Below are 113,020 nucleotides of genomic sequence, written 5' to 3' on the forward strand. Positions count from 1 at the left end.
CATCCGGTATCCGGCGCCGGGCACGGTCTCGATCACCGGCGGCTCGCCGAGCTTGGCGCGCAGTTTGCCGAGCGTGACGCGGACGGCGTTGGTGCGGTAGCTGGTGTGCTCCTCCCACACCTCCTCGATCAGGTCGTCGCCGCTGACCACCGCGCCCTGGGCGCGCAGCAGGACCTCCAGCACCCCGAACTCCTTGCGCGACAGGGCCAGCGGGCGGCCGTCGCGCACCGCCAGCCGGCGCGCGGTGTCGACGGTGACACCGGCCCGTTCGATGACCGGCGGCAGGGCGGGCCGGGCCCGCCGGCCCAGCGCCAGGACCCGGGCGAGCAACTCCTCGTACGCGAACGGCTTGGTCAGATAGTCGTCGGCGCCCAGCCCGAGACCGGCCACCCGGTCGTGGACCGTGCCGGACGCGGTGAGCATCAGCACCCGCGTCAGCAGCCCCTGCTCCACGACGTGCCGGCACACCTCGTCGCCGTGCAGCCCGGGCAGATCACGGTCCAGGACGAGCACGTCGTACGCGCCGAGCCGCAGCTTGGCCAGCGCCTCGCGGCCGTCATGAGCGATGTCCACCGCGAGCGCGTCGCGACGCAGGCCCGCGGCGATCACGTCCGCGAGGAACTCCTCGTCCTCCACCACCAGAACACGCATGCGGTCATGTGTACCCGAGGGCCGCCCTTCCTCGACGTGAACCGCTTCCGCCGCGACGCCCCGGACCAGGGAATTCACCACGCTGGAGCCGGGCGCCGCCGAGCGGTTGGGGAAACGAAAGGCGGGCCGCTGCCGGCCTCTGCCGCGTCGGGCACCTCCTGTGTGCCGAGGATTCCAGGAGGAACACCATGCGGCAGCGCAGTACGCGTTCATCTGGCGAAACCGGACGCGTTGGGGACGAACGCGCTGGTCGTCACGCCCGGCCAGGACATGTTCGGCGAGGAGGTGAAGCTGCCCGAGCGCGCGCCCGGGAGGGTGGGGCGGATCGCGGGCGTCGAGCGGGTCGGCGCCACCGGCGATCTGAGCTCCTCGGTACGGCGTACCGAGACTCCGCCGCCACCTACGTCTTCGCGGCGTCGGGCGGGATGCCCTGGGTGCGGCCCCTACCCGGCGGTACGGGCGGCACGGCTGTCACCGACGCTCGCGCTGCAGGCGGTCCGGCCGCCCGCCGCGGCGCCCCGGGGAGGGAGCGACTTTCCGCCCGCCCCGGGGGGCCGTACGAGTTGCTTCCGCCGCACCGCCTCTGCTCCTGCCGCATCCGGCCGCACCGGCGTGCTTACGATCCACTTCGGCCACCGGTCGGAAGGGTGGAAGGGAACGCCACGATGAGAGCCGTAGCAGTCAGCGCATTCGGTGAACAGCCGCAGCTCATGGAGTTGCCGCAGCCCGATCCAGGGCCCGGTGAGGTCCTGGTGCGGCTGTCCGCCGCCGGACTCAACCCCATCGACTGGAAGCTCGCCGACGGGATGTTCGGGGATGCCGTCCCGGCCTCCTTCCCCCTGGTCCTGGGGACGGACGGGGCGGGCGAGGTGCTCGCGATCGGCACCGGCGTACGGCGGTTCACCGTCGGCGACGCGGTGTTCGGCCAGTTCCAGCGCCCGGAGCAGGGCGGGGGTTCGTACTGCGAACTGGCCATCGCCGACGAGGACCGCATCGCGCACGCCGCCCGCAGCGTCACCTACGCGACCTCCGCGGCGCTGCCGACGGCCGGCATGACCGCGTACAACCTCGTCGAGGAGACCCGGATCGGCGACGGCAAGCGCGTGCTGATCGTGGGCGCGACCGGCGGTGTCGGCACCTTCGCCACCCAGCTCGCGGCCGGCCGCGGCGCCGAGGTGATCGCCACCGCCCGCCCGGCCATGGCGGAGCTGATGCGCAACCTGGGCGCGGCGGAGACCGTCGACCACACCGCCGGCCCGCTCGCCGACCAGGTCCTGGCCGCGCATCCGGACGGGGTGGACGTACTGATCGACATGATCAGCGGTCCCGCGGAGTTCGGCGAGCTGACCCGGACCGTGCGCGACGGGGGCACGGCCGTCTCGCTGATCGGCTCGGCGGACGCCGACGAGCTGACCGAGCACAACCTGCGCGGCTTCAACTTCGTCAACCGGCCCTCCCCGCAGCTCCTGGAGATCCTGGCCGGCCATGTCGACGCGGGCCGCCTGACCGTCCTCGTGGGCCGCGAGGTCTCCCTGGAAGAGGCCCCGGAGGCGCTGGCGGCCAGCCGCACCGGCCGGGCGCAGGGCAAGACGGTCCTGGCGATCTGACCGGCCCTCAGCCGGGGGCGGCGCCGCGGCGGGCGCGCCAGGCCCGGACCGCCGGCGGCACCGCCGCGGCCAGCACCGCGGTCAGCGTTCCCGCGCCGACGACCAGCCAGACGCCGGTCCGCAGCGGACCGGTCAGCGCATCGGCGTACGCGTCCGCGGCGGGCCGGGAGACCATGGCGGGCAGCGCGTCCAGGGTGCGGCCGCGGACCAGCGCGAGCGCCACGGCCAGCAGGGCGGCGGCCGCCGCGCAGCTCGCCCCGGCGCAGATCAGCGCCCGCCGCCGGCGCCGTGCCAGCAGCAGCCCGCCCACCAGGCACAGCGCCGCGGCCGGCGGCAGCAGCAGCGCCCCGTGCCGGACGACGTCGTAGACGGCCCGGACCCGGGGTACGTACGCGGCCTCCAGCAGCACCACCTCCACGCCGGAGCGCGGCACCCGGCGGACGAAGTCCACCCCCATGCCGGAGCCGTTCTGGGACAGCTGGCGGTTGACCCGTGCCAGGACAGGTGTGAGGTCGAGGGTGACCGCCGAATTGCCGGGGGCGTTCAGGGTGCCGTCCAGGGACCGGTGGGCGGTCCGGTGCACCCCGTTCCACATGGCGGGGAATCCGCTGCCGGTGACGACCTGGCGTACCTGTTTGGCGACCGATTCCCGGATGCCGTGGGTGAAGTGGCGGCGCACGGCCGGACGTTCCGCGCGCGGTACGGCTCTGAGCAGCCCCTTCAGCAGACCGTCGAGCTGGATGCGCGCCATCACCCCGTCCGTCACGTCGTCGACGACGGCCTGCTGTACGGCGGCGTCGCCGGCCAGCGGCGCCACCGTCTCGACATAGCTGTCGGTCTCGGTCAGTTCGGCACGTGCCCAGGTGGCGGCCAGCCCGAGCGGCAGCAGGAGCGCACCGATCAGCAGCAGCACCCCGCCGGCCAGGCCCCGCGCCGACGCCGGGCGCCTCGCTGACATCGCGTCGTCCTCCCGTGAGCCCTGCCGTACGGCCACCTTCCAGGCAAGTCCGTAGGGCTGTCGCTCGCGAGCGGGGCCGGTGCCAATGGGTGACCCGGCGCGGGTACCCGGCTCAGCGCGGGGCCGTCGCCGTCCGCCGCCGGCGCACCGTCCGCACCATCCCCGGCACCAGCAGCGCCGCGGCCGCGGCGGCCACCGCCCACCATCCCCAGCCGTCGTTGCCGTCGCCCGCCGCGCCCGTCTGCGGCAGGTCGTCGAGGTCGCCCGAGCAGGCCACCGGGGCGTAGGAGCCGCCCACGTAGACGCAGGCCGTGGCGGCGGCGCGCAGGGTGCCGGGGGCGGCGGTGGCGGCGCGGTCCGGGCGGTCGCCGAGTACGGCGGTGGCGGTGAAGACCTGGACGTCGTGCGCGGGCAGATCGGCGCGCCAGGTGACCGTCTGGCGGCCCGTCCCGTGGCCCCGGACGGTGCCGGCGGGTGCGGTGGCGGAGGTCGTGGTGGCCGGCATCCGCTGCTCGACCCGGGCCCCGTGGACCTGGTCGGCGCCCAGGTTGTGCACGGTGACGCGGTATTCGAGCCGTCTGCCGGTCTCGGTGTCGTCGGAGCCGTCGGTCACCGCGACCGACACCGAGACGGGGGGCGGTGCCTGCGGGGCGGGTACGGCGGCGGTCAGGCCGGGGGCGGTGGCGGCGCACAACAGCGCGCAGACAACGGCGGTTCTCATGCCGTCATCCGAGCACCGCGGCGCCCGCCACCGGCGGCACGCGGCCCCTGGCCCGGGTCGGGTTCACCCGAGGGGCGGCGCCCGGCCGAGGGGACGGCGGGCTGGTGCCGCCCGGCGGCCCGGCGCTCAGTGCCGGTGCGGTCCCGGCCGGTGCACCGGGCCGTGCGCGTTCTCGCAGTGGTCGGCGGCGGGCTCCGGGGCGGCCCCGGCACCGGGGCGCGGCCCCAGCGTCAGCACCTCGTCGGCGTCGCCCTGCTCGCCGACGTGGTCGACCTGGAGCGTGGCGTGGGTGATGCCGTACTCCCCGCTCAGCAGTTCCTGAAGGTTCCGGCGGACCTTGTGGCAGTCGCCGCCCGGGGCCACCAGGATGTGCGCCGAGAGCGCGGGGTGCCCGGAGGTGATCAGCCAGATGTGCAGATCGTGGATCTCGACGACCTCGTCCTCGGCGACCAGGTGGTCGCCCAGCGCGTCCGGGTCGATCCCGGCCGGCGCGGCCTCCATGAAGATCCGCCCGGACTCCCGCACCAGCCCCGTACCGGCCCGCAGCATCAGCGCGACGACCACCAGCGTGGCGATCGCGTCGGCCTGGGCGAAGCCCGTCAGCAGCACGACCAGGCCGGAGACGGCGGTGGCCACGAACCCGAACAGGTCGGTGAGGATGTGCTGGTAGGCGCCCTCGACGTTCAGGCTGGAGCGGTTGGCCCTGGACAGCAGCCAGGTGCAGATCAGGTTCACCACGATCCCGGACAGCGCGGTGACCAGCACCAGCCCGCCGGTCACGTCGGGCGGCGAGATCAGCCGCTGGACCGCCTCGTAGGCCAGCCAGACCGACAGCAGCAGCAAGGTGATGCCGTTGGCCTGCGCGGAGAGGATCTCGGCGCGCTTGAGCCCGTAGGTGTAGCCGCCGCGGGCCGGCCGCGCGGACAGCCGCATCGCGATCAGCGCCAGCACGATCGAGACCGCGTCGGTGAGCATGTGGGCGGCGTCGGAGATCAGCGCCAGCGACTGCGCCACCACGCCGATGACGACCTCGACCGCCATGTACGCGGTGAGCAGGACGAGTGCGGCGCGCAGCCAGCGCCGGTCGGCGTCCGGCGAGACCCCGTGGCTGTGGCTGTGGCCCTGCCCGTGGCTGTGGGCGTGCTCGGTCATGGGCGCGCTCCTTCCTGGCTCCTGATTGCGAAGCAAACCGCACTTCGGCGAAAGATCCAAAGGCTGCACCGGTGACCGTTGTCATTACCGTCGAACGGCCGATCGTGCCTGGTCAGAGCGGTGCGGAGGGACCGGTGCCGCAGCGCGCAAACGGAGGCCGACTGTCCGGTCGCGATGGCCGCGGGACCGTCCCCGGTCGCCGGCCCCACCCGACCGGTCAGTAGAGTTCGGCTCCCGCCACCGACCCCCATCCGAGGTAAGAGGTAATCGGCAGTGAGCCCCGCACCACCCGCCCCGGCCGCTCCTGAACCCCTCTGCGTCGTCGGCATCGGAGCCGACGGCTGGGACGGACTGCCCGCCGCCTCCCAGGAGGCCCTGCGCACGGCCGAGGTGCTGATCGGCGGTGCCCGCCAGCTGGCGCTGCTGCCCGCGGACGTCCCGGGCGAGCGCGTCCCGTGGCCCTCGCCGCTGCGGCCCGCCGTCCCGGGGCTGCTCGCCGCGCATGCCGGGCGCCGGGTGTCCGTACTGGCCAGCGGCGACCCGATGTTCTACGGGATCGGGCGGACGCTGACCGAGGTACTGGCGGAGCAGGAGACGCAGGAGACGGGCGGCGCGGTCGCGCCCGGCGGCCACCGCCCGCCCGCCACGCGGCCCCGGCTCCGCATCCTGCCGCACCCCTCCGCCGTCTCCCACGCCTGCGCACGCCTCGGCTGGCCGGTCGAGGACACCGAGGTCGTCACGCTCGTCGGACGGCCCACCGACAACCTGGCCCGCGCGCTCTACGACGGCCACCGCCTGCTGGTGCTGTCCGCCGGTGCCGGCACCCCCGCCGAGGTCGCCGCCCTGCTGCGGGCCCGCGGATTCGGCCCGACCCGGATGCGCGTACTGGAGCAACTCGGCGGCGAGCGCGAGCGGATGGTGCAGGGGGTGGCCGCCGACTGGGACGCGTCGCCCACCGACCCGCTCAACGTCATCGCCCTCGACTGCGTCCGCGAACCCGGCACCCCGGCCCTGGCCACCGTTCCCGGCCTGCCCGACACCGCCTACGAACACGACGGCCAGCTGACCAAGCGCCATGTCCGCGCCGCCACGCTCGCCGCGCTGGCCCCCGCCCCCGGCGAACTGCTGTGGGACATCGGCGGCGGCTCCGGCTCCATCGCCATCGAATGGCTGCGGGCGCACCGCGGCTGCCGTGCCGTCAGCGTCGAGCGCGACCCGGTACGGGCCGAGCGGATCGGCCGCAACGCGGGCGCGCTCGGCGTACCGGCGCTGCGCGTCGTGCACGGTGCCGCGCCCGCCGCGCTGGCGGGCCTGCCGGCGCCGGACGCGGTGTTCGTCGGCGGCGGCCTGACCGCCCCCGGCCTGCTGGCCGCCTGTTGGGAGGCGCTGCCCCCGGGCGGCCGGATCGTCGCGAACACCGTGACGCTGGAGTCCGAGGCGCTGCTCACCGAGTGGTACCGGCGGCACGGCGGCGACCTGATCCGCCTCGCGGTCTCCCACGCGGTGCCCGTCGGCGGCTTCACGGGCTGGCGGCAGGCGATGCCGGTCACACAGTGGGCGGCCGTCAAACCCGCGGCGGCGCGGCAGCCGTGATGCCTCCGGCGCGGCTGACGTAAGGCCGGCGGCCGAGCGTCGCGGCCCACCACCCCGACCCGGCCGGCCGACCGGCCCCGCCCCACCCGTCCCCGTTCCGCTCCCGTCCGCTCTGTGCCCGTCCTCCCAGGAGTCCACCCACCATGACCGTCCACTTCATCGGCGCGGGTCCCGGCGCCGCCGACCTGATCACCGTGCGCGGCGCCCGTACGCTCGCCTCCTGCCAGGTCTGCCTCTACGCCGGCAGCCTGGTGCCGCGGGAGCTGCTCGCCGAGTGCCCGCCCGGCGCCCGGCTCGTCGACACCGCGCAGCTGGACCTCGACACCATCACCGCCGAGATGGTCCGCGCCCATGAGGAGGGCCACGACGTGGCCCGGCTGCACTCCGGCGACCCGTCCGTCTTCAGCGCGGTCGCCGAGCAGATGCGCCGGCTGGACGCGGCCCAAGTGCCCTACGACGTGGTGCCGGGCGTCCCCGCGTTCGCCGCCGCGGCCGCCGCCCTCAAGCGCGAACTGACCGTGCCCACCGTCGGCCAGACCGTCATCCTCACCCGCGTCGCCCAGCGCGCCACGCCCATGCCCGAGGGCGAGGACCTGGCCACCCTGGGCCGCAGCGGCGCGCTGTTGGTGCTGCACCTGGCCGCGATGTACGTCGACCGGGTCGTCGCCGAGCTCCTGCCGCACTACGGCGCCGACTGCCCGGCCGCCGTCGTCGCCATGGCCTCCCGGCCCGACGAACTCGTCCTGCGGGGCACGCTGTCCGACATCGCCGAGCAGGTGAAGGCCGCGGGCGTGGTCCGTACGGCCGTCATCATGGTCGGCCGCACCCTGGGCGCCGAGCAGTTCCGCGACAGCCACCTTTACTCGGCGGATCGGGAGCGGCCGCACGGGCCCTGCGGCGTCTGACTGATCATATGACCGCATCGGGGTGAATATCCGTTATCCGCCCTCCGGATGCCGGTAGGGACACGGTGCACACCTACGGGAACCCGCGTTACCCGAATCGAAGGAGTACGCCACGATGCGCACCAGACTGGCCGCCGGATCGGTGGCCGCCGCAGCCCTGCTGACCCTCTTCGGCACCACCACCTCCGCCGGCGCCGACGACACCACCAGCCACGCCCGCCCGAAGGCCGCCGCCGCGCCGGCGGGCGACCAGGCGCGCGTGGTGCGCGACGACCCGGAGCGCAAGCACCACGGCAAGCGCCACGACGGCCGCGAGGAGCACCCCGAGCTGCACGACAGCCCGCTACGGCTGACCGCCTGCGCCCTCGGGACGGCGCTGGGTTCGCTGACCGGATTGGACAACTCCTGCGTGCACGAGCGGCTCGGCGTGAACTACCCGCCCTTCTCGAACGAGGGACCGGCCAGGACCGCCGAGTACCGCAGATAGCAAACCGGCGCCCCGGGGACGGCCGGTGGACGGATCCGAGACCTCCGAGACCATCCGAGACCGGAACGGCCGGGCAGACGGATCCGAGACCGGAACGGCCGGTGAGGGGAGAGGGGAAGCCCTCACCGGCCCACGGATCACCCTCGCCCGCCGCCGTACCCCGGCCCCCGCGGCTCCGCCTGCCCCACCACCATCCCCGCCCGGTCGATGCAGATCACATCGACCGCGACCGGCGCGCCCCGCAGCACGGCCAGCGCCTCGTCCCGCGCCACCGCCGCCACCAGATCCCCCAGCGGAACCCCGGCCGCCGCGCACAACTGCAGTGCCGCCAGCCCCGTGTTGGCCTCGGCCACCGCCGCCGCCAGCGCCGTGTCCGCCCCGCCCCGCCGGGCCAGCTCCGCGAGGAACCCCTTGTCCACCTGCGACCGCGCCGAGTGCAGATCCAGGTGCCCCGCCGCCAGTTTGGACAGCTTGGCGAACCCGCCGCAGATGGTGAGCCGGTCCACCGGATGACGCCTCAGGTACTTCAGCACCGCGCCCGCGAAGTCCCCCATGTCCAGCAGCGCGTCCTCGGGGAGGCGGTGCAGCGCGACGGCGACCTTCTCCGACGTCGACCCCGTGCACCCGGCCACATGCGTCCGCCCCGCCGCACGCGCCACGTCCACCCCGCGCCGGATGGAGTCGATCCACGCCGAGCAGGAGTACGGCACCACGATCCCGGTGGTCCCCAGGATCGACAGCCCGCCCAGGATGCCCAGCCGCGGATTCCAGGTGCTGCGTGCGATCTCCTCACCGTGGTCGACCGACACCTCCACCTCGACGTCGGCCGTCGCCCCCGCACCGCCGTGCCGTCGTGCCACCTCCGCCAGGTGCTCCCGCATCATCTGCCGTGGCACGGGGTTGATCGCCGGCTCCCCGACGTCCAGGGGCAGCCCCGGCCGGGTCACCGTCCCGACCCCTGGGCCGGCCTTGAAGCGCACCCCCGACCCGGCCGGCAGGGCCCGCACCCTGACCCTGATCAGCGCACCGTGCGTCACATCCGGATCGTCGCCCGCATCCTTCACCACACCCGCCAGAGCGCTGCCGCCACCGGCGTCCAGCTCCTCCACCGCCAGCGCGAAGGACGGCGTCTGCCCCTTGGGCAAGGTGATCGTCACCGGGTCGGGGAACTCGCCGCTCAGCAGCGCCGTGTACGCGGCCGTGCTCGCCGCCGTCGCACACGCCCCGGTCGTCCAGCCGTGCCGCAGCCCGGTGTGGGCGAGCTGCGCGCTGCGCCCGCCCGCGGCCGTGCCCTGGCCCGGGCCCGCACCCCGCGGCCCGCCTCCCGTACCCTTCGTTTGCTCTTCAGCCACGGAGGAACCCACATCCCATGCCCGACGCAGCCCGCCCGCCACGCCACGTACTGATCCTCGGCGGTACGACGGAGGCCCGCCGGCTGGCCGCCACTCTGGCACCGCAGCCGGCCCTGCGCGTGACGACCTCGCTCGCGGGCCGGGTCGCCGCGCCCCGCCTGCCCGACGGAGAGGTCCGCATCGGCGGGTTCGGCGGCCCCGAAGGCCTCGCCCGCTGGCTGCGCGAACACGCGGTGGACGCGCTCATCGACGCCACCCATCCTTTCGCCGGCACGATCAGTCACCACGCGGCCCTGGCCGCGGTCACCGCCCATGTTCCCCTGCTGGCCCTCCGCCGCCCCGGCTGGGTACCCGGACCCGGCGACACCTGGCACCAGGTCACCTCCCTGGCCGAGGCGGCCGCCGCCCTCCCCGCCCTCGGCACCCGCGTCTTCCTCACCACCGGCCGCATGGGCCTGTCCTCCTTCGCCCACCTCACCGACCCGTGGTTCCTGGTCCGCTCCGTCGACCCGCCCGAGGCCCCGCACCCGCCCCGTATGACGGTGCTGCTCGACCGGGGCCCCTTCACCCTGGAAGACGAGCGCGAACTGCTGCGCACCCACCGCATCGACGTCCTGGTGACCAAGGACAGCGGCGCCGCGGCGACGGCCCCCAAGCTGACCGCCGCCCGCGAGGCCGGCATCCCCGTCGTCCTCGTCCGCCGCCCTCCGACCCCCCAAGGCGTACCGGAGACAACGGACCCGCAGGGCGCGACCACCTGGCTGCGAAGCCTTTTCCCCGACCTCCCCGACCTCTCCGATTTCCCCGACCTCAACGAGGCCGACAGCGCGAACTGAACCAATTCGCTTCCCGGACCCGCTCCTGCAATTCCGTGCGGCGGCGCTGCGCGATATCGGTCGCCGCCGCCTCCCGTTCCTCCTCCGCATTCCTTCCGTGCGGCGGCGAGGATTCCGCCCCCTTCCCGCCCTCGTCTTTCACGGCGCGCCCTTTCGCAGCGCCTCGGCGATCCGTCGGGCGAGTTCGGGTGTACAACGCCCCAGGCTCACCAGCGGCCGTGGAAAGTCCCCGGCCAGCGAGACTCCGTCGAGCGACAGCGACGGCAGCGTGATCCCCGCCCCTTGCAGCGCTGTGCGCAACTCGTCCCGGGCCAGCTCGGCGTCCTTGATCAGCTCGGCCGCCGAGCCACGCTCCACATTTCCCATTCCTTCTCTTCTCCGTTCGAGTCCTGACTAGGCTGCCAATTGCCGTGTACGGCCCTAGAGTTGTCGCTCCTGCGCCGCTCGCGAAAGGGGGGTCGGCGTTGTCGCGGGAAAGGACAACAAGGGACTCGAAGATGGTCGAAAAGAATTCCGAGACCGAGGATTCCGCGCGCTGGGTCCTCGCCTGCGAACTCCGCCGGTTACGGGAGACGTCCGGCAGATCGCTGGCCCAGCTGGCCGAGGAGACCAACTACGACCGCACCTACCTCCACCGCCTGGAGACCGGCGAACGCCTCTCCAAACTCCCGGTCATGGAGGCGCTGGACCGGGTGTACGGCACGGGTGAGCTGCTGGTACGGCTGTGGAGGCTGGCGCGGCTGGATGCGTTCAAGAGCAAGTACCGGCTTTTCATGCAGTACGAGGCCAAGGCAACGATCTTGCACTCGTACACGATCAGTGTTCCTGGGCTGTTGCAGACCGAGGACTTCGCGCGGGTGGTGTTGTCGTCCTCGCCGACGCCCATAAGTCCAGACAGGCTGGAAGAAGCCGTCGCGGCCCGCCTGGGCAGGCAAGAACTGCTCAGGCGTGACCGCCCGCCCGGCATCCGGATCATCCTTGACGAGTCGGCGCTGCGGCGTCCGGCGCTCGACGCCGGGATCTGGCATGACCAACTGGCTCGTATCGCGGAGGCTGCGGAGGCCCCGCACATGGCCATCCAGGTGCTTCCGTTCGCTGCTGGCGTGCATAACCTGATGGGTGGCTCGCTCTCGATCCTATGGATGGCGGACGGGAGCGCTGTCGCCCACTTGGAAGGCAACAAGTCAGGCGAACTGGTCGAAGAGCCGGAGGAAATCGCGCGATACCGGCTGTCTTACGATCGGCTCCGAGACGCGGCACTCCAGCCGTCCGATTCCGCAGCATTCATCCGGCAGTTGGTGGAGGACAGCACGCCATGAAGACGATCCCGGACCTGGACAGCGCAGTGTGGCGCAAGAGCAGCTACAGCGACGGCGGAGAACACAACTGCATCGAGGTCGCGGACGGTCTGGCCACCACCATCCCCGTCCGCGACAGCAAGAACCCCGCCGGTCCGGTGCTGCTCTTCCCGGCCGGGGCCTGGTCGGCCTTCATCGATGCGGTGAAGGCCGACCGGCACGAGATCGGCCGGATACCGGGCTGCTGAGCGGACCTCCGGCCCCGGCTACCCCTACTCCTCCGGATACCTCCGCGGTGTCCACACCACGTCCTCGTCCCGTCCGTCGTCGCGTCGCACGACCTGGGTCTGGGACGAGCCGATGATCAGGAGGGTCCGCATGTCGACCTGGTTCGGGTCCAGGTCGGTCAGGGCGACCGTGCGAACCGACTCCTCGGGGCCGCCGATGTCGCGGGCGAGGATGACCGGGGTGTCCGGGGCTCGGTGTTCCAGGAGGAGTTCGCGGGCCTTGGCGACCTGCCAGGTGCGGCTGCGGGAGCCGGGGTTGTACAGGGCGAGGGCCAGGTCGGCGCCCGCGGCGGCGCGGAGGCGGGCCGCGATGACCTCCCAGGGCTTGAGGCGGTCGGAGAGGGAGATGACCGCGTAGTCGTGGCCGAGCGGGGCGCCGGCGCGGGCGGCGGCCGCGTTGGCGGCGGTGACGCCGGGCAGGACGCGTACCGGCACGGAGCGGTAGGGGTCCTGGGAGGCGACTTCGAGGACGGCGGTGGCCATGGCGAAGACGCCCGGGTCGCCGCCGGAGACCACGGCCACCCGCCGGCCGCGGCGGGCCAGGTCCAGGGCGAGTTCGGCGCGTTCGGACTCGACCTTGTTGTCGGAGCCGTGGCGGCGCTGCCCGGGGCGTACCGGGACGCGGTCGAGGTAGGTGGTGTAGCCGACGAGGTCCTGCGCGGCGGCGAGGGCGCCGCGGGACTCCGGGGTGAGCCACAGGGGGCCGGCCGGGCCGGTGCCGACGACCACGACCTCACCGGGGCCGGAGGGCTCGGCGGCGGGGGCCGGTGCTGCCGCCGGAGCCTGGTAGGACTGCTCCGCGACGCGGCTGGCGACGACCGAGACCGAGAAGTAGGGGACGGTGTCGGAGTCGATGTCGGCCAGTTTGTCCGTGCGTTCGCCGGACATCGTGGCGCGCTCGACGTAGTGGGCCTCGGCGAGGCGGCCGGAACGTTCCATCGCCCGGCGGACGGTGGGGAAGGTGCGGCCCAGCTTCATGACGACCGCGGTGTCGGTCGAGGCCAGGCGGGCGGTCAGCTCCTCCTCCGGGAGCGTGCCGGGCAGGATCGTCAGGACCTCGTCGGCCTCGGCGAGCGGCTTGCCCAGGCGGGCCGCGGCGGCGCTGATCGAGGTGACTCCGGGGATCACCTCGGTCGGGTACCGGTGCGCCAGCCGCTTGTGCATGTGCTGGTAGGAGCCGTAGAAGAGCGGGTCGCCCTCGGAGATGACGGCGACCGTGCGGCCGGCGTCGAGGTGGACGGCGAGGCGGCCCGCGGCCTCCTCGTAGAACTCGTCGAGCGCACCGCGGTAGCCGCCGGGGTGGTCGGTGGACTCGGTGGTGACCGGGTAGACCAGCGCCTCCTCGATGTGGTCGGCGCGCAGGTGCTCGGCGGCTATCGCACGTGCGATGGAGCGTCCGTGCCGGGCGCTGTGGTACGCGATGACGTCGGCCGCGGCGATGACCTGGACGGCACGTACGGTCATCAGGGACGGGTCACCGGGGCCGAGGCCCACGCCGTAGAGGCGACCGGTCAGCTGCTGCTCGCTCACGCTTACTCTTCCTCGCTTGCCAGGGCGTTGATCGCGGCCGCGGCCATGGCGCTGCCGCCCCGGCGGCCGCGCACCACGATGTGGTCCAGCTTCGACGGATGGGCGATCAGCGCGTCCTTGGACTCCGCCGCGCCGATGAAGCCGACGGGTATGCCGAGGACGGCGGCGGGGCGGGGTGCCCCCTCCTCGATCATTTCGAGCAGGCGGAAGAGCGCGGTGGGCGCGTTGCCGACGGCCACCACGGCGCCCTCCATGCGGTCGCGCCACAGCTCCAGCGCGGCGGCGCTGCGGGTGGTGCCCATCCGGGCGGCCAGTTCCGGCACCGACGGGTCGGCGAGCGTGCACAGCACCTCGTTGTCGGCCGGCAGCCGCTTGCGGGTGACGCCGCTGGCGACCATGTTGGCGTCGCACAGGATCGGCGCACCGGCGCGCAGCGCCTTGCGGGCGTTGGCCACCACCTCGGGGGTGAACGCCAGATCGCGTACGAGGTCGACCATGCCGCAGGCGTGGATCATCCGGACCGCCACCCGACTGACGTCGGCGGGCAGCCCGGCGAGGTCCGCCTCGGCGCGGATCGTGGCGAAGGACTGGCGGTAGATCGCCGCACCGTCCTTCTCGTAGTCGAAGGCGGTCACTGGGGCCTCGTTTCTTGCGTTGCTGGTGGTGCATCCGGCCGTACGACCGATATCTGGTAGCCGTCCGGCGTTGCCAGGACGTCGACCCAAGTGCCGTGAGGGTGGCCGCAGCGGCGCTCGCAGCCGGACCAGTGGACGGGCGCCCCGCCCGCCCCGGCGGCAGGGCCGCCGTCCGGTGTCCGCGCGCCCGCGGCGACCGCGGCCGCGGCGTCCGCGCGGACGTCGGTAAGGGACTTGGCGCAGCCGGGGCGGCCGGTGCACGCGCCGAGGCGGTGCCAGGGGGAGGACGGGTCGGTGACCAGGCCGACGGCGGACGCTTCGGCCGACCGGGCGGTGGCCGCGGCGGCCGGCAGGCCGGGCAGGACGATGCCGCGCCAGGGCGTCAGGCGCAGCGTGCCGGTGCCGTCCTGGGCGGCGACGGCGGTGAGCAGGCGCCACTGGGCGGTGCTCAGCCGGCCCAACGGGGCCAGCACGCACAGGGCGCGGCGGCCGTCGGAGCCCTCGACCACTCCCGGAGCGGAGGAGTCGGGAAACCTATCGGCGTACGCGGCCACCGCGCGCAACGCCCCCGTCCCGTCCGCCACGTGCTCGGCCGCGATGCCCGCCGCCCGTAGCCGCTCGGCGACGTGCCGGGCCGTCAGCGCGTGGCCGTCCGGCAGTTCGCGGATCCGCCAGGCGCCGCTGCCGCTCGCCGCGGCGGCGTCCAGGAACGCCAGGGCGGCGGTGAGCGCGGCGCGCGGTGCGTCCGGGCCGGCGATCCGCAGGGCCGCCGGATCGTCACCGACCCGCAGCAGCGCGGCGCCACCGGTGCCTGCGCCGGCCCGGCCGGCCACCGCGGGTGGTTCTGCGACCAAGCTCACATCCCCGCCGAGCGCCGCCACATCGCCGCGTCCGTCGTCCAGGACGAAGAGGAAACGGCCGGACAGCGCGGTCGCGGACCGGCTCGCGCAGAGCGAAGAGTCCAGGTCACGGGCCCACAACCGCACGTCAGCAGGGGTGTGCCGGTCGAGCCCGGCCAGCGGGGAGGCGAGGATGTTGCGGATGCGTTCGTGGTGCTCGGAGGGCAGCAGACCGGCGTCGCGCAGCAGACCGGCGAGCCGGCCGCCGCAGCCCTCGGCGAGCCCGCGCAGTTCCACGTTCCCCCGGGACGTCAGGGAGAGCCGGCCGTCCCCGAGAGCGTCCGCGGCGTCGGCCAGCGCATCGGCCTGACGCGCCGTCAAGTCACCTGCGGGCAACCGCACTCGGGCCAGCCGGCCATCGGCCGCCGGGTGCAGCCGCAGCGCCCCCGGGCAGGCGTCACCGCGGTCCCGTATGGGCGGTTCGGACCCCTGGGGCCGGATCGAGGGGGAGGGCGGCATGGCGGCGAGCATACCCACGACGCCGGGCGGCCGATCCGGGGCGGATCCGGCCACGGACCGGTCGCCGACCGGCCACGCACACGACCGCGGCCCCGGCCGTGGCGGAGCGGGGCGGTTCGTGACGGCCGGTCCCCGGGCCCGCTTACCTCGGCCGCCCGCAGCCCTTACTATGCAGGTCGGTGGGTCGGCTGGCCCACCGGACGCCAGCGACGGCGCCGGGCCTACGGCCCAAGGGAGGAAGCCCGGTGAGAATCCGGCGCGGTCCCGCCACTGTGAACCCGGCCGGTGCCGGGTGAGCCAGGAACTCCCGCCGTCCATACGACCACCCGGGGCGCGGACACCCCGAGGAAGGCCTGCGCTCGCATGCTTCTGCTGCTGTCGACCTCCGACACCGACCTGCTCAGCGCCCGCGCGGCCACGGGCCCGGTGCCGTACCGCCTCGCCAACCCCGCCCGCCTCGACGTGGCCGAGCTGCCCGCACTGCTGGAGGGCACCGACCTCGTCGTCGTACGCCTCCTCGGCGGCATCCGCGCCTGGCAGGAGGGGCTGGACCTGCTGCTCGCCGAGGACCAGCACCGGCCGGTCGTCGTGCTCACCGGCGAACAGGCCCCCGACGCCCAGCTCATGGAGCAGTCCACGGTCCCGGTCGGCATCGCGGCCGAGGCGCACGCCTACCTCGCGCACGGCGGCCCCGCCAACCTCGACCAGCTCGCCCGCTTCCTCTCCGACACCGTCCTGCTGACCGGCCACGGCTTCGAGTCGCCGGCCGCCGCACCCAGCTGGGGCCCCCTCGACTGGGAGAGCCGCAACGACAGCGGCCCGCTGGTCGCCGTGCTCTACTACCGCGCCCACCACATGAGCGGCAACACCGCCTTCGTGCGGACCCTGTGCGAGCAGATCGAGGCGGCCGGCGGCCGTGCCCGCCCGCTCTTCGTCGCCTCGCTGCGCGCACCCGAGCCGGAGCTGATCGACGCCCTCCGCCCGGCCGACGCGATCGTCACCACCGTCCTGGCCGCGGGCGGCACCAAGCCCGCCGAGGCGTCCGCCGGCGGCGACGACGAGTCCTGGGACGCGGGCGCGCTCGCCGCGCTCGACGTGCCGATCCTCCAGGCCCTGTGCCTGACCGGGTCGCGCAGCGCCTGGGAGGAGAACGACGAGGGCCTGTCCCCGCTGGACGCCGCCAGCCAGATCGCCGTCCCCGAGTTCGACGGGCGCCTGATCACCGTCCCGTTCTCCTTCAAGGAGGTCGACGAGGACGGCCTGCCGGTCTACGTCGCCGACCCCGAACGCGCCGCCCGGGTCGCCGGCATCGCCGTGCGCCACGCCCGGCTGCGGCACATCCCGGCCGGCGAGAAGCGCCTGGCGCTGGTGCTCTCGGCCTACCCGACCAAGCACTCCCGCATCGGCAACGCCGTCGGCCTGGACACCCCGGCCAGCGCGGTCGCCCTGCTGCGCCGCCTCCGGGCGGACGGCTACGACTTCGGCGACGAGACCGCCGAGCCCGTACCCGGCCTGGAATCCGGCGACGGCGACGAGCTGATCTACGCCCTCATCGAGGCCGGCGGTCACGACCAGGAGTGGCTCACCGAGGAGCAGCTGTCCCGCAACCCGGTCCGCATCCCGGCCGCGGACTACCGGCGCTGGTACGCCACGCTGCCGCAGGAGCTGCGCGACTCCGTCGAGGAGCACTGGGGGCCGGCGCCGGGCGAGATGTTCCTCGACCGCAGCCACGCGGGCGAGCCGGGCCGCGACCCCGACGGCGACATCGTCCTGGCCGCCCTGCGCCGCGGCAATCTGCTCATCCTCATCCAGCCGCCGCGCGGCTTCGGCGAGAACCCGATCGCGATCTACCACGACCCCGATCTGCCCCCCTCGCACCACTACTTGGCGGCCTACCGCTGGATCGCGGCCTCCCAGGAGGACGGCGGCTTCGGCGCCGACGCCATGGTCCACCTGGGCAAGCACGGCAACCTGGAGTGGCTGCCCGGCAAGAACGCGGGCCTGTCCGCCGCCTGCGGCCCGGACGCCGCCCTCGGCGACCTTCCGCTCATCTACCCCTTCCTGGTCAACGACCCGGGAGAGGGCACCCAGGCCAAGCGCCGGGTCCACGCGACCCTCGTCGACCACCTCGTCCCGCCGATGGCCCGCGCCGAGTCCTACGGCGACATCGCGCGCCTGGAGCAGCTCCTCGACGAGTACGCGGCGATCTCCTCCATGGACCCGGCCAAGCTGCCCGCGATCCGCTCCCAGATCTGGACGCTGATCCAGGCCGCCAAGCTCGACCACGACCTGGGGATGGACGAACGCCCCGACGACGAGGGCTTCGACGACTTCCTGCTGCATGTCGACGGCTGGCTGTGCGAGGTCAAGGACGCCCAGATCCGCGACGGTCTGCACGTCCTGGGCGGCGCGCCCACCGGTGAGGCCCGGGTCAATCTCGTGCTCGCCATCCTGCGGGCCCGGCAGATCTGGGGCGGCACACAGGCCCTCCCCGGTCTGCGCGAGGCGCTCGGCCTCGACGAGTCCGCCGCGACCCGCACGACCGCCGACGAGGCCGAGGAGACGGCCCGCGCCCTGGTCCAGGCGATGGAGGACGCGGACTGGGACCCGGACGCGGTGGCCCGTGTCGCCGACGGCCACCCGGACGCGGTCGCCGCCATCCTCGACTTCGCCGCCCGCCAGGTCGTGCCGCGCCTCGCCGCCACCACCGACGAGATCGACCACGCCGTCCACGCGCTCAGCGGCGGTTTCGTCCCGGCCGGACCCTCCGGCTCCCCGCTGCGCGGACTGGTCAACGTCCTGCCGACGGGCCGCAACTTCTACTCCGTCGACCCCAAGGCCGTCCCCTCCCGGCTCGCCTGGGAGACCGGCCAGGCACTGGCCGACTCCCTCCTGACGCGCTACCGCACCGACAACGGCGAATGGCCGCAGTCCGTCGGCCTCTCCCTGTGGGGCACCAGCGCGATGCGCACGAGCGGCGACGACGTGGCCGAGGCCCTCGCACTGCTGGGCATCCGCCCCGTCTGGGACGACGCCTCGCGCCGTGTCACGGGCCTGGAGCCGATCGCGCTCACCGAGCTGGGCCGCCCCCGCATCGACGTCACGCTGCGCATCTCGGGCTTCTTCCGGGACGCCTTCCCGCACGTCATCGGCCTGCTGGACGACGCCGTACGGCTGGCCGCCTCCCTCGACGAGCCCGCTTCCGAGAACTTCGTACGGGCCCACGCCCAGGCGGACCTGGCCGCGCACGGCGACGAACGCCGCGCCACCACCCGGATCTTCGGCTCCCGCCCGGGGACCTACGGCGCGGGCCTGCTCCAGCTGATCGACTCCCGCGACTGGCGCACGGACGCGGACCTCGCCGAGGTCTACACCGTGTGGGGCGGCTACGCCTACGGCCGCGGGCTGGAAGGCCGCCCGGCCCGTGACGAGATGGAGACCGCCTACAAGCGGATCGCGGTCGCGGCCAAGAACACCGACACCCGCGAACACGACATCGCCGACTCCGACGACTACTTCCAGTACCACGGAGGCATGGTCGCCACCGTCAAGGCGCTCAAGGGCAAGGCCCCCGAGGCGTACATCGGCGACTCCACCCGGCCCGAGACGGTCCGCACCCGCACCCTCGTCGAGGAGACCTCCCGGGTCTTCCGCGCCCGGGTGGTCAACCCCCGCTGGATCGAGGCGATGCGCCGCCACGGCTACAAGGGCGCCTTCGAACTCGCCGCGACCGTGGACTACTTGTTCGGCTACGACGCCACCACGGGTGTGGTCGCCGACTGGATGTACGACAAGCTCGCGCAGACCTACGTCCTGGACCCCGAGAACCGCGCCTTCCTCCAGGAGGCCAACCCCTGGGCCCTGCACGGCATCGCCGAACGCCTCCTGGAGGCCGAATCCCGCGGCATGTGGGAGAAGCCGGACGCCGAGACGCTGGCAGCCCTGCGCGAGGCCTTCCTGGAGACGGAGGGCGAGCTGGAGGGCGAGGACTGAGCGCCGGCTGGCGGGCGGACACGCCGGTCGCCGCCGGGTCGCTCGCCACGTCGATGTTCTTGTCGCCGCTGCTGGTCTGGGCGGATATTCGGTAGGGGCCCTTCGGCACCTTCACCGTGACGGAGCCGTTGGACGTCTTCGCCCGGATGTTCTGCGCGGTGGCGGGGGACAGCTCGATGCGCCCGTTGGAGGTCTCGGCGTCGATGTGCCTGCCCGACAGGCCGCGTCCGGTGATCTGGCCGTTGGAGGTCCGTACGTCGACCGGGCCGGTGACGCCGTCCAGCTCGACCTCCCCGGAGCTGGTGGTCACGTTCACCGCGCCCACCTTGCTCAGGTTCACCGAGCCGTTCGAGGTCTCCCCGCTCACCGCTATGCCCGCCGGCACCTCGAGCGTGTAGTCCACCGTGCAGTCGTCGCCGCAGTCCCCGAGCACCAGCACGCCGTCCTCGACGCGGTGCGTCGCACCCTCCGGCCGGTCGCCGTGGTAGCTGACCGAGCGGTGGACCGACACCGTGGCGTCGCCCGCACCGCCACCCTTGCCGCCGTGCACCGTGAGCCCGCCGGAGTCGCCGTCGAGCCGGATGGCGGTGATCTTCTTCGACACCACGGCGTCGTCCTTGAAGGTCTCGGCCGGCGACAGGCCGCAGGCGCCGAGGCCCCACGCCCCGACGCAGACCATCGCGACGGTCGCGACGACGCGGACGCGCTTGCTCATGAAGTCCCCCGATGTGCTGGAAAGTTGCTGAGGTGGGCGGCCCGGTCCCCTTCCGGCGCCACGAACCTCAGGCTAGGTCGCCCGCCGCGGCCCCCACCATGGGGAAAACCCCACACTTGAGGTGCGGTGATCCCCAGGTGCGGCCCGTCGGCGGTGGTGCGACGATTTTGGTGGGGGCAGGTCCTGTGCTGCGTATGGGGCGTATGAGGAGGCTTCCGGTGACCACGAAGACATGGAATGCCGAGATCACCATCACCGAGACCGACAGCGAGGTCAGGGCCGAGGCCAGGCTGCGCGGCAAGGAGGGCGGGCAGATGGTCGGCCAGGGAACGGCTCGCTGCAACCCCGCCGACGAGAACGTCCCGGCCATCGGGGACGAGTTGGCGGTGGCCCGGGCGATGTCGGACCTCAGCCATCAGCTGGTGCAGCGGGCCGCGCACGACATCGAGGTGCACACGGCCCGGCCGGTGGAGCACCTGCGGATCTGACGGCCTACGACCTGCGCGACGGCGGCCGCCCCGAGGCGATGCGCGACGACGTGCGGCGGCGGGCTGCCGCCGCACGCCCCCGCCGCACGTCCGCACTCACCGCACGTCCGCACTCACCGCACGTCCTCACCCGCCCCTAGCCGCCGAACTTCGCCGCGAAGTCCGGCCCGATCGTCAGCGTCACCGCCCCCGGTGCCGCGCCGGCCGACTCGGTCGCCTTGGCGCCGGACAGGTGGGCGGCGAGCACCTCGCTCTGGACCGCGAGCCCCGCGGGGTAGGTGAGAGCGGTCCTGTCGGTCGCCGGGGCGTTGCCGGTGGCGATGACCGTGAAACCGAGCTTGCGCAGCTGCTCGGCGGCCGAGGCGGCCTGGCCGGGGGTGCCGGTGCCGTTGAGGACGCGGACCTGGACGGAGTGCGCGGTGACGGGGTTCTTCGCGGCCTCGGCGAGCCGCTTCTTCCCGGCCGCGCCGAGCTCGCGGTCATGGGCGAGGTCGCTGAACAGCTGGCCGGCCTGCGGATACTGCCAGACCACATTGGCCTTGTCGGTGGGGACGTCGGCCTCGCGGTAGTAGTTGGGCACGGTCACGAAGGTGAGGCGGTCGCTGGGGATGTCCTTGACCGTCGAGGCGAGGTCGGTGAGCGCGTCGATGCTGTCCAGATCCCTGTCGGTGGTCACGGACTTGGTCGCGGAGTCGAGGAAGTTGTAGAGAGCCCCGGGGCTGGTCAGCTTCTCCTGCGCCTTTTTGCCCAGCGCCTTCATGAACTCCTGCTGGCGTCCGATGCGCCCCAGGTCGGAGCCGTCACCGACGCTGTAGCGGGTACGCACGTACCCGAGCGCCTTCTCGTCCCGTACGGTCTGGCAGCCCGCCTCCAGGTCGAGGTGGGCCTTCTTGTCGTGGATGGCGTGCTTGGGACAGACCTCGATGCCGTCCAGGGCGTTGACCATGCCCTTGAAGCCCTGGAAGTCGATCGAGGCGAAGTTGTCGATGCGCAGTCCGGTGTTCCGCTCGACGGTCTTGATGGTGCAGGCGGCCGCCTTGGAGATGTCGCCGGAGTCGCCGCCGATCGAGAACGCCTCGTTGATCTTGAAGTGGTGCGGGGACGACTTCGTGCCGTTGCCGCGGGTGCAGGAGGGGATCTGCACCCAGGAGTCGCGGGGGAAGGACAGCGCGGTGGCCCACTCGTGGTTGGCCGCGATGTGCAGCACCATCAGCGTGTCCGACTGCATGGTGGTCAGGTCCTTGCCGTACTTGGCGTTGGCGCCGGCGCGGCTGTCGGAGCCGACGAGCAGGATGTTCTTGGAGCCGGGGCTGAGGTTGGTCGGCCGCTTGCCGTCGATGCTGATGTCCGTGCCGCGGATGTTGCCGTCCAGCTGGACATAGGCCCAGACGCCGACACCCGCCGCGCCGAGCAGCAGCACGCCGAGCGCGCCGCCGGTCCAGGCGACGATGCGCCCGCGGCGGGTCATCCGCACCTTCCCCGTGCCGGCCGCCCGCCGGGACCCGCCGGCCGCGCGGGAGGAGCCGGCGGACCTACGGCGGGACGCGGCACCGGACGCCCGGGAGCCGTCGCGGACCGCCCGGGAGCCGTCGCCGCCGGTGCGCGAGTCGTCGCCACGGGTACGCGAGCCGTCATCGGTACGCAACGAGCGGGGGGCGCCGCCGCCCCGTCGGGCCGTCTTCTGGTGCGTCTGCCTGTCATGCACGCCGATGGCCCTTCTGGTCCTTCTGTTGCTGGTGATGCGAGCGGTGCGGATGGTGCGAATGATGCTGTGCGGGGGACGGCACGGTTTCACGTGAAACCGCGCCCGAGGCCGGCCTCAGCGGCAACCGGCGCAGGCAGCGGGTCAGATGCCCGTGCTCGGCAGGAGCCGGATGGAGTCGGGGTCGTAGTGATGCCACTGCGGACCCGCGCCGCCGGGAAGCGTGCGCAGCCGGCACCACAGCTCGCCCGCATCGTCGGTCCACCAGGCGCTGATGCGGCCCAACTCCCATGTGCCGTCCGGGTATTGGACCTCCACGGGCTGATAGACCCATCGCACCTCCGCCTCTGGAGGCGGGCAGTCCCAGCTCAGGAGTCCGCACCTCGTCGCCATCTCCCCCTCCGGACGCGCCTGTTGCGCATATGTCCGCGCAACTCTACCGGTGCGTCTACAAGGTTGTAGAAGTTGCCGGTTATGCCACCGCTCACAGCGGTCCGCGGGCGTCCCCGGTGAGGGCCAGAGATCAGTGTGCCGCTAGAGCGGGCTCGCTGCCCCGGGAACGGCGAACCGGGCGCACTCTGGCGTGTCCGGCCCGGTCCGCCGGCCGTACGCGGGTGAGGGGGCCGGCCACCGCACCGGTGATCGGACCGGCGACCGCATCGCAGCCCGGACCGCCGACCGGACCGGCGACCGCATCGCCGAGCGGAGACCGTCGGCCACCTCCGCGGGCGGCCCCGTCAGAGCGGTGTCGCCGCCTTGAGGACGAGGAACAGCGCCACCGCCGCATTGAGCGCGGAGAGCGCGGAGGCGGCCGTGCCCGCAGCGGCCATCAGCGCCGCCAGGCCCGCCGGGGTCAGCGCCGGTGGCCAGTGCCGGGCCGACGGCACGGGCCCGAGCAGCGCCGCCACCCGGCGCGGCACCGGACCCGGTGCGGGCGCCGCGAAGTGGGCCAGTTCCGGAGCCGGTCCGGGCCGCGAGATCAGTGCGGCCCGGCCCACGGCGCGCGCGGTCAGCCGCCGGTCGCCGACCACCCGTGCCGCCTCCTCGTCCGCCCAGCGCTCGGTGGCGAAGGCGACCGCGGAGCGCAGCGGCAGCAGCAGCGGGTTGACGCAGCCGGCCAGGCGTACCGCGAGCAGGTAGCGGTGGTGGTGGCAGCGCAGATGCGCGCGCTCATGGGCGAACAGGGCGCGCCGCTCATCGCCGTCCAGGCTGCGCAGCATGCCGCGGGAGACCGCGATCCGGCCGGGCCTGGCGGGGCGGCCGGGGCGGGCCGGGGTGCCGGGCACGGCGTAGGCGTACGGATCGTCGTCGGGCAGCACCGCGGGGTCGGCCCCGGCGGGCAGGACGTCCAGCGCGCGGTGCGTACGGGCCCGGATCCGGCGGTGCCGGCGCAGCGCGGCGGCGCAGACGGTGAGCGCGGCGGCCAGCAGCGGGATCGCGGCGGCGCCGGCCACCTCGGCGTACGGGACCGCGGCCCGCACCTCGGGGTCCGACCAGCCGTCGGGCAGCGGATTGCCGGGCAACTGGGCGGTGCCGACGACCATCAGCAGCGCCAGGCACAGGGTGCTGCACACGCCCAGGACGGTGGCGAGCAGGGTCAGCAGGCGGGTGGTGACGCGCGGGTGGAGGTGCTGCTCCGCGAGCCGGGCGATCGGCAGCGCGGTGAGCGGCAGGACGAGCGGCAGGAACACGAAGACGCCCACCGGTCAGCCTCCGCGCGCTTCGTCCGAGGGGCGGTGCCGGGCGGGGGCCGCGGGCGGTTCCGCGGCCGTGGCCGGGGCGTCGGCCGGGTCGCCCTCGCCGTCGCCGGTCGTGGCGCGGTCGAGGAGGGTGCGCAGCAGCTGCTCGTCGTGCGCCGAGAGCGCGGAGACGAAGCTGGTCAGTACGGCGTCGCGGTCCGGCTCGCCGTCCAGGACGCGGCGCATCCGCAGTGCGGCGAGCCCGGCCTCGTCGGCGGCCGGGGTCCACAGATAGGCGCGGCCGGACCGCTCGCGGGTGACGGCCTGCTTGGCGTGCAGCCGGGACAGGATCGTCATCACCGTCGTGTACGCGAGGTCGCCGCCGAGCCGTTCCTGCACCCAGGCGGCGGACGCCGGACCCGGTGCGTGGTGCAGCGCGGCCAGCACCTGGGCCTCCAGCTCGCCCTGTCCGCGCCGGCGGGCACCCCCAGCGCCCGGCGCCTTCCCGAAGGGCTTGCCGCCCATGCCGTCGCCTCCCATCACGCCGGGTCCCGCTGGCCGGGACATCGGGGCATTTTACGGCGTGGCCGGCCGCCGAGTGGCTGGATCCGGGCGGTCGGAGACCGGCCTGTAGCCCGACGCCGCAGACTCGGCCCCCCTGCTTCTACACTCCTGTAGATTTTGGCCGATCCCGGAACGCAGGCAACACCTGGAGGAAGCCATGGGAGTCTCGCTGGCCAAGGGCGGCAACGTCTCTTTGTCGAAGGAAGCGCCCGGACTGACCGCGGTCACGGTCGGCCTCGGCTGGGACGTACGGACGACGACGGGCGCCGACTACGACCTGGACGCCAGCGCGCTGCTGTGCACCGAGGCGGGCAAGGTCGCCTCGGACGCGCACTTCGTCTTCTACAACAACCTCACCAGCCCCGACGGCTCGGTGGAGCACACCGGCGACAACCTGACCGGTGAGGGCGAGGGGGACGACGAGTCCCTCAACGTCAACCTGTCGGCCGTGCCCGCCGACATCGCGAAGATCGTCTTCCCGGTGTCGATCCATGACGCGGAGAGCCGGGGGCAGAGTTTCGGCCAGGTCCGCAACGCCTTCATCCGCGTCGTCAACCAGGCGGACGGGACCGAGCTGGCCCGCTACGACCTGAGCGAGGACGCCTCGACCGAGACCGCGATGGTCTTCGGTGAGCTCTACCGGCACGGTGCGGAGTGGAAGTTCCGCGCGGTGGGCCAGGGGTACGCGTCCGGCCTGGCGGGCATCGCCGCGGACTTCGGCGTCAACGTCTGAGCGCTTCGCGCACGGGCGGGGGAGGCGCGGCCGCCGCCGGGCCGCCGCGCCTCTTCCGCCCGCCCGGACCGGAACCGCTCCCGCCCGCCCGGAGCCCGGAGCCGCTCCCGCCCGCCGGAGGCCGGCCGGCGCGCGTGCCCGGGGGCCCGGACCGCGCGGGTCAGAGATCGAACTCGGCCGGCGCGATGCCCAGGGCGAAGCACACCTCGCGCACCAGCGCCTGCTCCGTCTTGTCGAAGTCCCCGTCCGCGCCGCCGATGACGATGCCGATCTGGATGACGGCCCGCGCCTCGGTCGGCTTCTTCTTCACCTTGCCGACCTCCTGGAGCACGCTGACCTTGCCGAAGTCGAAGTCGGCGGTCAGCTTGTCGAGGTAGCCGTCGAAGCGGCGCTGCAGATCGTCCGCGGCGAAGTTCTGCAGCACCTCGTTGGTCGCGATGAGCTGGGCGACCCGCCGGCGCTCGGTCGGGTCGACGGTGCCGTCGGCGGCGGCCACCAGGGCGCACATCGCCATGCTCGCGTCCCGGAAGGCGCCGCTCTTGAGGTCGTTCTTCTTGGCGACGAGCTGGGTCTGCATCGTCTGGGCGGAATCCTTGATCCGGTCCCACAGCGCCATGAGGGTCTCCTCCATGTGTGAAGCGATGGTCATGCGTGATGGTCATGCGTGAGTAAAATCTACAGTCTTGTAGAAGTTGCTGTGTCGTGCCCCCCGGGACGGGGTGCATCGGGAGCCCGCGGGGTATCACCACCCATAAGGGGATGTACCGGGCGGCCGAGGGGTACCTTGGAGGCACCGGAACACCGAACGACACCCGGGGACGCCCAGGGACAACCCAGGGATTCGGTGAGGTGAGCACCATGCAGACTCTGTTGACCGTGGTCGTGCTGCTGGCGCTGGTCGCGCTGGGAGCGCTGTTCATCGCCCGGGTCAATGCGCAGCAGGCCGGACGGATGGCCACCCACCGGTACGCGGACTGGAAGCAGTCGGTGCGGCAGCGGATGCACAAGCGGCCCCGGGGCAGCCGCGCCGGACCACGGGTGGCCGGTCCGCCGCCCTCCGGTAAGGCGGGCAGCGACCTGTGACCTCGACCGCCCGCACCTTCCCGTCGGCGCGGGACTACGACGGGACCTCGCCGTTTCCCGACAGCGGCGCGGACACCCCGCCGAGCGGCGGCCGGCGGATGTACGTCACGGTCACCGGCATCATCGTCGTCGCGCCCTTCGTCGGCCTGGGCGTCGCCATCCCCCTCCTGTGGGGCAGCGTCGTCCACCTCACCGATCTCGTCCTGCTGGCCGTCTTCTACGTCGTCTCCGGCCTGGGCGTCACCGTCGGCTTCCACCGCGGTCTGACCCACGGCAGCTACACCGCCGCCCCCGCGCTGCGGATCGGGCTGGCCGTCGCCGGCTCGCTCAGCTTCCAGGGCGATGTCATCGACTGGGTCGCCACCCACCGCCGCCACCACGCCTACACCGACCGCCCCGGAGATCCGCACTCCCCCTACCGCTACGGCACCAGCCTGCGCGGGCAGCTGCGCGGACTCGTCCACTCCCACATCGGCTGGCTCTTCGGCAACGACCCCACCTCGCACCGGCGCTTCGCGCCCGATCTGCTCGCCGACCGCGGCATCCGCGCCGTGGACCGGGCCTTCCCCGCGCTGTGCCTGCTCACCCTCGGGCTGCCGTTCGCGCTGGGCTTCGCGCTCGGCGGCAGCTGGGTCACCGCGCTGACCGCCCTGCTGTGGGCGGGGTTCATCCGGATCGCGCTGCTGCACCACGTCACCTGGAGCGTCAATTCGCTCTGCCATGTCATCGGCGAGCGGCCGTTCCGGACCCGGCGCCATGACCGGGCGACCAACCTGTGGCCGCTGGCCCTGCTGTCGTTCGGCGAGAGCTGGCACAACCTGCACCACGCCGATCCGACCTGCGCCCGGCACGGCGTCGACCGCGGTCAGATCGATGTGTCGGCAGCAGTCATCCGGCTCTTCGAGCGCCTCGGCTGGGTCTGGGACGTGCGCTGGCCCGACCCCGCCAGGGTCGCCGCCCGTCGCATCAGGAGCACCGCATGACCACCGCCTCCGGGGACCCCGTCCACTCGGTACCTCCCGGACACCACGCCCCGCCGCTCGTCGCCCGTCTGACCATCGCGCCGCACGCCGGCACGGTGCGGCGCATCGACGGCGTCTGGTGGCCGCACTCCACCGACCTGCTGGCCGAACTCCCCGAGCTGCTGACCGCGTTGCCCTTCGACTGGCCGCGGATCACCCACGCCACGGTCAACGGCGCGGTCTGGCCCGCCCTCCCCGCCCACACCCTCGTCGGCGGCCATGTCGTCCGGCTCCGCAGAACCACCGGCCGCCCCGGCCCGGACACCATCTGCCTGGTCTCCCCCGGCCACGGCCGCTGGGACCTGCTGATCATCCCGCCCGACACCCCCGAATCCGAGGCCGTCCGCATCATGGCCGAGATGGCCCGCACAGGGGAGCCGGCACCGGCCTGAGCCGGGGGGCCTGCCCGTAGGCCCGGCGCCCGCACATCCTCGGAATCCGCCATATCCCAGGAATCCGCCGCGCGCATCCGCGGCGCCTCGTCCCCTGCGTGCGAAGGGGTCGCGACCGGTCGCCCGAGCGGCCGGTGACCCGCCGCCGACCTGCTGTCCGAGGCCGGCGGCTACTGCGTACGGGTGGTGTTCATCCGAAGAACGCCGATCCAGGGGCGTCGGTCCGTGAATCCTCCCATTGCGTACTCATCATAAGAAAACGCAACAGAAGCGGCGCAACGTAAGCGATACGAGCGGAGCTCCGCAACTGCAGCGGTGCAGGAGAAGTACACGCACCACAAAGCGCACGCACCACGAACCACACGCACAACAAGGAAGTAGCGGCAACGGATCTCACGGGGAGATCCAGATCGAAAGCGAGGGGACCATGGCTGCGACCAAGGTCATGAAGTTCTGGGCGGTGTGCCTGGCGATGCTGGGCAAGCTGCTGGCATCACTGGGCGTCTCCGCGGCGGCGTCGGCTGCGCGCCGGGAGGCCGCGCTGTACGAGCGGACCCTGGGCAACGCGAACGCGGACTCCGACGCCCCGGGCGACGAGACGCCCAAGGCGGCGCACCGCACCGAGCCGGACCACGGCCCGGGAACGGGTGCTTGCAAGGTGCCTGCCGCCCGAGCCGTGCCCACCGTGCCCGGCCCGCGTGGCGTGCCGGTGATCGGCCGATCCGCGTCCAGCCTGCGGATGTTCGCCCGGCCGGAGCTGCCGCCGACGATCAAGCAGCGGATCAGCGCCGAGGCGCACGGAGCCTCGCCCGGCCTGCGCAGCCGCTGCATCCGCGGTATGGAGCCGCTGCCCGCCGCAACGGCCGACGCCGCGCTGCACTCCGACGTGGACGCGCGCTCCGCGGTCATCCCGGCGGCCCGCCGTCATATGCCCATCACCCGCAGCATCTGAGCCGGTCAGCGGCAGTTCTTGAGAAAGAGACCGGAAACGTCCCTGGACGCAGGACCGGGCAGAGAACCGGGCAGAGCCGGACGCCGAGCAGACCACGGAACCGACCGGGCAGAGCCGGACGCGGAGCAGGGCCACAGACCGGTGAAGGCTCCGGTGAAGGCTCCGAGATGTTTCACGTGAAACGCCCGCAGAGCCGCTCACGCACACGCAGCAGCAGACACCCACAGACCTGAACCACCCCCACAGCGCCCGGAGTTCTAGCGGCCGCCCCCCTGCCGGGGCACCGGTTCCGGACCCACTCCCAGCTCCAGCCCCAGCTGAGCACGCAACGCGCGCGTGTCCGGCTTGCCGTTGGCCGTGAGCGGGAAGTGGCCCACGACATGAACCGCGTTGGGCTGTTCGTACTCCGCGAGGTGCTCGGCGAGCCGCCGGCGCCAGGTGAGCGGGGCCTCGCCCTCGGGGTCCGCGACGACGAAGTGCAGTGCGCTGCCACGGCGTTGGTCCGCGACCGCCAGCACCTTGACCGGGCGCCCGCAGGCCTCGGCACGACGCTCCAGGCTCTCGGGGTAGAGCGTGAAACCCAGCCGGTGCACGGCCTGATTGCGGCCCACCACCCGTACGGTTCCCTCGGTGTCGACGCTGCCCAGATCGGCCGTCGGGTACCAGGCGTCCGGATCGACGGGCGTGAGCGAGCCGTCCTCCTGGAGGTAGCCGGCCATCAGCCCGGGGGAGCGCACCTCGATGACGCCCAGCTCGCCGGGGTCGGCAGTGCTGCCGTCGGGGCGCAGCACGCGAAGCCGCACGCCGGGCAGTGGACGCCCGCAGCCGTGCGGTGCGTCGGGGGTGGCCAGCGCGACGTTGCCGAGTTCCGTCAGGCCGTAGCCGTCCAGCAGCGGGCGGCCCATCGTCGTGCGGAAGGACTCCGCCAGCGGGGCGGGCAGCGGTGCCCCGCCCACGCCCCAGATGCGGACGCCCGCGAGCCCGGCGTGCACCTCGGGCCGGCGCCGCACCACGCCCAGGAGCGAGTGGTAGGTGGACGGAGCGGCGTCCACGGCGGTGGCGCCGTGCGCGGCGGCCTGGGTGACGGCCGCGTCGAGCCGCTGGTAGGGCGTGACCAGCAGGGTGCAGCGGGCCAGCCACCACAGCAGGATGACGGAGAGCCCGTACTGGTGGGAGAACGGCAGCAGCGGGGCGAGGACGTCGTCCGCGCGGTAGCCCATGGCCTGGATGGTGCGCAGTGAATTGTCGAGGACCGCGTGACCGGGCTTGACGATGCCTTTGGGGCGCCCGGTGGTGCCCGAGGACCACAGGACGAGCGCGTCGGGGCGGCGGAACCAGGGCGTCAGGTCGACCTCGGCCGGGGGTGGCGGCGGAGTGCCGGCGGCGAGCCCGGGGTAGTGCACGACGCACCGGTCGGGGATGCCGGGGAAGCCGGTGGCGTGGTCGGCGGCGGTGACCAGCCAGCGGGCGCGGGCCTGGCGGGCGGCCGCGGTGGCGTCGGCGGCGGAGAGCCGGTGGTCGACCGGGATGAGCGAGGTGTCCAGCCGCATCAGGGCCAGCAGCGTCACGACGTAGTCGACGCTGTTGTCGCCCTGGACCAGCACCCGGTCGCCGGCGCGGAGACCAAGGCGGGCAAGGGCGTGGGCGGTGGTCTGCACCCGGCGGGTGAGCGCCGGTCCGTCGAGCCGGCCGGTGTCGCCGGGCGAAGGCGCGGTCCCGTCGACGAGCCGGGCGGCGGCGACCGGAGGGGCGATGGTGTCGGTCATGGGTGCTCCGATCCCGTGGGGTCGAGGGGGGGCCGGGGGCGGGGCCGCCTCCTGCCCGGTCTGGGCTGGGCGGGAGCCGGGCCGGGGGCGGCCCGGCACAGCAGTGCGGAGGTGGTGGTGGCCACCCACAGGCCGGCCGCGTCATGGAACTCGCAGTCCAGCGTCAGCAGTTCACAGCCCGCGAGGGCGGTGGCCTCGGTGAGGCGGACGGTGGCGTGGAGGGTGTCCCCGGCGTGTGCGGGGCGGGCGTGGCGCAGTGACTGGGAGCGGTGCACGGCGCCGTCGAGGCTGGCGATCTGCGGCCGTGCGCTGAGCAGGGCGTCCTCGGCGCGTGCGGCGAGGGTGGCGAGGTAGGTCGGCGGGGCGATGGTGTCCGGGTGGCCGAGGGCGCGTGCGGCGTCGGGGTCGGTGTACGCGGGGTGGGGGTCGCCGAGCGCGGCGGCGAAGGCGGCGATCCGCTCCCGGTCGATGGCGTACGGGCCGCAGCGCAGGCTCGTGGGCTGCGTCATCGGCCGTCAGTCGCCGATCATGTGGCGGCCGCCGTCCGCGTGCACGATCTCGCCGGTGGTGGCGGGTAACCAGTCCGACAGCAGGGCCACGCAGGTACGGGCCACCGGCCCCGCGTCCTCGGGGTCCCAGCCCAGGGGCGCGCGGGTCGCCCAGCTCTTCTCGAAGGACGGTCCGTCGCCGCCGATGCCCCGTGCGGCCAGGGTGCGCAACGGTCCGGCCGCGACCAGGTTGGCCCGTATGCCATGTCCGCCGAGGTCGCGCGCCAGATAGCGCGAACAGGCCTCAAGTCCCGCCTTGGCGACGCCCATCCAGTCGTAGCCCGGCCAGGCGCGGGAGGCGTCGAAGTCCACCCCGACGACCGAGGCGCCGGGGCACAGCAGCGGCCGGCAGGCCATGGTGAGCGCCACCAGGGAGTAGGTCGAGGTGTGCAGCGCGGCGGACACCTCGCGCCACGGCGCGGTCAGAAAGCCGCCGTCCAGGCAGGCTGCGGGGGCGTTGGCGACGGAGTGCAGCACACCGTCGAGCCCGTCGAGGTGGGCGCCGACCCGGTCGGCGAGCGTGGCGAGCTGTGCCTCGTCGGTGACGTCCAGCTCCACGACGGGGGGCTCCTCCGGGAGCCGCCGGGCGAGCCGGGCCACCAGGCTCGGCCGGCCGTACGCGGTGAGGACGATCTTGGCGCCTTGTTCCTGGGCGAGCCGCGCCACCGCGTAGGCGATGGAGCGTTCGGTGATCACACCGGTGACAACCAGCCGCTTTCCGTCGAGCAGACCGCCCATTGCGGTTCCTCCGTCTGACTCGTCATCGACTCCAGAGTCACTGAAGATAACTCAGAAGCATTGTCTTGGCTTGGTCTTGATAGATCATCATTGACAACCTATCCGACCTCCAGTTGACTAGAACTGTCAAGTGTAGTCAAAGGAATGACTCTGATGTCACGCCTTCCGGCCGGTGGTGTAGGCGCGGGCCTCGAACCAGCGCCGGACCGCTCCGGACCGCTTCGGGTCGCGCCGACTTCGGCCGCCCCGGCCGCCGTGCGCCGCACGCCTTCATACCCTGTGCGCCCCCGTGCGACCCCCGTGCGACCCCCGGGCCTCGCGGCCGACCGGTGACGCACTCCCCCATTCCGCAGAGAGGTGACCGCCGTGACCATTCCGACCCGCGAAGAGATCGTCGTCCAACTCGCCGAGATCCTGCATGAGGTGGCCGGTGTCCTGCCGGCCGAGGTGACCGAGGAGAAGTCCCTGGTCGAGGAGTTGGACGTGGACTCCCTGGCGATGGCGGAGGTCATCGTCGTCGCCGAGGAGCGATTCGGGATCGCGCTGCCCGAAGAGGAGATGAAGGACATGCGTACAGTTTTGGACATAGTGCTACGAGTCGAGAAGCAGCTGGCGTCCTGATCCCGGCGGCGCCGCGTACACCGCCCGGCACCCGATCGGCGCGCTCCTGCCGGGCCGCCCGTCCGGCAGGAGCGGCTTTGCCCCAGGCGCATGAATAAAAGTCAGTTCCCCCCTTCTCCTTGGCGTATCGGCGGACCGCCCGCAGATCACCCCCTGGAAAGGCCGCAGATCACCCGGCGCTCCAGTCGCCGTGAACCGGAGAACGCGGCCCCCCGACGAGGGCTCGACATGGCGAAATCTGGTAATGCCCGCGAGTAAACCGAAGTTGATTTCCGGTCGTCGCTTGTTGACGCAGGCATAGACCAGGGTTACCTTGAGGATCTCCGGAGGGAAAACCAAATCGACTCACTGCACTGCTTTCCCGGATACGACCGTCCGCGGAAAGGAGACATGGTGCGAGGGGATCTATGCGGGGGGACCAGTCTTTCCATGGCGTGCATTCACTCAACCATGACCACGGCCGCGAAGGCGGCGGCGCAAGCGGCGGCGGCGGTCACACCGAGGGTCCGCACCGTGCGGTCAACTCACCACTCTGGTATGGAAGTTGGGACCCCGACCGCTCCCCTGAATTAGCCGACGGCGGTTTGCATATCTTCTCGCCCACGACCGGCGATATTCGAGAGAACGACTGTTTGGCGGCCTTTCTCGGTCGATTACTGCATTGTTCCCCGCGCGATATTCCGGTGATCCGGGACGGCTTCGGCCGGCCGGCGTTCGCAGAACCGCCCGCCGGCACCGGCTGGCCCCCGGGCGCCCGCCTTTGCCTCGGCATCACCGCCGACCCCGGACGGCAACTCCTCGCCCTGATGCGGGACCTCCCGGTGGCCCTGTCCGTGCACACCGTTCCGCCCGGCCCCGTCCGCGAACTGCTGCTCCCCTTCACCGCGTCGGAGCGCCGGCACATCCAGGAGGTGCCCGCGGACCGGCGGGCCCACCGGCTGGCCCAGCTGTGGACCCGTAAGGAAGCGGCCCTGCGGTTGACCGGCCCGGGCGGGCTGGCCACCGTCGACGAGATCGACGCGCTGAGCGAGGCGCGGGACGGCAAGGTCGTGATCCCGGCGTCCCGCGCACACCCCGGCGGCGTCGCCTACGTCCACGATCTGCCCGCCGGCCCGCGGACGGTGGCCTGCGCGGCCACCACCGCTCCCGCCCCCGGCGTGCGCATGTGGCAGCCCGACTCCCCTGAGGCGCAGCCGAAGACGTGACGCCGTAGGCCGGCCGCCCGGTTCCAGCTCGGGAAGACGCCCCCTACGGCATCAGCACCGCGTGCGGATCCGGCCCCGCGCCCGTGCGGCCGCCGGCGCTCAGCTCGCGCCAGCTCTCCAGCGCCAGCCGGAAGGCGCCGGCCTGCTCGTACCCCTCGGCGGCCAGCTTGAAATCGGCCTCCGCGGCCTCCTCGGAGCGGTCCGCGCGATGGGCGCGGGCCAGATGGAGCAGACAGCGGGCGCGGTCCAGGGGCGGGAGTTCACCGGCGCCGAGGTCGATCGAGGCGGCGTGTTCGGCGGCCGCCATGGCTTCGTTGTGGCGCAGCGCCGCGGCCGTCTCCAGCAGGGCCAGCCAGGTCCCGCCGGACGGGGTGTCGACCAGCGCCGCGGCCTGCCGGGCCCGCGCCATCAGGGCGTCCGCCTCGTCGGCCGGACCCGCCGCGAGCGCCAGCAGCGTACGGGCCCGGGCCAGCCGCAGCCGGAGCCGTACGCCGTCCGTCGCGGCCAACTGCTGCTCCGCCTCGGCGAACAGCTCCAGCGCACGGTCCGCCTGGCCGCCCAGATACCGCGCACCGGCCACCGCCCACAGGGCGCTCGCCCGCAGTTCACCGGCCGGCAGGGCCGCGATCTCCTCGCCCAGCTCCGCCCCGAGCTGCTCGGCGCGGTTCCACTCCCCGCTGTCGACGGACGCGGACAGCAGCGCCACCTTGGCCTGCGCCCGCTCCGGGCGGCCGGACTCCAGCTCGCCGGTGACCCGCACCGCCTCCTCCGCGTAGCGCACGCCGTCCGGGAGGCGGCCCGCGGAGCGCAGCAGTTGGGAGAGTTCGACGGCGACCCGGGCGTGCAGCACCGGGGCGGAGCGGGTGAGCGGGTCGTCCAGCAGCCGGCGCAGGGCGGCCTCATGGCGCTCCGGTTCGTCGAGCCGGCCCAGGACGCCGGCCAGCTCCCAGTGCGCCTCCCAGCGCACCTCGTCCTGATCGGCGCCGGCCCGCTCCACCACCGACTCCAGCTGGCGCCGCGCCGCCGGCCAGTCGCCGGCCAGCGAACTGGCGCGGGCGGCCACCAACTCGCCGACCAAGCCCAGGCGCTGGGCGAGCCGGTCCCCGGCGTCCTCGGTGGCGCTGAGCGCCTCGACCGTCGTGCCGAGCCGTTCGGCGATGGATCGGGCGATCTTGGCGCTCGGGATTCTGCGGCCGTTCTCGACCAGCGAGACATAACTGGGGGAGAGATCGCCCCCGGCGAGGTCCCCCTGGGACAGACCCTGAGCGCGCCGGACCTCCCGCACTCGCTTCCCGAAAGCAGGCTGCTCAATCACCAAGAAAATCGCTCGCAGTTGAGTTGGGGGGACGGACAGTGACGGTCTGCGGACGGCTCCGTACGGAGGGAGCCAGATGACGGGGAGTCTACTCATCGGGCGCCCGCGCGGGGGCGGACAAGGGCGACCTTCCCCCGGCCGAGGAGTCACTTTTTGTCATGCTCGGAGGCTGGCATTCCCCTTGCCTCGGTGTGGGTATTGCGACAGATGAGAGGCCGGTTCGAGGTCCTCGCGCAGGGAGATCAGGGGAGTGGCAGGCGCCGAGCGGCAGCCTGGGCCGGCATCGCTTGTCACGTGGGCTAGTCGAGTGCATTGACTTTGCTTGACAATAAATGACAATTGGCTGACGCTGACCCTCCATGGACTACGCCCCGAGGAGGGACATATGAGCTCCGCTCCCGCATGGCCGACCGTGGCCGCCGAGCCGGAGGGCAGCATCGAGCGCCGACGTGCGGCGGCCGTGCACCGGGTCCGGGACTTCCTGGTGAACGACACCGGCACCGTGCACGACCTGCTGTGCGAGATCTCCACCCACCGCGCCGCGCGCTACGAGATCGAGTCGACCGTCGCCACCCTCGACGGGGCCCTGGACGAGGTGGCCGCCCACCGGCCCGGCCGGGTCCCCCGCCTGGCCGCCTTCATGCCGTCGAACGTCATCCTCTACTCCTACGCCCTCTACCTCCTGGTACCCGCCCTCTACACCGACCGCCTGGTCTTCCGCCCCTCCAGCCGCGTCAAGGACCAGATGCGCCGGCTGCACACCCTGCTCGCCGAACAGCACGGCCTGCCGATCACCCTCACCGGCGCCAGCCAGCGCGAGTTCCTGCACGACCACGTACTCCCCGCCGACGTCGTGGTCTTCACCGGTGCCTACGCCAACGCCGAGCAGATCCGCGCCCAGCTCTCCCCCGGCCAGCTGTTCGTCTTCCTCGGCTCCGGCGTCAACCCGTTCGTGGTCGCCCCCGGGGCCGACCCCGAGCAGGCGGCCCGCGACGCGATCGCCATCCGGGTCCTCAACACCGGCCAGGACTGCCTGGGCCCGGACCTCTTCAGCGTCCACGAGTCACTGCTCGACCCGTTCGTCGACGCCCTGGTCAGGGAGCTCAAGGGCCTGCGCTACGGCCCGTACACCGACCCCGAGGCCGACTTCGGGCCGATCTTCTACGACAGCGCACTGGCGGACGGCGCGCAGTTCCTCGCCGGCAACCGCGGCGAGATCGTGCACGGCGGGCACGTCGACTTCCGCGCCCGCCGCCTCGACCCCACCGTCGTCGTCGGCACGGAGGTCACCCCGCGCACCCACGTACCGGAGTTCTTCGCCCCGATCTTCAACGTCGCCGGCTACCGCGACGAGGACGCCCTCGCCGCGACCCTCACCACCGGCATGTTCACCGAACGCGCCCTGGGCTCCAGCGTCTACGGACACGCCCCCGCCCTCGTCGAGGCGTTGCGGCGGCGCACCACCGTCACCCTCGACACCACCCTGATGTCCATCGACGACGGCAACGCCCCCTTCGGCGGCTACGGCCGGATGGCCAACTACATCTCCGACGGCCGGGAACTGCACGCCGAGCCCGTACTGCTCTCCAAGGCCGTGGCCGCCCACCGCCCGGGAGCCGGCCGATGACCGCACGGACCCACCCCACCGCCTGGGCCGCGATCGCCGACCACCTCCGCCACCTCGGCACCACGGCGGTCTTCGGGCTGCCCGGCGACGACATGGCGCTGCTCGGCGAGCTGGAGCGGTCCGACACCGCCGTGGTGCTCTGCCGCGACCAGCGCAACGCCGTGTTCATGGCGACCGGTTACGCGCTCGCCGCCGGCCGCCCGGGGATCTGTGTGATCGGCAAGGGCCCGGCACTGACCAACGCGCTCACCGGCGTCCTGGAGGCGCGCTCGGCCGCCGCGCCGCTGATCCTGATCGCCGACGGCACCCGGCTCGACCGGCTGGGCACCGGCGCCTTCCAGGAGCTGGACCAGCTCACCGCGGTCCGCCCGTACGTGAAGTGGGCGACCCGCGTCGACCACGCCGAGCGGCTGCCCGCCGCGCTGGAGAAGGCCGCCGCCGTCGCCGTCAACGGCACCCCGGGCCCGGTCTACCTGGAGCTCGCCGAGCAGGTCGCGGCGGAACCGGTCACCCGCGGCGGGCCCTGGCGCCCGTCCGCGCCCCAGCGGTCGGCCCCCGACCCGGTCGCGCTGGCCGCCACCGCGAAGCGGATCGCCGCCGCCGAACGGCCGTTGCTGCTGGTCGGCGGCGGCGCCCGGCACCGCAACACCGGCCGCCGCATCGAGCGGTTCGCCGAGCAGCTCGGCGCCGGGATCTTCACCACCGCCTCCGGCCGCGGCACCGTCGCCGAGGACCACCCCCTCTACTGCGGCGTCAGCGGCCTCTACACCGTCGCGCCGATCGACGCCCTGTGGCGCGAGGCCGGTCTGGTCGTCGCGCTGGGCAGCCGACTGGAGGAGACCGCCACCTTCGGCTGGCCGGACGATGCGGGACAACTCCCGGTAATCCAGGCGGTGTTGGGCGAAGAGAGCCTGGTCATGGAGCGGCCCGGGGCGTATGTCCTCGGGGACGCCGGACGGATCGTGGACGGCTGGACGGAACTGCTGGCCGGCCACCGGCCGGGTGGCCACTGGCCGGAACGGGTCCGCACGGCGAAGGCCGCGCTGGCGCGGCGCGCCGTCGACCGGACGGAGGCGGCCGCGAAGGCGGCGCCCGAGGGCACCGTGCCCGTCGCCCGGGTGCTGGCGGCGCTCGACCGCGCCGTCCCCGCCGACCGGGTCCTGGTCCAGGAGAACGGCCTGCAGGACATGTGGTCGTACTTCTTCCCGCACTACGCGCTCGGCGCCGGCGGCGGCTCCGTCGTCCCCAGCGAGCAGACGCCGCTGGGCTTCGGCGCGGCCGCCGCCGTCGGCGTACGGCTGGCCGAGCCGGCCGGGCGGCCGGTGGTCGCGGTGGTCGGCGACGGCGCGTTCAACCTGTTCCGCGGCGAACTGCCCACCGTCGCCGACGCGGGCGCCGCCGTCCTCTACGTCGTCCTCGACAACGGCGGCTACGGCTGGCTCCAGTCCAACCTCGACCGCGTCTCCGGCCCGGCCTCGCGCTTCGCCTTCACCACGCCCCGCCCCACCGGCACCGAGGGCCTGGCCGGCGCGTACGGCCTCGGCTACCGCCGGGTGACGACCGCCGACGAACTGCCCGCCGCGCTGGCGGACGCCTGGCGCCGGGTCGCCGCGGGGACCACCGCGGTGGTCGAGGTGGCGGTCGCGCTGACCGACACCCCACCGGGGATGACCGGTTCGGCGGGCGACTTCCCCGAGCGTGAGGGCGAACAGCCTTAGGGGGATTCCCCTCGGGGGGCGGGGCTTGTCCGAGGGGGCGGGGCGGGGAGGCCCTGAGGTGCGGGGGAACAGAACCCGTAGGGGATGCGAGGGCCCCCTGCGGGGCCACAACGTGGGGAGCCGAGGCGGTATTCCCGGATCCCCGGCGGACGTTCGCGTGACCCGGCTCCCTCTGGCCCGGGGGTGGCCGGGAGGGGGCCGGGTCACGGCTTCTTCGTACGGTGGGTGCCACGCCGGGGGCGTGCACGGGGATGCACCACGTTCCGTACGGATCGGTGTCAGGTCTTGGTGCGGAACTTGGCGACGGCCAGTGGCGCGGTGGCCGCCGTGAGGCCCAGCGACCACACCAGCGTCCAGGTCACCGGGCCGGCCACCGGGCCCTCGCCCAAGGCGAGTCCGCGGGCCGCGTCGGCCATATGGGTCAGGGGGTTGATACGGGTGAAGGTCTGCAGCCAGTCCGGCATGGTGGCCGGCGAGACGAAGATCGAGGAGCCGAACTGCAGCGGCGTCAGGACCAGCACCGACAGGCCCTGGATCGCCTGCGCGGTGCGCAGCGTCAGGCCCAGCAGCATGAAGGTCCAGATCAGCGAGGTGCCGAAGACGGTGGTCAGGCCGATCGCGGCCAGTACGCCCGGCCAGCGGCCGCTGAAGTCGAAGCCGAGCACCGCGGTGACCATCAGCAGGACCGCGATGGCGACCAGCATCCGGCCGGTCTCCACCACCACCTTGGCCAGCAGCACCGAGGAGCGGGCGATGGGCATCGTACGGAAGCGGTCCATCACGCCCGTACGGAAGTCGTCGTTGACGCCGAGGCCGACGGCCATCGCGATGGTCATCCCGAGGATGACCATCAGCCCCGGCATCAGGAACGCGGTGTACTGCGCGCGGGAGCCGCCGATCGAGCCGCCGAAGACGAAGACGAACAGCACCGTCAGCACGATCGGCATCAGCAGGGCGTCGGTCATCGACGCCGGGTTCTGCCGGATCTGCAGGAGATTGCGGCGGACCAGCGCGCCGGTGTGCCGGGCGGTGGCCCGCAGGCCGATCCGGTCCTCGTCGGCGAGGTCCGCCGGCGGCGCGGTGCGGGGCAGGGCCCGATACGACGTCACGGCTTCCCCTCCGGTCAGGCCGCCCGGCCGCGGCGCTCGGCGAGCCACTTCTGCCAGTACGTGCGCCGGTCGGAACTGGGGTGGGCGACGACGATGTCGCCGAGGACGGCGGAGCCGACGATCCGCACGCGCGGAGTGACGGCCTCCGGCCCGGAGTGCGCCCGGGTCAGATCGCGCACATCGCCGAAGACGTTGCCGCAGTTCATCTCGACCCGCACGCCCTCGGGGAGGAGGAGATGCACATCGCCGATCAACGCGCGTGCCTTGATGGTCAGTTCGCCGGTCGGTGGTGCGGGGGAGGCGCACAGGTCGAGGGTGACATCACCGAAGACCGCGGTGGCCTCGATGCCGTGCTCCAGGGAGGGGCTGTGGTGGACGAGGTCGCCGAACAGGGCGCGGAAGGTGCGCTGTCCGGTCGCGGAGCCGGCCGACTCCGGGGGTGTCACATGCGGCAGATCCTCGCCGATGGACAGCAACTCCTCGCGGGTGCGCGCCAGATACGCCGCCTCGGACCGCTCGGCCAGTTCCTCCAGGGTTAACCGGCCTTCCGCGGTGGCCTCCCTGAGCCGTTCGACCATGTCCTCGCGCTCGGCGTCCGAGGCCAGTACCGCGCGCGACGAGGTGCCGGCGGCGGGCGGGGAGACCGGATCCTTGTGCAGATCGGGGCGTTGGGGCTGCGTCATGGATGGTGCCTCCGCAGGGTCCGGCGGGGAAGGGGTGGTGAGGGCTTCATCCGACCACGTCAGGGCGGGCCCGGACATCGCCGTGGGGTAGTACATCGAAAGGTTGACCCCGGGATCCGGCGCACACAGTTCGGTGTACTCGGCGTCCGGTTTTTCGGTCCCGGTCTAGTCGACGAAATGATCTCGGTAGCCCCGGGTGAAGACCGGTGAAGGAATCAAAACTTCGGTCGACTTCTTCTTGACTCGTTGGTAAAGTGCCCAGCACTCATTGTGACTCGCCGATTTGGTGCAGCCGGCAGGAGTCATCCACCGTTGAAATCCGGAGGGTTTGTCGAATGCCTGAGCTGGCGGACACCGGGCGGCGAATCAAAGAGCTTCGGGTCAGCGCGGGAATGACACAGCACGACCTTGCCGGGTCCGAAATGTCGTCCAGCTACATCTCGCTCGTCGAACGCGGTAAGCGCATTCCCAGCGGCCGGGCACTGAAGATCCTGGCGGCCCGCCTCGGGGTCGGCGTGGACGAAATATCCGCGGCCGGTGAGCCGGTGGAAAGCCCCGGTCGGGTGCGCAGGCTCGACCTGGTCGGACGATTGGTGGCGGCCCGCCGGCAATGGGAGGGCGGCGACGCCGAGGGTGCGCTGTCGGAATTCCGCGCACTGGCCGAGAGCGACCCGGCCGGCCGGCAGGACGACGTATTCACCGAGGCGCAGCTCGCCATTGCCGAAATACTGGGCACCCTCGGCCGCGCCGACGAGGGCGCCGAGGTCCTGCTGCGGATGCTGGACGCGCTCGCCCCCGCGCCGTACGCCGAGGCCCGCCTGCGGGCCCTGGTCGCGCTCGCGGACCTGCTGGAGTCGGCCGGCCGGGTCCAGGACGGCCTGCGCTACGCGCTCACCGGCTCCCTCGAATGCGCCGACCGGCACCCCGGCACCGGATTCCACTCGCTGCTCGTCCTCGACGTGCTCACCCGCTGCGCCTACTGGAGCGGCTGCCCCGACTGGGCGCCCGACACCGATCACGGCCGGCCCCCGGCGGACGGCGTGTTCCCGGGGCCGCGGGCCGTCATCGATCTGCACCGGGCGCTCGACCTGCGCGACCGGGGCGAGGCGGAGCGCGCCGCGGCGCTGCTGGGGGAGTGCGCCCGCCGGGTCACCCCGGCCGCCGGCTTCCCGCTCTGGGAGAAGATCAACGGGCATTACGCCCTGCTGCTGCTGGACCGCGGTGAGACGGCGACGGCCCGCGGCATCGTCGAACGCGGCCTGGTCGTCGCCTCGGTGGCGCAGGAGCCGGGCTTCCCGCTGTGGCTGACGACCGCGCGGGCGGTGTACGCGGAGGCGGCCGGCGACCGGGGCCGGCTGGCGGAGCTGGGCGAGGAGGTGGCCGCGCTGCCCGACACCGGCCGCAGCCATGAGAAGGCCGCCGCGCTCCTGGAGATCGCGGCGGCGTGTGAGCGGGCGGGGGACCGGGAAAGGGCGGCCGGGCACTTCCGGTATTCCGCGGAGCTGTTCCGCCAGGCCCAGGCGTACCGGCACGCCGAGCGGGCCCGGGAACGGCTGGCGAACCTCCTCGAAAAGCGGGGCTGACGACCGCCCGGCCCCACGTGCCCAGGCGACGCAAATGCCGTTATTGCGCGCAATGCGCAATTACTTATTGGCCTTCTTTCCCAACCCCAGTAGCGCGAACAAGGCCTCCGCGCCACCGACGATCGCCAGCACCAGCCCGACCTTGGAAAGCGAGACGTACGGAGTCTCCACTTCCTTTGTGGTCAGCCACATGATCAGGCCGACGATCGCCAGAACAATACCTACCGCAATACCCTTCATCAGTTCCCTCGTCCCTTGAGGCGGGGCCCCGCGCGAGCGGGCGGAGCCGGTTGTACGGACCAGCGTCCCGGCCGACCGGGGCATTCGGATCATCCGCAGGTAGGCACTTTCCGCCCCGCCGTCTGTCACTTTCTATGTACGCCGGGCCCTGCCGGGGGGCGACGAGCACTCACGAGGGGCCCGGGCGCCGGCCGCCACCAGCCGGCACCAGCCGCCGCCGGCCGCCATCCGGCCGGGCGCCCAGGCGGCGACGGGCACCGCCCCCGGGTCGACCAACCGGCCTCGTCACCCCCCTCCCCGGGCATCCCATAGTCAATTTTCATGACTAAGCAAGTCACGTGCCTGAGAGCGTTTTCGCTGGTGTGCGGCCTGGTGGTCATCCGTACTGCACCTCCGATGAGAGCGCTCGCCTGACTCTCCGTGCGGCAACCTGTTGACAAACCAATGACTCCCCTGTCATGTTTCTGGTCATGAGGACGCCCCGGCGCAACAACGGGGGCTGAAAATCAGGAGGCGGGTTTCATGGAGTTACGCACGGATCGGCGGCGCGTTGTCGTCACCGGCTGCGGCGTGGTGTCCCCCGTGGGAAACACCACCGCGGACTTCTGGACCGCTCTGCTCGCCGGCCGCAGCGGGGTGCGCGCCCTTTCCCGCTTCGACGCCTCCGGCCTCCCGGTCCGTATCGGCGGTGACCTCACCGGATTCGACACGACCGGCCACCTCACCCCGCAGGAGGCCCGGCGCAGCGACGCCTTCACCCAGTACGCGGTCGTCGCCGCGGCCCAGGCGCTGCGCGCCGCCGGCCTCGAACCGCCGGCCGGCATCGACCCGTACCGCTTCGCCGCGGTCATCGGCTCCGGCTACGGCGCCGCCCCCGCGATCCAGCAGCAGTACGACGTAATGAAGGAGCACGGCCCGCGCCGCGTCTCCCCGTACCACTCGGTCCTCACCGCCATCGACCACCCGACGAGCCTGCTGTCCATCAAGTACGGGATCGCCGGCCCCAGTCACGCGGTCTCCGCGGCCTGCGCCACCGGAGCGGTGGCCATCGGCGAGGCGGCCGCCCTGATCCGCAGCGGCCGCGCCGACCTCGCGCTGGCCGGCGGCACGGACGACTCGCTCACCGCCGTCGACCTGGCCGGCACCGCCAACGCCCGGGCCCTCTCCCGCCGCAACGACGACCCCGAAGGCGCCAGCCGGCCCTTCGACCGGGACCGCGACGGCTTCGTGATGTCCGTCGGCGCGACCGTCCTCACCCTCGAGGAGGCCGGGCACGCCGAACGCCGCGGCGCACCGATCCTCGCCGAGGTGGCCGGTTACGCCGCCACCACCGACGCCCACCACGCCACCGCCCCCGACCCCACCGGAGCCGGCGCCGTCCGCGCGATGCGCGGCGCACTCGACGACGCCGGCTGCGCCCCCGAAGACGTCGGACAGATCAGCGCGCACGGCACCGGCACCGTCCTCAACGACCGCATCGAGGCGGCCGCCCTGCGCGAGGTGTTCGGCCCCGACCACCTGCGCCGTACGCCGGTCACGGCCGTCAAGAGCATGACCGGGCACATGCTCGGCGCCTCCGGTGCCGCCGAGGCCGCCGCCGCGGTGCTCTCGCTGCGGGACCGCCGGATCCCACCGATCCGTAACTGCGACCACCCCGACGAGGAAGACCTCGACCTGGTCGTCAAGGGCGCCCGCGACTGGGACGGCGACGTGGTGCTGAGCAACTCGTTCGGCTTCGGCGGCCACAACGCCGTCCTCGTACTGAAGCGCCACACCGCGTGAGGCACGCGGCTCCCGCTGCGCCGCGACCCCAGACCCACGACCCCCAGACCCACGACACCGAGATCCACGACACCGAGATCCACGACACCGAGATCCACGACACCACCGAGGAGGTAGACGCACCGTGCAGGGACGACTGGTGACCTTGGAATGGCCCGGCGACGACGACTGGGCCGCGATCGCCTCCTGGCTGCGGCCCGGTTCGCCGGCGGCCGTGCTCAGCGGTGACTGGGAGCTGCTGGGCGCCGCCGAGGTCGAGCAGGCCAACCGCTCGGGGCGGGTCCACCACCTGGTGATCCGCACGAAGGACGGCGAACGCATCGGCACCGTCAGCTACCAGCGCTCCGGCCGGATCGGCGGCTTCACCGTCGGCGGCGCGATCGGCTCCCCCGAGCTGTGGCGCCGCGGCTACGGCGCGGAGGCCGTGGTGCTGCTCGTCGACTACCTCTTCCACCAGCTCGACGCGCACCGGGTGCAGGTCACCACCGCCGGATACAACAAGGGCATCATCCGGCTGATGACCAAGACCCCGTTCACGGTCGAGGGCATCCTGCGCGACCACTGCTACCTCGACGGCCAGTACCACGACGCGATCGTGTGGGGCCTGCTCCGCGACGAGCACTACGCCTCGCTCGAGCCCAGCGACGACAACCGCGTACTGAACGTCGGGCTGGACGACTTCGTCTCCGAGGACGACAAGACCCAGGCCCGCGCCATCCTGGCCGAGCACCTGTCGACGGCCGGCCGCCGCACCGCGCTGACCGCCTACCTGAACGACTCCACCAGGCCCGCAGAGGTCACAGCGCCCGCAGCAACCACAGCGTGCGAAGAGACCACAGCGTCCCAAGAGGCCGACGGCCCCGCATCCGCCCGAGGTGCCGCATGAGAGACGGCGCCGAGAGCTTCGCCCTGGCCGACCGCACATTCTTCGACTGGCCCGGCAACTGGGACCTGGAAGCCACCCGCTTCCCCGTCCCGCCCCTCCCCGACGGCTGGACGCACGACGAGAACGAGGCCTGGGCCTTCTGCCGCCCTCCCGAGGACCGGCTCCCCGACCAGGGCTGGAAGATCCACATCAGCGCGGCCCCCGACGACGCCCACCGCACCATCGCCGACGTCGCCGCCTACTGCACCCGGCACGGCCTGACCTTCAAGTACCTCAAGAGCGCCAACGTCCTGCGCGCCCTGAGCCGCAAGTACGCCCAGCGCTCCTCCGCCGGCAAGCTGCTGACCGTCTACCCGGCGGACGAGGCCGAGCTGGCCCGCACCCTCGATGGGCTGGACGCGATCGTCGGGGGCCGCCCCGGCCCGTACGTCCTGACCGATCTGCGCTTCCGGCAGGGTCCGCTCTACGTACGCTACGGAGGCTTCCGCACCTTCTACATGGAAGACGCCGACGGCGACCTGGTCACCGCGCTGCGGCGCCCGGACGGCTCCCTGGAGCCGGACCGCCGCACACCCGTCTTCCACACCCCGGACTGGGTCGTGCTGCCCGACGTCCTGAAGGACTCGCTGGCCGCCCGCCAGACCGTGGACGACTTCCCCTACCGGATCACCGGGGCGCTGCACTTCTCGCACGGCGGCGGCGTCTACCGCGCCGAGCCGGTCGGCGACCAGGTCCTCGGCGCCGGGCAGCGCAGCGTCGTCCTCAAGGAGGGCCGTCCCTACTCCGGTACGGACGGCGTCGGCCGGGACGCGGTCAGCCGGCTCGCCCACGAGCACCGCATCCTGACGAAGCTGGCCGGACTGCCCGGCATCCCGCGCACCTTCGGCACCCTCCAGGTCCGCGACCACCTGTTCCTGGTCCTGGAGGACATCGAGGGGCAGGACTTCCAGTCCTGGCTCGCCGGCGTCTACCCGCTGACCGTTCCCGAGCCCGACGAGACGGCCGTGGCCGCCCACCGGGACCGCGCCCTGGCCCTGTTCGGCCGGATCGAGGCGCTGATCGCCTCGGTGCACGGACGCGGCGTGCGCATCGGCGACCTGCACCCGGGCAACTTCATCATCCAGCCCGGCGACATCCCCGTCCTCCTGGACTTCGAGGTGGCCGACGCCGTCGACCGGGCCACCCCCAGCAGCCTCGGCGCCCCGGGTTTCCACCGGGCCGACGCCACCGGCGCGGACGGCGACCACTACGCGCTGGCCGCCATCGCGCTGTGGCTGTTCCTGCCGCTCGCCGCGCTCGGTGGCCTGGCCCCCGACAAGGCGCCGACGCTGCTCGACACCGCGGCACGGCGGTTCGGCCTCCCCGGCCACCTGGTGTCCCGGCTGGCCCCGCAGCTCGCCCCCAACGACAACACCACCGCCAAGATCCGCAGCGTCCAAGGCCCGTTCCCACCGCCCGACGTGCTGGCCTCGATCGGCCGCGGGCTGCGCGACAGCGCCACCCCGCACCGCACCGACCGGCTCTACCCGGGCGACTTCGCACAGTTCGCCGAGGGCGGCGCGGGTTTCGCACACGGCGCGGCCGGCGTCCTGTGGGCCCGGCACACCGTCCTCGGGGAGCACGACGAGCAGGGCGCGGCCTGGCTGCGCGCCGCCGTCGACCGGGTCCCCGCCGAGCGCACCGGCTTCTACGACGGACTGCACGGCATCGCCTACGTCTTAAGGCAGTTGGACGAGGAAGAGGCGGCCCAGCGCGCCCTCGACCGGGCGGCCGAACGGCTCCCCGTTCGCCACTGCCCCAGCCTCTACCGCGGCCTGTCCGGCGTCGGTCTGAACCTTCTGCACTTCGCCGACGCCCTGGACGACGACGCCCTGCGCCGCCAGGCCCTCGGCCTCGCCGACCGCGTCACCGAGCGGCTCACCGCGGCCCGCCGCGAACCCGTCGAGCGCAAGCGCCGGCGCGGTTCCACCCACGCCGCCGGGCTGATGTACGGCTGGTCGGGCCCGGCGCTGTTCCTGCTCCGCGCCCATCAGGCCACCGGCGACCCGGCTCTTCTGGACGAGGCGCTCCGCGCCGTCCACCGCGACCTGGACCGCTGCGCTCCGGGCCCGCAGGACACCCTCCACGTAGACGAGGGTTTCCGACTGCTGCCCTACCTGGACAACGGCAGCGCGGGCATCGCCCTGGTGGCGGCCGAACTCCTGCGCCACCGCGACGACGCACGGCTCCACGAGGCCCTGCCGGGCCTGCTGCGCGCCTGCTCCTGCGACTTCACCATCGAATCGGGCCTGTGGGGCGGCCGCGCCGGACTGATCGGCGCCCTGGCCACCCTGCGCGAGCACGTCCCGCTGCCCCCGGCCACCGCCGACCGGCATCTCCATCGCCACCTGGCCAATCTCCACCAGCACGCCATGACGCTGAACGGCGCGACGGTCTTCCCCTGCGACGGCCGGGCCCGGATCTCCATGGACGTGGCCACCGGCGGGGCCGGCGTACTGCTGGCCCTCGCCACCGCCGAACGGGGCACCGAGCTGCTGCCGTTCCTCACCGACCCGCGGTCCGCCGCGGCCGTTCACTCGGCCGTCCCGGAGCGCGCCACCACCGCCCCGTCCGGGGCGGCGGCCACTACGGACGACGGAAGGGAGGTGTCGTAAATGACCATCATGGATCTTCAGGGTCTGGAGGTGCCGGGCGAGCGTGAGGCCCAGGCGCTCGGCTCCACCGTCAGCACCGGCTGCTGACGCGGCGCCCGGCGGCCCGCGCACCGCTGTGCACGGGCCCGGGGCTCCAGGTGTCCCGCAACGGCACCTGGCACGTCAGTACCGCTGTCCACCGTCACTGCCACACCACCGGAGGGAGGTGTCGTCAATGACCATCATGGATCTTCAGGGTCTGGAGGTGCCGGGCGAGCGTGACGCTCAGGCGCTCGGCTCCACCGTCAGCGGCGGCTGCTGACACCGAGTTCGGTGTCCAGTACGCACGGTACACATCGGGACCGGACAACGGAAGGGAGGTGTCGTCAATGACCATCATGGACCTTCAGGGCCTGGAGGTGCCGGGCGAGCGTGAGGCCCAGGCGCTCGGCTCCACCGTCAGCACCGGCTGCTGACCCGGCGCCCGGTGGTCCCGCGCCTCGGCGCGGGCCACCGGGCCCTGTGTTGTTCGGGGAGGGAGAAATCAAGCGCCTTACGGACGGAGGCCAGTTGAACACCGGACGGTCGAACAGCTCCCCGGATCAGCCCCGTTCCCTGCCGCGCTCCCCCGCCCGTTCCCTGCCGCGCTCCTCGGCCCGCTCCCTCTGCGTCATCGGCTGCGGCCCCCGTGGCGCCTCCATCGTGGAGCGGATCCTCGCCAACGTCCCCGCCCTGTACGGTGACCGGCCGCTGGACCTGCACATCGTCGACCCGTACCCGCCGGGCGCCGGCCGCACATGGCGCACCGACCAGCCCGGCCTGCTGTGGATGAACTCCGCCGCCGAGCACGTCACCATCTACCCCGACGAGAGCGTCACCTGCGCCGGCCCGCCGCGCCCCGGCCCCACCACGGCCGGCTGGCTCGACGCCCCGCTCCACGACGGCTCCTACGCCGCCCGCCGCGACCAAGGCCGCTATCTGCGCCACTTCTTCGCCACGGTGACCCGCGACCTGCCCGCCTCCGTCCGGCTGTTCGTCCACCAGGCACGGGCGGTCGACCTACGGCGTACCGATGCGGACGCCGATGCGGACGCCGATGCGGACACTGCTACGGGCATCGATGCGGATTCCCATACGGACACCGATACGGACGCCCATACGGACGGGATCTCGCCCTCCGGCCGTCGCCAGCAGGTGATCCTCGACTCCGGCCGGCCGCCCCTCCTCGCCGATCGGGTTGTCCTCGCCCAAGGCCACACCCAGGCCCTCGCCGAACCCGCCCCACCCGGCCTGACCCGCATCGGCCCCGGCCCCGCCGACCCCGCCGCACTGGACCGGATACCGCCCGGCGCGCCGGTCCTCGTCCGCGGCCTGGGCCTGGTCTTCATCGACTGCCTGGCACTGCTGACCGAGGGCCGCGGCGGCCGCTACGACCGCACCCCCGACGGCCGTCTGCGCTATCTGCCGTCCGGCCGCGAGCCCCGCCTCCACGCGGGCTCCCGCCGCGGTGTCCCGCTCCCCCCGAAACCATCGGTCCCACCGCCCCCTTCGACCCCCTCGTCCCCTCCGGCCCTGCGTTTCGCCACCCTCGAGGCCTGCCGCGCCCTGCTCGCCCGTCCCCGGGCCTCCTTCACCCGCGACGTATGGCCGCTGATCCTGGCCGAACTGACCTGGTGCCACTACCGCGCCCTCTTCGCCGAACGGCCCGACCGCACCCGTATGACCTGGGACGACTTCGACGCCCAGTACGCGCTGCTGCTGACCGACGCCGAACGGCTTGCCAAACTCGCCCGCGAGGCGGTCCCCGACCCGGCCGACCGCCTCGACCTGGAGCGCCTGACCGCCCCCCTGGACGGCCTGACCTTCCCCGACACCGCCGCCCTCCAGCGCTACTTGCACGCCCACCTCACCGCGGTCCTGCGCAGCCGTACGGGACCCGCGCGCGGCGTCGCCACCGCCCTGGTCGACGCGCTCGCACGACTCGGCACGGTCATCGAGGAACTATGGCGCTCCGGCGATCTCCCGCCCGACCAAGTAGGCGACACCCTGGCCAAGTTCACCCTCGGCGCCTACCTCAGCTCGGGCCCCCCGCCCCTCCGCGCCGAACAACTCCTGGCCCTCGCCGAGGCGGGGGTGGTGACGTTCGTGGGGCCCGACATGCGCGTGGAGGTCGCCGAGCCGGGCCTGTCGGGGACACCCGCGCTCTTCCGGGCGACCAGCCCCGCCCTCCCCGGCACCGTCCACGAGGCGGCGATCCTCCTCGACGCGCGCTTGGCGGCCCCCGACCTCACCCGGCCCGCCGACCCCCTCCTCCGGGCCCTGACCTCCCGCGGCGAACTCGTCCCGGCCCGCACCCCGGACGGCACCCCCACCGGCCAACTCCACCTCTCCGGCGCGGATCTCCACCCCGTCGACGCACAAGGCACCGAGCACACGGACCGCATCATCGCGGGCCCGGCCCAGTTCCCCCGCCCGGGAACCGACGCCGTGTACTTCCGCCAGAACGACGCCATTGCGCGGAACCTGCTCGGGGACGCCTGAGGGCGATCGAGAACGAGGCCACGGCGGGCCGCAGCAACCCGTCATAGCCTCCGCCATTCCCGCCTGAAATCACCATCCCATCCCAACTCGCCCTATTTGCCTCCCCATCCCACCCCTTATTTGAAAACAAAAAGAACCGACGGCCGGTTTTTCCTCCTCGTGTCCCCGGCGGCGTTGTCAGTGCCGTATGCCAAAGTGGATGGAACAGTTGAGCGGGGAATCGGGTATCGGGGGAGGGGCCGGACCGCCATGTCCTTGGCCGAAGAGGTAGCGGCAATTCACGCGGGACAGCCGGATCCAGCCGCGTTGGTGGGCGAATTCCGCCGCACTCATGTCTTGATTCCGACGGTCAACGACACACTCCTCTCGACGGAGTCGGACGGCATCCGCTGGCTGTACGCCTTCACCGACGAGGACGCCCTCTCGCGCTTCGCGCTCTCCCGCGGCAGTGAGCCCGGCGCGGAGTGGCAGTACGTCACGGTGTCCGGCGCCCGCGTCCTTGACGTGCTGATTCCCGACATCGAGGGCCCTACGGGGGTGGCCCTGGACGCCGGTAGCGAGCAGGGCGCGCTGTTCCCGCCGGTCGCCGGGATCGTCCCCGACAGGGCGGCCATCGACGTATCAACGGGTGACGGGTCGGGCGACTTCGCGCCGCACAGGGGGGAAGCGCAGTAATGGGCCTGATAGGCGGGAGTGGGTACCAGCTTGAGCCCGAGGCTTTCGAGCAGCTCACCAAAGGCATCAAGGCCGCGACGGCCGAACTCAAAGAGCTGGGCTTTGACGTGGAAGCCCAACTTGGCCGCGGTTTCGACAAATTGTCCCTGGACAGCATGGAATGCGGTGACGACGGCCTGGCAGCCGTCCTGGAGTCCTTCTGCGAACGCTGGGGATGGGGCGTCCGCACCTTGATGCAGGACGCCAACCAATTCTCCAAAAAGCTGGGCCTGACCGCCGGCATTTACTACGAGCAGGAGCAGTACGTCTCGGACGCGCTGAAGCAGACCGCGAACGCGCCATCGGCGACCCGTCCAAGACAGCCGAGCAGCTGCACAAGACGTCCTGGGGCGACATAGCCGCCGACAACCCCCTCAACGTCGACTTCGACCCGACGTCCGCGGAGTCGTTGGAGTCCCGTGACCGGATGCTGCAGACGGCCGACAAGCTCGGCCAGGACGTCCAGTCGATCCCTGACCGGGTGAAGCACCCCTTCGACGACCCCGCCGAGGTCACCACGGAGTTCCACGAACCAAAGGGTTCGCAGGGTCAGAGGAGTGAGGGCAAGTGAACTGGCTCGGCGATGGTCTGAACGCGATAGGCGAGGGCGCGAGCAAGTTCACCGACGCCGTGGAGCGGGGCGCGGGCGAGCTGGTCGAGCACGGCTCCGACCTGGCCGGCGACGCCCTGGAGACCGTCGGCCTCGACGACGCCGGCCACGCGGTCCGCTCCGCCGGAGCCAAGGCGGCCGGCGCCCTGGGCGCGCATGTGGACGAACGCCAGCTCGGCGAATCCGAGGACCCCAAGGAACTCATCCACGGCGACGTGGCGAAGATCAACGAAACGGCGTCCCACCTCAAGGACTTCGCCGCCGCCTTCGACCGGGTCGCCGAAGGCATGCGCAAGATCGGCTCGCACCAGCACTGGAGCGGTAAGGCCGCCGACGCCTTCCGCGAGAAGTTCGACATGCACCCCAAGCAGTGGATGCACGCCGCCGATGCTTGCGACGACGCGTACAAGGCCCTGAAGTCCTATGCGGAAACGGTGTCCTGGGCCCAGGGCAAGGCCGCCGACGCCATCGACAAGTACCGCAACGCGACGGAGGCCACCCGGCGCTCCCTCGACGCCTACAAGTCCAAGCTCGACACGTACAACGCGCAGGTCGATTCCTACAACTCGGCCATCGAGAACGGGCAGAACCCCGGCGCCCAGCCGCAGAAGCCCGGCGCTTACGCAGACCCGGGTGGTGAGGGCCGCGAAGCCGCCGAAGACATGCTCAAAACCGCCCGCAGCCAGCGCAACGAAGCCGCCGAGCGGGCCCGTAACGCCATCAAGGGCGCCCTGGCCCACGCCCCCGACAAGCCCGCGTTCACCGACCTCGCGGGGGCGGCCCTCAAGGACGGCGGCGAGGCGTTCGTCCTCCAGAACGCGCACATGGTCGGCGGCGCCCTCAAGGCCGGCGCCGAGACCATCAAGCTGGCCCGGACGGTCAACCCACTGGACCCCTACAACATCACCCACCCCTGGAAGTTCGCCAACAACGCCTCCACCATGCTCATGGGCCTGGCTCAGGCCCCGCTCCACCCCATCGACACGGCGAAGGGCATGCTCGGCTCCGGCTGGGGCAGCGACCCCGGCGACGCGTTCGGGGCCCTGGTCGTCAACGCGATCGGCGGCAAGGGCGCGGGGGGTCTGGCCAAGGGAGCGGCGAAGGCGGGTGCAAAGAACGCGGCCAAGACCGCGGCCCGCACCGCCGCCAAGGAGGGCGGCAAGCGCACGGTTCGGGACCGGTTGCGTACCGCCTGGTGCAAGACCTTCGGCAGCGACCCCATCGACATGGCCACCGGCCGCATGCACCTGCCGCAGACCGACATCACCCTCCCCGGCAGCCTGCCCCTGGCCTTCTCCCGCACCTTCGAGTCGTCCTACCGCCAGGGCCGCTGGTTCGGCCCGACCTGGATGTCCACTGTCGACCAGCGCCTGGAGATCGACTCCGAGGGCGTCATCCTCATCGGCGAAGAGGGCAACTTCCTCCTCTACCCCCACCCCGCCGTCGGCGTCCCCACCCACCCGGTCGAGGGCGACGGCGCCCCCCTCGAACTCACCCCCGACGGCGACTACCTCCTCACCGACCCGGCCACCGGCACCCGCCGCTACTTCACCACCTACACCGAGAACCTCGCCGTCCTCGACGAGATATCCGACCGGCACGGCAACCACCACACCTTCGACTACACCGAAGACGGCACACCCACGGCCATCACCCACAGCGCCGGCTACCGCCTCCTCCTCACCACCGACGAGGGCCGCATCACCGCCCTCCACCTCGCCGGCGCGGCCCCCGACGGCACCGACCAGCTCCTGAAGTCGTACGGCTACGACGACGCGGGCAACCTGGTCACCGTCACCAACTCCTCCGGCCTCCCCCTCCGCTTCACCTACGACGAAGCCGCCCGCATCACGTCCTGGACCGACACCAACAACAGCAGCTACCACTACGTCTACGACGATGCGGACCGCTGCATCTCCCAGGGCGGCATCGAAGGCCACCTCCGCGGCAACTTCACCTGGGGCGAGCCGGACCCGGAATCCGGCCTACGCACCAACCTCCACTACAACTCCCTGGGGCAGCTGACCACTTACCAGGTCAACGACCACCACCACATCGTCACGACCACGGACCCGACGGGCGCCACGACTCGCACCGTCCGCGACGCGGCCCACCGCATCCTCTCCACCACCGACCCCCTGGGCCGCACCACCGCCATCGACTACGACGACGACGGCCGCCCGACGACCGTCACCCTCCCCGACGGCTCCACCTCCACCACCACCTACAACGACCTCGGTCTGCCGCTGACGGTCACCGGCCCGGACGGCACCACCTGGACCCACACCTACGACGCCACCGGCAACCGCACCTCGTCCACCGACCCCACCGGCGCCACCACCACCTACACCCACGACACCCGAGGCCACGTCTCCTCCATCACCGACGCCCTCGGCAACACCACCCGCCTCTACTGCAACGAGGCCGGCCTGCCCCTCTCGGTCACCGACCCCCTGGGCGCCACCACCCACTACCGCCGCGACGCCTTCGGCCGCACCACCTCCGTCACCAACCCCCTCGGCGAAACCACCCACATGGTGTGGACACCGGAAGGCAAACTAGCCGCCCGAATAGACCCCACCGGCGCCACCGAGCAGTGGACCTACGACGGCGAGGGCAACCGCACCACCCACACCGACGCCATCGGCCAGACCACCCGCTACGAGTACGGCCACTTCGACCTGCTCACGGCCCGTACCGACCCCGACGGCGTCCGCCACGAGTTCACCCACGACACCGAACTCCGCCTCACCCAGGTCACCAACCCCCAGGGCCTGACCTGGAACTACGCCTACGATCCAGCGGGCAGGTTGCTATCAGAGTCGGACTTCGACGACCGCATCCTCACGTACGCCCACGACCCTGCGGGCCAATTGGTGAGTCGCACCAACACCCTGGGTGAGGTCACCACCTACACCCGCGACACCCTCGGCCGCATCACGACCAAGGACGCCGCAGGCCTCATCACCACCTACGCACACGACTCCGCCGGCAACCTGAAGCAAGCAGCCAACCCGGACGCCACGGTCACCTACACCCGCGACACCCTGGGCCGCGTCACCGCCGAGTCGGTCAACGGCCGCACCATGACGTTCACCTACGACGCCCTGGGTCGCCGCACCTCCCGCACTACGCCCTCAGGCGCAACCAGCACCTGGACGTACGATGCGGCAGGGAATCGCACGACACTTACGGCCTCCGGTCACGTCCTGGATTTTGAACACGACGCTGCAGGGCGCAACATCAACCAGCGCTTTGGTGAAGCAATCTCTCTTGCCACCACCTGGGACCCCGCAGGTCGACTTGCGGAGCAAACGCTCGTCGGTGCCGAGACCCAGCCTCTCCAGCGTCGAACCTATTCCTACCGTCCAGATGGCAACCTCATTGGCATTAACGATCAACTGAACGGCCCGCGCACCTTCGATGTCGACGCGGCGGGCCGTGTCACCGCGGTCCGCGCCCGAGGCTGGACGGAAACCTACGCCTACGACCAGGTAGGCAACCAGACCGAGGCCCAGTGGCCCGACGGGCACCCTAGTGCGGAGGCCCGCGGCGCCCGCACATACTCCGGTACCCGAATACTCAGCGGCGGTAATGTTCGTTACGAACACGATGCCCAGGGCCGCATCACGCTGCGCCAGAAGGCCCGGCTCTCCCGCAAACCCGATACCTGGCGCTATAGCTGGGACGCGGAAGACCACCTTATTTCTGTCGTCACGCCCGATGCCCAGTCGTGGCATTACCTCTACGACGCGATCGGTCGCCGCATAGCCAAGCAGCGCCTTGCGGCTGATGGATCAGTTGTCGAAGAGGTCGGATTCACCTGGGACGGCACCACCCTAGCCGAACAAACCACCGCCACTCCGGACGCTCCTGACCCGATAACCCTCGCTTGGGACCATAGCGGCTTGCGTCCTATTGCCCAGATCGAACGAAAGTCGCTGGCAAGTGCTTCTCGGAAAGAAATCGACCAACGATTCTTCGCAATTGTCACCGACCTCGTAGGTACCCCTACCGAGCTCGTAGACGAGACTGGCGCCATCGCTTGGCGCACGCGCGCGACGGTTTGGGGTACCACCACTTGGACCCGCAGCAGCACTGCCTACACACCTCTCCGTTTCCCGGGCCAATATTTCGATCCGGAAACCCAACTCCACTACAACGTCCACCGCTACTACGATCCCGAATCCGCCCGCTACACCGCACCAGACCCCCTTGGCCTCGCCCCTGCACTGAACCCCGTCACGTACGTTCACAATCCCCACACTTGGGCCGATCCTCTTGGCCTGGCGGGTTGCGACACCACCAAGCTCTATCGGGCCCCGCATCACGGGAACAGAGACCTGGAAGCGGGCGGTCTGGACCCTGCCCTGCACCCGGACACTCCTGAGGGTGGTGCTGGCACCGCATATCTGGGCGATAGTGAACAGGTCGCCCAGAGGTACGCAGAGCAAGGGATTTATGAGGACGGGTACCATGAATTTGTGATGAAGTCAGGCTTCAAGGAGGCTTTTCCGGAGGGCGTGTACAAGCGCACTCACGACAATAGGCCGGGGGAATGGCAGTGGCTGATCCCCAGGGGGGAGATTTCGAGGCTCAATTCTTATGTTCAGGAGGTCAATTGGGTCAACTACTATCAAGGTTATGCGTGGCGGGACTGATGGCGCAAAGGAGAGGTTCTATGTGGAACTCGGAAAGTGACACCCCTGGTGCGCTGCTTGCTCAATTGCAGCCAGGTCAAGTGTGTAGGGGGGTTGTAAGTTCGGTTGCGAACTTTGGTGTGTTCGTGGACCTGGGGGGCGTCACTGGGATCGTAACTGCTGCAAATCTCTCATGGGGAAGTGTCGATCACCCTTCAGAAGTTGCTCGCGAGGGACAGGAGGTCGTCGTCGCCGTGCTGAGCGTCGACCTAGAACGCGAACAAGTGTCAGTTTCTATTAAAGATTTGCAGCAGGATCCGCTCCTTGAATTCTCTCGCTTGCGATTCGGTTCTACGATGCTTGGCTCCGTAGTTAAGATCACCCCAATTGGGATTTTCGTTCGACTCGAAGAGGTGGTGGGATTGCTGCCGGTTTCCCAATTGGAGGGGCGTGAAATGGTGAAGGTCGGTGACACATTGAGTGTCAAAGTCTCGTGCATTAATATTGCGAAGCGCCAGGTTGCGCTTTCGTTCAGCTCCGAACCTTGCGGCTTCGAGTAAATTGTTTGGGGATATTTAGGCAGAAGCGGGCGAGGGGCTGGGTCGCCCCTCGCAGGGTGCGTATACATGCGCATGCATCGACGGGGTCGGAGGCATCGCACTCATGGCTAAGACGTCGCAGTCCAAGTCCACGTGTCGAGTGGCTCCTAAACGTTAAAGATTGATCACTCAACAGCATCTGCAAAGCGGCTTCGGGAAGGCGCTAGAGGGTGGGGTGCCGATCGGTGAAAGCTGCACTGAGTCGGCATCCGTAGCTGTGTGATCCGCAGTGGCTCGTTCACACCGTTCCCTTGGCCCGTCCCGCGATACCTTCGGAGTGTCGACATCCGGAGGGGTGCCAGGATGCCCTACGCCAGTGACAGCGCCAGCGAACGCATCGGGCAGCGCATCGCGGAAGCGCGTAAGGCGCGTGGCTTGACTCAGCATGGAACGGCCCGATCACCGCGACGTGTCGAGTACCGGGAGCAGTCGGGAGGCTAAGGCCTGGCAGGCGCAGCAGCGATCCCTCATCGACCAAGGCAGAATCGACGAGGCCATCAAGATGGACATCGACGACATCCGAGCCAGGTTCGGCAGCAAGTACGATCAGCACATCCAAGATATGGTCCAAAGCCTGCCGGACAACAGAGGGTTTCAGATGCTCCTCGACCAAAATGGCTGGACCATCAACTACGACCTCCTGAAGTGAGGCACTTCATGGACTTCATCCTCGACCCGCCGACTGGTGTCTCCGCGCTGCGGATCGGCATGAGCTACGAGCAGGCCCTGGAAGCAATCTCCGATTGGGGAACCCCGAGCGTGTCGGGGCCCTATTCGCATACATCCACTGTGAAGATTCGGGTGGATTTTCGCAGTATGGATATTCTTGCTCGTCTCGAAGGTGGAGAATCCGTTACTGCCGTCGAGCTGTGGCGTTTTGAAGAGGATTTGCCGGATGTGCGGGTCCTGCTTGACGGTGCTGATGTATTCCGTACTCCGGCTCGCGAAGTGTTGCGGCTACAGTCTGAGCGAGGGCGCAGGGTTGACGAGAGCGACCCGGAGAACCCTGTGATTCCAGAAGTCACGCTGGCCTTTACTCGCGAAACGGGTCAAGACGTACCGCGTGACTCGGACGGACTTCCCGTGTACTTCACGTCAGTACTCGTGGCAGGCGTGGACTACTACTGAGGACGTCCCGCCCCGAAGCCCGGGGCGGGCTGGCTTCTTGCCGCAGTTATCCACAGCTGCTCATCCACCTTGGCGAGTGCGCTCATGGCTCTCACTGGGTAACAGGGCCAATCGGTATGCACCTGCCCCCGCCTCTGTCCGGGCCGTAGGCTGACTGGGACGGTACGCCACCTAGGGGGCACGCATGGATCTGTCAGACGAGCTCAGTACCGGCGAGCGGATCAGGGTTCTTCGGGAGTCGCGTGGCATGACGCGTGCCACGCTCGCCAATCTCTGTGGGCGAGGCCCTGACTGGCTGAAGAAGATCGAGACGGGGGAGCGTGAACTCCGGTCGCATTCCCTCCTGTTGAGTCTTGGTGCGGCGCTTCAGGTCTCTGACCTGTCCGTTCTCACCGGGGACAGCGAGGGTGGTCCGGCGCAGCTGGTCCCGCTCGGCAGGATGAACCATCCGGCGATGCCGGAGATCTGGGCTGCGGTGATGAACCGCTCCCTGACTGCGGCGGTCACGGGTCCCACAGAGCCGGCGGTGCTGCAAGGCCGTGTCGACCAGACGTGGCGCCTGTGGCACACGTCCAATCGCAACCGCACCGAGGTGGGGGCTCTGCTCCCCGCGCTTATCCGCGACGGCGAAGCCGCTGTGCGGGCTCTTGACGGCGAGCAGCGACGTGCCGCCCTGGTGGCGCTGTCCGACGTGTACCGGCTCACGGGGCAGGCCACTGCCTACGTGGCCCCCGCCGAGCTGGCGTGGGTCGTTGCGGACCGTGCCCTGTCCTCGGCGCAGGACGCCGATCAGCCTGCTGCCATAGCCGCTGCCGCATGGAACATGGGCAACATCCTGCGTGAGACCTCGTATCCCGAGGAAGCGTTGCGCATCGTCGCCGAGGCCGGTGATCTCCTCCGGCCCCACCTTGATGGCGCTCCGGACGACTGGCGTGGCATCTACGGCGCGCTTCAGCTGCACGCCGCGGTCACGGTGGCGCGAGAGGGCCGTGACGGCGACGCATGGCGGTACTGGGACAAGGGCGACCAAGTGGCGAAGTCCCTGCCCGCCTCGTACGTCCATCCGTCCACGGTATTCGGCCGCGCCAACGTCGATTTCCACGCGGTGAGTGTCGCGACTGATCTGCGCAAGGCGCAGAAGGCTCTTGGACTCGCTGACGACCTCGATCCCGATGTGATGCCCTCCCGCGAGCGGCGCGCACGGCTGTGGGTGGAAGTCGCCCGAGGACACCTCCAGCGTGGCGACCGGACTGCCGCGCTGCATGTGATGCAGATGGCTCACCAGATCGGCGCAGAGACGGTCACCTACACCCCGTCCGCCCGCGTCGTGGCCGCCGACTTGTGGCGTTCCGCGCCACGCGCGATGCGCAAGGACGCCGGCCGGCTGGCCGAGGCGGTCGGGGTATCGACCGGCTGACCAAGGGGACAAGCAGGGACAGGGGGACATTCTGTCCCCCTTCTTTGTTGCACGGGCCCATACGGTGACGCACCTTGCCTTCGCGTAGACCGAACGAGGTGACACATGGAAAGGCATCTGGGCACCCGATTGCACGCATCGACCTGCCGGGACCAGCCGCACGTCATCGACTGTGTTTCGGGAGAGATCCGTGTTCCCCTGGCCTTGTACGCCGTGGATGAGCACCGAGGCAATGTCGACCTCGTCCTGTCGCGCGCGGATGGGGCATCACTACTCACCTCGCTCGTGGAAGCCCTAGGCTCCCCCGCGCACGGAGCGCGGCCCTTTTCCCGGAAACCGCGAGGTGACGGGCTAACTCGGCTTGAGGGTCTCTTGGATGCCCTGAGTCACTGCTGACAATCAAGACCCCCGCGACGCGCCAACGTCCGGGGGCATGGCCACCAACCCCTGGGAGGTTGACGACATGGCGAAGACTATCGCCAGGATCTTCGAACCGATGGTCCGGCTGTTATTGTCCGCGCGAGGGCGTCACCGGTCCGATGTCGCTGTGCTCTCTGCGCCGGCTGTGAGGTGCGGCGAGGCAGCGACACCCGTGCCACCCCGGGTACCTGGTGAGCGGCCGGAGCTGCTGCGCGGTGAAGATACGGCCCTGATCCGGCCGTACGTGCTCACGCCGGAAGAGCGGCAGGCACGATGGTTGCAGCGCGGACGGCGACGAGCCCTGTGGCGTGCGGTGAACGGGTTGGATGCCGGTCCGCGCTGGATTCACGGTGTGGAGGTGGCGGGCCGATGAGTTCCACCGGCGCCGCTCGGCTCTTGCCGTGGCTGAGCCCGGGCGGGAACCCGTGCTTCCTCGTGGGTGATGGGGAGGGGTTCGTGTCCCGGATCGCCGATGAGATGGAGGTGGCACAGCTTGGCGTGGCGGACGAACTCATCGAGGAAGCCGTCCGCATCCTGGCTGCGCGCACGTGGACTCCGGGAGAAATTCATCTACTGGCCGTCGAATTGACCGCGTCGTTGGTCGATGTGCGGCGGGTGGCGGAGAGTCGGGGTGCGCGCCTGCCCGTGCCGGACGGTGACGGCCTCGACGACGCCGTGGGGACGGGACGACCTGCATAGACAGAGAGGGGCGGGCCCAGGGCGAACAAGGGCTCGCCCCCCCCAGCCCGCGCCCCGCGCCCCGCGCCCCCTCACCCCCGCAACGCAACCCCACACTGCTGCGCCAGGATCGCCGCCTGGACGCGGCTTCGCAGGTTGAGCTTGGACAGGATCCTGCTCGTATGTGTCTTCACCGTGCCCTCGGCCAGGTTGAGGGTTTCTGCGATGGCGCTGTTGGCCAGGCCCTGGGAGATGCAGGCCAGGACCTCCAGTTCGCGTTTGGTGAGGGTGGCCAGGGCCTGGGCGGAGCCTTCGGGGAGGGTGGGGCCGGGGCCGGGGCAGGCCGACGGGGGGCGGTCGGCGAATTCGGTGATCAGGCGGCGGGCGATGGCGGGGGTGAGGAAGCCGTCGCCGTGGGCCACTTCGCGTACGGCGCCGACCAGGACGGCGGGCTCCGCGTTCTTGAGGATGAAGCCGCCGGCTCCGGCACGTAGGGCGCCGAAGATGTACTCGTTGAGGTCGAAGGTGGTCAGGACCAGGACTTCGGCGAGGCCGCGCTCGACGATGCGGCGGGTTGCGGCGACGCCGTTGAGCTGGGGCATCTGGACGTCCATGAGGACGACGTCGGGGCGGAGTTCGGCGGCCATGCGGACCGCCGTCTCGCCGTCGCCGGCCTCGCCGACGACCGTGATGTCCGGGGCGGTCTGCAGGACCAGGACCAGTCCGGAGCGTACGGCGGCCTGGTCGTCGGCCACCAGGACGCGGATGGGCGGGGTGGGGCACGACGGCGGCTCGGGGGCCGGCGCCGGTGTGGCGGCCGTCATCGGCTCGGGGGCCGGCTTGGGCGCGGCGGCCGTGACAGGCGCAAGTCCTGCCGTCGGGCCGTTCGCCGCATCGTCGTTCACCAGACCGTTCACTAACTCGTCCACCGGCTCCTCCACTTGCTGCTCCGTCTCTCGTCCTCGGTGCCCCCGTTCTGGTACCCGGCGTGGTTGCGCCCCGGGAGTCAGTCTGCGTTGCCCTAGGCGGGCTGGCCTAGGTGTTCTGTGTCAGTGGCAACACCGCCCGTACCCTCCAGCGGCCGGGGGCGGTGCGGTCCGGGCCCGCGTCGAAGATGCCGCCCACCAGGGCGGCCCGTTCGGACATGCCGGTGAGGCCGGCTCCGGCGCCGGTGGCCAGCCGCTCCACGGGGTGCTGCCGGGTGCGGGGGTCGGGGCGGGCCAGCGGGCTGTCGACGGTGATCGTGAGGTGTTCGGCGCCGGCCTGGCAGCGGATCCGCACCCGCCCCGCCGAGGCGTGCTTGAGGACGTTGGTCAGGGCCTCCTGGACGATGCGGTACGCCGTCACCTCGATGACCGAGGACACCTCGGGGAATTGGTCAGGGAAGTCGGTGTGCAGGGTCAGGGCCGCGGCGTCGGCGGCCGGGCGGGCCTGTTCGACCAGGGCGCCCAGGGCGTTGAGCTGCGGGCGGTCCCAGTCGTCGTCCACGCCGCGGTCGGAGCGCAGCAGCACCACCATGCGCCGCATCTCGGCCAGTCCCTGCACGCTGTTCTCCCGGATCACGGCGAGGGCCTGCAGTATCGGGTCGTCGTCGGGCTCCACCCGCACGGTGGACTCCTCTCCCGCCTCACCGTCGCCACTCGCCCCGGCCCCCGCCGCGCTCTTAGCCGCCCGCTTCGCCTCCGTGAGCGACAGCACCGCGCTGGAGTGGATGGCGATCGCGCTGAGGTGGTTGGCCACCAGGTCGTGCAGCTCGCGGGCCATGCGGGTGCGTTCGGTCTGCAGGACGGTCTTGCGGTCGAGCTCGGCGAGGCGGTTGATCTGGGCGGCGCGTTCCCGCTCGGCGTCCGCACGCTCCTTGTGGTTCCTTATCAACAGCCCGGTCCATACGGGGGAGATGAGGAGCATCGCGACGATGACGCCGGTCGTCACCCCCTCCGAGCGGTCGCTGATGGCGACCAGGGTGACCGTGGTGGCGACCGTGACGGCCACGGTTCCGAACTGCAGGACTCGGCACAGCCATTGGGCGCCGTAGAGGGCGGCCGCGTAGAGCAGGTCGGTGTAGATCAGCACGGGCACCAGGCCGCCGCTGGAGGTCATCTCCACGGTGACGGTGATGGTGCCGACGGCGACCGCCAGGGGCGGCAGCGCGCTGCGGAACGCCGTCGCCGTACACAGCACGAACACCGGCAGGACCGCCTGCCAGGCGGGAATGTCGCTGGCCATGACCCGGGGGCCGCCCAGGACATACAGAATCAGACAGCCGGCGAAGAAACCCACCGCCATTCTGAGGTCACGGAGCGGTATGGGCCGGCGGCGTGCGTGCGTACTTGTGAAAGGGCGTAACCACACACCAGGACAGTACTTCGGCGCGCTGCCCGTTCTCTTGGCCCTGGCGCCCGAATTTGGGGAGGTCTCCCGTACATCGAAGTATGTAGCCGTACATCAGCAGGAGGGATGACCCGCAGGCTCCGGAGGATCTGCAAACCTTGGGCTGTCTGTATCGATCGATGTAGGCGAAAAAGGGGGAGACATCATCTGTATGACGGGCCGCCACTCACCCAGTGCGGCCTTGGCACCGTTCAACTGTGGAGGACGGAAAGTACGTGGAAACGAACGCCGCTCTTCTCGAACTCTGTCCGGAGCGCCTTGACCAGGACGCTTCTGACCACCGGCACCACCAGCACTACCCGCACCACCGGGCCCCGGCCCGCCCCGCATCGCTCGCCCCCGCGCAACCGCCCGCTCGGCCGTACCCGCATCCGCACCCGGGCGTGGCAGCCACCTCCGTACCCGTGTTCGTCGTCCCCATGGGTCCCCCCTCCGCCGCGTCCTCCCCGCGCGGCGGAGCCAAGGGCACGCTGTCCCCGGACAACTGCCTCGGGCTGAACGGCCATTCCAGCGCCACCCTCGACACCGCCTCCCGCCGCTGGCTGCTGGCCCGGCTCCCCGACCGGGTGAGCACCGCGATGGCCGACGCCGGCCACTGGGAGCTGTACGGCACCCGTGGCCTGCTGGTCGTGGCGTGCGGTGACGGCGCCCGGCAGATGGGATTCTCCGTGGAATCGGTCCGCCGTGACGGCTGCCCGCCCGACACCCCGTACGAGGTGCTGACGGCCGGGGAGTCGCAGCTGGCGGCGAGCTGCGCCGCGGACGAGCGGGAGCGTCTGATCACGCGCTTCTGGGTGCGCAAGGACGCCGCCATGCAGGCCGTGGGCCGCGGTCTGTCCGTGTCCCCCGAGCGCATCGAGGCGGGTTTCGCCGCCGACCAGGGCACGGTCACGGTGCCCGATCCCTTTGGGCTCGAAGTCCGCGTCTCGGTAAGGAACTTCGCCTTCTCGGCCGCTTACGAGTTCGCCGTGGCGACCCCCGAACCGCTTCCGCTCACCCCATCCTTCGCCTATTCGGTCACGTAATTGCCCGTTTCCGGCCGTATCCGCGACCGTATCGCCGTCAATTCCCCATGGGTGGCCTGAATTCAGTCCTTGACGTTCTGTCGGGGTGACGGCTCAGCCAATGGCCCACCCGGGTGAATCGCCCGCATGTCGCGCTCTCCCGGCATGCAGAAAACCATATTTCCGGGTTAGTTGGTGTGTGCCCACCGTCGTGGCGTGCACCGCGCCGCGGCGCTGCCGGAGCACTGCGGAGGATGCCCGTGTTGCCGTCGCCCCTCGCCAAGCGGTCCGCCGAATCGGTCCTGTCCGTGCTGCTGGCCGTGCTGGGCATCTTAGGCCCGGCCGGCCCGAGCGCGGCGCAGGACGTGCCGTCCGGGTCACCGGTGCCCGACTGGGAACGCATCGCCGCCTGCGAGAGCAACGGCCGCTGGCACATCAACACCGGCAACGGCTACCACGGCGGCCTGCAGATCGCCCTCAGCACCTGGCGCGCCTACGGCGGCCGCCGCTACGCCCCGCGGGCCGACCTCGCCACCCGCGCCGAACAGATCGCCATCGGCCGGCGCATCGTCCGCGACCAGGGCCTGTCCGCCTGGCCCAACTGCGGCCACGCCGCCACCCGCACCACCCAGCAGTCCCCCGCGAGCGCGGACAAGGACGGCAGGGACGGCAGGGACGGCAGGGGCGGTCGGGATGGTGGACGACCGCGTGAGTGCCGCCGCGAGGGTGTCGAGCGCAGGGAGGCCGACGAGCGCACCGAGCGCACCGACACCTCCGAACGCACCGAGACCGACGAGCGCACCGACACCGCCGCATCGACCGACGACCCCGACGGCGGCAGGACCCGCCAGGAGCACAACGAGCGCCGGCTGCCCGAGGGCCCGGACCACCTCTACCCGGGGCACCAGCTGCGGGGCTGAACGGGGCGGCCGGTCGCGGGGCCCTGGCCAACCGGAGGGCCGTCATGGTGAATCCGGTGGTCGGAGAGGGTGAATACGGGCAACGGGCCGTTGCTCAGGCTTGGTGGAGACCGGTCCGCCCGGTAGCAAGTCCGCGGGTGACCAAACCGCGAGGTGCAGGAGCACACAGTGAAGAACATGGCACGCGTCAAATATGTGATCGCAGGAGCTTGCGGCCTGCTCCTGGCCGTCGGTGGGGCGTCTCCGGCACAGGCCTGGGACGGGTTCGACGGGTACGGCGACGGTGTGTGGAACAGCGACACCATCGCCAGTTTCCATGCCATCCTCCGCTGCGGGCCCCGGGCCAAGATCTGCGTCAACGGGCCGGTGAACAGCGGCAACGTCAAGTACGCGCAGAACGTCGACATGACGGGCAACCCGAACAACAGCGGCAGCCCGACCAACGTCAATGGCAACACCAACGACGACGCCGGCGGCACCACCGGCGCCGAGAGCAAGACCAGCAACAACGTCCAGCACATCGGACGGGGCACCGGCTCCACGCACTTCTGACGCACGCGCGAGGCGGCCCCGCTCCCGGAACGTACCGGGGGCGGGGCCGCTTTGGCGGGCGCGCGGTGCCCGCGACCGCTCGGTCTCAGTAGTGCAGGCCGAGGATCTTCTGGATGTGGTTGCCGCTGCCCTGCGAGGCGCCCTCGACCGAATTGGAGCTGTTGGTGGAGCCGTTGGAGCTGTGCAGGTTGCCGCTGTTGTTCGGGTTGCCGTGGTTGATGAAGTTGCCGCTGTTCTTGCTGTTGCCGCTGCGTACCGGGCCGTTGATGCAGGGGTGCGGCGACTTGCGCACCGGCGATTTGTAATTGAAGTCGGCGAGGCGGTTGTTGCAGACCACCCCGGAGACCATGCCGGTGACGGTGCCGACGTCCGCGCCCGCCACGGCCGACAACAGGGATTCGCCCGGGACGGTCACGGCCTGCGCGGCCCCGGCGCCGAACAGCACCAGTCCGCATGCTCCGATGACACTTCCCGCCTGCGCAATTCTTCTCACGGTGCTCCTCGCCTGTTCATCGTTTCGATGCCAGACGTATCGTGCTGCCGTTGTCCGTGCGCATCGTCGTTCAACCCGCAGGGAATAAAACGCTCGAAGCCGAGAATCAGCCGGGTGGCCCAACCCCTCCTCGGAGCGCGAGCCGCTTCTCAGAGCACCAGCCGCTCCGGCATCGGCTGCTCCACACCGTCCAGCTCCAGTGTGCAGCGGGGCACGGACGGGACGAGGTGGGGCTGGCGGAGCAGGACGCGGAAGGGGTGGGCGGGCTGGTCGGGCAGCTCGCCGGCCAGGACGTTCATGCCCGGACCGTGTTCCTTTTGGTAGGCGACCACCTTGCCGTCGACCAGCAGCTCGATCTCCCCGTCGCGGCCGGGGCCGACGTTCACGGTGATCGAGTGGCCGTCCTGATCCAGGTGGAAGTGGTGGCTGTGCCCCATGACGCACCTCCGGCGGTCCAGCGCTCCCGTCATTAGGTCCAGCGTAGATTCCGCGAGCGACAATTGGGGTGGGTGAGGACGACGATGAACGGATCGGTCCGGGTCGGACAGGTTGTCGGCGTACCACTGCGGATGCACTGGAGCGTTCCGCTGCTGGTGGGCCTGTTCGCGGTCGGGCTCGGGCGGCAGGCCCTGCCCGCCTGGACCCCCGGCCGCTCGGGTGCCGTCTACGCCCTCGCCGGCGTCACGGGAGCCGCGCTGCTCACCGGCAGCCTGCTGCTGCACGAGGCGGCGCACGCCGCGACCGCCCGGCGGAAGCAGATCTCGGTCGAGGACGTCACGCTGTGGGCGCTGGGCGGGATGACGCGGATGGGGCGGCCCAAGACCGCCGCCGCGGCCTTCCTGGTGGCCGTCAGCGGCCCGCTGACCAGCCTGGTCATCGGCGGCGCCGCGCTCGGCGCGGGGATCGGCCTGCAGCTGCTGGCCGGCTGGGCGGAGATCCCCGCGGTGGTCGCGCTGTGGCTCGGCTGGGCGAATCTGTTCCTGGGCGTGTTCAACCTGCTGCCCGCGGTGCCGCTGGACGGCGGACGGGTGGTGCAGGCGGTCCTGTGGTGGCGCACCGGTGACCGGGAGCGGGCCGATCTGGCGGCGTCCCGCAGCGGCCAGGTCATGGGCGTGCTGATGGTGGCCGTGGGCTGGATCTCCGTGCTGCGCGGGGCGCCGGGTGGACTGTGGATCGTCTTCGTCGGCCTCTTCATCATGATCGTCGCCGGTGCGGAGCGGCGCCGGGCCACGCTGCACACCGCACTGCGCGGCATACGGGTCGCCGACGCCATGACCAGCCCGGTGGTGACGGGTGCCGACTGGCTGACCGTCCAGCGCTTCATCGACGAGGTGGCGGTGCCCTCCCACCACTCCGCGCTCCCCCTGCTCGACTTCGAGGGCCGCCCCAGCGGCGTCGTGCAGCTGCGCAGGCTCGCGGTGGTACCCCCGGCCGAGCGGGAGAACCTGCGGGTGCGCGAGGTGGCGACCCCGCTGTCCCAGTGCGCGGTGGCCGCGCCGGACGACCTGCTGAGCGAGGCCCTCGAACGCCTCACCCTGCGGACCGGCACCCGCCTGCTGGTGGTGGACGGGGGCCGGCTGGCCGGGATCGTCACCGGCAAGGACGTCTCCCGGCTCATGCGGCGGCACACCCTGGGCGGCGGGGGAGCGCCCGGTCCGACGCCCGGCCCGACATCCGGCCCGACGACCGATCCGGGCGACTGAGCCCGACGACGCAGAGACGCAGAGAGGCGGCGCATCCAGCCATGCGGTACATCACCGTGACGGCCCTCAGCCACCCCGGCCTGCTCCGCGACCACAACGAGGACAGCCTGGTCGCCGGCCCGTGGACGCTGTGCGGCACCGTGACCGAGAACCCGCAGACCCTGGTCTTCCCGCTCGGCACCCCGCTCGTCGTCGCGGTCGCCGACGGCATCGGCGGCCAGCCGGGCGGCGAGGTGGCCAGCGCCCTGGCCGTACGGCAACTGGCCGCGCTCGGCCCGTCCCTCACCAGCGAGAGGGCCGTCCGCGACGCGCTGAACCTGTGCAACCGCGCGGTGTACACGGCAGCCGGCCGCGACCCCGACCTGCTCACCATGGGGACCACGGTCGCCGGCGCGGTCGTCCTCGCCGAGTCGCTGCTGGTCTTCAACGTCGGTGACAGCAGGGTGCTCGACGCGACCGGGGACGGCCTGCGCCAGGTCAGCGTGGACGACAGCCCGCCCCTGCCGCCCGGCCGCCGCACCACCTCCCTCGTCACCCAGGCGCTCGGCGGCGCCTCCCGGTTCAGCGCCATCACCCCGCACGTCGCCACCGCCCCGCTCAACGCCGGCGACCGCTACCTGATCTGCACCGACGGGCTGACCGACCCGGTACCCGAGGACGAGCTCGACGACCTGCTGCGGTCCCACGAAGACGGCCGGGCGGCCTTCGAGCTGTGGAAGTCCGCCATCGAGGCGGGCGGCCCCGACAACATCACGCTGGCCCTCCTCGGCATCGGCGAGTGACCTGCACCGCCCCTGGCCAGGGGGAACCCCGCCGCGCTCCAGTCCGTCTTCCGCCGTGTTGGTGTTTTCGGTCCGGGGAGGAAGCCGGTGGAGCACAGAATCCTGGGGGAGCGGTACGAGCTGGTGGAGCAGCTCGGGCACGGCGGGATGGGGACGGTCTACCGGGCCGTGGACCGCCGGCTGCGCCGTACCGTCGCGGTGAAGACCCTCTCCCCCGAGCTGGCGCTGCAGCCCGAGTTCCTCGCCCGGTTCCAGCGCGAGGCGCACGCCGCGGCCGCGCTCAACCACCCCGGTGTGGCCACCGTCCACGACGTGGGTGAGGACGCCGGGGGCGGGGCCGCCGAGCCGTATCTGGTGATGGAGTACGTGGCGGGCCGGACCCTCGGGCAGGTGCTGAAGGACGGCGCGCTGCCGGTGGCGCAGGCGGCCGACATCGTGGGGCAGGTGCTGTTGGCCCTGGACCACAGCCACCGGCACGCCATCGTGCACCGGGACATCAAGCCCGCGAACGTCATGCTCACCGCCGGCCAGCAGGTCAAGGTCGTCGACTTCGGGATCGCCAAGGCGCTCAGCGAGGCCGTCACCCGGCTGACCGGAACCGGCGTGGCGGTCGGCACCCCCGCCTATCTGGCCCCGGAGCAGATCAACGGCGCCGAGACCGACCACCGTACGGACCTGTACGCCGTGGGCTGCCTGCTGTACGAGCTGCTGACCGGGCGTCCCCCGTACACGGGCGACTCGCCGTTCTCCGTCATGCACCAGCATCTGGCCGCGGAACCCGTGCCGCCCTCCCGGCTGCGTCCCGAGCTGCCGCCCGCCGTGGACGAGGTGATCGTCCGGGCGCTGCGCAAGGACCGGGCGGAGCGCTTCGCCGACGCCGCCGCGATGAAGGCGGCGCTCGCCGCGGCGGTCGCGGCTCCGCGGGCCGTCCCGCTGCGGACCCCCACCACCGTCGACCCCGCGGCCGGGGCGGCGCTCGCGGCACCGTCGGGCGCCGGGCGGGCGGCCGGTGGTGGGCAGCCGGCCCGTGGTCAGCAGGCGGCCGTCGACGGGCAGGACCCGCCGGCCCGGCGCCGGAGCCCGGCGCGGGTGGTGTTCCGGCCGACGGCGGAGGGCGCGGTGGCACTGCTCGGCTGCCTGCTGACGCTGGTGATCTCCCGGGCCGACGTGATCGAGGTCGGCGGGTTCTCCCGGGTCGCCCTGCTCGCCGGTGTGGCGGGGGCGGTGCTGCTGCTGTGGTCGGCGCGGCTGGCGTGCGCGGTGGTGTGGGGGCCGGTGGCGGAGGCCGTGGCGGTCTGGTCCGAGCTCGCCCGCGGCTACGTCGGCTGGGACACCCACTACGTCATCATCGCCCTGGTCCTGGGCGTGGTCGCCGCGCTCTGCCTCGCCGCCGGCTACAAGGACGAACGCGCCGGCGGATTCCCGCTGGTGGCCTTCTGGTTCACCGGTCTGGGGTCGGTCTGGTTCTTCCTCGACGACCTGAACAAGATCGGCGTCTTCTACGTCCTGCTCCTGGGCGTCACCCTCGCCATCGGCACCCAGGTCCTCAAGGCGCGCATCCGGGCGTGACGTCCGCCCGGCGGGACGCGGGGCGCACCCGCCGGGCGGACGCCGGGCCCGAGGCGCGAAGGCCCGGGGGCACAGCCCCTAGCTAGGCCCGCAGCCGAATCCCCTTGACCGCGTTGTCGAAGACCGGCCGGTACTGGTTCCACTGGGCGTTCGGCGCGGAGAGGTAGACCACGTACTGCGTGCCGTCCGTGCCGCTGAAGGACAGCTCCACGGCCCGGAAGTCCCGTGCCTGGCCCGGGAAGGTGAACTCCCAGTACCCGGCGGGCCGCCCGCGGAAGGTCGTCGGGCCCATCCGGACCCGCTCGTAGCCGGGGTTGTCCCGGCGCGTCTGGTCCTCTTCGGTCTCCTCCCAGTGCCGCACCGGATCGGATCCCGCGAACTCCACGACGTCGACCCGCAGTCCCACCAGCCGGGTCGGGTCGACGTAGGCGACCTCGCCGCCGGGCACGTCCTTGGGGGCCCAGCCGTCCGGTACGGGTACCGAGAATCCCTCCCCGGCCTTCTCCAGGTGGTATCCGGCGGGCAGCGGTGGCGGCGGCGAGGGGCTGGGGTTCGGGCTGCTGGAGGCGGAGGCGGAGGCGGGGGTCTTGGACGGCGCGCTCGCCGTCGCATCGGCGTCGCCCCTGGGCCACAGCAGGGTGCCTCCGGTCACGGAAGCGCCGACCGCGGCCGCCACGGCCAGCCACAGCGCCGCCCGGCGGCGCCGGCCCCCGTGCGCCGGGGCCACGGGGTCCGCCACCGGCTCCGGACGCGTGGCCGGGTCGGCGGCGGGGGAGGCGAAGGCGGCAGGAGCGGCGGGGACGACCCCGGGGCCCGACGGGGCTCCGCCGCTCGCTCCGGCCGCGTCGGCCAGGAGAAGTTCGGCCCGGTGCGCGTCCATCCGCCGTCCCGGCTCCTTCACCAGCAGCCCCTCGATCACCGAGGTCAGCGGTCCGGCGTTGCGCGGCGGGTGGTACGCGTCGACGGCGATCGCGTACGCCGTCTCGATCGCGGTGTCCCGCTGGAACGGGTGGTGCCCCTCGACCGCCTGATACAGCGTCGCTCCCAGGGACCACAGGTCGCTCGCGGGGCCGGGCTCGGCGATGCCGGGCCGCAGGCGTTCCGGCGCGAGGTAGTGGATCGACCCGACCAGCTCGCCGGTCTTGGTCAGCGTGGAGGTGCCGGACTCCACGGCGATGCCGAAGTCGGTGAGGACGATCCGCCCGTCGTGTCCGAGCAGGACGTTGGCGGGCTTGACGTCCCGGTGCAGCACTCCGACGTCGTGTGCGGCGCGCAGTGCGGCGGCCATGGCGAGGCCGATCCGGGCCGTCTCGCCCGGCGGCAGCGCGCCCTGCCGCTTGACCACGTCGCTCAGCGTGACCGAGGGGATGTACTCCATCACGATGCAGGGCAGGCCCTCGTCGTCGACGACGTCGTGCACCACGATCACGTGGGGGTGGGTGATCCGGGCGGCGCTGCGGGCCTCGCGGCGGGTGCGTTCGTGGAGCGTGAGGACCTCGTCGTCGTGCAGATGCGGCGGGACGTGCAGCTTCTTCACGGCGACGTGCCGGCCGAGCAGTTCGTCCTCGGCCCGCCATACGGTGCCCATACCGCCGCGGCCCACCCGCTCCACCAGCCGGTAACGGCCGGCTATGAGCCGCCCCAGATCGGACACCGTCAGACCTTCCCCTTCATCGCACGCCTGAACAGTTCGCGGGAGCACCTTAGCCGGTGCGGTGATCCGGCCACGATGGCGGATTTCCTGCGATCCGGCAGGGCGTTCCACGCGCCGAGACGCGGCCGGGCGGGGACGGAGGCGCGCCACCACGGCACGTGATGTCACGCTGGGTGATCAGGCCGGGATCCGCCGGCTCAGGTGGCCGGGCAGCTGCCTGTCGTAGCGGCGCAGGAGGAGCACGGCGGTGGTGGCCAGGCCGGTGAGCAGGCCGAGCCAGATGCCGAGGGTGTCCAGGTGCAGGGGGTAGGCCAGGAGCCAGGCCGCGGGCAGCCCGACCGCCCAGTAGCCGACGAGGGTGATGCGGAATCCGCTCCTGGTGTCGTCGAGTCCGCGCAGCAGTCCGACGCCGATGTTCTGCGCGCAGTCGAAGAACTGCAGGACGGCGGTGACGAGGAGCAGCTGGGCGGCGATGGTCAGGGCCCGGTCGGAGCCGGCGTCGAGGAACGGCGCGAGGACGAGGTGGGGCACGGTCAGATAGCCGGCGGCGACGAGGGTCATGACGGCCGCCGCGCAGGCGAGCGCGGTGTTCTTGATGCGGCGTGCGGCGTCGGTGCGGCCGAGGGCGAGTTCCCGGCTGACGTGGATCGACGCGGCGTGGGAGAGGCCGACGGCGACCTGGAAGACGATGTAGACGAGCTGGTTGACGGCGGTGTGCGCGGCGAGGGCGGCGGGGCCGAAGGAGCCGGCCATCAGCGCGGTGAGGGAGAAGAACCCGGCTTCCGATCCGTACGTCGCGGCGATCGGTACGCCGAGGCCGACGAGCCGTTTGACGGTGGCCGCGTCGGCCCCGGCGGCGTTGAGCGAGAGCAGCGGAGCCAGCCGGCCGTCCTTCCGCGCCGAGGCGTACAGGGCGAGGAAGGACAGCAGGTGGACGGTGGTCGTGGCGACGCCGATGCCGGTCAGGCCCAGCCGGGGCAGCCCCCACACGCCGTGCATCAGCAGCCAGTTCAGCCCCGCGTTGACGGCTACGGAGGCCAGCGTGATCCGCAGCAGGGCCTGGGGGCGGCGCATGCCGACGGTGAACTGGCGGACGGCCTGGAACCACAGGCAGGGCAGCAGCCCGGGGGCCAGCGCGAGCAGCAGGGTCCGGGTGCGCGCGACGACGGCGGCGTCCTGGCCGAGCCAGGTCAGGCCCTGGCCGACGAGGACCAGGACGACGGCGCCGGCGAGACCGGCGAGCGTGGCCACCGCCAGGCTCGCGCGGACGATCGCACGGACTTCCCCGTGCTCGCCGGCCCCGTGCTCGCCGTCCGCGCCCGCCCGCTCGGCGCGGGCCGCCGCGGCGGCCGTCTGGTTGCCGACGGCGGTCACCAGGCCGACGCCCATGGTGCGCAGTTGGTTGAACAGGACCAGGGCCAGGCCGCCGGCCGCCAGCTCCTCGGTGCCGAGCAGGCCCATCATCACGGTGTCGGTGGTGGTCAGGGCGACTTGGGCGAGCTGGGTGAGGATGAGCGGGACGGCGAGCGTGGCCAGGGCGCGGCTGTCGCGCAGCAGAGTGGTCGGCATGGGTCAGCGGCTCCCGCGCAGCTTGCTCAGCAGCTCTTCGATCTCCCGCTCCGCCGCGGGGTCGAGGAGGCCGCGGTCGTGCATCCAGGTGTCGTCGAAGACGGTGTCCAGGTACTTCTCACCGCCGTCGTTGACGAGGGCGACCATGGTGCTGCCGGGTGGCAGCAGGGGCAGCCGGACCAGGGCCTCGTGGACGACGCCGCCGGCGGAGCCGCCGATGAGCAGGCCGGTGCGGGCGACGGCCCGGCAGGTGGCGAACGCCTCGACGTCGCCGACCTTGACGCCCTCGTCGATGAGGCGGAAGTCGACCAGGGCGCCGATCTCCGCGCCCTCGGGGGTGCCGGTGCCGGACTGGTAGTAGTCGTGGGCGGGGCCGCCGAAGGCGATCGACCCCTTGGGCTCGACGCCGATGGTGGTGAACGACGGCAGCAGCGTGCGCAGTTCGCGGGCCGTCCCGCAGAGCGCGCCGCCGGTGCCGACCGCGCCGATCAGCACGTCGAGCCGGCCGCCGAGGGCCTCGTACAGCTCGTGTGCGACGGGGAAGTAGCCGGCGCCGTTGCTGGGGTTGTTGTGCTGCTCGGTGAAGACGGTGTTGTCCCGGCCGCGGGCGAGGTCCTCGGCGAGCTCCTCCCGCGCGGCGGTGGCGAGTTCCTCCGTGCCGTCGTCGGCGACGTGGACGAGCTCGGTGCCCAGGGCCTTCATGGCGCGCAGCTTGTCCGCACACGCGTGGTGGTCGACGACGGCGGTGAAGGTGTAGCCGCGTTCGGCGGCGATGACGGCGAGGCCGAGGCCGGTGTTGCCGGACGTCGACTCGACGATGCGGCCGCCGGGCCGCAGCGCGCCGCGCTCCTCGGCGTCGAGGACCATCTGGCGGGCCATCCGGATCTTCGCCGTACCGGTGGGGTTGAACATCTCCAGTTTCAGCAGCAGCCGGCTGCCGGTCTCGGAGGCGGCCAACTCCAGCAGCGGCGTGCGGCCGACGAGGTCGGATATACGGGAGACCACGGCGGGGCGGGAAAGTGCTCCGGGCATCGGGCTACTCCTGTGCATCGGATACTCCTGCGAGGGGGCGTACGGGCCTCGGGCCGGTCAGCCGCGCTGCCGGTCCAGCCGCCAGCGCGGGCGCGGGCGTTCGGTGTGGTCGATGACGACCTTGGGCGGCAGCGGCAGGTCGTGGAAGGGCGACTCGTTGGAGTCCATCTGGTAGCCGGCGGTGTTGGGGTAGACCAGCAGGTCACCGATGCGGGGCCGGCGGGGGAAGGGGATCTTCCGCCAGCTGAGCAGGTCCGACTCCAGGCAGGTGGCCGCGCCGACGCTGGCGGGGTGGATGCCGGCGGGGGCGTCCGGGTCGCGGGAGAGCAGGTAGGGGTCGGGCAGGTACTCGCTGTTGAACCACTGCTCGGACAGGCTCAGGCTGGTGCCGTCGACGGTCAGCAGCTGATAGCCCGCGCGGTCCTTGGCCCCCTGGATGCGGAACACCGTCGCGCCCGCCTTGTCCAGCAGGGCGCGACCGGGCTCCAGCAGCAGCGTGAGGCCGGCGTCCTTGAGCAGCCCGGCCAGGCTGCGGTGGTGTCCTTCGGGCCGGGCGGCGAGCAGGGCCCGCAGCGCCCCGGCTCCGGCGGCCGGGGAGTGGTAGGGGTAGAAGTCGCCGGCGGTGAAGGACTTCGCCGCGTGGTAGTGCCCGCTGTGCTGCCCGGCGAGGAAGGTGCGCCAGCTGACGGCGTCGGTGTAGCTGACCGGCAGGCCGCCGCCGACGCTGATCCGGTCGGCCACCAGCCCCCGCGCGCGGGCCTTGAGGCACCGCTCGACCAGGCGCCCGGCCAGGTCGGCGCGGGGCTGCACGGCGTATCCGGACAGGTGGAAGCTGAAGCCCTCCATCCGCACCGCCTCGCCCGCCCGCGCACAGCGCTCCAGGGCGGCCTCCAGCTCGGCGTCGTGCAGGCCGAAGCGGCTGTGCGGCTGGGCCGGCGGCAGGCAGCGCAGCACCACCCGCGCCGGGCGGACCGGGTCCGGCCCCACCGTGGCGATCAGCGCGTCGAGTTCGTCGAGCGCGTCCACGGCGATCAGCGCGCCCTGCCGCACCGCCAGGCGCAACAGGGCGCCGTCCTTGGCCGGTCCGGTGACGACGAGGTGCTCCCCGCGTACCCCGTGCCCGAGGGCGTCCCGCAGCTCGCCGACGGAGGCGGTGTCGACTCCGGCACCGTTCGCGGCGCAGCGCTCGCTCCACACGGCGGCTTTGTTGGCCTTCTTCGCGAAGTACACCAAGCCCGCCACGCCCGCGTCCGACAGCGCGGCCCGCAGGGCCCGCAGATTGCCGTCGAACGCGTCGGGCAGCAGGAAGTGGAACGGCCCGCCGAGTGCGTAGGAGAGTTCCGCCGGCAGTCCGCTGTCGAGCACCGCCCGGGTGGCGGGGTCGGGCAGGGCGGGCAGCGTCGGCCAGGCGGACACCCCGCTCACCGCCACAGCGGCACCTCGGTTCCCAGGCCCCGCGCCAGCGCGAGCTGTGCGAAGCGGTGGCCGAGGGCGATGTCGGTGACGACCAGGCCGCTGTTGTAGGCGAAGATCTGCTCCTTGTCCGAGCCCCGGCCGGGCGCGGCGCCGGCGAGCACGGGCGGGAACTCGGCGTCCACCGCCGGGAGTCGGCCGTCGGCGTCGGCCATGTCGGTGCCGGTGACGTTCATCTGTGCCTCGCTCGTGGCGATGACCCGGTCGGCCCGGTGCAGTGTCGAGGGGGCGAGTCCGTGGCCGACAAGGACGGCCAGCGCACCGGGCCGCAGCCAGTCGGCCTCGACGGCGGCGGGCGTGTGGGCCCCGGCGGTGGCCACGATGACGTCGGCGTCCGCGGCGGCGGCCCGCAGATCGCCGACGACCTCCACGTCGCGGTCGGGGAAGTGCGCGCGCAGCCGCTCGCGGACCGCGGCGATGCCGCCGGGGTGGGTGCCGGACAGCATCAGCCGGTCCAGGTCCGGCAGCGTGGTCAGCAGGAACGGCAGGGCCAGGCGGCCCTGGGTCCCGGTGCCGATGACCAGGGCGCTGCGGGCGCCGGGCGCCGCGCATTCGCGGGCCAGCAGCGCGGAGGCGGCCGGGGTGCGCAGCGATCCGATCCGGGAGCAGTCCATCATCGCCACCGGCAGGCCGGTGACGTCGTCGTAGAGCGTCAGCGCGGTGTAGTAGTGCTGCTCGGTACGGTCCTTGTCCAGGCCGTGCTTGTAGGAGGTCTTGATCGCGACGACGTCGCGGGAGCCGTCGCGGCCCAGCATCGCGTAGGAGACCGAGTGCCCGTCCGGCGGTTCGACGGTCAGCTTGCGGGGGTTGTCGGACCGTCCGGCGTGCAGGGTGCGGTAGGCGCCCTCCACGGTGGCGACCACGTCGGTCAGGGAGATGTCGATACCGGCCAGGTCGGTGGTGGTCAGGATCCGCAGGTGCCGGTCGTCGCCGGATATCGGGGGGTCGGCGGGGGCGGTGATCGAGGTGTCGGTCATCGTGTGGTGCCTCCAAACCGTACGAGCGGTCAGCTGGTGTGCGCTTCGAGGGCGGCCTGACCGTAACCGTGCTCACGGGCTTCGGCCAGGGGACGGCTGCGGCGTCCGGGGACGCGGACCGAGGCGCGTTTGAGCCACCGGTCGCTGCCGTCGTAGCGGGCCCGGAAGGGCACCCGTCCGTGCACCACCAGGTCGTTGTCGACGACGAGGACCTCGCCGGGGGCGAGCCGCACGGCGACCGACACCCGGGCGAGTTCGGCCGTGAGCCGGCCGTAGGCGGCCCGGTAGGCCGGGTCCGCCTCGTCGAGCGGGGTGTACGCCGGGTCGAAGCGCAGGGTCAGGCCTGCTTCGGCCGCGAAGAGGGCGGCTACCGCGGGCGGTGCCTGCTCGGTGTAGCTCTGCGCGTCGGCGTAGGCGTCGTCGGGGAGGATCGGCACCACCGGCCGGGTCAGCACGGCGATGTCCTCGTCCGCGAGGCGGGCCCGGCGGATGCTGGCGGCGGTGGTGGCGACGGCGTCGTGGTTGCGCAGGCAGCAGAGCAACAGCAGGTGTGCGCGGCCCGGGTGGAAGGCGTCCTCGGTGTGCGGGCTGAGCAGCACGGTGCTGCTGGCACCGGTCTGCTCGCTCTCGTGCCCTGCCGAGGGGACGATGTTGTGGACGAACCGGCCGTCCTGCTGGCCCTTCCAGGCGAGCGGGGTGCCCATCACGGTGGCGAGCAGCAGCAGTTGGACGTCGTAGCGGGCTCCGCTCTCGCCCGCGGTGGCCCAGTCGCCGGGCGTCGGCCCGATGGCGTCGTCGTCGACGTCGATGCCGCGCAGGACGAACAGGCCGTCGGCGGTGTCGACGGGGCGGCAGTGGTGCCGCAGGGCGTCGCCGAACCCGGCGGCCGTCCGCTCGATCCGCCGCAGGAGCCGGGGGGAGGGGGTGCGGGTGCCGGATTCGGCGAGGATCTGCTCCGCGGCCTCGCGGAGTTCGCTCACGGTGCGCTCGTCGAGCTGGCGGACAGGTGCGGCTGCCGTGCTCATGGCATGGGATCCGTTCCGTCGTTCGGCAGGGGGAATCGCGTGCTGTGGGGAGCCGCGGTCAGGGCTGCGCTGATCCGTGACGGGCAGGGTGGAGCGGCCGCTCCGGGCGGCCGGGTGCGGTGGTTCGCCGACGAACGGCCCGAACGCTAGACATGAGACTTAGGCAAGGCAACCCTTACTGGCCGGTCCGGTCGGTTTTTGGCTGAATCTCTGATGTGCCGTCAAAAAGTAGGCACCGAACGGCACTTCGCCGACACCTCGGCAAGTGGAATCGCGATTCGACCATCCGTTCATCGGCGCCGGACCCCTTGCGGCATTGGTTGTCATTAGGGTAGGCAAACCTAAGCACCGCCACCCCCCAGTCGCCCCGAAGCGGATCGAGGACGAACGTGGACATGAACAGGCGTCAAGTTCTGTGGGCCGGTGGAGCGATAGGTGCGGCGGCGCTGCTGGCCGCGTGCTCGGGAAGCGGCGAGACCTCCTCCGGCGCCGCGGGCGGCAAGCCCCGGCGGGGCGGCACGCTCCGGGTCGGCGCCCTCGGCCGGGCCTCCGCCGTCACCCGCGACCCGCACGCCACCCAGGCCAACGAGAGCGACTACCTCGTCATCGCCCTCGTGCACGACACCCTCACCGCCCCCGGAGCCAAGACCAACACCGTTCCCCGGCTGGCCGCACGCTGGCGGGCCTCGGACGATCTGAGGACCTGGCGCTTCACCGTCGCGAAGGGCGCGAAGTTCCATGACGGCAGCCCGGTCACCGCCGAGGACATGGCCTGGTCGCTGCGCCGGCTGCGCGCCACCCCCACCGGCGCCACCCGTCTGCCCGGCATCAAGGCCGAGAACATCAGGACCGAGGGCGCCGACACCGTCGTCCTGGTCTCCGACTACGCCAACGCCGAACTGCCCCTGCTCACCCGCCTGACGACCTTCGTGCTCAAGAAGGGCACCACCGGCAAGGAAGTGGGCAGGGCGCCCGGCGCCGGCCCGTTCAAGCTGGACTGGTTCCGCTCCGGCAACGCCCGGCTCGTGCGCAACGAGGACTGGTACGGCGGCGAGGTCCTCCTCGACGCCATCGAGGTCAAGATCTTCGAATCCCCGCAGGCGATGTCCAACGCGCTGCTCCAGGGGCAGATCGACCTCGCCTCCAACGCCGGCGCGGTGGCCGCGCGCACGGCGGAGAAGCGCAAGGACATCCAGATCGTCCGCCGCCCCGACGACATGGCGATGCCCCTCGTCATGCGGACGTCCGACGGTCCCTTCGCGGACGCGAAGGTGCGCCAGGCGCTGCGGCTGGCGGTGGACCGCAAGGCCATGGTCGGGCAGGTGCTGTCCGGCTACGGCACCGTCGCCAACGACATCCTCGGCACCGGGGACCCCGCCTACGCCGCATCCGTCCCGCAGCGCACCCGCGACCTCGCCAGGGCCACCGCCCTGCTGAAGGACGCGGGCTTCGACACCTCGAGGACGTACCGGCTGCTGACCACCGAGGACATCCCCGGTCTGGCCGAGTCCGCGACCCTGTTCGCCACCCAGGTCCGCGAGGCTGGGGTGAAGATCGACGTGGTCCGGCAGGAGTCCGCCACCTTCTGGGACAAGACCTGGCTCAAGGCCGATCTCTACACCACGTACTGGGGCACCAACGACTCCGTCGTCTTCTTCGCCAGCAAGACGATGGTCTCCGAAGCGGCCCAGAACGAGGCCGGCTGGAAGAACGCCGCGTTCGACGCGGCGTACCGCGAGGCCATCGGCACCAAGGACGCGGACCGGCGCGCCAAGGCGCTCAAGAGGCTGCAGCAGATCGAACACGACGCGTCCGGCTACCTGCTGTGGGGCATGGCCGACGGCATCGACCTGGCCACCGCCCCGGTGCGCGGCCTGCCCACCCTGCCCGGCTACGGACGTGTGCAGCTGGAGGGGGCATGGCTGGACCGCTGAGCGGTACGGCGAGCGGACCGGCCGGCGGGCCGACCGCCCTCCGGCCGGCCCGGCCCGCGCTGTCCGCGGTGCTGCGCGCGAGCCGCCTGCTCGTCGTGCCGGCCCGCCGGCTGCTGCCGCTCGCCGTGCTGCTCGCCGCAGTCTTCGCCGCCGTCGAACTGCTGCCGGGCGACGCCGCCACCGCCACCGCGGAACGCGGCGAGAGCGCGGCCGACCTCGCGCAGCGCCGCCACCTCCTCGGCCTCGACCGCCCCCTTCCCACCCGCTTCGCGGACTGGATGACCGGTCTGCCCACCGGCGACCTCGGCACCTCGGCCCACGGCGAGGCCGTCGCCGACCTGATCGCCCGCCCCTTCCCCAACACCCTGCTGCTGGGCGGACTGGCCCTGCTGGTGACCCTCGCCGTCTCGCTCGGTCTGGGCTGCCTGGCCTCGCTCAGGCCCGGCGGCACCGCCGACCGGGTCGTGTCCGCCACCGCCACCGGCATCCTGGCGCTGCCCGAATTCGTCGTCGCGGTCGCCCTGGTCCTGGTGTTCGCGCTGTGGGCGGGCTGGCTGCCCGCCGTCACCCTCACCGGCGCCGACGGCGCACCCGCCTCCTGGCGGATGCTCGTCCTGCCCGTACTGGCGCTGTCGATCCCGCAGATCGGCTGGAACACCCGCATCGTGCGGGCCGCCCTCGCCGACGAGGCCAAGGCCCCGCACATGGAGACCGCGGTGCTCGACGGGCTGCCGCGCCACCGGATCTTCACCCACCATCTGCTGCCCGGGGCGATGCCCACCATCGCGGCGGGCATCGCCACCTCGACCGGCATGCTGCTGGGCGGCGCCGTCGTAGTGGAGACGATCTTCAACTACCCCGGTATCGGCGGGGTGCTGGCCGGCGCCGTCACCGATCGGGACAGCCCGGTCGTCGCGGGCGTCGTCGCGGTCACCGGAGCCGTCGTCACCGGCGTGCTCTTGCTCGCCGACCTCGTCCGCGCCCGGGCCTCCGGAGGCCGCGTATGACCGCCCCGACCGCACCGCACACCACCGCCCCCGAGCCCGCCGCCCGCAGCGCGCCGCCGCGCCGCCGCGTCCGTCGCGGCGTCGTCCTGCGCACCCTGCCCGCCCTCCTGCTCATCGCCCTCGCCACCGCCGGGCCGTGGCTCGCCCCGCACGCCGTCGACGCCCCGGTCACCGCCCCGTACGCCGAACCGGGTGGCGGGGCGCCCCTCGGCGGCGACCAGCTCGGCCGGGACGTGCTCTCCCGCCTGCTCGCCGGGGGCCGCGCACTGATCGCCACCTCCCTGCTGGTCGCCCTCCTGGTCACCGCGGCCGCCGCGCTGCTCGGCGCGTTCGGCGCGCTGCGGCCGGCCCTCGGCCGGGTCGTGGAGCGCTCGGCGGACGTCCTGATGCTGCTGCCGGCCGTGCTCGGCATCCTCCTCGTGGCGCTGTCGTGGCCGGGCGGCGGCCGCTTCGCGCTGGTCGCCACCGCCGTCGTGCTGGGGGTGCCGTACGCGGTGCGCCTGGTCTCCGGCGCCGCGGCGCCGGTCGCGGCAGCCGGCTACATCGAGGCGGCGGCGGTCGGCGGCGAGCGGCTGTGGCACCTCGTCGTACGCGAGGTCCTGCCCAACCTGCGCGCCACTCTGCTCGCCCTCTTCGGACTGCGCTTCGTCGCCGCCGTCTACGTCGTGTCCACCGCCGGCTTCCTCCAGGTCGGCCCGCAACCGCCCACCGCCGACTGGTCGTTGATGATCCGGGAGAACGCGGGCGGCATCGTCCTCAACCCCTGGGCCGTACTGGCCCCCAGCATCGCCATCGGCCTGCTGGCCATGAGCGTCAACCTGGCGGTCTCGGCACTCGTACCGCAGACCGGCCGGAAGGCGGTGACCGCGCTGTGAACCACCAGCCCGATCGGTACCCCGAGGACCGGACTCCCGCCGCGGAACCGGCGGTGACCGTCACGGACCTCACCATCTCCGCCCCGGACGGCCGGCTGCTCCTGGACGGCGGCAGCCTGTCGGTCCGCCCCGGCCGTATCACCGTCCTCACCGGCCCCTCCGGCTGCGGCAAGACCACCCTGCTGCGCGCCGTGGCCGGGGTGCTGCCCGCCGGCGCCCGGCGCACCGCCGGCCGGATCGACGTCCTCGGCCAGGACGTGCTGGCGCTCGACGCGGCCGACCTGCGCGCGCTGCGCCGCCACCGCCTCGCCTACGTCGGCCAGGACCCCGGCTCCGGCCTCAACCCCCGGATGAAGGTCCGCCGGCTGCTCGCCGAGGTCGCCGTGGACCGCGGTCCCCAGGCGCTCGACGATCTGCTCGCCGAGGTCCGACTGCCCACCGGCGAGGGCCTGTCGGGCCGTCGCGCCGGCGAGCTCTCCGGAGGCCAGCAGCGGCGCCTCGCCCTGGCCAGAGCGCTGGCCCGGCGCCCGGCCGTACTGCTCCTCGACGAGCCGACCGCCGGCCTCGACCCGGAGCTGCGCGACGAGATCGCCGCCCTCCTGCGCCACCTCGCGGCCCATCGCCGGCTCGCCGTCGCCCTGTCCTGCCACGACGGGGACCTGGTCGCCCGGCTGGCCGACGACGTCGTCGACCTCTCCCGGGCGGCGCCCGTGCCACCCCCCGCGCCCCGTACCGCCGCCCGGCCCCGCACCGCCGGCGAGCCGACGCTCACCGTCTCCGGCCTGCACGCGGCCTTCACCGGGCGCGGCGGCCGCCACCCCGTCCTGCACGGCATCGACCTCACCGCTGCCGCCGGCTCCAGCACCGGCATCGTCGGCGCCTCCGGCTCGGGCAAGACCACCCTGGTGCGCGCGATCGTCGGTCTGCACCGCCCCACCGGCGGCGCCGTGACCCTCGACGGCGTCCGCCTGGCCCCCACCGCCCACGGCCGCACCCGCGAACAGCGCCGACGCCTGCAGCTCGTACCGCAGGACCCGCTGGGCACCCTCAACCCCAGCCGCACGGTCGGCGCGGCGGTCGGCCGCCCCCTGCGCCTGCACCGGCGCACCGCCCGCGGCCGGACCGCCGCCCGCGTCCTGGAACTCCTCGAACGCGTCGGCCTGCCCGCCCACTTCGCCGGCCGCTACCCCCACGAACTCTCCGGCGGGCAGCGCCAGCGGGTCGCCATCGCCCGCGCCCTGGCCGCGGACCCCGACGTCCTGGTCTGCGACGAGGTCACCTCGGCCCTCGACGCCGGCACCGCCGCCGCGATCATGGACCTCCTCGAAGACCTCCGCGACAGCCGCGGCCTGGTCCTGATCCTCATCAGCCACGACCTCCACCTCGTCGCCGACCGCACCGACACCCTTCTGGTCCTCTCCGCCGGCCGGTCCGTCGAGTCGGGCCCCACCGCGCGGCTCTTCACCGCCCCGGCCCACCCGGTGACCGCGGCCCTGGTGTCGGGGGCGACCCAGCCGGCCTGAGGGCAAGCTATTCAAGTTTGACTAGATGGTTCGGGGCCGCTATCTTTTCTCGCGTAGTCAAAATTGATGAGTCCCTGTCGAGCGCCTTCGCGCCGTCGCGCGTTCCTGGTGCTTGTCAGGGGCTCGCACCCTGCAGCCGACGACCGTGAGGAGTCCGTGTGACCTTCCTGCCCGACGCCGGGTACGAGCCGACCGCCGAGGACCGCGCCGGCCTGGACGCCTGGTTCGCGGAGTACGACGCGCACAGCGCGCAGCGCGACGTGGCGCGGATGGCCGATATGGCGGTCTTCCCGCTCAACCTCGTCAGCGACGACACGGCCGGCAACGGCAGCTCGGCGCAGTGGGACCGGGAGCGGTTCATCACGACGATGACACAGGTGATGGGGGGCGGCAGCGAGGACATCACCTTCGAGTCCACGCGGACGCCGGTCTTCCTCTCACCCGCCATGGCCGTGGTCTTCTCGGACTCGGTCATGACGGCACGGGGCCGCACCCAGCGGCTGCGCTACGCCGACATCCTGATCAGGCGGGACGGGACATGGGCGTTCCAGACCATGATCCAGGGTGGCTGGGGCGACAACCTGTAGGGCCCGACCCCTCGGACACGTCCTCACCGGGGCGTGTCCGCCGGGCACCCGGACCCGGACAGCCGTATCGGGCATGCCGGGCGCCGATCGGTCCCGAGCGCCGGGCGGCCGCGGCTGTGGGACTTTGGTTGTTGCTCGTCGCGACGAAAGGCGATGTCGCCGGCGGGCGGGCTTGCCTAACGTAGCCGCGTGACAGGTGTGGAAGGCAAGGACCGTACGGAGCGTGCCGGTCGGACGTCGGCGGCGAGGCTGCGCGCGGCGTCCCGACGGCTGGCCGATCCGGTCAGGGCTCTCTTCGACCCCGGCATGTGGCCACCCGGGCGCATCGTGGGCGAGGTGCTGCTGAGCCTCACGATGGGGTTGACGGCGGTCGGAGTCGAGGCCCTGGCCGACAACGGCGGCACCGTACGCACCGTCGCCGTCGCCCTGGCCGCCGCGCTGCTGTCGCCGCTGCGCCGGGCGCTGCCGGCGACCGTGCTGCTGGTGACCGCCGTCGCCTCCAGCGGGCTCGACGGCCTCGCCCCGCTGCTCCTGGTCGCGTCCTGGTCGGCCGGGCGGCGGATCACCGCAGTCGGCCGGGCGACCTGCACCTTCGGCCTCGCCTACGTCCTCAGCCTCGCCCTGTCCGCGGCGTGGGAACTGCCGTACCTCTCGCCGGCGATCCTGATCATGGGTGCCCTGGCGACGCTGGTCGCGGTCATCGTGCCCGGCCTCGCCGGCCGCTACTGGTCGCAGCGCCGCACCCTGGCGGACACCCTCCGCGAGTACCACGCCCATCTGCAGCGCGAACGCGAGATGATCGCCGGTCAGGCCCGGATCCGTGAGCGCCAGCGCATCGCGCAGGACATGCACGACAGCCTCGGCCATCAGCTCGCGCTCATCTCGGTGCACACCGGTGCCCTGGAGGTGGACCGTGAGCTGACCGGGCGGCAGCGGGAGGCCGTGGGCGTGCTGCGCGAGGCGTCGGTGGCCGCGATGCACGAGCTGCGCGAGGTGGTGGGCCTCCTGCGGGACGGCACGGAGGCCCCCGGCCAGGGCATCCCCCCGGTGACCGCCGGGGGAGTCCCCACCCACGCCCTCGCGGCGCTGGGAGAGGAGGAGGCCAAGGCGCCGTCTCGGGGAGTGGCCGGCATCGAGGGCCTGGTGGAGGCGTCCCGGGGCGCGGGCGCGGCCGTGCGGCTGCGGCGCTCGGGGGAGGTGCGCCCGCTCGCCCCGACCGCCGATCACGCGGCGTACCGCCTCGTCCAGGAGGGCCTGACCAACGCCCACAAGCACGCCCCGGGTGCCTCGATCACCATCGAGCTGCGCTACGAGCCGGACTCACTGGTCGTGGAGGTCACCAACGGTTCCGCCCCCGCGGGCGGTGGCCGCAGCGTGGTGAGCGGCGGTCAGGGGCTGACCGGCCTCGGGGAGCGGACCCGCCTCGTCGGAGGCATGGTGCACGCCGGCCCGACGGCGGACGGCGGTTTCCGGCTCGCGGGCGTGCTGCCCTACACCTCGCCGGAGGGCGGCGCCCCGGGCCCCGCGTCCAGCGGCACGGCGGCGACGTTCGTCGACGGCACGGGAGACTTTCGGCAGCAGCTTCCGGCGGGCTCGCCGGGCGAGGCTGATCCGGTCAACGACTGGAACGGCATGCCGAAGGAGCTGGCCAAGGCGATGAGCAGGAGCAGGCGGGGAAGCGGGATAGCCATCGGCTGCGGGGTGGCGGCGGTGATCGCGCTGCTGCTGGTGATCGCCGCGGTCCTCGGGCTGGTCGTCATGGCGGGCGAAGCGGACAAGTCCATGATCGAGCCCAAGCAGTACGACGCGGTGACGGTGGGGCAGTCGGAGTCGGAGGTCCGCAAGGCGCTGCCCGACGGAGTCCCGTTCATCAACGAGAGCCTGGAGAAGGGTGCGCCGCCCGCACCCAAGGGGGCGAAGTGCCTCAGCCTTAGCTCCACGGAGTTCGGCAGCAGTCTGGACAAGACCCCGGTCTACCGGTTCTGCTTCAGGGACGGCAAGCTGATCGAGAAGAACTCCTACGAGGTCAAGGACTAGGCGTGTCCCCCGTGTCCCCCTAGCGGAGATCGGAGAGACACCCCCTGAGGGCGGCGCAGGGCCGCCATGCGCTCCGGGCGGGCGGATCGGAGATGATGGCGAGTGGCCGCAGGCAGGACCGCTCAAGACCGCGCAGGAGAGTCGTGATCAGGGTTCTCGTCACGGATGACGAGCCGCTCATTCGGGCGGGCATCAGGATGATTCTCACCTCGGCCGATGACATCGACGTCGTCGCGGAGGCGGCCAACGGCCGCGAGGCGGTCGAACTGGCCCGCGCCCAGCGCGTGGACGTCGTCCTGCTCGACATCCAGATGCCGGTCATGGACGGGCTGACGGCCCTGGCCGAGCTCCGCCGGACGGTCCCCGACACCCGCGTGCTGATCCTGACGACGTTCGGGGAGCAGCAGAACGTGCTGCGCGCCCTGGCCGAGGGCAGTGCGGGCTTCCTCCTCAAGGACTCGGCCCCCGCGGAACTGATGGGCGCGGTACGGGCCGCCGCGGCCGGGGACGCGTACTTGTCGCCGGGCGCCACCCGCCACGTAGTGGACTCCCTGGCGTCCGGCCAGACCGCGCGCCGCACCGAGCAGGCCCGCCGCAGGCTGGAGACGCTGACGGACCGCGAACTGGAGGTCCTGGCACTGCTGGGCGAGGGCCTGTCCAACGCGGACGCGGGAGCCCGGATCCATATGAGCGAGGCCACGGTCAAGACGTATGTGAGCCGGATCCTGTCCAAGCTGGGCTGCGAGAACCGCGTACAGGCCGCCCTCCTGGCACGGGACGCCGGCCTGGGGACCTGACCGACCCACCAGCGCGCTCGATCACGCCCGCTGCGGGTCCGCCGGCAGCGCACCTCCTCACCCGTGCCCTTCCTGCCGGGCGGCGTACGGCACGACACGACCTGCCGACCCGCCCCCTCCGAGCAACAGCCCACAGCCGCCCCCCTGTCACAGAAACCTGTCACAGAAAGACGACCCATGCCCGGATCGCGTTCTCTCCGTACCACCACACTCCTGTCCGCCTCCGTCCTCCTCGCCCTCACCGCCACCGCCTGCGGCCCCCGCCAGGACGACACCGGCCCCGCGACGCCCTACCCCACCAGCTCCTCCGAGGCGGCCGGCGCACTGCCCGCCTCGCTCACCGCCCAGAAGCCCAACTGGCGGCCCTGCCCGGCACCGTCCATCGCTCAGGGCGGCGGCACGGCTCCCGGCAAGCTGCCGGACGGCACGGCGTGGGAGTGCACGAAGCTGAAGGCGCCCCTGGACTACGGCAAGCCCGCCGGCGACACCATCGACCTCGCGCTGATCCGCGCCAAGGCGAAGAGCGTCGGCAAGCGGATCGGCTCGCTGCTCTTCAACTTCGGCGGACCGGGCGCCTCGGGCGTGGCCACCCTGCCGGGATACTCCCCGGCCGAGTCCCTGCGCTCGCGCTACGACCTGGTCAGCTTCGACCCCCGGGGCGTCGGCGACAGCGCGGGCGTGAAGTGCCTGAGCGACAAGGAGATCGACGAGCTGCGCGCCGAGACCCTCGATCTGGCCGGGACGGCCGAGCAGAACAAGAAGGCCGTGGCGGGCTGCAAGAAGCACTCCGGCAAGGTGCTGCCGCACGTCGGCACCGAGAGCGCGGCCCGCGACATGGACCTGATACGCCAGGTCCTGGGAGATGCCAAGCTCAACTACTTCGGCATGTCCTACGGGACCGAACTCGGCGGCGTCTACGCCCACTTGTTCCCGAAGAACGTGGGACGCACGGTCCTGGACGCCGTGGTCGACCCGACCAAGGACCCCGCCGAGGAGTCCCTGGGCCAGGCGAAGGGCTTCCAGCTGGCGCTGGACGACTACCTCGCCGACTGCGCCAAGAAGCCCGGCAGCTGCCCGTACCCCAACCCCGAGGACGGCCGCCGGCGGATCGCCGCCCTGCTGGCGAAGACCGGGAAGCGGCCGCTGCCGACCCAGAGCGGGCGCAAGCTCACCCAGGAGCAGGCCGTCGTCGGCATCGTCGCGATGCTCTACTCCAAGGAGAGCTGGCCGAGCCTTTCGATCTCGCTCTCCGACGCGGAGCAGGGCAGCGGCGACAACCTGCTGATGATGGCGGACCACTACGCCGGCCGCGACGACAAGGGCCGCTACAACAACATGATGACGGCCAACTCCGCGATCAACTGTGCCGACACCAGGCAGCGCCTCACCCCCGCACAGGTGCGGGCCAGACTGCCGGAGTTCCGCAAGGCGTCGCCGGTCTTCGGCGAGCTGACCGCGAAGGGCCTGCTCGGCTGTGAGGGCTGGCCGGTCACCGGCCGCAGCGACACCCCGCAGGTCTCGGCGCCGGGCGCCGCGCCCATCGTCGTCATCGGCAACGCGGGCGACCCGGCCACCCCGGTCGAGGGCGCCCGGAAGATGGCCGACAAGCTCGGTGAGGGCGTGGGGGTGCTGCTCACCGTCAAGGGCGAGGGGCACGGCACATACGGCGTGAACCAGTGCGCCACCAAGGCCGTGAACGGGCACCTGCTCGACGGCAAGGTCCCGGCGGACGGGACCGTCTGCTCCTGATCACGGCGTAGCCGGCGGCGGGGGCCCGCACCAGAGCCCCGCCGTCCGGTGCGCGCCCGTGGAACTCCTGCGATGAGGGTGCGCTCGGGTTCGCGGCGCACTTTCCGTTATCGTGCACCGCCGCCGGCGGTCTCCCTTGTGCCGGGCAGGAAAGGCGCGGACCGGGAAAGGGAGTGGACAGGCGTGGGCGTGAGCACCGAACACGACAGCGTGGTGGAGGCGGCGCGGCGAGGGGACCAGCGCGCTCAGGACGAGCTGGTCGCCGGCTATCTGCCGCTGGTGTACAACGTCGTGGGCCGCGCGCTGAACGGGCACGCGGACGTCGACGACGTGGTGCAGGAGACCATGATCCGCGCGCTCGGCGGCCTCGGCTCGCTGCACGATCCGGGACGTTTCCGGTCCTGGCTGGTGGCCATCACGATGAACCAGATACGCAACCACTGGCAGAAGCACCGCGCCGCACCGGCCGACTCCGGTCTGCAGGACGCGTACGACGTGGCCGACCCGGGCGCGGACTTCGTGGACCTGACGATTCTGCGGCTGGGGCTGGAGGGGCAGCGGCGGGAGGCGGCGGAGGCCACCCGCTGGCTGGACACCGACGACCGTGCGCTGCTGTCGCTGTGGTGGCTGGAGGCCACGGGCGAGCTGGGTCGGGCCGAGGTGGCCGCGGCACTGGAGCTGTCGCCGCAGCACACCGCGGTGCGCGTCCAGCGGATGAAGGCGCAGCTGGAGACGGCCCGGCTGGTGGTGCGGGCGCTGACCGCGACGCCCCGCTGTGTGCTGCTCGACGAGGTGATCGCGGCCTGGGACGGCGTCCCGTCGGCGCTGTGGCGCAAGCGGATCGCCCGGCACGCCCGTGACTGCACGGTCTGTTCGGGGTTCGAAGCGGGACTGGTGCCCGCCGAGGGGCTGCTGGTGGGCCTCGGCCTGGTGCCGGTCGCCGGGGTGTTGGGAGGGCTGGCGGGACTGGCCGCCCTCCACGGTGCCAGGGCGTCCGCCGAGACCGTGGCCTTCGAGGCGGTCGGCAGGGTCGGCGGCGCGGAGGTGGGCGCAGGGGCCGCGGGCCCGGGCGACGGCACCACCGTCGCCCCGTCGGCGGGCGGTGGGCATCGAATACCGAGCCGCACCCAGAGCCCGGGTCGGGGCCGCACACAGGGCCGGGCGCACAACCGCCGGCAGAAACAGCGGCGGCGGGCGTCCCGGACGGCCGCCGGTCTCGCCCTGCTGGTCATAGGCGGGACGGTCGGCGGGATAGCCATCCTGTCGCCGGGCGAGGAGCGGGAGACGGTGCGGTCGGCGCCCGCCGACGTGCCGGACCTCACCCGGCCCTCGACCCCCGCCGCCCCGCCGTCGCACACCGCCTCGAAGTCCCCCTCGCCCAAGCCGAGCAAGTCCGCCTCCCGAAAGCCCTCGTCGGCCCCCTCGTCCGCCTCCCCGCGCCGGTCGAAGAGCAAGGCGCCGACGGCGAAGCCCGCGCCGCCGTCCACGCCCGCGGCCGATCCCGCCGACACACCGGCCGAGAAGGTCCTGGCGCTCGTCAACGCCGAGCGGGCGAAGGCGGGTTGCGGCAAGCTGACCTCCGACGACCGCCTGGCGCGCGCCGCCCAGTTGCACAGCGAGGACATGTCCGCCAACGGCTACTTCGACCACACCAGCCGGGACGGCCGGAGCTTCGTCGACCGGGCCCAGGCACAGGGCTACCAGAACCCCGGTGCCGAGAACATCGCCCAGGGCCAGAGCTCTCCGGAGAGCGTGATGCAGTCGTGGATGAACTCGCCCGGCCACCGCGCGAACATCCTCAACTGCGACCTGAACACCATGGGCGTCGGCCTGGTCCCCGAGGACTGGACCTGGACCCAGGTCTTCGGCTTCTAGGGGTGTCTCTCCCCTGGCCCGCACCCGAGCCACCCTCGAAGTAAAGGCCGGGTAAACCCCCTTGTTAGGGTGATCTGTCCAGGCGTTCTCGCGAAGGACCGCAGATGACGATGCCCGAACACACCCCCGCCCCGGACCCCTGGGCCCCGCCGGCCGAGGACCAGCCGCACGACCGGCCGCCCTTCGCGTACCCGGCTATGGTTCCGCCGGCGCCCGGGCAGGTGGGCAACGGTCTCGGCGTCGCCGCGCTGACCGTCGGCATCATCGGCACGGTCCTCGGTTTCCTGCCGTTCCTGTTCTGGCTCTCGGGCATCCTCGGGGTGCTCGCCCTGATATTCGGCCTGGTCGGCCACAGCCGGGCCCGCAAGGGCCTGGCCACCCACAAGGGGATGGCCCTCGCCGGCGCGGTCCTGGGCGGCCTGACGATGGTGCTGGCGGTCGTCGGCCTCGTCCTCACCGTGATGTTCGTCAAGAACGCCGTCGACGACGCGAAGGCGAAGATCCGCCAGCGGCACGCTCCGACCGCCGCTTCCTCGGACCCGGGTGCCCACCGGCCACTGCGCTTCGGCCAGGCGCGGAGGTACGACGACGGTGTCACCGTCACCGTCGGCAGGCCCGAGCGGTACCGGCCGGACGGCTTCGCCGTCGGCCACGAGAAGGGCGATCTGGCGGTCCAGTGGGAGGTCACGATCGTCAACGGCGGCAAGAAGCCGATCGACATCACCAGTGCCCTGCCGTCCGTACGGGACGCCGACGGGGTGTCGGCGGGGAACATCTTCGACGGCGACGGCGCGACCAAGCCGTTCTCCGGCACGCTGCTGCCCGGCAAGCGGGCGGTGAGCCGGTTCTCCTACTCCGTCTCCCCCGGCGGCGCGAAGGAGGTCCAGCTGGAGGTCTCCCCCGACGGCCGGCACGAGGACGCCATCTGGGCGGGACCGGCCCGCTAGAGCCGGACCGGCGGGCCTGGTCCACCAGGGCAGCCCGCCCCCTGACCCATCGGAAGCCCCTAGGGTCGCCGTCATGAGTGAGGAAAGCTTCTGGAATGCCGATGAGGACCAAGAGATAGTCAGGCACGGCGAGTTCGGTCTCACCGTCGTCCATGCGCCCCCTCCGGGAAACTCCGCGACCCTGCCCGCGCACGACCCGGACCGGGCCCGCGAGTTCGTCGCTTCCTTCGGGACCGTCGACGCCGTCCTGGAGGAGCTCGAACCGGTCGGCGCGACCGACCTGGTGCCCCTGGAGACCCGCCGTGACCTGGACCTGGTCAGTGTCGGGTGCTGGGGCGGCGTGACCGAGATCGTCGATCCTGCCCTGGGGCACTGCGGAGACAGCTTCCCCGTCCTGGAGCAGGCGGAGGCTCTTCGTGAGCGCTTCCCCGACGCGGTGATCGTCGCGTCGGCCACCATCGACTACAACATGACCTACGGCGCCTGGGTGATCTTCCACCCGGACGGGACGAGCCTCTTCGCCGCCGGCTGGCACGGCGAGGACCACTGGGACTTCGACGGAGACGTCCGCGCCGTCGTCCGCTCCTTCGACATCTCGCCGAAGGCCCTTGCCGCGGCGGACGTCGACCTGGACGACGCCGTCAACGTCTTCCACTGGTCCGGTCTGGCGGAACTCGCGCTCGGCAGCGTCGCACCGCTCCACAGGGGCGGCCGGTCCATGTCCGCCTTCCGCGTCCGGCACACCGAGGACGCCACATTCGACATGGAGGAAACCTGGCTTGAAATGTGAGGAAGCCCGGCTCGAAATGCGGCGATGGCCATGCGCAGCGGATCGGCCATTTCGAGACGTCCTCGGGGAATGCGTCAAGGCATCCGTCAGCCGCTGATCGCGCCACGTTCTTCCTTGCCCTGGTCGGCTTCTTCCGGCGGGGGCCCGGGAGCGTGGCGCCGCGGGGTACGGATTCGGGCCGACGTGCGGCTGACCGAAAGCAGGGGTATCCGGCCCCGCGTGGCGCAGCCCCGACTCACCAGACGCAGGGCTCACAGACGCTCACGCTAGTGTGCGCCCGTGAGCCTTTATGTCGTAATAGGATTCGGGCCCGCCGGAATGGCTACCGCTCGGCTGCTGGTCGAAAAGGGTCATTCAGTGCGGGTCATCACCAAGACAGGCCGGAGCCCCGAACCCGGTATCGACCATGTCGCGCTGGACGCGGCGGACAGCGAGCGGCTGACCGAGGCGGCACGGGGCGCGACGGCGATCTTCAGCTGTGCCGCACCGCCCTACCACCGCTGGGCGAGTCAATGGCCGCCGCTGGCCTCGTCGCTCTGCGCGGCGGCCGAGGCGACCGGGGCGGCCCTGGTCATGCTGGGCAACCTCTACGGCTACGGCCCGGTGGACGGCCCGCTGACCGAGGAGCTGCCGCTCGCCGCGACCGGCCCCAAGGGGCGGGTGCGCGCCGCCGTGTGGGAGCGGGCGCGGAAACTGCACGAGCAGGGGCGCATCAAGGCCGTCGAGCTGCGCGCCTCGGACTTCTTCGGTCCGGGTGTGACCGACGCCGGACACCTCGCCGCGCGGGTCATGCCGCGACTGCTGCGCGGCAAGCCGGTCTCCACGCTCGGGGATCCGGACGCCCCGCACAGCTGGAGCTACCTCCCCGACGTGGCCCGGGCCCTGGTCGAGGTCGCCGGCGAGGAACGGGCGTGGGGACGGGCCTGGCACGTTCCGACGGAGCCCGCGCTGTCCGTACGGGAGATGGTCGACCGCCTCGCCGCCCAGGCGGGAACGGGTCCGGTCGCGGTGCGCGGACTGTCGCCGGCCGTGCTGGGCGTCGTAGCGCTCCTCTCCCCGCTGATCCGGGAGATGAAGGAGATCCGCTACCAGTTCGACCGCCCGTTCGTGGTGGACGCCGGCGCCTACGAAGCCGAGTTCGCGGTCCGCGCCACCCCCGTCGACGAGCAGATCAAGGCGACGGTGGAGTGGTGGCGTGAGCGGCTGGGCACCGCCACGTGACGCCCGTGACGGCGCAGGACTCCCCGGCGGGCGCGGCGGGTTCATCCGTGGAGCCGGCGGGTGCGCGGCGTGACGACGTCGCGATCGTGGGGATGGCCTGCCGGTTCCCGGGGGCGCGGAACGTCAACCAGTACTGGCGGCTGCTCACGGACCCGCAGCCGCAGTTCTCCCCCGTCCCGGACTCGCGGTGGCACTCCGCCACCTTCCTCAGCGACGACTTCCGCAAGGCGTCCTCGGCCTACACGGACACCATGGCGCTGCTGCCGGACGTCGGCCACTTCGACGCGGCGCACTACGGCATCCCGCCCCGGCGGGCCAGGTCGATGGATCCGCAGCACCGGCTGCTGATCGACCTCGCCCGTGAGGCGATCCAGGACGCGGGGTGGGAGGCCGACGGCTTCGACCGCGAGGAGACCTCGGTGATCACCTCGCTCACCGAGAGCGGCTACCGCGAGATCAGCACCCTGCAGATCCGGATGCGCCAGCTGGCCGGCGGTGAGTTCGGGGCGCGGGCGAGAGACCCCCGGTGGCCGGAGACGGCCCGCGCGGTCGACGGGCTGCACGGCACATCCGTCGCCGGACTCCTGCTCAACATGGGGCCGAACACGATCAGTTCGGTCTTCGACCTGCACGGCGAGAGCTATGCGCTGGACTCGGCGTGCTCCGGTGGACTGATGGCCGTGGCCAACGCCGTGTACGCGCTGCGCGCGGGCCGGAGCCGGATCGCCCTGGCGGGCGGGGCCCAACTGATCCTCACCCCCGACCTGTTGGTGGGCCTGTGCCGGATCGGCGCCATCTCGCGCAGCGGCAGCTGCCGGCCGTTCGGCGCGGCGGCCGACGGCTTCGTCCTGGGGGAGGGCGCCGGAGTGCTGGTGCTGCGGCCGCTGGCCGATGCGCTGGCCGCCGGCGACCGGGTCTATGCGGTGATCCGGGGCGTGGGCACGGCCAATGACGGGACCGTGCAGGGCGGTATGCACCCCCAGGCGTCCGGTCAGCTCCGCGCGCTGCGGCGGGCCTACCGCGATGCGGGCCTGGCTCCGGACGCGGTGGAGTATCTGGAGGCGCACGGCACCGGGACCACCGTCGGCGACCCCGTCGAGGTCGAGGTGCTGCGCGAACTGCGCGGTGCGCGGGGGGCACCCGCCTACCTCGGCGCGGTGAAGGCGGTGGTCGGGCACTCGCTCAACGCCGCGGGGACGGCCGGACTCATCAAGACCGTCCTGGCCGTGCAGCGGGGGGTGATCCCGCCGCAGCCGGAGTTCGAGCCGGCCGACCGCCGCGGGCTCGACGCCGCGCGGCTGACCGTCCCGACCACGCCGACCCGCTGGCCGCGCTCCGACCGGCCGCGCCGGGCCGGGGTGAGCGCCTTCGGCTTCGGTGGCACCGGTGTCCATCTGGTGGTCGAGGAGTGCACCACGGCGCCGGCCGGTCCGGCACCGGACGCGGGCCCGCAGCTGCTCGTGCTCAGCGCCCGCGACCGGGCCGGACTGGCCCGTTATGCCCGGGAGCTGGCGGACACCCTCGACGGGGACCGGCCGTCGCTGGCGCGGGTGGCGGACACCCTGGCCCGCCGGGCCCCCTTCGCCGAACGCCTCGCCCTGGTGGCGGAGGACGCCGCCGACGCCGCCACGAAGCTGACCGCCGCGGCCGAGGCCGTGGCGGCGGGCCGCAGCGGGGAGCTCGGGCCGGGCCGGCTGGCCGGCACGGTGCCTCGCGGTGAGCCGCCGGAGGTCGCCGTCCCCGTGCCGGGCGCGCTGCCCGCCGAGGCGCACAGGGCCGCGTTGGCGCAGCTCGCGGCGCGTGCGGTCACCGGCTCGGGCATCCGCCCGGTACGCGAGCGGATACCCCCGTACACCCTGCCGCCCAGTCCGCTCGCCCCGCGCCACCACTGGGCGGTGGACGAGACGGCACGCGAGGGCGGTGGCGTACCGCCCGCCGCCGTCGGGGGCGGCCCCGCCCCCGTCCTCAAGGCCGCGGGGGCGGACCCGCCCGGGCTGGTGGACCCGCCCCAGGAGGCACCCGAGGCGATACGGGCCGGAGGCGCGGCCGCGGTGTCCCTCGTGCTCGAAGAGGTGTCGCGGACCGGTGTCTTCCCGCTCTCCGACCTGAGCGAGCGGATGGCGCTGGTGGCCGACCTCGGTTTCGACTCCCTGATGCTGCAGGAGCTGGAGGTCAACATCGGCAAGCGGATACCGGACTTCCGCACCGAGGAGATGTTCTCGCCCGGTCTCACCGTCGAGCGGCTGATCGCGCTGGTCGGTCCGCACCTGGCGCAGCCCCCGGCCCCGGGTGAGCTGCCGCCCCAGCAGACGCGGCCGGACTTCGACGCCGCGACGGCCCGCGTCGACGACTTCCCGGAGGTGCGGCAGTTCGAGGAGCGCTTCAGCGCGATCGCCGACAGCGGGGCGGCCTTCCCGTACTTCCGGGTCCATCAGGGCAACATCCGCGACACGACCGTGATCGGCGAGCGGACGTACCTGTCCTTCGGCAGCTACAACTACCTGGGGCTCTCCGGCCATCCGGCGGTCAACGAGGCCGTGCACCGGGCGGTGGAGCGGTATGGCACCTCGGTCTCCGCGAGCCGGCCGCTCTCCGGCGAACGGGACCTGACCGTACGGCTGGAACGGGCGCTCGCCGACTTCCTCGGCGTCGGGGACTGTCTGACGCTGGTGAGCGGCCATGCCACCAATGTCACCGCGATCGGGCACCTCGTCGGCGCGGGCGACCTCGTGGTGCACGACGCGCTCGCCCACGACAGCATCCTCCAGGGCTGCGCCCTGTCCGGGGCGGCGCGACGCCCGTTCGCCCACAACGACATCGGGCGGCTGGAGCAGCTGCTGCGGCTCAACCGCTCGCGGTTCCGAAGGGTGCTGATCGCCGTCGAGGGCGCCTACAGCATGGACGGCGACCTGGTCGACCTGCCCGCGGTGATCGAGCTGAAGCGGCGCTACGGCGCGCTGCTGATGGTCGACGAGGCGCACAGCATCGGGACCGTGGGCGAACGCGGCCGCGGCGTCGGCGAGCTCTTCGGCGTGGACCGCTCCGACGTGGACCTGTGGATGGGCACCCTGTCCAAGTCCTTCGCCAGCTGCGGCGGTTACCTCGGCGGCTCGGCGAGGATGGTGCGGTGGCTGCGGCACACGCTGCCGGGCTTCGTCTACAGCGTCGGCCTGACCCCGGCCAACGCGGCCGCGGCGCTGGCCGCCACCGAGCTGATCACCGCGGAACCGCATCGGGTGCGGACGCTGCGGCGCAACGCGGAGCTGTTCGTGGGGCTGGCCGCCGCGGCCGGTCTGGCGACGGGCGCCAGTGCCGGCACGCCGATCGTGCCGTGTGTCCTCGGCGACTCGGCGCGGACCCTGCGGGTCGCGGACCGGCTGTTCGACCGGGGGGTCATCGCCGATCCGATCTTCCACCCCGCCGTGGACGAGGGGCTCGCCAGGCTGCGGTTCTTCGTCACCAGCGAGCACCGTGAGGACGACATCCGGCGTGCGGTGTCGATCCTGGCCGAGGAGGTGGCGTCCGCCGGGGGTTGAGGAACTCACGTCAGATCAGGGTGCGTTCGATCCGATGGAGCATGGCGGTCCGGCCGGCCTCCGCGCCGCCTGCGGCGTCCTCGGCCGGGGGCGCGTCACGCCGTTGCTCGGTGCTGCCCACCTGCTGCGAGAGCAGATAGGCGATGATCTCCGCTTCCTGTTCCTGTACGTCGTCGTAGGTCGCGCGCAGGAGCATGTCACGCACGAGGTCGGGGTCGAGGTTGGGGAAGAGGAGGCGGGCGCTCGCCTCGTCCAGCCAACCGGCCCCGCGATGACAGCAGATGATGTGACCCAGCTCGTGCAAGATGATGTGCTCCTGATGCGCGCTGGTCGTGTTGGCGTCGTAGAAGATCAGGTCCTCGTCGCGGGCGGCGACCCACATGCCGCACGGGTGCGACGCGGGCATCTGCATCGGGACCAGGGTGATCGGGCGGTCGCGCACCTCGCCGAGGTGGCGGCAGAGTTCGGCGACATCGGCCACCTTCGGCAGGTCGAGTTCGGCGATCTTCCGGGCGCCGGCCGTGCGGAGCTTCTTGAGCCGGCTGCGGCGGTCCTGATCGGCCGACCGTCCCTTCCTGGCGCCCCTCACTCCCCCGGGCCCCCTACTCCGCGTCGGAGCCGTCGGCGACGGGCGGCAGACCCTGCATCTGCCGGTACTGATCCATGATGGCCGTGATGGCCTGGAGGTTCTCCTTCTTCATCCCGGCCGCCCGCATCGCCACGGAGCGGACTCCGGCCTGTCGCAGCGCCTCGATGGCGGCGACCTCGCTGAGCACCGACTCGGCGACCTCGTCGTCGAAGAAGTAGGCGACCGACACTCCGAAGAAGCGCGCCAGGGCGGCGAGGAGGTCCGGTGAGGGATTGGAGCGCTTGCCCGTCCGCAGCTGCGACAGATAGACACCCCCGACTCGGAGTTCGGGGTTGGCCTGCTTCAGTTCCTCCGCCACTTCGGCGTTGGTCCAGTGCTTGCCCTTGGGACGAACCGTCTTGAAGAGGTTGTCCAGACGCACTGCCAGCACGGGCCGGTCATCAGTCTCGGACATCGCGAATCTCCCTCCCGTCACCTCCTTGGCATTGCCCTCGGCTATCCGTCAGTTTCGCAGATTAGCGGTCAGTTGACAATCGGGCCGGACTCCGCCAACGTGGACCCTGCCGATAGCTGATAGCTAACTTTGCTTACGGGGGTAGCCGAGTTGGTTGCCGGTCTTGTCGGTCTGGCCCGGCTCTCGGGGGAGAGGCCGGGCCAGGGGTCGGGCGGGGCACACCCATCCGGCACGACAGGAAAAACGGGGGAAGTACGGGGGAAACACGGGGGAGTACGGGGGAACCACGGGGGAAATGGGAGAAACCCGCCCGGCCTGACGGGGGCAGACCGGGCGGGAGCTCTCAACCGGCGCTGCCGAGCTTCCGGTAGGCGGAGGCGACCTGGGTGAGCCAGGCGACCTCCGCGGTCAGGTTGTCCGTGTCGCGGTCGTCGAAGTCGCCGTCGTCCTTGTTGTCGTCGGGGATGGTGCCGGCGCGCTTGGCGTGCAGGGCCTGCCGGATCTGGGCCGCTTCGGCGAAGGCCTGCCGGGACTCCTCGCTCGCCCCGGGGCCCGCTCCGTTGCCGCCGGTGGCGGTGCGGTCTATATAGGGGCGCAGGTCCCGCCAGCCGTCCCGGATCTCGATCACCCGGCGGTGCAGGCGGTAGTCGAGGTCGGAGACCGCGGCCCCCGGCGGCTCCAGGACGATGTCCGGCGAGGACTCGTACAGGTCCCGCCACAGCGGGTAGAGGGCGCGGTAGGACCGGTAACTCCGGGCCCACGCCAGCAGTTTGGCGGCCGAGGTCCCCCAGGAGGAGATCGTCAGGGCGAGGGAGAGGGTGAGGATGCCCAGCGCGCTGAAGACGTTGGAGGCCAGCTGCCAGACTCCGATGTCGATCCCGGCCGCGGCGGTGAGGATGTTGACCGTCCTGCCCAGGCAGTACAGGAAGAGGATCACCGCGGCGACGGAGAGCATCCGCAGGGCCTGCCTCAGCTCGGCCTTGCCGGCCATCCGGGCGTAGGGGCCGCACTGGCGGAAGATGGTCACGCACGGAACCGCCTGGGAGACGATGAAGACCAGGAGGTAGGTGAGGACCAGTGGCTGGCCGCTGCCGGTGTTGAAGTCCGAAGCGGGCCGGCCGGGGCCGTCGGCGATCAGGAAGAGCGCCAGCAGCAGCACGTCGAGGGCGATGCCGGTTATCAGCCAGTAGCGGGTCTTGCGCACCGCCTCCTCGGCGTCGGTCGCCCAGCGCAGCAGGATGATCTGCGCACTGACGCAGAAGGCGACCGCCGACAGGTGCATCACCAGGATGGCGAGGTTGCCGACGCCCAGGAAGCTCTCGCCTCCCATGGCCACGGCGCCCATCGTGAAGGTCAGGCACTGCAGCAGCAGAGTGATCACGAGTGTGCGGTAGGCGTTGTCCCGCCAGCTGCGCCGGACTTGGCCCAGGCGGTAGACGAGCGCGGCGTACGACGAGAGCGCCGCGATGACGAAGCAGAGGGTTCTAGTGGTGTTCACGGCCTGATTCCCCGGCGGCGCCGCACGTGCGGCGGACGGTCTAGTCGGTGTCCTCGCCCAGGGGGACCATGAGCCCGATGCCTTCGGCCGCCACGGCGATGGCGTAGTCGAAGAACGCGGACTCGTCCCGGACGCTGTCGTGGGTACGGCTGAAGACCTGGAACACCAGGAGCCCGATCAGATTGCTCCACAGCACGATGCCGCGCTCGATGATGTCCGAGAACGGAGCCTCGGGCACACCGCCGAAGAGCTCCACGGCCTCGGGCCGCAGCAGCGGCGGACCGGGTGGCGCCACCGTCCGCCGGGGCGGGGTGAGTTCACCGGCCGCCAGCGCCGCACGCACGATGCCGGCCAGTACTCCGGGGGTACGCGACGCGGGCGGGACCGTGCTCTGCGGGGCGTGGTAGTCCGGCACGGGCGAGCCGTAGACCAGCGTGAACTCGGCGGGGTTGTCGAAGGACCACCGCCGCAGCGCACGGGTCACCGCCAGCAGCCGTGCGCCCGCCGCCGCACCGGTGTCCGCGGCGGCCTGATCGGCCTGCTCCATCGCGGCGCCGGACGCGTTGTAGGCGTCGATGACCAGCGCGGTCAGCAGGTCGTCCCGATGCGGGAAGACGGCCGCCACGTCGGCGACGGCAAGACCGCCGGCATCGGCGACGGCCTCCAGGGTCAGCCCGCCGGCGCCCAGTTTCACCAGCAGTCGGCGCGCGGTGGCCTTGATGACCGCAGGCGGCCCGGTGCTTTCCTCGGCCGCGAGCGTTCCGGATGCATCCATGGCCAAACCGTACCTGTCTGCTACAACGGCCATAAGGGCGATCACCCTTGCACTTCGGCCATACGCTGCGATCCGGCCACCCGCCGGTCACGCCGCCACGAGGCCCGCTCCGGCGGGCGGCGACGCCCGCGCGGCCGCGCATACCGCCCGGACCGTCACCGGTGCGGCATCACGCGTCCCCGCGGCCACCGGGCTGACGCCGCCGGGTGATCCACCACGTCCCTCCCACTATCAGCAGCGCGAAGGCGGCCAGGCCCGCGCCCTGCGCGGCCAGGAGGCAGAGGCGGTCGGACAGGGGGAGTCTGCCGGTCAGGGTGACCTGGAGGGATCCGACGGCGAAGGCGATGGCGGCGGTGAAGACGGCGACGACTTCGACGGCCCGCACGGAGGACGTGTGCAAGGAGCGCTCCAACTGGGCGTTGGCGGCGATCTGCTGGTCCCAGCGCCGCTGCTGCTCGGCGTCCCGCAGGGCACGCAGCCGCCCCTCCTGGATCGCGTCCCGCTTGGCGAGGTACTGGTCCTGCAGGATGTTGTGGCTGAAGGCCGGGTTCGCTCCGAGCAGCGCGAGCGCGGTGTCGATGCGCGCCAGCGCGTCGTCATGCCGTCCGCACATGTGCAGTCCGGCGGCGAGCCGGGCGTGGAACATGTGGTTGCGCGGATACTCCTCGACGGCCTCCTCCGCGTGCCTGCGCAAGAGCTCCCCCTGGCCCTCGAACGGGACGGCCAGCGCCAGTCCGTTGAGGCAGAGGTCCACGGTGTGCCGGGTGCGGTGGGGCGATGCCCAGGCCCGGACCAGCAGATCGGTGGCGTACTCGACGGTCAACGCGCGGCTGCCGAAGGCGGCGAACGACCGGAGGGCCAGGAAGAGCGGCTCCTCACGGTGGGCGCCGGCGGCCAGGGCGAGCGGCGAGGACGCGAGGAAGTCGTGCAGCTCGTCGAAGCAGAAGTTCGAGCGCAGCTTGCCGCCGTGGAAGAGGGCGACGAGGTACGCGACGCGCTGCGCCGCGCTCTCGCCGAGGCCGGCGATCTCCCGGGCCGCCTCGGCGAGTTGACCCACTGACTCTGCGCTGTGCCGGTTGATGAACCCGTTCCCCAGCCCCCACTGCTCGGCGACCGCGATCCAGCTCCCGTCCGTCACATGGTCCGTCATCCACCGCCCGCAGGCGAGCGCCGTGGCGGCCGTCGGCCGGTCCTGGAGACGGCCGCGCCAGTAGCGGTCGGCGCAGACGAAGTACGGATCGGTGTCGAAGTCGGCGGAGCCCACCTCGAACTCCGGCGGGGACCCGGCTGCCAGTAATTCGGCGGCCACCTCGTCGCAGATCCGGTTGCGCGCCGTGGAGTCGGCGGCACGAGCCTCTTCCAGGCGGGCCAGGATGGTAGCCGTGTCCATGCGTCCCCTCGTCCTCGGCGGTCCCGCCCCCGCGGCGGTGGCCGTTTCGAACATACCGTCCGACGTGGGGCCCGCTCCGCGGCTGCCTATGCGCCCTCGGTCCAGGAGTCCAGTGCCCGGCTGAGGTTGTCCTCCACTGTGCGCAGCAGGGTGGCGAGGGTGTCGCGTTCGGCGTCGGTGAGGCCGCTGACGGTGGTCTGCTCCAGTTCCTGCCAGGCGCTCTCGACCTGGCGGCGCAGGGCCTGGCTGGCGGTGGTGGCCTCGACCGTCATCACCCGCCGGTCGGTGGCGGAGGGCCGGCGGCGGACGAAGCCGCCCTGCTCCAGGCGCTTGACCATGCGGGTGACGGTGGACGGCTCGGCGTCCAGGAGGCGGACCAGCTCCGACTGGGTCTGCGGGCCGTTCTCCCACAGGTGCATCATCAGCAGCTCCTGGCCGGCGTAGAGGCCGGTGGAGCGCAGCAGGTGCGCGGCGGCAGCCCGGTGCAGGCGGGCGGTGCGGAAGACGGCGTGGCTGAGGGGCCCGCTGCGCGCCGTCGCGGGCAGGGCGCCACTGGGTGGCGGGGCGGTGTCGCGGGCGGACCGTCGGCGTGCCGTGGGCGGCGGGGTGGGCTCATCGGCCACGAGTGACTCCTTCGTCCCCGGCAGGCGGGCCGGAGGGCAATGCGTCCAGCCATCGTACTTGCCCAGGCAATCAGCGAGCCGCTCCGCCCCCTGTCCGCTCCGTAACGGGCCAGGCGTGCGCGTGTCTGCCGGCCCTAGGGGTGTGGGGGAGCGCCGGCGAGTGCCATTCGCGAAGCATGTTTGTTGCTCGGGCAAGCAATGTGCCATGCTGAGGGTGCTGAGGCGCCCTGTAGCGCCCTCTCTCACGCCCGCACCCACTGCTGGAGGAGTCAGTCATGTCCACTGCGTTCGACTCGTTCGATCTGGCCGGCGCCAAGCTCGCCAACCGGATCGCGATGGCCCCGATGACGCGGAGCCGCGCCTATGGCCCCGGCGCGACCCCGACACCCGAGATGGCCGTGTACTACGGCCAGCGGGCGTCGGCCGGCCTGATCATCACCGAGGGCATCCAGCCCAGCGTCGTCGGGCAGGGCTACCCCGACACCCCCGGCCTGCACAGCCAGGCCCAGGTCGAGGCCTGGCGACCGGTGACCCAGGCGGTCCACGAGCGCGGCGGGGTGATCTTCGCCCAGCTCATGCACACCGGCCGGGTCGGCCACCCCAGCCTGCTGCCCGACGGCCTGGTGCCGGTCGGGCCCTCGGCCGTGGCCGCCCAGGGACAGGTCTTCACCCATGAGGGCCCGAAGGACTTCGTGGTGCCCCGGGAGCTGAGCGAGCAGGAGATCGCGCAGACGATCGCCGACTTCGCCGCCGCGGCCCGCAACGCGATCGCCGCCGGCTTCGACGGAGTGGAGATCCACGGCGCGAACGGCTACCTGATCCACCAGTTCCTCTCCGCCAACGCCAACCAGCGCACCGACGGCTGGGGAGGCTCCGTCGAGGGCCGCATCCGCCTCGGGGCCGAGGTCGCCGCCGCCGTGGCCGACGCCGTCGGCGGTGCACGGGTCGGCTTCCGCGTCTCGCCGGGCAACCCGTACAACGACATCGCCGAGGAGGGCCTCGCCGAGCTCTACGGCGCCCTGGTGGCGCGGCTGGCGCCGTTGGAGCTGGCCTATCTGCACCTCATGGAGGGCCCGGACCGGGAACTGACCCGGCAGCTGAGGCAGGCGTGGCCGACCGCGTTCGTGCTCAACCCCTTCACCCACCCGCAGCACACCGGCCACGACGCGCTGCCCCTGGTCGAGGAGGGGCTGGCGGACCTGATCGCCTTCGGCGCGCTGTTCCTGGCCAACCCCGACCTGCCCCGCCGGCTGGCCCTGGGCGGACCGTTCACCGCACCGGACGCGGCCACCTTCTACGGCGGCGACCAGCGCGGCTACACCGACTACCCCGTCCTCGACTGACGGTTCCCGGTCTGACGGCTTCCCGTCTGACGGCTTCCCGTCCCGAAGGCCAAACGAAGATGTTTGCTCGGACATCTCAACCTCGGCCACCGCGGCAATCCGGAGCACCCTCCGGCTCCTCCGCCTCGCGGACCGGGAGCATTTGACGCCGAGCCCGCGAAGGAATGCCATAGATGTAGGCACTTCCTGCGTTGAGGTCCGTCCTGCTCGTCCTTCCCTTCCCGCGCGGCCTGTGTGGTTCTGCAGGACACATGGAGTGAGAAGGTCGCTGATCATGACAGCATCACAAGCTCCCGAACGAGCCCTGGGTGCCCTGGCACAAGGTGAGCACCCGGTCTTCGAGCAACTGGCCCGGATGACCATCGAGACGCTGCCCAATTCCGGCCTCGACGAGCGCACCTACCACCTCGTGCGGCTGGCGGCGCTCATCGCGATGGACGCCGCGCCCGCCTCGTACCTGGCCAATCTCAGTGTGGCGAAAGCGGCCGGCCTGACCGCCGAGGACGCCAAGGCGGTCTGTGTGGCGATCGCGCCGATCGTCGGCAGCGCGCGGGTGGTCGACGCGGCGGGCAGCGTTCTGCGCGCGCTCGGTTTCGCCGAGATCGTCACGGAGCTGGAGACGGCGTAGGACGGCGTGACGAGGCCGCCGCGGTGCCCGCGGGGTGAGCGGCCGGACGAAAGGGGGCGAGAAGCCGTGCCGCGCACCGACGGTCCACGCGGCGGCCGAGGACCCATGCGACGGCTGAGGAGAGCCGGCACCGGATGAACGGCGCTGAACCACAAAGGCCCCGGCCGCGCTCCGTCCGCGCGGACGAGCCGGTGACGGTCGAGGCCCAGGCGCTGCTGCCGATGATCTGGGCGGACCCGCAGCACATGCCCGAGCAGCTGGCCTTCTTCGCCGTGCGGCGGTTCGGCCCGCGGGCCGCTGCCGCGGTGGCCGGCCGCAGACGGCGAAAGCCCCTGGCCGGAGCCGATGAACTCGACCACGACGCGATCGCCTACGGGACGCGGATGACGATCGTCGACGGCGCCGCACTGGGTGGGCCGTTCATCGTCCTGATGCCCGTGAGCTTCGTGGCGGCCCTGTTGTCGCAGGCGAAGATGGTGCTCGAACTGGCCGCCCTCGCCGGGCACGATCCCTGCGGCGAACAACGGGTCGCCGACATCCTGGTCCTGCAGGACGTGTACCCGTCGACCGAGGCGGCCGGCCGGGCCCTGACCGAGGTGAGCCGCCATCCGGCGGGTGGACACGGCCATCTCCCCCGACGCACGCGCTGGTCACTGATCGTCAGGATGGCCGCCGTGCTCGGCCTCACGGGCGGCGAAAAGCCCAGCAGACTGCGCCGGGCACTGTCGACGGCCATGCTCGGCGCCCTGTTCCTCGTGGGGATGGTGCTCCCCCTGATCTGGGTGCCCGCGCTCGCCGTGCTCTACCGGCAGAGCACCCTGCGCCTGGCGGACAAGGCCGTGCGGTACTACTCGCCCGGTGCCACCGGAGACCGGCTCAGGCACCGCGGGCCGTTCACCCGCCTGCCCAGGGTTGCCGGTGTCGCCGTCATCCTGCGCTTCCTGGCCCTGACCCTGCTGCCCTTCCTGGCCGCCGCCGGGCTCGTCCTGGCGGGAGTCCGGCTGGCCGGCGGCTTCTGGGGCACCGCCCTGATCGCCCTGGTGGTGCTCTCCCTGCTCCTGGGAGGCCTGTGGTTCCTGCACCGGCGTTCGCGCACCGCCGGTCGCCCCTCTTATGGGGGCGGGTCCTGAGGTGGCTGTGGTTCCTTGAGCGTGCAGTTGAAGTACCACATGGTGGTGAAGGCCTTCTTGCCGTGGAGGGTGACGGGCGTCGTCACGGGCACCACCCCGCACTCCTCCGGCACCAGCCGAGGGTGCTGGGCGACGGCCATCCGGTGCGATGCGGGAGCGTGGGGGGCGGCGACGGCGGTTCCGGTGGCGCCGCCGACGACCAGGGCCGACAGTGCGGCGCCGGCGACGGCACCGGCTCTGAGGAGGCGTCTGCGCATGGGTCTCTCCTCTCCGTCCGGCACGGCGAGTTACCGGGACCTTTCGCGGGTGCCGGTCATCTCAGTTTTCCCTGAAGGGCGAATTCATGCACTCGGCGTTCTCGTCGTGCCGGCCGCTGAGCACGTTGTCGAGACCGAGGATATGTACGTCGCAGGAGTAAACCGGGCCGGTGTCCTCGTCAGTCCGCTCCCCGTAATTCTTCCCTCGCTCAGGGTGCGCTCGGCCGCACGCCGTTTTGACCGCACGTCGTTTTGACCGCACGCCGTTTTGACCGCACGTCGTTTTGACCGCACGCCGCTTCGCTTTCATGGGACCGCGGTTTCCCTGCTCCCGGGTATGGGCCGTTCGGCCCCTGTCCGGCTCTTGTCCGGCCTCTCCTCGGCATGAGCGGCTTGTGAGCCGGCCATGAGCGTGGTGGCCCAGCCTCGTGGTGTGCCGGTCGCGGCGGCAGTCCGTAGCCGCGAACCGCGAACCACATCGCCGGACGCAGTCCGCGCTTCAGGCGGAAGGCAAGGGGAGCAGAGATGAACAGCAAAAAGCGCAACGTTCCTTCGTCCGGGAGGGGCTGGCGGGCGAAGGCGGCCACGGTGGGATCGGTGGCCGTCACGGTGGCTCTGGGCCTGTCCGCGACCCCGGCGCAGGCGGACGGCGGCGGAGGCGGCTGGATCTCCCACGACCCCCTGCCGCCCGCCCCCCAGGGCCCCGACTTGAGCACCCCCGAGGCGGTGGCGAAGTTCCTCTCCGACTGCGGGGACTCGTGCACCTTCACGCCCACCGAATGGGCCGGGCCGCCGACCGAGGGCACGCCGACGATGCTGGGCACCGCCCGCGACAACTGCACCACGGAGAACGCCGACTTCAACTACGGCGAGTCGGAGACCACCGGCGAGACGACGATCGTCGGCCTGTCGCTCGGCGCGAACCCCGTCTCGGTGCTGCCGAAGTTCGAGCACAACTGGTTCAAGTCGAACACGGAGAGCACCGTGACCACGGGCACGCTGAAGCCCGGCGAGATCGGCTGGTTCGACGAGGTCACCGTCACCCGGAAGGCGAAGGGGAACTGGCACCTGGACGGCGTCGACCAGTCGAACCCCTTCGCGCCCGTGAACGCCCACAACACCTGGGGGCCGCACGACTTCACCGGCATCGAGTCGGACATCAGCTACAAGGTCATCAGGGTCCAGTCCCGCCCGATGACCGAAGAGGAGAGGGTGTCGCGCTGCGGCAACGCGAGCCCCAGCTGACGGAGTTGGCGCCCATCCGGCCCCAGGCCGCGCTGTCGGCCTGGGGCTTTCGCGTGGAGCGGGCAGGAGCCCCCGGCCGGGGCCGTCAGCCGCGTCCGGTGAACTGCTGCCCCACCCCGAGCCCGCGCAGGCCGGCCAGGACCTTCGGGTCCTGGGCGTCCAGCCAGTCGCAGAGCTGGCGGAAGGAGACCAGCCGGACGTCCTTGTGCTTCTCGTCGGCGATGTGCTTGATCGCCTCCTCGACGGCGTCCATGTAGATGCCGCCGTTCCACTGCTCGAAGTGGTTGCCGATGAAGAACGGCGCCCGGTTGGTCTCGTAGGCCCGCTGGAAACCGGCGATGTACGCCCCCGCGGCCTGCTTGCGCCAGCCCGGGTAGTTGGCCGGCGGGGCCTTGGTGGAGTTCTTCGACTGGTTGGCCAGGATGTTGTAGTCCATCGAGAGGACCGGGAAGCTGTGGCCGGGGAACGGTATCCCCTGGAGGGGGAGGTCCCAGATGCCCTGCTTCTTGGTGGGCCAGACCTGGAGGCCGCCGGGTGAGCTGGCGTCGTACCGCCAGCCGCGCTTCCTCGCCGTCGGCAGCAGGTTCTCCTGGCCGAGCAGGCACGGCGTACGGCCGCCGACCAGCTCCTTGCTGTAGTCGAAGGGCAGCGGTTCGAGGTCGGTGAAGCCGGTGTTGGTCCGCCACTTGGTGACGAAGGACATGGCCTGTTCGATCTCGTCGTCCCACTGGGCGGGCGTCCAGTGCTTCACCGAGCCGCGGCCCTCGCCGCAGAAGTGGCCGTTGAAGTGGGTGCCTATCTCGTGGCCCTCCAGCCACGCCGCGCGCACGTTCTGGATCGTCGCCTTGACGTGGTCGTCGGTGAGGAAGGGGATGTCGGAGGCGCCGACGGGGTTGTTCGGCGGCCGGTACATACGCCTCTTCGACTCGGGCAGCACATACAGCCCGGAGAGGAAGAAGGTCATCGCGGCGTTGTGTTCCTTGGCGAGCTTGCGGAACCGCGGGAAGAGGCCGTTGCCCACCTCGCCCGCCCCGTCCCAGGAGAAGACGACGAACTGCGGCGGCTTCTGGCTCGGCTCCAGCTTCTCCGGTGCGGGCGGCTGGTTGGGCTGCTTTCCGGTGTACGCGGTCGAGCCGTCGCCTATCGGCTTGCCCTTCGGCGCCTTTCCGGGCTTGGTGCCGACCTTGTCGGAGGTCGACGACCCGGAGGGCGAGCAGCCGGCCACGGAGAGCGCGGCCGCCGCCCCTATTCCGAGCCCGACTATGCCTCGACGGCTGAATTCGCGCATCACGGTCCCCATCGCATTCGTTCGAAGTTCTGGTATGTGGGTCGCCCAGAGAATTGGGACGCCCAGAAAGATGGGGTGGCGGATGTCGAGGTTCCGCATCGGCCCCGAAAAGGAGAATTCTCGACGGAGGGTCGACGGAGGCTTACGCTCCGAAGTCTTCAATGTGCCGTCCCGCCTCCGCGCGGGGAATCGACGGCCCCGGTAACTCGCGCGTACTTCCGGCGCGACCGTCGGTGCCCGGCGCCGTCGCCTTCCGCGCCTTCCGCATTTCGTGCTCCCCGTTCAATGGGCGGGCGAGAAGCCGAAGACCCCCGCGGCCTCCCTCAACGCCCTTGGACGCACATGACTCTGACGGAGATCGCTAGCGCACCGATAACGCCTCACTAACAACCGCTGCCGCGGCCGTACTACGGGAGGTCTCCCCTCAGGGGGTGTCCGACGGATCGGGGGCCACCCGGGCCGCGGACCCGGCAGCCCCGCAGGCCCCGGCAGCTCCCTCGGCGCCGTCCGAGGGCGTCGCCGCCCAGCTGGCCAGGAGCCGCAGGCGCTCCTCCGTCCGGGTACCGGGCTCCGGCGTGTAGACCACCAGCATCTGGTCCGGCTCCCCGGGGACGGTCAACGTCTCGTACGGCAGGGTGAGCTCGCCCACCACGGGGTGCGTCAGGCGCTTGGAGCCGTAGCTCTTCTCCTTGACCTGGTGGTCCGCCCACAGCCGGCGGAAGTCCTCGCTGCCCAGCGACAGCTCGCCCACCAGCGTGGCCAGTTGCCGGTCCTGCGGATGGTTCCCCGCGTCCAGGCGCAGATGGGCCACCGTCTCCGCGGCCACCGCCGGCCAGTCCGGGTACAGCTCACGCGTCAGCGGGTTGAGGAACACCTGACGTGGCATGTTGCGCTCCTCGGGCGGCAGCTGCGAGAAGCCGAGGAGGGCGTCGCCCAGGTCGTTCCAGGCGAGCACGTCCATGCGGCGGCCGAGTATGAACGCCGGGGCCCGGTCGACGGTGTCCAGGAGGAGCCGCAGGCCCGGGCGGACCCTCTGGGGGGCGGGACCGGCGGCGGACGCGCGACGGGCGGCGGAGGCGCGGCGGGTGGCGGGCCTGGCCACCGTGCGCAGGTACTCCTGCTCGGTGTCGTCGAGGCGCAGGACACGCCCGACGGCGTCGAGGACCGCATCCGAGACCGAGGGGCCGCGGCCCTGTTCGAGGCGGATGTAGTAGTCGACGCTGACGCCCGCGAGTTGGGCGACCTCCTCACGGCGCAGGCCCGGCACCCGCCGCCTGCCGTGACCGGGCAGCCCGACCTCTTCGGGCTGGATGCGGGCGCGCCGCGAGCGCAGGAAGTCGCCGAGTTCCGGGCCGACGGGTATGTCCATGCCGTGATCCTAGGTCCCCGGACCGGTCCGTTCCTGGTACTGCCGGACCCAGGAAAACGGCAGCCCTGGGTAGGCGCGGCGGCCGGGCGCAGGGTGGTGGTCGTCGCCGGGGGACACCCGGTGGCGCCCCTCTCGGACCACCACCGACCAAGGAGTCCCCATGGCGTACGACACCCTCATCGGCCGCACCGCCGTCGTCACCGGAGCCGCCAGCGGTATGGGCGAGGCCACCGCCCGGCTGCTCGCCTCGCACGGCGTGCGGGTGGCGCTGCTCGCCCGCCGGGCCGATCGGCTGACCGGGCTGGCCGCCAGGATCGAAGCGGACGGCGGGCAGGCCCTCGCGGTCGCCACCGACGTCACCGACGCGGCCTCGGTGGATGCGGCGGTCGACCGGGTCCACGCCGCGTACGGCGAGGTGGACCTGGTGGTCAACTCGGCGGGCGTGATGCTGCCGAACCCCGTCACCGACGGCCGCGCCGACGAGTGGCAGCGCATGCTGGACACGAACGTGGCCGGCGCGCTGCGCGTCATCCGCGCCTTCACGCCGGACCTGATCGCGGTGGCGGAGACCGGTCGCACGGCGGACCTGGTGAACATCTCCTCCATCGGTGCGCACATCACCTTCCCCAACTACGCGGTGTACGGCGCGACGAAGGCCGCGCTCACCTACCTCTCGCAGTCCCTGCGCACGGAGCTGGGCCCGCGCGACGTCCGCGTCACCAACATCGAACCGGGCCTGACGGACACGGAGCTGGGCGGCCACATCGACAACGCCGAGCTGTCCGGCCAGCTGGACGGCATGTTCGACGCGCTGATCGGTCTGTCGGCGGACGACGTCGCCGACCTGATCGCCTACACGACGAGCCGTGCCCGCCATGTGAACCTGCGCCAGGCGATCGTGCTGCCCACCCGGCAGGCCTGACGCACCCGGCCGGCGGGGCCGGGCCGGTGTCTCATCCCGTGGCGCGCAGGACGCGGTGGGCGGTGTCGCGGAGATGGGCGAGGACGTCGGGGTCGGCGTCGAGGGTGTAGTCGGCGTCGAGGTCGGCCAGGGTCTGGGCGATGCGCGGCAGGTGGTCGTCGGAGGCGTCGACGCGGCAGGTGTGCTCGTCGACGGGCTGCAGACGGGTGGCCAGCCCCCGGGTGCGGGCGCGGACGTGCTCGGCGGATGCCTGGACGGTGGCGAGGGCGCGGTAGCGGGTGGGGGCGGCGGACAGCCGGCCGGCGACGAAGGCGGCGGGGTCGTCGCCGGGCACGGGGCGCGGCGGGACGCGGTGCCCGGTGGGCACGGCACCGGTGATGCGGTCGAGGCGGAAGAGGCGCCAGTCGTCCTTGCCGGTGTCGTGGGCCAGCAGGTACCACAGGTCGCCGGAGGCGACCAGATGGCAGGGCTCCACGCGGCGCCGCGCCGTGCCGCCGTGGCGGGTGGTGTAGTCGAAGGCGACGATCTCGTGATCGCGGCACGCGACGGCGAAGGCCGCCAGGAGGCCCGGGTCCGCACGTGGCCCGCGGGTCTCCCAGGCGATGCCCGCGAGGGACGTCTGGAGGGCCGTGACCTGGCCGCGCAGACGACGCGGCAGGACCTGTTCGAGCTTGGCCAGGGCCCGTACGGCGGTCTCCTCGATGCCGGTCAGGCCGCCCGCGGCGGTGCGCAGGGCGACGGCGACGGCGACCGCCTCGTCGTCGTCCAGCAGCAGGGGCGGCAGGTCGCTGCCGGAGGTCAGCCGGTAGCCGCCGGCGTGTCCGCGGGTGCTGTCGACGGGATACCCCAGCTCACGCAGCCGGTCCATGTCCCGGCGGACGGTGCGCACGGTCACCGAGAGGCGCTCGGCGAGGTCGGTGCCGGACCACTCCCGCCGGGTCTGCAACAGGGACAGCAGCCGCAGCATCCGGGCGGTCATGTCGCTGGTCATGAATTCCATGATGCCGTCGTCAAAGGACACAGACTGTCCTGAATGCCCTCTACGGTGGATCTGTCCGAACGGCTCAAAACCGATCAAACCGTGAGGTTCCCCATGAAGATCGCTGTTCTCGGTACCGGTAGCGGTGCCCGCGCCCACATCGCCAAGCTCGCCGAACTCGGTCACGAGGTCCACGTCGGCACCCGTGACCCGAAGGCCACCCTGGCCCGCACCGAGCCCGACATGATGGGCACCCCGCCCTACCGGCAGTTCCTCGCCGAGCACCCCGGCACCGGGCTGCACACCTTCGGCGGCGCCGCAGCCGAGGGCGACCTCGTCATCAGCGGCATCGACGGCCACAACGCGGTGGCCGCCCTGTCCGCCATCGCCGAGCAGCTCGCCGGCAAGACGCTCATCGACTACGCCGTGCCGTTCGTCTACAACCCCGACATCGAGCACCCCTGGCCCACCCCGTGGGGCACCATGCCCGTCCTCGACCCCTGCGACAGCGACAGCCTCGGCGAGCGGATCCAGCGCGCCCTGCCGCGCACCAAGGTCGTCAAGGCGTTCGTCACCCAGGAGCAGGCCACCGTCGTCGACCCGAAGGCCGTCGGCGGCGGGGACCACACCATGTTCGTCGCGGGCGAGGACGCCGACGCCCGGCAGCAGGCCACCGACCTGCTCACGTCCTACGGCTGGACCGACATCCTCGACCTCGGCGGAATCGTCGCCGCCCGCGGCATGGAGATGTACGCCCACATGCACAGCGCCATCGGCTTCGCCCTCGGCTTCGGCACCCACTTCGGCGTCAAGGTCGTCCGCTGACTCCCGCCGCACGCAAGAAAGCACGCCCATGAGCAACGAGACCACCAGCACCGGCCCCGTCACCCTGTCCGGGAAGATCATGTGCCACGCCATGTGGGCCCGGGACGGACGACAGCTCGCCGACTTCTACGCCACCGCCCTCGGCACCAAGGTCTCTCGTACCTACCCCGGCAAGGACGGTGACGACGTCGCCTTCGCCCTCCATGTGAACGGGGCGATGTACCTCTTCTACACCTCCGCCTCCTACCAGGCCCCCAACTGGCCCGAGGAGGAACTGCCCTTCCACATGGACTTCTCCTTCCCCGACGTCCGAGCGGCGGAGAAGCGACTGCTGCAGATGGGCGCCACCAAGCCCGCCCACCAGCCCGGCGGAAAGTACTGGACGGTCCTGCTCGACCCCTCCGGCCAGCCCTTCTGCATCCACGGCACCTACTGACCCGTTAGCGAGCGTGATCGTTCTGCCCCGCATCACCACAGCCCGGCGCCGCGCCCGCCTCGTCCGCCGTCATCTCCTCGCACCCTCCGTGCGGGAGAAGACGGCCGAGGCGGTGGCCGAGGCGCTGATCGGCCTGCACGCCACCGACCCCGCCACCGTCTTCCTCGCCACGGCCGCCCGCATGCACCGGCCCACCGTCGCCGCCGTCGAACGGCCCCTCTACGACACCGCCGCCGGCACCCCGGCGCTGGAGCGCATCCGGTGCATGCGCCGCACCATGTTCGTCCTCCCCGCCCGCCTGGCGCCGGCCGTCCGGTCCGCGACCGTCCGCAACACCCACCGCCACCGCGCCGACACCATGGCGAAACTCCGCGACACCCTCGGCTGGGACGAGCGCGGCTACACGGCCGCCGAGCAGGCCACCCTCGCCGCTCTCACGACACGCGGCGAGACCACCGCCGCCCAACTCGCCGCGGACATACCCGCCTTGCGCGAGCAGATCGTCCTCTCCCCCGGCAAGCCCTACGAGTCGCGGCAGCGGGCCGCCGCCGCCATCCTGGGCGTGCTCGCCGCCGAGGGCCGCATCCGCCGGGCCCGGCCCGCCGGTTCGTGGACCTCCGCACAGTTCCGGTGGGCCCCGGCCCGGCCCCTGCCGCAGATACCCGTGGCCGAGGCGAAGACCACGCTGGCCCGTCACTACCTCGCGGCGTTCGGCCCGGTCACCGTGGACGACCTGAAGTGGTGGACCGGCTGGAACCTCACCGACACCCGCAAGGCACTGGCCGCCACCGGCGCCCAGGCCGTCGAACTCGACGAGGGCACCGGCTACCTCCTGCCCGAGGACCTCGATGCCTCCCCCGACCTCCCCGAGCCGGGCGCCGCCCTGCTGCCCGGCCTCGACCCCACGGCCATGGGCTGGCGCCACCGCGACTGGTACCTCGACCCCGACCACACCAAGGCCCTCTTCGACCGCAACGGCAACATCGGCCCCACCATCTGGTGGCACGGCCGCATCATCGGCGCCTGGGCCCAGCACCCCGACGGCCACATCAACCACCACCTCCTCACCGACCCCGGCCACGAAGCCCGCACCGCCATCGATGACGAGATCACCCGCCTGACCACCTTCCTCGCCGGCACCCGCGTCACCCCCTGCTACCGCACCCCCCTCGAACGCCACCTCGCCACCAACGGCCGCACCGCACGGCGAAGGAACACGGCATGAGAGAGGGAGGCGGGGCGACAGCGCTGCTCGGCAACCGCGAATGCGTCAACCAGCAGAGGTCCCATGACCAGGCCCAGGTATCCGACCTGGGCCTTCGCTATGGAGCGGGTGACGGGAATCGAACCCCC

General features: G+C 72.1%; 105 protein-coding genes, 1 pseudogene and 1 riboswitch (1 of these 107 running past the window's edge). Of the genes and pseudogenes, 63 read left to right on the forward strand and 43 right to left on the reverse strand.

Annotated elements, in window-relative coordinates; translation table 11 throughout:
- On the reverse strand, positions 1-651 hold the 5' portion of the coding sequence (locus AC0680_RS04280) for a response regulator transcription factor (RefSeq protein ID WP_478624756.1). It extends 27 nt beyond the left edge of the window; 651 of the gene's 678 nt are visible here — the first part of the coding sequence; the start codon lies at positions 649-651; its stop codon lies beyond the left edge, outside the window.
- 209 nt (positions 652-860) lie between these two features.
- Positions 861-1,004 (reverse strand): hypothetical protein, encoded by a 144-nt coding sequence (locus AC0680_RS04285; protein WP_478624757.1) that lies wholly within the window; start codon positions 1,002-1,004, stop codon positions 861-863.
- Positions 1,005-1,316: 312 nt separating this feature from the next.
- Here AC0680_RS04285 and AC0680_RS04290 point away from each other — a divergent pair, with 312 nt between their 5' ends.
- Positions 1,317-2,258 carry an NADP-dependent oxidoreductase gene (locus AC0680_RS04290; RefSeq protein WP_478624759.1) on the forward strand — a complete coding sequence of 314 codons (942 nt, stop codon included), beginning with the start codon at positions 1,317-1,319 and terminating at the stop codon, positions 2,256-2,258.
- Positions 2,259-2,265: 7 nt separating this feature from the next.
- Here the strand turns inward: AC0680_RS04290 and AC0680_RS04295 are convergent, their stop codons facing one another.
- The 3 genes from AC0680_RS04295 to AC0680_RS04305 all read right to left on the reverse strand — a co-directional run bounded on the left by AC0680_RS04295 (position 2,266) and on the right by AC0680_RS04305 (position 5,089).
- Positions 2,266-3,216 carry a hypothetical protein gene (locus tag AC0680_RS04295; protein WP_478624761.1) on the reverse strand — a complete coding sequence of 317 codons (951 nt, stop codon included), beginning with the start codon at positions 3,214-3,216 and terminating at the stop codon, positions 2,266-2,268.
- Between the two features lie 112 nt (positions 3,217-3,328).
- Positions 3,329-3,937 carry a hypothetical protein gene (locus AC0680_RS04300; RefSeq protein ID WP_478624762.1) on the reverse strand — a complete coding sequence of 203 codons (609 nt, stop codon included), beginning with the start codon at positions 3,935-3,937 and terminating at the stop codon, positions 3,329-3,331.
- Between the two features lie 126 nt (positions 3,938-4,063).
- On the reverse strand, positions 4,064-5,089 hold the full coding sequence (locus AC0680_RS04305; protein WP_478624764.1) for a cation diffusion facilitator family transporter: 1,026 nt from the start codon (positions 5,087-5,089) through the stop codon (positions 4,064-4,066).
- A 273-nt stretch (positions 5,090-5,362) separates the two neighbouring features.
- Between AC0680_RS04305 and cbiE the strand changes: the two genes are divergently transcribed.
- The 3 genes from cbiE (at position 5,363) to AC0680_RS04320 (ending at position 8,074) form a co-directional block, all read left to right on the forward strand.
- Positions 5,363-6,682 (forward strand): precorrin-6y C5,15-methyltransferase (decarboxylating) subunit CbiE, encoded by a 1,320-nt coding sequence (gene cbiE, locus AC0680_RS04310; protein WP_478624765.1) that lies wholly within the window; start codon positions 5,363-5,365, stop codon positions 6,680-6,682.
- A gap of 143 nt (positions 6,683-6,825) precedes the next feature.
- Entirely contained in the window at positions 6,826-7,587 is a 762-nt protein-coding gene (gene cobM, locus AC0680_RS04315; protein WP_478624766.1) for a precorrin-4 C(11)-methyltransferase, read from the forward strand.
- Positions 7,588-7,702: 115 nt separating this feature from the next.
- Positions 7,703-8,074, forward strand: a complete 372-nt coding sequence (locus AC0680_RS04320) for a hypothetical protein (protein ID WP_478624767.1) — start codon at positions 7,703-7,705, stop codon at positions 8,072-8,074.
- Positions 8,075-8,211: 137 nt separating this feature from the next.
- On the opposite strand, the gene AC0680_RS04325 is transcribed toward AC0680_RS04320, so the two are convergent.
- The gene (locus AC0680_RS04325; RefSeq protein WP_478624768.1) at positions 8,212-9,426 is read right to left on the reverse strand and encodes a cobalt-precorrin-5B (C(1))-methyltransferase; all 1,215 of its coding nucleotides are present in this window, start codon (positions 9,424-9,426) and stop codon (positions 8,212-8,214) included.
- Between the two features lie 17 nt (positions 9,427-9,443).
- Between AC0680_RS04325 and AC0680_RS04330 the strand changes: the two genes are divergently transcribed.
- Positions 9,444-10,262, forward strand: a complete 819-nt coding sequence (locus AC0680_RS04330; protein ID WP_478624769.1) for a cobalt-precorrin-6A reductase — start codon at positions 9,444-9,446, stop codon at positions 10,260-10,262.
- A 138-nt stretch (positions 10,263-10,400) separates the two neighbouring features.
- Here AC0680_RS04330 and AC0680_RS04335 read toward each other — a convergent pair whose 3' ends face one another.
- Complete coding sequence (locus tag AC0680_RS04335) at positions 10,401-10,628, reverse strand: hypothetical protein (protein ID WP_478624771.1); 228 nt, start codon at positions 10,626-10,628, stop codon at positions 10,401-10,403.
- Between the two features lie 131 nt (positions 10,629-10,759).
- Between AC0680_RS04335 and AC0680_RS04340 the strand changes: the two genes are divergently transcribed.
- Together AC0680_RS04340 and AC0680_RS04345 are read left to right on the forward strand one after the other, a co-directional pair.
- Positions 10,760-11,581, forward strand: a complete 822-nt coding sequence (locus tag AC0680_RS04340; RefSeq protein WP_478624773.1) for a helix-turn-helix domain-containing protein — start codon at positions 10,760-10,762, stop codon at positions 11,579-11,581.
- Positions 11,578-11,808, forward strand: coding sequence for a DUF397 domain-containing protein (locus tag AC0680_RS04345; protein WP_478624774.1), 231 nt, complete (start codon positions 11,578-11,580; stop codon positions 11,806-11,808). The genes AC0680_RS04340 and AC0680_RS04345 overlap by 4 nt, the downstream gene beginning before the upstream one ends.
- Before the next feature lie 24 nt (positions 11,809-11,832).
- On the opposite strand, the gene AC0680_RS04350 is transcribed toward AC0680_RS04345, so the two are convergent.
- The 3 genes from AC0680_RS04350 to cobG are packed head-to-tail and all read right to left on the reverse strand — an operon-like array spanning position 11,833 to position 15,370.
- Positions 11,833-13,377 carry a precorrin-2 C(20)-methyltransferase gene (locus AC0680_RS04350; protein ID WP_478624776.1) on the reverse strand — a complete coding sequence of 515 codons (1,545 nt, stop codon included), beginning with the start codon at positions 13,375-13,377 and terminating at the stop codon, positions 11,833-11,835.
- Positions 13,378-13,379: 2 nt separating this feature from the next.
- Positions 13,380-14,012 (reverse strand): precorrin-8X methylmutase, encoded by a 633-nt coding sequence (locus tag AC0680_RS04355; protein ID WP_399145961.1) that lies wholly within the window; start codon positions 14,010-14,012, stop codon positions 13,380-13,382.
- Positions 14,009-15,370, reverse strand: coding sequence for a precorrin-3B synthase (gene cobG, locus AC0680_RS04360; protein ID WP_478624778.1), 1,362 nt, complete (start codon positions 15,368-15,370; stop codon positions 14,009-14,011). The genes AC0680_RS04355 and cobG overlap by 4 nt, the downstream gene beginning before the upstream one ends.
- Before the next feature lie 208 nt (positions 15,371-15,578).
- A riboswitch (cobalamin riboswitch) is annotated at positions 15,579-15,685 on the forward strand.
- Between the two features lie 48 nt (positions 15,686-15,733).
- On the opposite strand from cobG, the gene cobN reads away from it, so the two are divergent.
- Positions 15,734-19,363, forward strand: a complete 3,630-nt coding sequence (gene cobN / locus AC0680_RS04365; protein WP_478624780.1) for a cobaltochelatase subunit CobN — start codon at positions 15,734-15,736, stop codon at positions 19,361-19,363.
- A 106-nt stretch (positions 19,364-19,469) separates the two neighbouring features.
- Here cobN and AC0680_RS04370 read toward each other — a convergent pair.
- A pseudogene (locus AC0680_RS04370) lies at positions 19,470-20,078 on the reverse strand (DUF4097 family beta strand repeat-containing protein); the annotation flags it as partial.
- Positions 20,079-20,296: 218 nt separating this feature from the next.
- On the opposite strand from AC0680_RS04370, the gene AC0680_RS04375 reads away from it, so the two are divergent.
- Positions 20,297-20,566 carry a DUF1876 domain-containing protein gene (locus tag AC0680_RS04375; protein ID WP_478624781.1) on the forward strand — a complete coding sequence of 90 codons (270 nt, stop codon included), beginning with the start codon at positions 20,297-20,299 and terminating at the stop codon, positions 20,564-20,566.
- A gap of 136 nt (positions 20,567-20,702) precedes the next feature.
- Here the strand turns inward: AC0680_RS04375 and AC0680_RS04380 are convergent, their stop codons facing one another.
- The 4 genes from AC0680_RS04380 to AC0680_RS04395 all read right to left on the reverse strand — a co-directional run bounded on the left by AC0680_RS04380 (position 20,703) and on the right by AC0680_RS04395 (position 24,472).
- Complete coding sequence (locus tag AC0680_RS04380; protein ID WP_478625078.1) at positions 20,703-22,034, reverse strand: LCP family protein; 1,332 nt, start codon at positions 22,032-22,034, stop codon at positions 20,703-20,705.
- A gap of 378 nt (positions 22,035-22,412) precedes the next feature.
- Positions 22,413-22,586 carry a hypothetical protein gene (locus AC0680_RS04385; protein WP_478624782.1) on the reverse strand — a complete coding sequence of 58 codons (174 nt, stop codon included), beginning with the start codon at positions 22,584-22,586 and terminating at the stop codon, positions 22,413-22,415.
- A 419-nt stretch (positions 22,587-23,005) separates the two neighbouring features.
- The gene (locus AC0680_RS04390; RefSeq protein WP_478624784.1) at positions 23,006-23,971 is read right to left on the reverse strand and encodes a M56 family metallopeptidase; all 966 of its coding nucleotides are present in this window, start codon (positions 23,969-23,971) and stop codon (positions 23,006-23,008) included.
- A 3-nt stretch (positions 23,972-23,974) separates the two neighbouring features.
- Complete coding sequence (locus tag AC0680_RS04395) at positions 23,975-24,472, reverse strand: BlaI/MecI/CopY family transcriptional regulator (protein WP_478625081.1); 498 nt, start codon at positions 24,470-24,472, stop codon at positions 23,975-23,977.
- Between the two features lie 196 nt (positions 24,473-24,668).
- Between AC0680_RS04395 and AC0680_RS04400 the strand changes: the two genes are divergently transcribed.
- A complete protein-coding gene (locus AC0680_RS04400) occupies positions 24,669-25,244 on the forward strand; it encodes a TerD family protein (RefSeq protein WP_478624786.1) in 576 nt (191 codons plus the stop codon).
- 160 nt (positions 25,245-25,404) lie between these two features.
- Here the strand turns inward: AC0680_RS04400 and AC0680_RS04405 are convergent, their stop codons facing one another.
- Positions 25,405-25,860 (reverse strand): tellurite resistance TerB family protein, encoded by a 456-nt coding sequence (locus AC0680_RS04405; RefSeq protein WP_384424604.1) that lies wholly within the window; start codon positions 25,858-25,860, stop codon positions 25,405-25,407.
- Positions 25,861-26,102: 242 nt separating this feature from the next.
- Between AC0680_RS04405 and AC0680_RS04410 the strand changes: the two genes are divergently transcribed.
- The 4 genes from AC0680_RS04410 (at position 26,103) to AC0680_RS04425 (ending at position 28,693) form a co-directional block, all read left to right on the forward strand.
- Positions 26,103-26,327 (forward strand): hypothetical protein, encoded by a 225-nt coding sequence (locus AC0680_RS04410; protein WP_478624788.1) that lies wholly within the window; start codon positions 26,103-26,105, stop codon positions 26,325-26,327.
- Positions 26,324-27,310, forward strand: coding sequence for an acyl-CoA desaturase (locus tag AC0680_RS04415; protein ID WP_478624790.1), 987 nt, complete (start codon positions 26,324-26,326; stop codon positions 27,308-27,310). Before AC0680_RS04410 ends, AC0680_RS04415 begins: the two co-directional genes overlap by 4 nt.
- The gene (locus AC0680_RS04420) at positions 27,307-27,741 is read left to right on the forward strand and encodes a DUF5994 family protein (protein WP_478624791.1); all 435 of its coding nucleotides are present in this window, start codon (positions 27,307-27,309) and stop codon (positions 27,739-27,741) included. Before AC0680_RS04415 ends, AC0680_RS04420 begins: the two co-directional genes overlap by 4 nt.
- 427 nt (positions 27,742-28,168) lie before the next feature.
- On the forward strand, positions 28,169-28,693 hold the full coding sequence (locus tag AC0680_RS04425) for a DUF6344 domain-containing protein (RefSeq protein ID WP_478624793.1): 525 nt from the start codon (positions 28,169-28,171) through the stop codon (positions 28,691-28,693).
- A 257-nt stretch (positions 28,694-28,950) separates the two neighbouring features.
- Here AC0680_RS04425 and AC0680_RS04430 read toward each other — a convergent pair whose 3' ends face one another.
- The 3 genes from AC0680_RS04430 to fabI are packed head-to-tail and all read right to left on the reverse strand — an operon-like array spanning position 28,951 to position 31,745.
- Positions 28,951-30,459, reverse strand: a complete 1,509-nt coding sequence (locus tag AC0680_RS04430) for a class I adenylate-forming enzyme family protein (RefSeq protein WP_478624795.1) — start codon at positions 30,457-30,459, stop codon at positions 28,951-28,953.
- Complete coding sequence (locus AC0680_RS04435; RefSeq protein WP_478624796.1) at positions 30,456-30,968, reverse strand: MaoC family dehydratase; 513 nt, start codon at positions 30,966-30,968, stop codon at positions 30,456-30,458. The genes AC0680_RS04430 and AC0680_RS04435 overlap by 4 nt, the downstream gene beginning before the upstream one ends.
- A 6-nt stretch (positions 30,969-30,974) precedes the next feature.
- Entirely contained in the window at positions 30,975-31,745 is a 771-nt protein-coding gene (fabI, locus tag AC0680_RS04440) for an enoyl-ACP reductase FabI (protein ID WP_478624798.1), read from the reverse strand.
- A gap of 372 nt (positions 31,746-32,117) precedes the next feature.
- Between fabI and AC0680_RS04445 the strand changes: the two genes are divergently transcribed.
- Together AC0680_RS04445 and AC0680_RS04450 are read left to right on the forward strand one after the other, a co-directional pair.
- Positions 32,118-32,366 carry an acyl carrier protein gene (locus AC0680_RS04445; RefSeq protein WP_468976611.1) on the forward strand — a complete coding sequence of 83 codons (249 nt, stop codon included), beginning with the start codon at positions 32,118-32,120 and terminating at the stop codon, positions 32,364-32,366.
- A gap of 683 nt (positions 32,367-33,049) precedes the next feature.
- Positions 33,050-33,571: a 4'-phosphopantetheinyl transferase superfamily protein gene (locus tag AC0680_RS04450; protein ID WP_478624800.1), complete on the forward strand. Its 522-nt coding sequence runs from the start codon at positions 33,050-33,052 to the stop codon at positions 33,569-33,571.
- Between the two features lie 43 nt (positions 33,572-33,614).
- On the opposite strand, the gene AC0680_RS04455 is transcribed toward AC0680_RS04450, so the two are convergent.
- Positions 33,615-34,856: a helix-turn-helix transcriptional regulator gene (locus AC0680_RS04455; RefSeq protein ID WP_478624801.1), complete on the reverse strand. Its 1,242-nt coding sequence runs from the start codon at positions 34,854-34,856 to the stop codon at positions 33,615-33,617.
- A 415-nt stretch (positions 34,857-35,271) separates the two neighbouring features.
- Between AC0680_RS04455 and AC0680_RS04460 the strand changes: the two genes are divergently transcribed.
- A complete protein-coding gene (locus AC0680_RS04460) occupies positions 35,272-36,513 on the forward strand; it encodes an aldehyde dehydrogenase family protein (protein ID WP_478624803.1) in 1,242 nt (413 codons plus the stop codon).
- Entirely contained in the window at positions 36,510-38,231 is a 1,722-nt protein-coding gene (locus AC0680_RS04465; protein ID WP_478624804.1) for a thiamine pyrophosphate-binding protein, read from the forward strand. Before AC0680_RS04460 ends, AC0680_RS04465 begins: the two co-directional genes overlap by 4 nt.
- Positions 38,232-38,509: 278 nt before the next feature.
- Here AC0680_RS04465 and AC0680_RS04470 read toward each other — a convergent pair whose 3' ends face one another.
- Complete coding sequence (locus tag AC0680_RS04470; RefSeq protein ID WP_478624806.1) at positions 38,510-39,340, reverse strand: ABC transporter permease; 831 nt, start codon at positions 39,338-39,340, stop codon at positions 38,510-38,512.
- A gap of 14 nt (positions 39,341-39,354) precedes the next feature.
- Positions 39,355-40,023, reverse strand: coding sequence for a DUF1707 SHOCT-like domain-containing protein (locus tag AC0680_RS04475; RefSeq protein WP_478624807.1), 669 nt, complete (start codon positions 40,021-40,023; stop codon positions 39,355-39,357).
- A 335-nt stretch (positions 40,024-40,358) separates the two neighbouring features.
- Between AC0680_RS04475 and AC0680_RS04480 the strand changes: the two genes are divergently transcribed.
- Positions 40,359-41,606, forward strand: coding sequence for a helix-turn-helix domain-containing protein (locus AC0680_RS04480; protein ID WP_478624808.1), 1,248 nt, complete (start codon positions 40,359-40,361; stop codon positions 41,604-41,606).
- A gap of 60 nt (positions 41,607-41,666) precedes the next feature.
- Here the strand turns inward: AC0680_RS04480 and AC0680_RS04485 are convergent, their stop codons facing one another.
- Positions 41,667-41,846: a DUF5708 family protein gene (locus AC0680_RS04485; protein ID WP_384424094.1), complete on the reverse strand. Its 180-nt coding sequence runs from the start codon at positions 41,844-41,846 to the stop codon at positions 41,667-41,669.
- Between the two features lie 522 nt (positions 41,847-42,368).
- Here AC0680_RS04485 and AC0680_RS04490 point away from each other — a divergent pair.
- From AC0680_RS04490 to AC0680_RS04570, 17 genes are all read left to right on the forward strand, one after another.
- A complete protein-coding gene (locus tag AC0680_RS04490; protein WP_478624810.1) occupies positions 42,369-43,628 on the forward strand; it encodes a beta-ketoacyl-[acyl-carrier-protein] synthase family protein in 1,260 nt (419 codons plus the stop codon).
- A complete protein-coding gene (locus AC0680_RS04495; RefSeq protein ID WP_478624811.1) occupies positions 43,625-43,771 on the forward strand; it encodes a hypothetical protein in 147 nt (48 codons plus the stop codon). The genes AC0680_RS04490 and AC0680_RS04495 overlap by 4 nt, the downstream gene beginning before the upstream one ends.
- Positions 43,753-44,514 carry a GNAT family N-acetyltransferase gene (locus AC0680_RS04500; RefSeq protein WP_478624812.1) on the forward strand — a complete coding sequence of 254 codons (762 nt, stop codon included), beginning with the start codon at positions 43,753-43,755 and terminating at the stop codon, positions 44,512-44,514. The genes AC0680_RS04495 and AC0680_RS04500 overlap by 19 nt, the downstream gene beginning before the upstream one ends.
- The gene (gene lanKC, locus AC0680_RS04505; protein ID WP_478624813.1) at positions 44,511-47,168 is read left to right on the forward strand and encodes a class III lanthionine synthetase LanKC; all 2,658 of its coding nucleotides are present in this window, start codon (positions 44,511-44,513) and stop codon (positions 47,166-47,168) included. The genes AC0680_RS04500 and lanKC overlap by 4 nt, the downstream gene beginning before the upstream one ends.
- A 9-nt stretch (positions 47,169-47,177) precedes the next feature.
- The gene (locus AC0680_RS04510) at positions 47,178-47,255 is read left to right on the forward strand and encodes a class III lanthipeptide (RefSeq protein ID WP_355782455.1); all 78 of its coding nucleotides are present in this window, start codon (positions 47,178-47,180) and stop codon (positions 47,253-47,255) included.
- Positions 47,256-47,373: 118 nt separating this feature from the next.
- Positions 47,374-47,469 carry a class III lanthipeptide gene (locus tag AC0680_RS04515; protein ID WP_393485503.1) on the forward strand — a complete coding sequence of 32 codons (96 nt, stop codon included), beginning with the start codon at positions 47,374-47,376 and terminating at the stop codon, positions 47,467-47,469.
- Positions 47,470-47,536: 67 nt separating this feature from the next.
- Positions 47,537-47,623, forward strand: coding sequence for a class III lanthipeptide (locus tag AC0680_RS04520; protein ID WP_199812551.1), 87 nt, complete (start codon positions 47,537-47,539; stop codon positions 47,621-47,623).
- Positions 47,624-47,717: 94 nt separating this feature from the next.
- The gene (locus tag AC0680_RS04525; protein ID WP_478624815.1) at positions 47,718-49,688 is read left to right on the forward strand and encodes an FAD/NAD(P)-binding protein; all 1,971 of its coding nucleotides are present in this window, start codon (positions 47,718-47,720) and stop codon (positions 49,686-49,688) included.
- 249 nt (positions 49,689-49,937) lie between these two features.
- Complete coding sequence (locus tag AC0680_RS04530) at positions 49,938-50,363, forward strand: SseB family protein (protein WP_478624817.1); 426 nt, start codon at positions 49,938-49,940, stop codon at positions 50,361-50,363.
- On the forward strand, positions 50,363-50,761 hold the full coding sequence (locus AC0680_RS04535; RefSeq protein ID WP_478624819.1) for a hypothetical protein: 399 nt from the start codon (positions 50,363-50,365) through the stop codon (positions 50,759-50,761). Before AC0680_RS04530 ends, AC0680_RS04535 begins: the two co-directional genes overlap by 1 nt.
- Before the next feature lie 68 nt (positions 50,762-50,829).
- Positions 50,830-50,973, forward strand: a complete 144-nt coding sequence (locus tag AC0680_RS04540) for a hypothetical protein (protein ID WP_478624821.1) — start codon at positions 50,830-50,832, stop codon at positions 50,971-50,973.
- Positions 50,970-55,673, forward strand: a complete 4,704-nt coding sequence (locus tag AC0680_RS04545) for a putative T7SS-secreted protein (RefSeq protein ID WP_478624823.1) — start codon at positions 50,970-50,972, stop codon at positions 55,671-55,673. The genes AC0680_RS04540 and AC0680_RS04545 overlap by 4 nt, the downstream gene beginning before the upstream one ends.
- Before the next feature lie 20 nt (positions 55,674-55,693).
- Complete coding sequence (locus AC0680_RS04550) at positions 55,694-56,212, forward strand: S1 RNA-binding domain-containing protein (protein ID WP_478624825.1); 519 nt, start codon at positions 55,694-55,696, stop codon at positions 56,210-56,212.
- Between the two features lie 424 nt (positions 56,213-56,636).
- A complete protein-coding gene (locus AC0680_RS04555) occupies positions 56,637-56,900 on the forward strand; it encodes a hypothetical protein (RefSeq protein ID WP_478624827.1) in 264 nt (87 codons plus the stop codon).
- A gap of 8 nt (positions 56,901-56,908) precedes the next feature.
- Entirely contained in the window at positions 56,909-57,379 is a 471-nt protein-coding gene (locus tag AC0680_RS04560) for a hypothetical protein (RefSeq protein WP_478624829.1), read from the forward strand.
- 184 nt (positions 57,380-57,563) lie between these two features.
- Entirely contained in the window at positions 57,564-58,796 is a 1,233-nt protein-coding gene (locus AC0680_RS04565) for a helix-turn-helix domain-containing protein (RefSeq protein WP_478624831.1), read from the forward strand.
- A 789-nt stretch (positions 58,797-59,585) separates the two neighbouring features.
- Positions 59,586-59,915: a hypothetical protein gene (locus AC0680_RS04570; RefSeq protein ID WP_478624833.1), complete on the forward strand. Its 330-nt coding sequence runs from the start codon at positions 59,586-59,588 to the stop codon at positions 59,913-59,915.
- A gap of 71 nt (positions 59,916-59,986) precedes the next feature.
- Here AC0680_RS04570 and AC0680_RS04575 read toward each other — a convergent pair whose 3' ends face one another.
- Together AC0680_RS04575 and AC0680_RS04580 are read right to left on the reverse strand one after the other, a co-directional pair.
- The gene (locus tag AC0680_RS04575; RefSeq protein WP_478625086.1) at positions 59,987-60,718 is read right to left on the reverse strand and encodes a response regulator; all 732 of its coding nucleotides are present in this window, start codon (positions 60,716-60,718) and stop codon (positions 59,987-59,989) included.
- Between the two features lie 211 nt (positions 60,719-60,929).
- Positions 60,930-62,174, reverse strand: coding sequence for a sensor histidine kinase (locus tag AC0680_RS04580; protein ID WP_478624835.1), 1,245 nt, complete (start codon positions 62,172-62,174; stop codon positions 60,930-60,932).
- Between the two features lie 494 nt (positions 62,175-62,668).
- Here AC0680_RS04580 and AC0680_RS04585 point away from each other — a divergent pair, with 494 nt between their 5' ends.
- The 3 genes from AC0680_RS04585 (at position 62,669) to AC0680_RS04595 (ending at position 64,761) form a co-directional block, all read left to right on the forward strand.
- Entirely contained in the window at positions 62,669-63,310 is a 642-nt protein-coding gene (locus AC0680_RS04585) for a 4'-phosphopantetheinyl transferase family protein (RefSeq protein WP_478624836.1), read from the forward strand.
- A gap of 239 nt (positions 63,311-63,549) precedes the next feature.
- The gene (locus AC0680_RS04590; RefSeq protein WP_478624838.1) at positions 63,550-64,209 is read left to right on the forward strand and encodes a transglycosylase family protein; all 660 of its coding nucleotides are present in this window, start codon (positions 63,550-63,552) and stop codon (positions 64,207-64,209) included.
- Between the two features lie 177 nt (positions 64,210-64,386).
- Entirely contained in the window at positions 64,387-64,761 is a 375-nt protein-coding gene (locus tag AC0680_RS04595) for a hypothetical protein (RefSeq protein ID WP_478624840.1), read from the forward strand.
- Between the two features lie 85 nt (positions 64,762-64,846).
- On the opposite strand, the gene AC0680_RS04600 is transcribed toward AC0680_RS04595, so the two are convergent.
- Positions 64,847-65,254 (reverse strand): hypothetical protein, encoded by a 408-nt coding sequence (locus tag AC0680_RS04600; protein WP_478624842.1) that lies wholly within the window; start codon positions 65,252-65,254, stop codon positions 64,847-64,849.
- Positions 65,255-65,403: 149 nt separating this feature from the next.
- Positions 65,404-65,691 carry a hypothetical protein gene (locus tag AC0680_RS04605; RefSeq protein ID WP_478625089.1) on the reverse strand — a complete coding sequence of 96 codons (288 nt, stop codon included), beginning with the start codon at positions 65,689-65,691 and terminating at the stop codon, positions 65,404-65,406.
- A gap of 84 nt (positions 65,692-65,775) precedes the next feature.
- Between AC0680_RS04605 and AC0680_RS04610 the strand changes: the two genes are divergently transcribed.
- The 3 genes from AC0680_RS04610 (at position 65,776) to AC0680_RS04620 (ending at position 69,308) form a co-directional block, all read left to right on the forward strand.
- On the forward strand, positions 65,776-66,957 hold the full coding sequence (locus AC0680_RS04610) for a site-2 protease family protein (protein WP_478625091.1): 1,182 nt from the start codon (positions 65,776-65,778) through the stop codon (positions 66,955-66,957).
- 41 nt (positions 66,958-66,998) lie between these two features.
- Positions 66,999-67,739 (forward strand): PP2C family protein-serine/threonine phosphatase, encoded by a 741-nt coding sequence (locus AC0680_RS04615; protein WP_478624844.1) that lies wholly within the window; start codon positions 66,999-67,001, stop codon positions 67,737-67,739.
- Positions 67,740-67,826: 87 nt separating this feature from the next.
- On the forward strand, positions 67,827-69,308 hold the full coding sequence (locus tag AC0680_RS04620; RefSeq protein ID WP_478624846.1) for a protein kinase domain-containing protein: 1,482 nt from the start codon (positions 67,827-67,829) through the stop codon (positions 69,306-69,308).
- A gap of 82 nt (positions 69,309-69,390) precedes the next feature.
- Here AC0680_RS04620 and AC0680_RS04625 read toward each other — a convergent pair whose 3' ends face one another.
- From AC0680_RS04625 to AC0680_RS04650, 6 genes are all read right to left on the reverse strand, one after another.
- Entirely contained in the window at positions 69,391-70,962 is a 1,572-nt protein-coding gene (locus tag AC0680_RS04625; RefSeq protein WP_478624848.1) for a serine/threonine-protein kinase, read from the reverse strand.
- A gap of 177 nt (positions 70,963-71,139) precedes the next feature.
- Positions 71,140-72,531, reverse strand: a complete 1,392-nt coding sequence (locus tag AC0680_RS04630) for an MATE family efflux transporter (RefSeq protein ID WP_478624850.1) — start codon at positions 72,529-72,531, stop codon at positions 71,140-71,142.
- Between the two features lie 3 nt (positions 72,532-72,534).
- Positions 72,535-73,563, reverse strand: a complete 1,029-nt coding sequence (locus tag AC0680_RS04635; RefSeq protein WP_478624852.1) for a cysteine synthase family protein — start codon at positions 73,561-73,563, stop codon at positions 72,535-72,537.
- A 57-nt stretch (positions 73,564-73,620) separates the two neighbouring features.
- The gene (locus AC0680_RS04640; RefSeq protein WP_478624854.1) at positions 73,621-74,994 is read right to left on the reverse strand and encodes a type III PLP-dependent enzyme domain-containing protein; all 1,374 of its coding nucleotides are present in this window, start codon (positions 74,992-74,994) and stop codon (positions 73,621-73,623) included.
- Positions 74,985-76,013, reverse strand: coding sequence for an ornithine cyclodeaminase family protein (locus tag AC0680_RS04645; protein WP_478624856.1), 1,029 nt, complete (start codon positions 76,011-76,013; stop codon positions 74,985-74,987). The genes AC0680_RS04640 and AC0680_RS04645 overlap by 10 nt, the downstream gene beginning before the upstream one ends.
- 29 nt (positions 76,014-76,042) lie before the next feature.
- Positions 76,043-77,038 carry a TauD/TfdA family dioxygenase gene (locus AC0680_RS04650; RefSeq protein WP_478624858.1) on the reverse strand — a complete coding sequence of 332 codons (996 nt, stop codon included), beginning with the start codon at positions 77,036-77,038 and terminating at the stop codon, positions 76,043-76,045.
- A 395-nt stretch (positions 77,039-77,433) separates the two neighbouring features.
- Here AC0680_RS04650 and AC0680_RS04655 point away from each other — a divergent pair, with 395 nt between their 5' ends.
- The 13 genes from AC0680_RS04655 to AC0680_RS04715 all read left to right on the forward strand — a co-directional run bounded on the left by AC0680_RS04655 (position 77,434) and on the right by AC0680_RS04715 (position 95,916).
- Positions 77,434-78,972, forward strand: coding sequence for an ABC transporter substrate-binding protein (locus tag AC0680_RS04655; protein ID WP_478624859.1), 1,539 nt, complete (start codon positions 77,434-77,436; stop codon positions 78,970-78,972).
- The gene (locus AC0680_RS04660; RefSeq protein WP_478624860.1) at positions 78,957-79,979 is read left to right on the forward strand and encodes an ABC transporter permease; all 1,023 of its coding nucleotides are present in this window, start codon (positions 78,957-78,959) and stop codon (positions 79,977-79,979) included. Before AC0680_RS04655 ends, AC0680_RS04660 begins: the two co-directional genes overlap by 16 nt.
- Positions 79,976-80,854 (forward strand): ABC transporter permease, encoded by an 879-nt coding sequence (locus AC0680_RS04665; protein ID WP_478624862.1) that lies wholly within the window; start codon positions 79,976-79,978, stop codon positions 80,852-80,854. Before AC0680_RS04660 ends, AC0680_RS04665 begins: the two co-directional genes overlap by 4 nt.
- Positions 80,851-82,377: an ABC transporter ATP-binding protein gene (locus tag AC0680_RS04670; protein WP_478624863.1), complete on the forward strand. Its 1,527-nt coding sequence runs from the start codon at positions 80,851-80,853 to the stop codon at positions 82,375-82,377. Before AC0680_RS04665 ends, AC0680_RS04670 begins: the two co-directional genes overlap by 4 nt.
- A gap of 158 nt (positions 82,378-82,535) precedes the next feature.
- Positions 82,536-82,964: a nuclear transport factor 2 family protein gene (locus AC0680_RS04675; protein WP_478624865.1), complete on the forward strand. Its 429-nt coding sequence runs from the start codon at positions 82,536-82,538 to the stop codon at positions 82,962-82,964.
- Positions 82,965-83,270: 306 nt separating this feature from the next.
- Complete coding sequence (locus tag AC0680_RS04680) at positions 83,271-85,001, forward strand: sensor histidine kinase (protein WP_478625092.1); 1,731 nt, start codon at positions 83,271-83,273, stop codon at positions 84,999-85,001.
- Positions 85,002-85,144: 143 nt separating this feature from the next.
- The gene (locus tag AC0680_RS04685) at positions 85,145-85,798 is read left to right on the forward strand and encodes a response regulator transcription factor (RefSeq protein ID WP_468976331.1); all 654 of its coding nucleotides are present in this window, start codon (positions 85,145-85,147) and stop codon (positions 85,796-85,798) included.
- Between the two features lie 177 nt (positions 85,799-85,975).
- Positions 85,976-87,547, forward strand: a complete 1,572-nt coding sequence (locus AC0680_RS04690; protein WP_478624868.1) for an alpha/beta hydrolase — start codon at positions 85,976-85,978, stop codon at positions 87,545-87,547.
- A gap of 189 nt (positions 87,548-87,736) precedes the next feature.
- Positions 87,737-89,422, forward strand: a complete 1,686-nt coding sequence (locus tag AC0680_RS04695) for a sigma-70 family RNA polymerase sigma factor (RefSeq protein ID WP_478624869.1) — start codon at positions 87,737-87,739, stop codon at positions 89,420-89,422.
- A gap of 104 nt (positions 89,423-89,526) precedes the next feature.
- A complete protein-coding gene (locus AC0680_RS04700) occupies positions 89,527-90,369 on the forward strand; it encodes a DUF4190 domain-containing protein (RefSeq protein WP_478624870.1) in 843 nt (280 codons plus the stop codon).
- Between the two features lie 73 nt (positions 90,370-90,442).
- Positions 90,443-91,159: a DUF6333 family protein gene (locus tag AC0680_RS04705; RefSeq protein WP_478624871.1), complete on the forward strand. Its 717-nt coding sequence runs from the start codon at positions 90,443-90,445 to the stop codon at positions 91,157-91,159.
- Between the two features lie 279 nt (positions 91,160-91,438).
- Complete coding sequence (locus AC0680_RS04710; protein WP_478624873.1) at positions 91,439-92,380, forward strand: NAD-dependent epimerase/dehydratase family protein; 942 nt, start codon at positions 91,439-91,441, stop codon at positions 92,378-92,380.
- A gap of 92 nt (positions 92,381-92,472) precedes the next feature.
- Positions 92,473-95,916 carry an aminotransferase class I/II-fold pyridoxal phosphate-dependent enzyme gene (locus AC0680_RS04715; protein WP_478625094.1) on the forward strand — a complete coding sequence of 1,148 codons (3,444 nt, stop codon included), beginning with the start codon at positions 92,473-92,475 and terminating at the stop codon, positions 95,914-95,916.
- Positions 95,917-95,926: 10 nt separating this feature from the next.
- Here the strand turns inward: AC0680_RS04715 and AC0680_RS04720 are convergent, their stop codons facing one another.
- The 6 genes from AC0680_RS04720 to AC0680_RS04745 form a co-directional block, all read right to left on the reverse strand.
- Entirely contained in the window at positions 95,927-96,505 is a 579-nt protein-coding gene (locus tag AC0680_RS04720) for a toxin (protein ID WP_478624874.1), read from the reverse strand.
- A 13-nt stretch (positions 96,506-96,518) separates the two neighbouring features.
- Positions 96,519-96,959, reverse strand: coding sequence for a helix-turn-helix domain-containing protein (locus AC0680_RS04725; RefSeq protein ID WP_478624875.1), 441 nt, complete (start codon positions 96,957-96,959; stop codon positions 96,519-96,521).
- Between the two features lie 343 nt (positions 96,960-97,302).
- Positions 97,303-98,457 carry an MAB_1171c family putative transporter gene (locus AC0680_RS04730; protein WP_478624877.1) on the reverse strand — a complete coding sequence of 385 codons (1,155 nt, stop codon included), beginning with the start codon at positions 98,455-98,457 and terminating at the stop codon, positions 97,303-97,305.
- Positions 98,458-98,497: 40 nt separating this feature from the next.
- A complete protein-coding gene (locus AC0680_RS04735) occupies positions 98,498-99,232 on the reverse strand; it encodes a TetR-like C-terminal domain-containing protein (protein ID WP_478624879.1) in 735 nt (244 codons plus the stop codon).
- Positions 99,233-99,401: 169 nt separating this feature from the next.
- Positions 99,402-100,622, reverse strand: coding sequence for a hypothetical protein (locus tag AC0680_RS04740; protein WP_478624881.1), 1,221 nt, complete (start codon positions 100,620-100,622; stop codon positions 99,402-99,404).
- Positions 100,623-100,708: 86 nt separating this feature from the next.
- Positions 100,709-101,245: a MarR family winged helix-turn-helix transcriptional regulator gene (locus tag AC0680_RS04745; protein WP_478624882.1), complete on the reverse strand. Its 537-nt coding sequence runs from the start codon at positions 101,243-101,245 to the stop codon at positions 100,709-100,711.
- 275 nt (positions 101,246-101,520) lie between these two features.
- On the opposite strand from AC0680_RS04745, the gene AC0680_RS04750 reads away from it, so the two are divergent.
- The 3 genes from AC0680_RS04750 (at position 101,521) to AC0680_RS04760 (ending at position 104,346) form a co-directional block, all read left to right on the forward strand.
- The gene (locus AC0680_RS04750; protein WP_478624884.1) at positions 101,521-102,588 is read left to right on the forward strand and encodes an alkene reductase; all 1,068 of its coding nucleotides are present in this window, start codon (positions 101,521-101,523) and stop codon (positions 102,586-102,588) included.
- A gap of 274 nt (positions 102,589-102,862) precedes the next feature.
- Positions 102,863-103,216 carry a carboxymuconolactone decarboxylase family protein gene (locus tag AC0680_RS04755; protein WP_478624886.1) on the forward strand — a complete coding sequence of 118 codons (354 nt, stop codon included), beginning with the start codon at positions 102,863-102,865 and terminating at the stop codon, positions 103,214-103,216.
- A gap of 134 nt (positions 103,217-103,350) precedes the next feature.
- Positions 103,351-104,346 (forward strand): hypothetical protein, encoded by a 996-nt coding sequence (locus AC0680_RS04760; RefSeq protein WP_478624888.1) that lies wholly within the window; start codon positions 103,351-103,353, stop codon positions 104,344-104,346.
- On the opposite strand, the gene AC0680_RS04765 is transcribed toward AC0680_RS04760, so the two are convergent.
- Entirely contained in the window at positions 104,328-104,603 is a 276-nt protein-coding gene (locus AC0680_RS04765) for a hypothetical protein (protein WP_478624889.1), read from the reverse strand. The genes AC0680_RS04760 and AC0680_RS04765 overlap by 19 nt on opposite strands.
- A 525-nt stretch (positions 104,604-105,128) precedes the next feature.
- Between AC0680_RS04765 and AC0680_RS04770 the strand changes: the two genes are divergently transcribed.
- Positions 105,129-105,848 carry a hypothetical protein gene (locus AC0680_RS04770; protein ID WP_478624891.1) on the forward strand — a complete coding sequence of 240 codons (720 nt, stop codon included), beginning with the start codon at positions 105,129-105,131 and terminating at the stop codon, positions 105,846-105,848.
- A gap of 85 nt (positions 105,849-105,933) precedes the next feature.
- On the opposite strand, the gene AC0680_RS04775 is transcribed toward AC0680_RS04770, so the two are convergent.
- Entirely contained in the window at positions 105,934-107,136 is a 1,203-nt protein-coding gene (locus AC0680_RS04775; RefSeq protein ID WP_478624893.1) for a polysaccharide deacetylase family protein, read from the reverse strand.
- Between the two features lie 424 nt (positions 107,137-107,560).
- Complete coding sequence (locus AC0680_RS04780) at positions 107,561-108,505, reverse strand: helix-turn-helix transcriptional regulator (RefSeq protein ID WP_478624895.1); 945 nt, start codon at positions 108,503-108,505, stop codon at positions 107,561-107,563.
- 160 nt (positions 108,506-108,665) lie between these two features.
- Between AC0680_RS04780 and AC0680_RS04785 the strand changes: the two genes are divergently transcribed.
- Positions 108,666-109,427 carry an SDR family oxidoreductase gene (locus tag AC0680_RS04785; protein ID WP_478624897.1) on the forward strand — a complete coding sequence of 254 codons (762 nt, stop codon included), beginning with the start codon at positions 108,666-108,668 and terminating at the stop codon, positions 109,425-109,427.
- Between the two features lie 31 nt (positions 109,428-109,458).
- Here the strand turns inward: AC0680_RS04785 and AC0680_RS04790 are convergent, their stop codons facing one another.
- Entirely contained in the window at positions 109,459-110,418 is a 960-nt protein-coding gene (locus AC0680_RS04790; protein ID WP_478624899.1) for a helix-turn-helix transcriptional regulator, read from the reverse strand.
- A 102-nt stretch (positions 110,419-110,520) separates the two neighbouring features.
- Here AC0680_RS04790 and AC0680_RS04795 point away from each other — a divergent pair, with 102 nt between their 5' ends.
- The 3 genes from AC0680_RS04795 to AC0680_RS04805 are packed head-to-tail and all read left to right on the forward strand — an operon-like array spanning position 110,521 to position 112,892.
- The gene (locus tag AC0680_RS04795) at positions 110,521-111,231 is read left to right on the forward strand and encodes an NADPH-dependent F420 reductase (protein ID WP_478624901.1); all 711 of its coding nucleotides are present in this window, start codon (positions 110,521-110,523) and stop codon (positions 111,229-111,231) included.
- 28 nt (positions 111,232-111,259) lie between these two features.
- Positions 111,260-111,667, forward strand: coding sequence for a VOC family protein (locus AC0680_RS04800; RefSeq protein ID WP_478624903.1), 408 nt, complete (start codon positions 111,260-111,262; stop codon positions 111,665-111,667).
- Between the two features lie 13 nt (positions 111,668-111,680).
- Positions 111,681-112,892: a winged helix DNA-binding domain-containing protein gene (locus tag AC0680_RS04805; RefSeq protein WP_478624904.1), complete on the forward strand. Its 1,212-nt coding sequence runs from the start codon at positions 111,681-111,683 to the stop codon at positions 112,890-112,892.
- Positions 112,893-113,020 lie beyond the last annotated feature (128 nt).

The sequence above is a fragment of the Streptomyces sp. NPDC043738 genome, from assembly GCF_056436545.1.

What these genes read in the sequence shown, in the direction of transcription:
- AC0680_RS04290 (WP_478624759.1), top strand. Translation starts at nt 1,317, where the DNA reads ATGAGAGCCGTAGCAGTCAGCGCATTCGGTGAACAGCCGCAGCTCATG.
- AC0680_RS04295 (WP_478624761.1), bottom strand. Translation starts at nt 3,216, where the DNA reads ATGTCAGCGAGGCGCCCGGCGTCGGCGCGGGGCCTGGCCGGCGGGGTG.
- AC0680_RS04300 (WP_478624762.1), bottom strand. Translation starts at nt 3,937, where the DNA reads ATGAGAACCGCCGTTGTCTGCGCGCTGTTGTGCGCCGCCACCGCCCCC.
- AC0680_RS04305 (WP_478624764.1), bottom strand. Translation starts at nt 5,089, where the DNA reads ATGACCGAGCACGCCCACAGCCACGGGCAGGGCCACAGCCACAGCCAC.
- cobM (WP_478624766.1), top strand. Translation starts at nt 6,826, where the DNA reads ATGACCGTCCACTTCATCGGCGCGGGTCCCGGCGCCGCCGACCTGATC.
- AC0680_RS04320 (WP_478624767.1), top strand. Translation starts at nt 7,703, where the DNA reads ATGCGCACCAGACTGGCCGCCGGATCGGTGGCCGCCGCAGCCCTGCTG.
- AC0680_RS04330 (WP_478624769.1), top strand. Translation starts at nt 9,444, where the DNA reads ATGCCCGACGCAGCCCGCCCGCCACGCCACGTACTGATCCTCGGCGGT.
- AC0680_RS04335 (WP_478624771.1), bottom strand. Translation starts at nt 10,628, where the DNA reads ATGGGAAATGTGGAGCGTGGCTCGGCGGCCGAGCTGATCAAGGACGCC.
- AC0680_RS04340 (WP_478624773.1), top strand. Translation starts at nt 10,760, where the DNA reads ATGGTCGAAAAGAATTCCGAGACCGAGGATTCCGCGCGCTGGGTCCTC.
- AC0680_RS04345 (WP_478624774.1), top strand. Translation starts at nt 11,578, where the DNA reads ATGAAGACGATCCCGGACCTGGACAGCGCAGTGTGGCGCAAGAGCAGC.
- cobG (WP_478624778.1), bottom strand. Translation starts at nt 15,370, where the DNA reads ATGCCGCCCTCCCCCTCGATCCGGCCCCAGGGGTCCGAACCGCCCATA.
- cobN (WP_478624780.1), top strand. Translation starts at nt 15,734, where the DNA reads ATGCTTCTGCTGCTGTCGACCTCCGACACCGACCTGCTCAGCGCCCGC.
- AC0680_RS04380 (WP_478625078.1), bottom strand. Translation starts at nt 22,034, where the DNA reads ATGACCCGCCGCGGGCGCATCGTCGCCTGGACCGGCGGCGCGCTCGGC.
- AC0680_RS04395 (WP_478625081.1), bottom strand. Translation starts at nt 24,472, where the DNA reads ATGGGCGGCAAGCCCTTCGGGAAGGCGCCGGGCGCTGGGGGTGCCCGC.
- AC0680_RS04400 (WP_478624786.1), top strand. Translation starts at nt 24,669, where the DNA reads ATGGGAGTCTCGCTGGCCAAGGGCGGCAACGTCTCTTTGTCGAAGGAA.
- AC0680_RS04405 (WP_384424604.1), bottom strand. Translation starts at nt 25,860, where the DNA reads ATGGCGCTGTGGGACCGGATCAAGGATTCCGCCCAGACGATGCAGACC.
- AC0680_RS04410 (WP_478624788.1), top strand. Translation starts at nt 26,103, where the DNA reads ATGCAGACTCTGTTGACCGTGGTCGTGCTGCTGGCGCTGGTCGCGCTG.
- AC0680_RS04420 (WP_478624791.1), top strand. Translation starts at nt 27,307, where the DNA reads ATGACCACCGCCTCCGGGGACCCCGTCCACTCGGTACCTCCCGGACAC.
- AC0680_RS04425 (WP_478624793.1), top strand. Translation starts at nt 28,169, where the DNA reads ATGGCTGCGACCAAGGTCATGAAGTTCTGGGCGGTGTGCCTGGCGATG.
- AC0680_RS04430 (WP_478624795.1), bottom strand. Translation starts at nt 30,459, where the DNA reads ATGACCGACACCATCGCCCCTCCGGTCGCCGCCGCCCGGCTCGTCGAC.
- AC0680_RS04435 (WP_478624796.1), bottom strand. Translation starts at nt 30,968, where the DNA reads ATGACGCAGCCCACGAGCCTGCGCTGCGGCCCGTACGCCATCGACCGG.
- fabI (WP_478624798.1), bottom strand. Translation starts at nt 31,745, where the DNA reads ATGGGCGGTCTGCTCGACGGAAAGCGGCTGGTTGTCACCGGTGTGATC.
- AC0680_RS04460 (WP_478624803.1), top strand. Translation starts at nt 35,272, where the DNA reads ATGAGCTCCGCTCCCGCATGGCCGACCGTGGCCGCCGAGCCGGAGGGC.
- AC0680_RS04465 (WP_478624804.1), top strand. Translation starts at nt 36,510, where the DNA reads ATGACCGCACGGACCCACCCCACCGCCTGGGCCGCGATCGCCGACCAC.
- AC0680_RS04475 (WP_478624807.1), bottom strand. Translation starts at nt 40,023, where the DNA reads ATGACGCAGCCCCAACGCCCCGATCTGCACAAGGATCCGGTCTCCCCG.
- AC0680_RS04480 (WP_478624808.1), top strand. Translation starts at nt 40,359, where the DNA reads ATGCCTGAGCTGGCGGACACCGGGCGGCGAATCAAAGAGCTTCGGGTC.
- AC0680_RS04485 (WP_384424094.1), bottom strand. Translation starts at nt 41,846, where the DNA reads ATGAAGGGTATTGCGGTAGGTATTGTTCTGGCGATCGTCGGCCTGATC.
- AC0680_RS04490 (WP_478624810.1), top strand. Translation starts at nt 42,369, where the DNA reads ATGGAGTTACGCACGGATCGGCGGCGCGTTGTCGTCACCGGCTGCGGC.
- lanKC (WP_478624813.1), top strand. Translation starts at nt 44,511, where the DNA reads ATGAGAGACGGCGCCGAGAGCTTCGCCCTGGCCGACCGCACATTCTTC.
- AC0680_RS04510 (WP_355782455.1), top strand. Translation starts at nt 47,178, where the DNA reads ATGGATCTTCAGGGTCTGGAGGTGCCGGGCGAGCGTGAGGCCCAGGCG.
- AC0680_RS04520 (WP_199812551.1), top strand. Translation starts at nt 47,537, where the DNA reads ATGACCATCATGGACCTTCAGGGCCTGGAGGTGCCGGGCGAGCGTGAG.
- AC0680_RS04530 (WP_478624817.1), top strand. Translation starts at nt 49,938, where the DNA reads ATGTCCTTGGCCGAAGAGGTAGCGGCAATTCACGCGGGACAGCCGGAT.
- AC0680_RS04535 (WP_478624819.1), top strand. Translation starts at nt 50,363, where the DNA reads ATGGGCCTGATAGGCGGGAGTGGGTACCAGCTTGAGCCCGAGGCTTTC.
- AC0680_RS04540 (WP_478624821.1), top strand. Translation starts at nt 50,830, where the DNA reads ATGCTGCAGACGGCCGACAAGCTCGGCCAGGACGTCCAGTCGATCCCT.
- AC0680_RS04550 (WP_478624825.1), top strand. Translation starts at nt 55,694, where the DNA reads ATGTGGAACTCGGAAAGTGACACCCCTGGTGCGCTGCTTGCTCAATTG.
- AC0680_RS04555 (WP_478624827.1), top strand. Translation starts at nt 56,637, where the DNA reads ATGGAACGGCCCGATCACCGCGACGTGTCGAGTACCGGGAGCAGTCGG.
- AC0680_RS04560 (WP_478624829.1), top strand. Translation starts at nt 56,909, where the DNA reads ATGGACTTCATCCTCGACCCGCCGACTGGTGTCTCCGCGCTGCGGATC.
- AC0680_RS04565 (WP_478624831.1), top strand. Translation starts at nt 57,564, where the DNA reads ATGGATCTGTCAGACGAGCTCAGTACCGGCGAGCGGATCAGGGTTCTT.
- AC0680_RS04570 (WP_478624833.1), top strand. Translation starts at nt 59,586, where the DNA reads ATGAGTTCCACCGGCGCCGCTCGGCTCTTGCCGTGGCTGAGCCCGGGC.
- AC0680_RS04575 (WP_478625086.1), bottom strand. Translation starts at nt 60,718, where the DNA reads ATGACGGCCGCCACACCGGCGCCGGCCCCCGAGCCGCCGTCGTGCCCC.
- AC0680_RS04595 (WP_478624840.1), top strand. Translation starts at nt 64,387, where the DNA reads ATGGCACGCGTCAAATATGTGATCGCAGGAGCTTGCGGCCTGCTCCTG.
- AC0680_RS04605 (WP_478625089.1), bottom strand. Translation starts at nt 65,691, where the DNA reads ATGGGGCACAGCCACCACTTCCACCTGGATCAGGACGGCCACTCGATC.
- AC0680_RS04610 (WP_478625091.1), top strand. Translation starts at nt 65,776, where the DNA reads ATGAACGGATCGGTCCGGGTCGGACAGGTTGTCGGCGTACCACTGCGG.
- AC0680_RS04615 (WP_478624844.1), top strand. Translation starts at nt 66,999, where the DNA reads ATGCGGTACATCACCGTGACGGCCCTCAGCCACCCCGGCCTGCTCCGC.
- AC0680_RS04630 (WP_478624850.1), bottom strand. Translation starts at nt 72,531, where the DNA reads ATGCCGACCACTCTGCTGCGCGACAGCCGCGCCCTGGCCACGCTCGCC.
- AC0680_RS04635 (WP_478624852.1), bottom strand. Translation starts at nt 73,563, where the DNA reads ATGCCCGGAGCACTTTCCCGCCCCGCCGTGGTCTCCCGTATATCCGAC.
- AC0680_RS04645 (WP_478624856.1), bottom strand. Translation starts at nt 76,013, where the DNA reads ATGACCGACACCTCGATCACCGCCCCCGCCGACCCCCCGATATCCGGC.
- AC0680_RS04650 (WP_478624858.1), bottom strand. Translation starts at nt 77,038, where the DNA reads ATGAGCACGGCAGCCGCACCTGTCCGCCAGCTCGACGAGCGCACCGTG.
- AC0680_RS04655 (WP_478624859.1), top strand. Translation starts at nt 77,434, where the DNA reads ATGAACAGGCGTCAAGTTCTGTGGGCCGGTGGAGCGATAGGTGCGGCG.
- AC0680_RS04660 (WP_478624860.1), top strand. Translation starts at nt 78,957, where the DNA reads ATGGCTGGACCGCTGAGCGGTACGGCGAGCGGACCGGCCGGCGGGCCG.
- AC0680_RS04665 (WP_478624862.1), top strand. Translation starts at nt 79,976, where the DNA reads ATGACCGCCCCGACCGCACCGCACACCACCGCCCCCGAGCCCGCCGCC.
- AC0680_RS04680 (WP_478625092.1), top strand. Translation starts at nt 83,271, where the DNA reads ATGTGGCCACCCGGGCGCATCGTGGGCGAGGTGCTGCTGAGCCTCACG.
- AC0680_RS04690 (WP_478624868.1), top strand. Translation starts at nt 85,976, where the DNA reads ATGCCCGGATCGCGTTCTCTCCGTACCACCACACTCCTGTCCGCCTCC.
- AC0680_RS04700 (WP_478624870.1), top strand. Translation starts at nt 89,527, where the DNA reads ATGACGATGCCCGAACACACCCCCGCCCCGGACCCCTGGGCCCCGCCG.
- AC0680_RS04705 (WP_478624871.1), top strand. Translation starts at nt 90,443, where the DNA reads ATGAGTGAGGAAAGCTTCTGGAATGCCGATGAGGACCAAGAGATAGTC.
- AC0680_RS04715 (WP_478625094.1), top strand. Translation starts at nt 92,473, where the DNA reads ATGGCCTGCCGGTTCCCGGGGGCGCGGAACGTCAACCAGTACTGGCGG.
- AC0680_RS04725 (WP_478624875.1), bottom strand. Translation starts at nt 96,959, where the DNA reads ATGTCCGAGACTGATGACCGGCCCGTGCTGGCAGTGCGTCTGGACAAC.
- AC0680_RS04735 (WP_478624879.1), bottom strand. Translation starts at nt 99,232, where the DNA reads ATGGATGCATCCGGAACGCTCGCGGCCGAGGAAAGCACCGGGCCGCCT.
- AC0680_RS04740 (WP_478624881.1), bottom strand. Translation starts at nt 100,622, where the DNA reads ATGGACACGGCTACCATCCTGGCCCGCCTGGAAGAGGCTCGTGCCGCC.
- AC0680_RS04750 (WP_478624884.1), top strand. Translation starts at nt 101,521, where the DNA reads ATGTCCACTGCGTTCGACTCGTTCGATCTGGCCGGCGCCAAGCTCGCC.
- AC0680_RS04755 (WP_478624886.1), top strand. Translation starts at nt 102,863, where the DNA reads ATGACAGCATCACAAGCTCCCGAACGAGCCCTGGGTGCCCTGGCACAA.
- AC0680_RS04760 (WP_478624888.1), top strand. Translation starts at nt 103,351, where the DNA reads ATGAACGGCGCTGAACCACAAAGGCCCCGGCCGCGCTCCGTCCGCGCG.
- AC0680_RS04765 (WP_478624889.1), bottom strand. Translation starts at nt 104,603, where the DNA reads ATGCGCAGACGCCTCCTCAGAGCCGGTGCCGTCGCCGGCGCCGCACTG.
- AC0680_RS04770 (WP_478624891.1), top strand. Translation starts at nt 105,129, where the DNA reads ATGAACAGCAAAAAGCGCAACGTTCCTTCGTCCGGGAGGGGCTGGCGG.
- AC0680_RS04775 (WP_478624893.1), bottom strand. Translation starts at nt 107,136, where the DNA reads ATGCGCGAATTCAGCCGTCGAGGCATAGTCGGGCTCGGAATAGGGGCG.
- AC0680_RS04780 (WP_478624895.1), bottom strand. Translation starts at nt 108,505, where the DNA reads ATGGACATACCCGTCGGCCCGGAACTCGGCGACTTCCTGCGCTCGCGG.
- AC0680_RS04785 (WP_478624897.1), top strand. Translation starts at nt 108,666, where the DNA reads ATGGCGTACGACACCCTCATCGGCCGCACCGCCGTCGTCACCGGAGCC.
- AC0680_RS04790 (WP_478624899.1), bottom strand. Translation starts at nt 110,418, where the DNA reads ATGACCAGCGACATGACCGCCCGGATGCTGCGGCTGCTGTCCCTGTTG.
- AC0680_RS04795 (WP_478624901.1), top strand. Translation starts at nt 110,521, where the DNA reads ATGAAGATCGCTGTTCTCGGTACCGGTAGCGGTGCCCGCGCCCACATC.
- AC0680_RS04800 (WP_478624903.1), top strand. Translation starts at nt 111,260, where the DNA reads ATGAGCAACGAGACCACCAGCACCGGCCCCGTCACCCTGTCCGGGAAG.